Here is a 99,984-nt window from a genome sequence, read left to right on the forward strand (position 1 = left end):
CAGCCCGATATCCTCCTTGTTGTACGGGAGCAGGGCGGCGATCATCCGCCCGCCGCACTTGGGGCACATGATGCGCGGCGGGGCGTCCTGGGGTTTCATCCTCCACTGCGTCCCGCAGCTCAGGCAGGACATGCTCATCGTCTCGCTCTCCAGCCTCTTCTTCAGGGCCATGAGGATGCTGTGGTCGGCCCTCTGCGGCATTATCAGCTCGCGGGAGTGCTGCAGCCCCGCCCGGCCGATGGGGCTGAGTCCGGTGACCTTGAACTCGATCTCCCCGTTCTCGATCTTCCGCATCGCCTCCACCGTGCCGGGGACATCGAAGTCCTCCCACAGCACGCGTTTGACGGCCTCCTCGAACAGGGGAGTATCTTCGAACGCCTCGGCCAGCTTGGTGAAGTTCACCGAGCGGTAGTCGGCGTCCTTCTCGATGACCCCGAACTTCTTGGCCACGAACACGAACCGGTAGCGCAGATAGCTTGACGATTTCAGCACCAGGCGGATGAGGCTCTCCACCCCTTCTGACTTGATCGAGCGCAGCGTCTCCATGATGAGGTCCGGGCGAACGTCCCGGGGCAGCTCGATCACGATGCGGTACGGATCGGTGTTCACTCCCACCGACTCTCCCAGCCTCGCGGACAGCAGCACCGACATTATCTTCGACACGGTCTCGTTGACCTTGGTCCCGAAGCACATGTTGAGGATGGCTAGCCTCTTCCCCATCTCCAGGGTGACGAGGCTGTCGGAGGGCATGCCCCCCTCGCCCTTCTGCTCGTCCAGGTACTCCCCCAGCTCGTGCTTGGCATCCTTGTCGATCGGGTACTGGGAGAAGTCCCCGGTGCGGCGGAGCGAGCCGACCTCCTGCGCCACCTCGAACGGCACCGGCAGCTCCTCGCCGACCCACGAGGGGATGGAGCCGATGTCGCGGACCTGCTCCACCAGCAGCTCGTCCTCGCCCACCTCCACGATCCTCCACGACTTCCCGTGGGTGATGAAGGTGGCGTACGGCTCGGCGAAGGAGATTACGAACGATTCGTCCAGGGAGCCCACGATGCGCCGCGAGCTTATCTCCCGTATCAGGAAGGTGCGCTCATCGGGGATCATGGACAGGTTGTCGTAGAAGTATTTCATTCCCCGGCTGGTGCGGCGGTACTTGTCCTCGTTGTCGAACACCAGGCCGATCCTCACCAGCTGGTCGAACACCGCCAGGAAGTCGTCCCGCTCCAGGTCGCGGAAGGCGTACGCCCTCTTCACCGTCTGGTAGGCCCACTCCTTCTCCACCTGCCCCACCATGCCCATGGCCACTATCTGATTGGCCAGCACGGCCATGGGGTTGGGCCGGACCCTCAGGTCCTCCAGGTCCCCCTTCATGGCCCTCCTGGCGATGACCATGCTCTCGGCGATCTCGTCGGGGTTCGACGCGACTATGGTCCCCTCGGTCCTCTCTCCGACCGCGTGGCCCGCTCGCCCCATCCTCTGGATCAGCCGGGCCACCTGCCGGGGCGAATTGTACTGGATGGCGTAGTCCACCGATCCGATGTCGATGCCCAGCTCGAGGGAGGAGGTGCATACCAGCCCCTTCAGCTTCTCGCTCTTGAAGTCCTCCTCCATCTCGATGCGGATCTCCTTGGACAGGGAGCCGTGGTGCACCCCTACCTTGAAGTTCTCATCCCACAGGTGGTACCTCGCGGTGATGGCTTCCGCAGTATCGCGGGTGTTCACGAACAGCAGCGTGGAGCGGTGCTTCTCGATGAGATCGCGGCACAGCCGCATGCCCGCGGCGAGGTGCGGGTCGGCCTGCAATCGCCCGGCCAGGTCGCGGTCCTGCTCCGTGACCTCCGGCGCCTGCACCGTTATGTTGAGGTCCTTGGACACCTTGGCCCGCACGGTGACGACGTTCCTCCCGACCCCGCCGAGGTACCTCGCCACCTCGTCCACCGAGCCGACCGTGGCGGAGAGCCCGATCCTCTGGTACTCCCCGGCGATCGCTTCCAGCCTCTCCAGGGCCACGGCCAGCTGCGCCCCCCTCTCGTTGCTGGCGAGCTCGTGTATCTCGTCGATCACCACGAACTTCACCCTGGACAGATGTGTCCTCAGGTTCTTCCCGGTGAACAGCACCTGCACCGTCTCGGGGGTGGTGATCAGGACATCGGGCGGGTTCTTGGACTGCCGCTGCCGCTCCGCCTGAGGGGTGTCGCCGTGCCGCACTGCCACGTCGAGATCGAGGGCCTCCCCGAACTCGGTCATGCGCTTCAGCATGTCCCGGTTCAGCGCCCTCAGCGGAGTGATGTAGATGCATCGGATCCCCTTCCCCGGCGTTTCCAGGAGCTTGTGCAGGATGGGCAGCATCGCTGCCTCGGTCTTGCCTATGCCGGTATGGGCGACCACCAGGATGTTCTCCCCCTTCAGTATGTGGGGGATCGCCTCCCGCTGAGGCCCGGTGGGCTCGTGGATGTCCTTGTCCCGCAGGACCTGTTGGATGCGCGGGTCCAGTAGCTCGAATGCCATGTCCAGAACGTTTTTTCTCAAGCGCTGTCGCTATTTCAATGTTGCTAGAAAATGGGAAAAAGGAAAGGAAAAGGGAAGGGATCGAGGGGTTTCAGGCCTTCGAAGCGGAGGCCTTCTCTGGAGCAGGGGCCTTGGGCGACTCGGCCTTGGCCTTCGCTTCCGCCGGCGCCTTCTTCGGCTCCGCCGCTGCCTTGGCGCCCTCGGCGGGAGCCGGGGTCGCGTTGGGGTCGGTGGCCTCCAGCAGCAGCTCGGAGATGTCCTTGACCTTGATGTTGGCGCCGATCTGCTTCGCGCCGGCCTGGAGGTTCACCACGCAGAACGGGCACGAGGTGACCAGGATCTCGGCCCCGGTGGCCACGGCCTCCTTGATCCTCTCTGCGGCGATGTTCACCGCGAGGTCGTTGTAGGCGCTCTTGTAGCCGCCTCCGGCGCCGCAGCACCTCGAGCCCATCCTGTTGCGGGGCATCTCCACCAGCTCGACCCCGGGGATCTTCTTGATGACCTCGCGGGGCTCCTCGAACACGCCGGCGTGGCGGCCCAGGTGGCAGGGGTCGTGGTATGTTACCTTGGCCTTGATCTCCTTGGTGAACTTCAGCTTCTTCTCCTTGATCAGCCGGTCCGCGTACTGCGAGAAGTGGTATACCGGGAAGGAGGGGTTGGCGAAGTACTTGCCGTAGTCGTTGGTGGTGGTCTTGTAGCAGCCGGCGCAGGTGGTGACCATGGCCCTGGCGCCCCTGACCTCGGTGGAGCGGATGTTATGCTCGGCAAAGGCGTTGGTCATGGTGGTCTGGCCGGTCCTTAGGGCCGGGGAGGTGCAGCACCACTCGTCCGCGCCCAGCACGTCGACCTTGACGCCGGCGCGGTGGAGCACGATGGCGCCGGCCTTGGGGATGTTGGTCGTCCTGTAGGAGCCGGTGCAGCCGGCGAAGAATATGACCTCCGGCCTTTCCTGATGAGGCACCTCCGCGGGCCACCAGGCGCCGCGCTTCTCGGCCGGCTCGCCATAGGGGTTGCGGGACTCCTTGATCCTCTCGGCCAGCTTGGCGTGCGCGGGCAGGGGCCCCTTTCCCTGGTCCACTATCCACTCGCGCACCTTCTCCCAGAAGTCGCCGAACTCGATGTTGACATGGCAGACCGTCTCGCACTGGGCGCAGCCGGTGCACTTGAACACTGCCTCAACGAACTCCTCGTCCACCTTGACCTTGCGTCCCAGGAGGGTGTCCATGGGGGACCTCTTGGAGATCTGGCTCAGGTAGTAGACCTTGCCGCGGGGGGTGATGGACTCCCAGGGGGTCTGCTCATAAGAAGGGCATACGCGTACGCAGTACCCGCATTGCAAGCAAGCGAGAAGCTCTCTGTTGATTTCCGGCATTTTTACCATCGGTACACCTCGATGAAAGTAAGCGTGTTCCACGCCATGTTAACACTACATAGCGTGACCCGTGGATAAGTGAAGGTAAGCAGATATATATTTCTGTTGGACCAGCTGTGGAAAGGGACGTTGTTTTCGCCCCTTCCCGAGAATGCCTGGCTCACCCATCCAGGATGGGGGTGTACCCGTACCAGCTCCCGCCCCTTTTGAGATAGTGGAGGTTCTCCTCCAGCAGCTTCTGGTGCCCCTTCTCCCACTCCGCCAGGCGGTGCATCATGTCCTTGAGCTCGGTGTCAGCGGTGATGCCGGCGACCTCCAGGTACATCCTCACCGAGGCTTTCTCCACCTCGATGGCGGCCTCCACGGCCTTGACCTCGTCCTTCGGCGCCAGGCAGGCCCCGGGGGCCAGATCGAGAAAGATCCTCTGCGGCACTATGTCAGCGTACCTCCGGTCCGGCTCGATGGAGGCAGGGTCCTTCCCCGGGAAGATGCGGTCGATCTGGTGCGCCAGCCAGGAACGGTGCCTCATCTCGTCGTCAGCCAGGCTGGCCAGGATGATCTTCCCCTCCCTGTCGCCGATGCATTCGCTGAGGCGGCGGTAGTAGTCCCGGCCCCGCTCCTCCACCCTGACGGCCGCGGCCAGCAGCCCCAGGATGCGGTTCAGCTCTTCCTCGTCCCTTGCCCAGTCGCTGTCCTTGGAAAGCATTTCCCATCCTCGGGGAAGGGACCGTCATATGCCGATAAAAAACTTCCTGGCAGAACGTCGAACGTCTCACCCGTCCAGGATGGGCTCGTACCCGTACCAGCTCCCGCCCCTCTTCAGGTAGAAGAGGTTCTCTTCCAGCACCCGGCGGTGCTTCTCGTTCCGGTCCGCCAGCGAGCTCATCGCTTCCCTCAGCTGGCAGTCCTGGGAGGTGGAGGCGACCTTCCGGTACAGCTCGGTCTTCCGCTCCTCGATCCCGATCGCCAGCTCCATGGCCCTGACCTCGTCCTTCAGCGCCAGGCACGCTCCGGGGGGAGGGAACGGGAAGACCGTGGAGGGAACGAGGTCCATAAGCTCCGGGGCCGGCTCCGCCGGCGACCATTCGGTGCTCCGGGAGAGGCGGTCGATCTGTCCCTGCAGCTCGGAGCGATGCTTCTCCTCGTCCTCGGCCAGCCCCTTTAGCAAGATCCTGCTGCGGTCGTCCGCCACGCAGCCGGCCACCCTCTCGTAGAACTCCCTCCCGGTCCGCTCTATCCTCATGGCCGCCACCAGGGCCGAGACGCCCTTCCTCGCGTCGACAGCGCAGTTCTCTTCCGCCATTACGGGACACCGACCGCCAGATTACTTGGGGCGCGGCCGATTTAAAACTTTCATGAACGCCCCGTGCGCCGCGCTCGAACTTGCTGGGCCAGCAAGGCCGTTCCGCCGAGGGGCAACGCTTCCTCGGAAGCGGGCCACGCGCGGGGCCGTTGCGCTCTTTCTTCGCCGGGACCCGGCGTTCGCGGCGGCGTCCCCAGGAAAGTCTGGACGCGCTTTCGTCAGTCATCGAAACGTTTAAAGAGACCCAGCGGATTAGCCCCGCCACAGAGCAGGGTACGGACGAGCATAGGACCAAGCGAGCTGGGCACGTTGCGGGGCGGTGGGCGGGGGGTATGATGATGTACGGTAACAGCATGTTCTTTGCGTTCATCATCGTCTCGCTGGCCGGCGCGGTCCTGTCCGCTTTCCTGGGCAAGAGGGAGCGCGTCGCCAGGCTCGTATCCTTCGGCGCCGCTGCCATATCCTCGCTTCTCGGCTTGGCCGTATCCCTGGAGGTCCTGCTGGGCGGCAGCGTCGTAACGCTGGCGATCCCCACCTCGGTGCCGGCCCTGGGCCACTTCTCCCTGATGGTGGACAGCCTGTCCTCCTACTTCCTGCTGGCCATATCCATACTGGCGTTCTGCGTTTCCGTCTATTCCATCGGCTACACCAAGGAGTACGAGGGGCGGTACAGCGCCGGGGCCATGGGGTTCGTGTTCAACGTGTTCCTGCTGTCCCTGGTCCTGGTGGTCACGGCCAGCAACGCGGTCCTCTTCCTGATCGTATGGGAGACCATGTCCCTGTCCTCCTACCTGCTGGTGGTGTACGAGAACAGGAAGCAGGGGTCGGTGTCCTCCGGGCTGCTCTACCTCGTAATGACCCACCTCGGCACCGCCCTCATCACCGCGGCCTTCGTGCTCATGTGGCTCAACATGCCCGGGGAGCGGTCCTTCGACTTCTCCGCCTTCGGCTCCCTCAGCTCGGCGGGGGCGCTGCCCGATGCCATCAGGAACGCCGCCTTCCTCCTCCTGCTCGTCGGCTTCGGCACCAAGGCCGGCCTGGTCCCCCTGCACGTCTGGCTGCCCCAAGCTCACCCCGCCGCCCCGTCCAACGTCTCCGCCATGATGTCCGGCATCATGGTCAAGACGGCGGTGTACATGCTCATCCGCTGCGTCTTCGGCTTCCTGGGGGTCCATGACGCCTGGTGGGGCCTGCTGGTGCTGCTGATCGCCTGCATCTCGGCCCTGCTGGGCGTTCTGTATGCCCTTGCGGAGACGGACATCAAGCGGGCCCTGGCGTTCTCCACCATCGAGAACATGGGCCTGATCTTCATCGCCGTCGGCGCGGCCATGGTGTTCCAGTCCTACTACCTGGCGGACCCCGCGGGGAACGCCTTCCTCGCCGACCTGGCCGCCCTGGCGCTCATAGCCTCGCTGTTCCACGTGCTGTCCCACTCGCTGTTCAAGGGCCTCCTGTTCATGGGCGCCGGCGCGGTGATGTATGCCACCCACACCAAGGACATGGAGGAGCTGGGCGGGCTGGCCAAGAGGATGAAGTGGACCGGGGGCCTGTTCTTCATCGGCGCGCTGTCCATCTCGGCGATACCGCCGTTCAACGGCTTCGTCAGCGAGTGGCTGATGCTCCAGTCCCTGCTGCTCACCCAGAACATCCACGACGCCATGCTGAACCTCCTCATCCCCATCGCGGTGGGCGTTCTCGCCCTGACGGGAGCGCTGGCTGCCGCCTGCTTCGTGCGCCTGTTCGGCATGACCTTCCTGGCGAGGCCGCGCAGCCGGCATGCCGCCGAGGCCAGGGAGGTGCCGAAGTCCATGCTGGTGGGCATGGGCATCGCCGCGGCCCTGTGCATCCTCACCGGCGTGCTCTCGGTGCTAATCATACCGGCCATAGACACGGTCACCTCCTCGGTGCTGGGGGTCAGCATCGCCGACAAGCTCGTCAACGGTGTCATCCTTTCGCCCCCGGCCGGGGAGTTCTCCAGCATGAGCCCCTTGGTCATCGGTGCGCTCCTCCTCTTCGCCGTCCCCGCCGCCTTCGTCATCTCCCGGCGCCTGGGAGGCCCCCGGCCCGTCAGGACCGGCGACACCTGGGACTGCGGCACTCCTCTTGGCCCCAGGAACGAGTACACCGCTACCGGGTTCTCGCAGCCGGTGGAGCGGGTGTTCCGCTCGGTGTACCGCCCCCATGCTGAGGTGAGGACCGAGCCGTCCTCCTCCCCGCTGATCAAGAGAAAGATCTCCTACGCCCATTCCGACGAGCCGGTGTTCGAGCGGTACCTCTACAGCCCTGTTTCCAGGGTGATGGTGTGGCTCGCCACCAAGGTGAGCGTCATCCAGAAGGGTAGCATCCAGGCTTACCTGGCCTACATCTTCGTGGTGTTGCTGGTACTGCTGGTGGTGTTCCGATGATCGTCGAGATCGTGCAGGTCGTGCAGTTCGTCATCCTGCTGGCCATCGCCCCGCTGATCACCGGCGTGATCCGCAAGGTCAAAGCCCTGCTGCAGAGCCGCAAGGGGCCCAGCGTGCTCCAGCCCTACCGCGACCTGCGCAAGCTGTTCCATAAATCCTCGGTCGTCCCCGAGGACGCCTCCTGGGTCTTCACCCTGACCCCCTACGTGTGCATGGCCGCGGCGGCAGCGGCCGCGTTGCTGGTTCCGGTGATCATAGCCAGCACTTTCGGCTTCTTCGGGGACCTCATAGTGCTCATCTACCTCCTGGCGACGGTGCGCTTCTTCACCGCCCTGGCCGCCCTGGACGCCGGCTCCGCCTTCGGCGGCATGGGCGCCAGCAGGGAGATGATGATATCGTCCATCGTCGAGCCGACCATGCTGCTGTCGATATTCTCGGTGGCGCTGGTGGCCGGGACCACTTCGCTGGGGACCATCTCCCAGCGCATCTCCACCACCGGTATGGACCTGATGGAGCCGGCCCTCCTGCTGGCCGGGGCGGCCTTCTTCATCGCCCTCCTGGCCGAGAACGCCAGGGTGCCGTTCGACAATCCCGCCACCCATCTCGAGCTCACCATGGTCCACGAGGCCATGGTCCTGGAGTACTCGGGCAAGCAGCTCGCCCTGATGGAATCGGCCTCCATGCTCAAGCTGGTGGTGTTCATGGCCATCCTGGCCAACATCTTCTTCCCCTGGGGGATCGCCACCTCCGCGGACCCGCTGTCGCTGGCCCTGGGAACGCTGTGGTTCCTGGTGAAGGTCATCGCCCTGGCCCTGGTGATCGCTCTGATCGAATCCTCCATCGCCAAGATGCGGCTGTTCCGCCTGCCCAACCTGCTCACCGTGGCGTTCACCCTGGCCCTGCTGGCAGTGGTCTCGTTCTACATCCTGGGGGCGCCCTGAGATGGCCATCAACTACATCAACGTGATAGACGCGCTCGCCGCGTTCATCCTGCTGACGGCGTTCATCGCCGTCGCCAGCAGCCGGACCGTGAGCCTGGCGAGGCTCTTCGCTCTCCAGTCCATCGCGCTGGGCCTTCTCGCCCTGGCGGTGGCGTTCTACACCGGGGTCAACCACATCTACGTGGTGGCGGTCCTGGCCCTCGCCATCAAGGGAGCGGTGATCCCCTGGATGCTCCGGGAGGTCATGGACAGGATCGGGGTCGACAAGAGGGTGGAGCCTCTGGTCAGCATACCCGCCTCCCTGCTGGCATGCGGGGCGCTGACCATCATCGCGTTCTACATCACCCAGCCCATAATATTCACCAGCGGGGCCATCGACACCATCACCAAGAACTGCCTGGCGATATCGCTGGCGGTCGTCCTCATCGGCTTCTTCACCATGATCAGCCGCAAGAAGGCCCTGACCCAGGTCATGGGCCTGCTGACCATGGAGAACGGCCTGTTCCTGGCCGCCATATCGGTGACGTACGGAATGCCGATGATCGTCGAGCTCGGGGTGTTCTTCGACATCCTGGTAGCGGTGCTCATCATGGGTCTGCTCGTCTTCCGCATAAGCAGGACCTTCGAGACGGTCGACACGTCCATCCTCAGGAGGCTGCGGGATTGATCGAGGTCCTGCTGTGCATCCCCCCCATCGCCGCGGCCCTGTGCTACCTGGTGAGAAGGAAGCGCGCCGTGGAGGCCGTGGCCGTGGCCGGCTCCGCCCTCACCCTGATGGTGGCGGCATGGCTGTCCTATGGGGTCTTCACCTCCGGCACCGTCAGCGAGGGCATGCTCTACATGGACGCGTTCTCCGCGTACATGCTGCTCCTTGTCTCCCTGGTGGGCCTGCTGGCCTCCCTGTACTCGATATCGTACATCGGGAGCGATCTCCGCGAGGGGGAGATCAGCGAGGTGAAGCTGCGGAACTACTACGTGTTCTTCCAGGTCTTCGTATTCACCATGCTCCTGGTGTGCGTGTCCGACAACCTGGGCATAATGTGGATCGCCATCGAGGGCACCACGCTCGCCTCCGCGTACCTGGTGGGGTTCTATGACCGCGATACCTCCGTGGAGGCGGCCTGGAAGTACCTCATCATATGCTCCGTGGGCATCACCCTGGCCCTGCTGGGCATCATCCTGCTGTACGCCTCCTCCATACACGTGCTGGGCGAGGAGTCGTCGGCTCTGAACTGGTCCACCCTCATGACCGCGGCGGGTTCCCTGGACCCCGGGCTGCTCAAACTCGCCTTCATATTCGTCCTCGTCGGCTACGGCACCAAGGCGGGCCTGTCGCCGATGCACACCTGGCTCCCGGACGCGCACTCCCAGGCGCCCACGCCGGTGTCCGCCCTGCTCTCAGCGGTGCTGCTCAACTGCGCCATGTACGGCGTCCTGCGCTTCCACATGATCGTGGGCTCGTCGCCGCTGGGCCCCGGCTTCTCCGGCGGCCTCCTCCTGGCGTTCGGGCTGCTGTCGCTGGGGACCGCCGCGGCGTTCATCATACTGGCCCGCGACTACAAGCGCATGCTGGCCTACTCCTCCATCGAGCACATGGGCATCATCGCCATAGGCTTCGGGTTCGGAGGGTTCTGGGGCATCTTCGGCGCGCTGTTCCACATGCTGAACCACGCGCTGGCCAAGACCCTCCTGTTCTTCGGGGCCGGCAACATCCTCCAGAAGCTGCGGACCAAGGACATCGACAGGGTCCGCGGGCTGCTGCACGTGATGCCGGTGACCGGCGCGCTGTTCCTAGGCGGCGCGCTGGCCATCACCGGCTCCCCTCCCTTCTCGCTGTTCATCAGCGAGTTCATGGTGCTGGTGGGCGGCCTCGATTCCGGCTCCGGCCTGGCCGCGGCGTTGTACCTCTTCCTCCTGGCGGTGATCTTCGCCGCGTTCATGTACCACGCCGGGCGCATGGTGTTCGGGGAGCCCTGCGACGAGGACGCGGAGAAGGGGGAGAGGGGCCGGCTCCCTCTGGTAATCATGGGCGCGCTGCTGGCGGCGGTCCTCGCCCTGGGGCTCTTCATCCCCGGCGAGCTGAACGAGGTGCTCGAGCAGATCGTGAGGCTGTTCCCGGGAGGCGGGGCATGAGCGACGCGAAGCTCCTGGGCGTTCTGAACTACCTTCCCGGCGAGCTCGCCGAAGGCATCTACTTCTCCAAGATAGAGGGCAACGAGCTGCGGCTGTACGCCAAGCTGGACTCCATGGTCCCCCTGGTCCGGCACATCTGCGAGGCGCACCGCGCGTACCTGCTGTCCCTGCACGCGGTGGACGAGCGGCCGCTGGACCACACCTTCAAGGTCCACGTAATCCTGGCCCCCCAGGACGAGGACCACTTCGTGTCCGTCATATCCTCGCTGGACCCCGGCACCCGGCAGTTCCCCTCCCTGACGCCGTACATCAGCGCGGCCAACTGGTACGAGAGGGAGGTCCAGGACATGTTCGGCCTCATCCCCACGGGGCATCCCGACCCCAGGCCCCTGGTCCTCTACGACGATTGGCCCAGCGGGCAGTATCCCCTGCGCAAGGACTTCGACCCCGGCACCCGCCTCCGCCGGGTCAGGAGGGAGTACCCCTTCGTGAAGGTGGAGGGAGAGGGGATCTTCGAGGTACCGGTGGGTCCGGTGCACGCCGGGGTCATCGAGCCGGGGCACTTCCGCTTCTCCGTGGCCGGCGAGCCCATCGTCAATCTGGAGATCAGGATGGGCTACACTCACAAGGGCGTGGAGAAGATCTCCGAGAGCACCCCGTACCCCCAGGGGGTGTTCCTGGCCGAGCGCATTTCCGGCGACACCACCGTAGCGCACTCCACCGCCTACTGCCAGGCGGTGGAGCGCCTCGCCTCGGCGAGGGCGCCGGAGCGGGCCGAGCACATCCGGACGGTGTTCCTGGAGATGGAGCGGCTGTACAGCCACTTCGGGGACATCGCCGGCATCGCCCTGGACACCGCGTTCAGCGTCCCGGCCGCTCACGGGTACCTGCTCCGGGAGAAGATGCTCAATCTGAACGAATGCGTCACCGGCTCCCGCCTGCTGAGGTCCGTGAACGTGCTGGGCGGGGTGAGGAAGGACCTCACCGGCAACGACGTCGAGAAGATCAGGGCCGCCCTGATCAGGATGAAGCTGGAGTTCGACGACCTGTCCGACCTGATGCTGTCGTCCCCGTCCATGCTGGACAGGGTCGAGACGACCGGCATGCTGAGCACCCCTCTCGCCCTCGCCCTGGGGGTGGTGGGCCCGGCGGCCCGCGCCAGCGGGGTCGACCGGGACGTCCGCCGCGATCATCCCTACGCGGCGTACAAAGGCCTCAGCTTCAGGGTGCCCGTGTACCGGGAGGGGGACGTGAACTCCCGCATGCGCGTGAAGATGTACGAGGTCAGGGAGTCGATGTCCATAATAGAGCAGGCCCTGGACTCCCTGCCCGGCGGGGACATCCGCGCGGGGGTGAGGGAGGTGCCGCAGGAAGAGGTGGCCATGTCCCTGGTGGAGGCTCCCCGGGGCGAGCTGATGCACTGGATAATGTCCGGGGACGGCACACCGTACCGCCACAAGGTGAGGGACCCCTCCTTCTGCAACTGGCTGGCCATGGAGCAGGCGGTGCTGGGGAACATCGTCCCCGACTTCCCGCTGATCAACAAGAGCTTCAACCTGTCCTATTCGGGGAACGATCTGTGAGGTGATAGCATGCTGGAGTTCCTAAAGCTCGGCCTGATGAAGAAAGGGGTGCAGACGAAGGAGTACCCCCGGGAGCCGTACGTGCCGTTCAGCGCCTTCATGGGCTCTCCGGTCATCGACGCTGCGGGGTGCGACAGGTGCGGCCGCTGCGCCGCGGTGTGCCCGGCGGGGGCCATCTCCCTGGTCCCGGAGGGCATCGAGGTCTCCCTGGAGCGTTGCGTGTTCTGCGCCGCCTGCGCCGGGGAGTGCCCGGGGCACATCAGCATGGGCAAGGAGTTCGAGCTCGCCGCCCGGAAGCGGGAGGACCTCAGGGTGGTGTTCCGCCATGGATGAGGCGATGGAGCAGCTGGGCCAGGGGCTGAAGGCCAGGATCTCCGAGGTCTTCGGGCGGTCCCTCTCGATCAGGGAGGTGGACGCGGGGTCCTGCAACGGCTGCGAGGTGGAGGTGAACGCGCTGACCAATGTCGTCCACGACATCGAGCGCTTCGGCCTGCGCATCGTCGCCTCGCCCCGCCATGCCGACATGCTGCTGGTGACCGGCCCGGTCTCTCGCAACATGGAGCACGCGCTGCTGCAGACCTACAAGGCCACCCCGGAGCCCAAGCTGGTGGTGGCCATGGGCTCCTGCGCCATCTCCGGCGGGGTGTTCCGCGGCTCCTACGCCACGCTGGACGGGGTCGACCAAGTGATCCCCGTGGACGTGTACATCCCCGGCTGCCCGCCGAGGCCCCAGGCGATCATCCAGGGCATACTGATGGCCGTGGACAAATGGGAACGGCGCCGAACTTAGTAAAGGGGGCAGGCTCTTGGAGACATTACGGGAGGGTCGGCAAGGGAGCACAGCCTTGCCCTGGCTGGTAGCGAGGTCCTTGCGATCCCCGCTCCACGTTCGATTCCCCTTCTCTAGCGTTAACGGACTCGATGCGATAGTAGAGGGCACAGGACCATGCCGGTCTCCATGAGCAGGGCGGAGCCTCCGGCCTCATCGCAGCCGAAAGGGAAACGCCCTATCCAGCTTCAACAACGTCTGATCACGCTGCACCGGCGGCCATCGCGCTCATTTTACCACGATGACCGAGCACGGGGCGTTGCGGACCACGTACTCCGACACCGAGCCGATGAGCACCCTGTCCAGGGCGGACTTGCCGGAGGTCCCTACGACGATCGACTCTGCCTTCACTCGGTCGGCGGCGGCCAATATGGCCTTGTACGGCGAGCCGGCCTCCAGCAGCGTGGTCGTATCCACGCCCTCCCCGGAGGCCTGGGTCTTGATGCCTTGCAACACCTCCATCCCCTCCTTGATGAGAGGCTGCTTCTCCGCCTCCGTCTTGGGGCTGACCACATATATTACGAACAGTTTGGACGAGGTCAGCCTGGCCAGGCCGATAGCGTAATTGATCGCCTTGGCCGAGTGAGGCTTCCCGTCCGTAGCCAACAGAAGGTTGGTCCCCTTCACCGGATTGTCCGCGGGCATGCTTTCGTCGGCAAAAGAATCAGCGCCCTTGCATTAATATCTTGTCAGAAGTGTTAGTATCGGTAGAAACCCATATGGAGCCTGCGAAGAGTAGCGTTGGCGAGGACAATGGTGCGGTGATGGAGCAGGAACAATGAACGCCGGAGAGACGATCGCATTGCTGTCGGTGGTGGTTCCCGCGGTGGGGGCCCTGCTCTGCCTGATGCTCAGGAAGAGGCGGCAGACCGTCTGGATAGTGGCCGGGACCGCCGCGGCGATATCGGTGGCCTCGGTCGCCCTCTTCGCGTACATGGCCCTGAACAAGCTAACGGTCATGGAGATCGGCCTGGAGCAGGAGTTCCCCGCGGTAAAATGGCTGTTATTCCTGCTGGAGTACGCGGTGCTCCTGATCTTCCTTTACGTGGGGGCGAAGGCGAAGAACATCTGGGTCGTCCTGATAGCCCTCTTCGATCTGGGCCTCAGCACCTACTTGAACTTCTGGACCGGTTTCGGCGAGGTCAGCCCGGCCATCGTGGTCGACCATCTCAGTGTCATCATGATCCTCATAACCTCCCTCATAGGAGCGGTCATAGCCGTGTACGCCCTGCGCTACATGAGGGACGATCCCCGCCAGCCCCGGTTCTTCACTGTGATCTTGGTGTTCCTGGCCGCCATGAACGGGGCGATGCTGTCCAATGACATGTTGTGGTTCCTGACCTTCTGGAGCATCACCACGCTGTGCTCGTTCCTGCTGATAGCCCACACCGGGACCGCTGAGGCCGTCAAGGCGGCGAGATGGGCCCTTCTGGTCAACATCGCCGGCGGTGCCGCTCTCATCGGTGGGGCGGCCCTGTCCTACTATTACTATGACACTCTGGCCCTTTCCGCCGTCCCCGTCTCCGGCCTCGGTGGGGCGGCCCTGCTGCCCCTCTCGCTATTCGCGGTGGGGGCGTTCACCAAGTCGGCCCAGATGCCGTTCCAATCCTGGCTCCTGGGAGCTATGGTGGCGCCGACCCCGGTCTCGGCGCTGCTGCACTCCGCCACAATGGTCAACCTGGGCCTCTACCTGCTGATACGGCTATCCGACCAGTTCGCGGGAGCCCCATTATTCCTCGGAGCCCTCCTGGCCCTCGTCGGCGGGGCGTCGTTCCTGATCCCCTCGATACTGGGGATTGCGGCCAGCAACGCCAAGCGGGTGCTGGCCTACTCTACCATCGCCAACCTCGGGCTGATCACCATGTGCGTGGGTGTGGGCACGCCGCTGGCGATAACCGCCGCCGTCATCCTGCTGCTGTACCACGCCATCTCCAAGGCCCTCATGTTCCTGTCGGTGGGGGCGGTGAAGGACCAGAAAGGGAGCGAGGACATCGAGGCTATGTATGGGCTGCGGACCACCATGCCCTTCGCCACCCTGGCCATATTCGTGGGGGCCATCACCATCGTGCTGCCCCCCTTCGGTATGTTCGCCTCCAAGTGGCTCATCAGCGAGGCGGTGCTGAGCTTCCCCTTCCTGGGGTTCGTGCTGGCCGGCGGCTTCGCCTCCGTGGCGGTCCTATACTTTAAATGGGTAGGAGCGACCCTGGCGGCCGACCCGGAGGTGACGCCGACCACTATACGCTATGACCCCATGGACCGGACCTACAAGTGGACTCTGGGCCTGCTGATGGTCGCCTCCGTGGCGCTGTCCGCCCTCATCGGCCCGGTGATCTTGTACCTCATCAACCCCTACGTCTCGCAGTACTTCGACCTGCCTGTCGGGACCGACTCCGTCACCCTGGTCACCCCCTCGGGAGAGCTACCGGTCCTGGTGCTCCTGGTGCTGGTGGCGGCAGTGTTCATCGGGCTTAGGCTGCTATTCCGTCCCGGGCAGGAGCAGGTGGCCAAGCCCTACGCCTCCGGCGAGGATTTCCACTTCGAGCCGGTGGGCCACTATTACCTGAACGATGCCAGGGTCCGCGTCGTGACCCTGATCGGGGAGATCGCCAGCGGCATCCTGGTCGTGGCAATGGTGGTGGCCCCCATCCTGATGGAGGTGCTGTGAATGGCGCTCTCCGAGCTGGCCTTGCAGGCCGCCCTGATAGTGCTAATCCCCCTGGCGGTCGGTCTCCTGATCGGGATCGACCGCAAGATCACCGCCCGCCTCCAGAATCGCATCGGCCCGCCCATAGTGCAGCCGTTCTACGATCTGGTCAAGCTCATCAATAAGCGCCCCATGCTGCTGAACACCCTCCAGGTCACCTTCGCCGCCGCCACCCTGATGTTCCAGGCCCTCGCCGTGGGCATCATTGTCACCGGCGGGGACCTGCTGATCGCGTTCTTCATCTCCGGAGCGGGGTCCATCTGCACGGCCATGGGGGCGTTCTCCGCGGCCTCCCCGTACGCCTACATCGGCGGGCACAGGAAGCTGCTGGCCATACTGGCCTATGAGCCGGTACTGTTCCTGATCATCCTGGCCATCGGGCTGCGGCGCTCCTTCATCGTCGACGAGATCGGCGGCGGCCTGCTCAGCCTGTACCCGGTGGCTATGCTGGTCATGATCCCAGTGCTGGTCATCCTGATGGAGAAGTCCCCCTACGATGTGCCCACTGCGCACCAGGAGCTGATGTCGGGGCCGTACGTGGAGTACTCCGGGCCGTACCTGGCCATCATGACCCTGGCGCACTGGTTCGAGCTGGGCTTCATCTTCAGCGTATTCGCCCTGTTCGTGTGGTTCGACAGCCCCCTGCTCACCGCGGTGGGCCGGGTGGCCATCGTCCTGGTGGTGGTGTTCGCCGCCATCATCATCGACAACATCACCGCCCGCCTTACCAGGGAGAGGATGCTGTTCTTCACCCTGACCTTCGGGGTGGGCCTTATGGCCGTGAACGTCCTGATAGTGAACCTGTTCAGCCTTGGAGTGATCATATGAAGTTCATCGAGACCATGCGCAAGAGGTCGCCGTGGCTGCTGCACTTCGACACCGGGTCGTGCAACGGCTGCGATATGGAGGTATGGTGCCTCCTTACTCCCCGGTACGACGTGGAGCGGTTCGGCATCATCAATGCCGCCAACCCCAAGCACGCCGACATCCTGCTCATCACCGGGCCGGTCACCAAGCGGTGCGAGGACCGGCTGAGGAACCTGTACGATCAGGTGCCGGAGCCCAAGCTGGTGGTGGCGTGCGGGGACTGCGCCTCCACCGGGGCGCCCTTCCAGGACTGCTACAACGTGAACTGGGGGGTGGACAAGGTGATACCGGTGGACGTGTACGTCCCCGGGTGCGCCTGCCGCCCCGAAGCGCTCATCGACGGGGTGCTGCTGGCGCTGTCGCTATGGGAGAAGAAGATCGCGGCCCTGGAGGAGGGAACGCTGGAAAAGAAGCGCCGGGAGGCGGAGCGATGAGCGCGGAGGAAGCGCCGCCCGCCCCGCCCCTTCGGGACCTTAGCGAGGTCCGCGCCTCGGCCGAGGAGATGAGGGCCAAGGGCGCCCGGCTCATCATGATCATGGTCCGGGAGAACCCCGACGGGACCTTCGAGCTGATCTACGCCTACGACCTGGGAGGGTGCGTGCAGGATGTCCGCTTCAGCCTCCCCCCGGACCGGGAGGTGGACACCATCTCCGGCGTGTACGCCGGCGCCACCAACCTGGAGAGGGAGATCGTGGACCTGTTCGGGCTGAACTTCAAGGGCATGGCCCCCGGCCTGCTGCTGGAGGCCGGGAAGAGCATGAAGTGCCCGCTGCGCCGGCCGCCGGAGCCGAAGCCGGAGGGACCGCCGAAGGGGCCCAAGAAAGCGGGGGAGAGAAAGGGGGGAGACGATGTCTAGGAGCATGATCATACCGTTCGGCCCGCAGCACGCCGCTTACCTCGAGCCGCTGAACGTGGCGCTGAAGCTGGAGGAGGAAAGGGTGGTGGGGGCGGAAGTGAACATAGGGTACAACCACCGGGGGATGGAGCGGGCGCTGTCCATGGACTACAAGAAGTCCCAGTACCTCTGCGAGAGGGTGTGCGGCATCTGCTCGTTCCATCATTCCTCGGTCTACTGCCAGGGCCTGGAGAGGATCTTCGATGTCGACGCGCCCGAGCGGGCCAAGCTCATCCGCTCCATTCTCATGGAGTGCCAGCGGCTGACCTCCCACCTGCTGGCGCTGGGCCACGTCGCCGAATCGGTAGGGTACGAGAACCTGTTCATGCAGTCCTTCCGGGAGCGGGAGCTGGTGATGTGGCTGGTGAACAGGATATCGGGCAACCGGGTCCACTACAGCATGAACGTGATCGGGGGGGTGAAGAGGGACCTCGCCCCCGAGATGGAGAAGGAGATCGCCAACACCATGAACGATCTGAGGCCCAGGCTGATGGAGCTTCACCGGATCTTCAGCCGGGACAGCACCCTGAGGAAGAGGACCGCGGGCATCGGCAAGTTCTCCACCCAGGATGCCCGGTCGTACGGCGCGGTGGGGCCGGTGTCCCGCGCGTCAGGGGTGCCGCAGGACATCCGCCAGGACGGCTTCGCCGCCTACGGCATGATCGACTTCCGGCCGGTGGTCCGGGAGGAGGGTGACGTGTACGCCCGCATGATGGTGCGCATGGACGAGTGCCTTCAGTCGGTCGACATCATCGAGCAGTGCCTGGCCCTCCTGAAGGACGGACCCATCGCCATGCAGGTGCGCGGCCACCCCACCGGGGAGGTGTTCTCCCGGGTGGAGGCTCCCCGGGGGGAGCTGATGTACTACATCAAGGCCAAGGGGACCCTGAGCCTGGAGAGGATAAAGCTCCGGACCCCCGCGTTCATGAACGTGCAGGCGCTGCTGGCGATGATGCTGGGGTACCAGCTGTGCGACGTCGGCACCATATCGGTGTCGGTGGACCCGTGCATATGTTGCACGGACCGGTGATCCCATGTCCATGCTGACCTCCGCGCTCAAGAACCTGTTCCGGCGCCCCTTCACCACCACCTACCCCGCGGTGCCGGCGGACCTCCCCCCCGATAACCGGGGGAGGGTGGTGTGGGACATGCAGAAGTGCATCTGGTGCCGGAAGTGCGAGCGCTCCTGCCCCTCCCGGGCGATCACCACCGACAAGGAGGCCAAGACCCAGACCATCGTGAGGCACCGGTGCATCGGGTGCAACACCTGCGTGGAGGTGTGCCCGACCCAGACCATAACGATGCTGCCCGACTACTCGAAGCCGGACACCGCGCCGGTGGTGCACGTCTTCTGGGTGGGCATGCCCAAGCATGAGTACAGGGTGGAGCACCTGCCCCGCCAGGAGGGCCGTCCAGCGGTCCAGAGCTTGCCCGATGAGGATAAGGGGCAAGAACAACGTTTATGAAATGGGCCCTCTCACGTCAGCACCACGGAAAGAGAGGTGAGAATATGGCAGATGTAGGCCCGACAGAGCTGATGCACAACGTGATGGAGCTGGACCAGCAGAACTTCGCCGAGACCATCAGGAACAAGGACAAGCTCGTGGTGGTGGAGTTCTACCTTCCCGAATGCCCGCACTGCCAGAGGATGGCCCCGATCTACGAGGACCTCTCCCGGGAGATGGCGGACGAGGCGGTGTTCACCCGCATACACGCGAGGGACAATTGGGACCTGGCAAGCCAGTACGGGATCCAGGGCACTCCTACCTTCAAGATGTTCTGCCGGGACCAGCTGCTCGGCGAGGTGGTGGGGGAGACCAGCGCCACGGTGCTGCGCAACACCATCAAGGACTTCATCCGCCACCAGGAGGCCTGCGCGTCCGGAAGGAACGCATCCTACGAGCTGGACGGGTACGGTTGAGCGCTCCGGCGTAAGGGACCTGGCGCCAAAAGGGTTAACCCATCCTTCCTCGCATTAGTGTTATCCGTGGTGAGATTGGAGGAAGGGAGCGGTACTTCCGACTACAGCGATAGGCGGTACCTCTCCGCCGGCGAGGCGGCCAACTTCCTGGGCACGACGGTCCGGGAGCTGCACCGCCTGGTCAGGGAGTCAAAGGTCCCCGTGACCATCGCCGGCAGCGGGCAGCAGAGGTTCGACATCGCCCACCTGAGGGAGATGGGCGAGCGCGCGGTCCCCCGGCCCCCGGTCCCGGAGCGCACCGTTCTCGAGGTCAACGGGACCAGGCAGGAGGTGCTGTGCAGGGGCTCGCAGAGCATGGGCGAACTGGAGGACGGCAGCGTGCACCTGGTGGTGACGTCGCCGCCGTACTTCGATACCAAGATGTACTCCCCCCGGCCGCTGCGGGGCGATCTGGGGGACGTCCACTCCGTGGACGACTGGTTCGACGAGATCGGCCGGGTGTGGTCGGAGTGCTACAGGGTCCTCCAGCCGGGGCGGAGGGCCTTCATCAATATCATGAACCTGCCGGTCCGGCAGCCCGACGGGGGCTATCGCACCCTGAACCTGGTGGGGAGGACCATCGACCGGTGCGAGGAGCTGGGCTTCGTGTTCAAGCGGGACATCGTATGGCACAAGACCAACGGCGTCCGCGCCCCCTTCGGCACCTACCCGTACCCGGGGGGCATCCTGATCAACAACATGCACGAGTTCATACTGGAGCTGGAGAAGCCCATCCCCAGAGCGCTACGGCCGAAGAAGTACGCCCACGTCCCTGCCGCCGATAAGGAGGCCTCGCGGCTGGACAAGGAGTTCTGGCTGTCCATAAAGAACAGCGACGTGTGGCTGATGGCGCCCCAGGCCAGCGGGGACCGCCGGGACCACATCGCCCCCTTCCCCGCCGAGCTCCCGGCGCGGCTGATACGCGCCTTCACCTTCAAAGGCGAGACGGTCCTGGATCCGTTCCTGGGCTCCGGGACCACGCTGCTCGCCGCGGCCGCCCTGGGGCGCAACGGGGCGGGGTACGAGATCAACCCCCACATCGCCGGTTCCGCAGTGGAGGCGCTGAAGAAGAGAGCTTGAGATCAAGGGCCGCTAATGGCCGGACCCTCCGTCGACATCCCGATAGAGCATGAGCCTATACTCTCGGAAACCATGTTTTTCCCAGAAAGAGCGGCCCATGACGTTCTTGGACACGACCCGGAGCTCTATCCTTCCGACCCCCTGATCGTCAAACCATCCGTTGAGGTAAGCGAGCATTTGCTCTCCGACCCCTTTTCTTCTGAACGACGGCCTCACCGCCATCTCCTTTATCAGGCCGTACCTTTCCCTTTCAAGCACGGGTGGATAGTACGCTATCTCCGCTGCGGAGTAACCGATGACATGGCCGTCTTCGATCGCGACCGCTATAAGGGAGCTATCCGAACCCAACAGCGTTTCGAGGTGGCGCCGGTAATTTTCATGCCCGTCGACTCGCCGCGTGAAGAACGGATCGAGATTGGAATGATGATCCATCAACTCCATCCATATCTCCACTATCTCGGGGACATGATCCGCCTCGGCCTTCTTCACCATCATTCCGTTCAATGAACATATCGTTGGTATTTACGAGCGATGTACGAGCAGCTCTTGGCGGCCGCCAAAATCGGGCATGCGAATATGGTGCGGGGGCGGCCCGTTAGCGACAAGGCCAAGGGGAACGAAGGCCCCCGGTTCTCGATGCCCTCCAAGAATGACAAGATGGCCCTGGCGCAGATATCGTTCACATCGATCCTCCTGCTCGTGGTCATGCTGCCGATGACCCTGTTCATAACCGGTGGTGTCGGCGGTTCGTTATCGGTCACGATGGACGAGGAAAAGGTCAGCATCGATGCACCTCCGTATGGTTGGGGCATCGCCTATTCGGACATAGACAGCTGCGAGCCGAATGACGGGACGTTCCACGTCAGCCGCGAATTCGGACTGAGCAACCACGAAATAATCGCGGGTCGGCTGTACAACGACGAGGTAGGGAGCTGCAACGGTGCCATCTATAAGGATACGGGCGCTTGCGTGCTGATTAGGACGTACGATGGAACATACTACGTGTTCAACGATGCGTCCGTTGAAGGCACCGCCTCACTGCACGCCGAACTATTGAGACATCTGCCAACGTTGTGAAGATCTCCCATTTTGCCAACTCGCGGTATGACTTCACCAGCATCCGGCGAAGCACGGCCAGCACTAGAAGCTGGTGCTGCGTGAACGAGTGCTTCGACCTGTTGCTCGAATACAGCGGCATACCGAGGCGTCCTGCTCCCTTCGCTATCTGATCGACCGCACGCATTATTTTGTTGCCGTTCCAAGTAGTATCGTTCGGCACGAGACCATACCGTCCCGAGGCCAGTTGTCTCCAGGAAGAGCTTGAACTGACCTCTGGCGAGGTCATTTCGTGCCCGATGTTACATCATGCTTTCGACCCCTGCCACGATGATCTCCACAAAGTCGATGATGAGGGAATTAACAACTGATTCAATTCTCTGGGTCTTTCAATTAACCGCCCAGCTAGTATAAATATCAAATATGTTCTTCCATAGTTATATGGAGCATGGAAGAATAAATCTGGATGATTTTGCTATCAGCGGATTTGATTACTTCCTAAACTCCGATAACCACCAAGAAAAGAAGAAGGAAATATATGGCCTCCTTGCAAATCTGTTCAAATCCAGTTCATTAGAGATCGATACTCTTGTTGGTGTGGATAGAAAGGGTGCGTGGATAGTTGATAATTTCTTCGCTGAATATCCCGGTTTAAAAAAATTCAACGTCATCTCCGATAGCGAAATCGACGCGAAAAAGAGCATGGTAAGCAAGCTGAGAGTATTGGTTTTTGATGATTCTATCCATACTGCGGATACAATAACCAACGTTATTTCCAGGCTGCAGAGATATAAACCAAAAAACATAATAGTTGCTTGCCTTTTATCGAATGCAGGTTCCAATGTAATAATTAATAAAAAATATCCAGATATTAAGATAGTGCCATGTAAGACCGTATTTGAAGATTTTCCCAAGCAGTCCGAAGACTATCTGGTTTGGGAATTACCCTTTGTCGATGGCCTTAAGGCAAAAGACAACCCCGATTTTCCGAAGCTAAAAATCACTACGCCTGAGCAAGATCTAGATAAGATCGCCGACTCCATATGTAATGCGATAAAGAATAGTGTAAATAATGTATCAGATATCGAAATAGAAAAAGTCATAAATAAGGTTCTTTCTCGAAACATCAACGTCGAAGTCGAAGCTGATGAGTCAGTGATAGCGTCTCCATATTACAAATTTGCGACGGTGGATGAGTCGAAAGTTAGAGCATTCATAACAAAGTACGAGGGCCGAACGGAGATTATCGTTACGCCACTTGTCTTCCCTAGGTTGGATTCAAATGGGTGTGACATAATTGACACATCTCCAAATGACTGTCTTTGTAAGGCCGTGAAATTGAAAAAGAAGAATGATGAGATATGCAAATTGTGCTTACCTTACTTTGTGAACGGAATATTCTTGGATAGGCTGAATAAAAAGATCAACGAAACTCTAAAGGCAGACAACATCCTCATCGAGACAATAAAGACAGAGAGGCCTAAGATAGGCCGATTTATTCGGATTTCTTAGGCCTTTTTGTCGTATCATAGATCTTGTCTATGATGTACTCAGCTTCTCCTGCGATTTTGAAGGTCCTAGTCCACTTGTCATTGACCTTCTCCCAGTTGCCATCTATAATTCCAAGGTCAAACAGCTTATTCAGGGTCTTCGAAACAGTGGATCGAGACATGTCGTCTTTCAGTTCCTCCACTAACTTCGTGAAGTAGATGCCCTCCTTTTTTTCCCGGTATTCACGAATAACGTAGCATATTTTAAGGTCGTTTGACAGGACCGACCAATCAACCATGCTGTCTGCCCCCTTGTGTAATCTTAGGGAATTTGTCCACAAATTATACTATACCCTCAGGTATGAATATTGTGGATTTCGGTGGTATCCCATCACACGGTATAACAATAAGCGGTATATATAACCTTCAGATTCGAGTATGCTAATTAGACTTCGGTATATTTATTAACCAATATCACATTATAGGTACTTAAAGGGTGGTCAGGACGCCTCATTCGCGGGAAGCAGCTCTGTATATCCATTTGGCAAATTCTGAATCTGATCAATTGCTAATTGATTCAGAACAGATGGCCCGCCAGATCTTTCCATTTATTCAGAGAAATTTCAGAGACCTGACCGGTCATGGCATAGTCCATTCAACTTCCATTATCAGTTACCTTAATCTATTCATCAGCATATTAAAAGCAGAAGGGCTTGAACTAAGTCGCACTGAAGTTAGGTTGCTATATTCAGCAGCATGGTTGCACGACATTGGCTATTTGACCTGCAGTGAGCGGAGTGAGCATTCGAGGGAATCCTGTAGGCTCCTCCAGATCATTGAAGAAAATTATTCATTATTGGGCGATTTAAAGAACTCGATGATGTATCTTGTGAAATATCACCAATCGAGATATGATCTATCCGAGGTACCAAAGAACGCCGTACACATACATGGGGACCAAGTACGTTTACAATTTCTCTGCGCCCTATTTAGACTAGCAGATGCGTGCCACATCGGAGAAGATAGGGCTAACAGGTTGGTCTACTATTTGATCGAAGGGGAGATAAATCCTGAAAGTAAACCCCATTGGATTGGCAACAGCTCTGTCTTATCGGTGGACTTCATTGTCGAAGATGCTAAGATATTGATTACAGTAACGAACGAAAACGATGCGAAGGTTCTTACCGATGGCTTTATCAAAGATTTTCAAAAACTCATGCCATTTTTAGCTCCGGCATTTCCATTCTATTCAGTAGAGATACAAAGTGAAACACCGTTCGAGCTGGAAGGGGGAAGAATCTGAACTCGGAAGCCCCTGGGGGCGGAAAAATGCAATGATCAGGTTTGCTAGCAAAACTCCGTCCTTTGGTTCAAGCCGGGTGAGCAGCATATCTCTAACGGTATAACGCCAATGGTCAGATCATCGCTGGTTGATATCAATGCTAGACCATTTTCAAATAAACAAAGTCCTGAGACACTGCTGTATGCTCTTCATCTCGTAACATGCGGGACGCATGTGCCATGCAGAAAGCAAGTCTACCCTGCGCTCCCCTCACGGGTGTTCTTTCGTTCGAACATATTAATAGCATTGATGTTTTCTTTGTGGCACAAGGCTTGTGCGTCAGGGGAACCGGCGATTCCGCGAGCGATGAGGCTTGCAGCCCCGGCTCAGGATTATTGCCTAGCTCAACTCATTTCACCACACGCTCATACGGAGAAGGGACGATGAGGTCTAAGATACAGACGCTCAGCGATGAGCTGAACGAGAACTTCAAGGAGAGAGAGGACGAGATCGCAGGGTCCTTGCTGGCCATGATATCGGGGGAGCATGTGCTGTTCATCGGCCCCCCCGGCACGGCCAAGAGCCTGCTGGCTAGGGAGATGTGCAAGGCCATCGAGGAGGGGAACTTCTTCTACTATCTCCTCACCCGCTTCACCACTCCCGACGAGATCTTCGGGCCGCTGTCCCTCAGCTCCCTCCAGGAGGACGTGTTCAGCCGCAAGATCGAGGGATACCTCCCCACCGCCAACGTCTCCTTCCTGGACGAGATCTTCAAGGCCAATTCGTCCATCCTCAACTCCCTGCTCACCATCCTCAACGAGAGAAAGTACCACAACGGCTCCGAGCTGGTGACCGTGCCGCTGTACTCCGTGTTCGGCGCGTCCAACGAGCTGCCGGAGGAGAACGAGAGCCTGGAGGCCCTGTACGACCGCTTCCTGTTCCGTTACTACGTCGGCTACGTCCAGGACGAGACCAACTTCCTGGACCTCATCCTGGGGCATGCCGAGAACTTCGCGCCCTCCACCAAGCTGAACATCGCCGAGCTGGACGTCCTGCAGGAGAGGGCGGAGGCGGTCCCGGTGGGCGAGGACGTGCTCGACGCCCTGGTGGGCCTTCGCAAAGAGTTCCGTTCCATGGGGGTGAGCGTTTCGGACCGCCGCTGGAAGAAGTTCGTGCGCGTCCTCCGCGTGGCCGCGGCCGCCCTGGACCGCGAGAACGTGGACAAGACCATGCTGCCGCTGCTGCAGCACATGACCTGGAACAAGCCGGAGGAGAAGGCCACCATACGCAAGCTGCTCCTGGAAATGACGGTGTCCGGCGGGGTCGACCTGGAGAGGACCAAGAAGGACCTCCAGGACCTGCACGCCTCCGCGGCCCTGTCCAGGAACTACATCCTGCCGGAGAAGGTTACCTGCTACAGCTGCGAGCGCGAGTTCACCGACTGGAACTCGCTCAGGGAGCATGGGCATAACAGCCCCGATCACATCTATGTCCTCACCGGCAAGGAGGAGAAGTACCAGCTGACCAGGAACAGGACCACCCCTAAGATGTACCCGAACTTCCTGGACTACTTCGAGTCCAAGGGAAGGCCGGTGGTCCGGGCCCTGGACGAGGACAAGAAGGCCCTGTACCTCCAGGAGGTGGAGGACCTCGAGGACGACCTGGGGTTGCTTGAGACAGACCTGGAGAAGGAAAGGGCCGAGCTTCACAAGGCTCTCGTCGAGAACATCTGGCTGTCTCACCGGGACCGCGAGGATATAATGTCCATCTACGACGGCAAGGCGGCGGTCATGGGTGAGATGAGATCCCTTCTCGGGGACACCAGGGATATCGTCACCACCGAGGAGCGCGTGGAATAAGAGAGGCGGGCATGGTCGCGTCGGCGATGGTGCGCTGGAAGAAAGCCTATAACGATGACGCGGTGCGCCTGGTGGTGGGGAGGCCGCGAAGGATCCCCCGCCGCAAGCGTGAGGAGATGGCATCCATCCTGGCCCAGGAGCTGTTCGGTTCCCGCAAGGTGGTGGACGCACGCCGGCACGCCGCCAGGTACGGGGCTTTCCACGTTGTCCTGAGGCTGCTCAAGGAGACCCCGGCGTGGAGCGAGATGAGGGGGATGGCGGCCAAGAGCGACATCATCGCCGCCATGGCCCTGAGGGGCGTGGTGTCCATGGTGCTGGACATCATGGACCGGACCGTCCTCCTTCCTTCCGATACCGAGGAGGAGCGGGCCATGGGCGGACTGATCGCGCTGACGGTCCACGCCTGGCAGCGCCAGACCGCCATAGGGAGGGACGACGTCCTCCGCGCGGTGGAGGAGCTGGAGGCCATCGACGCCAGAGGGGAGGCGAGGGGCGCGCTGAGGGACCTGATGGGGGACGCGCTCCGGGAGGGCATGGAGGAGCTGCGCAGCTACCTGAGCATGCTCTCTATGATGGAACAGCTGCTCCCCCCCGGAGAGGACGAGATCTCGGTGGAGGAGGTATTCGTGGCCTACCTCCGGGACGTGGACAGGATGGCCCAGCTGCTCCAGATGAGCAGCCAGCTTCAGAGGATCATTGACCTGATGGGGCAGCTGGACGTGGAGTTCGGGGCCAAGAGGGAGAAGGCCCAGAGCTTCTCTACTCAAGAGGCGTATGCGCTGGGCCGCTCCAAGGACGTCCAGCACGTGCTTCCCGTGGAGCTGCTGAAGCTCAAGGTGCCCATCCTGCAGACCCTGTTCTTCTCCCAGATGCTGGAGGGCGAGCTTCTTACCTACGAGCTGAAGGGGCTGAACTGGTCCGCCGCCCCCGAGAGGCGCAGGAAGGGGCCGGTGGTGGCCCTCATCGACGCGTCCGGCTCCATGGTGGGGGAGCCGGAGCTCCTCGCCAAGTCGCTCATCCTCATGCTGGCCAGGCGCATGGCCCGGGAGAAGCGCGAGATCAAAGTGATCCTCTTCGCCGCCAACGACTGGAAGTTCGAGCTGAACCTCTCGGACAAGAAGAAGATGGCCCAGAACCTCCTGGACATCGTGTGCCGGCAGTTCGAGGGCGGGACCGACTTCAACTCCGCCCTGCGGGTGGGGCTGGAGACCGTGAGGGAAAAGGAGTGGAGGGGCGCCGACATACTGTTCTTCACCGACGGCATGTCCCAGGTGTCGGACCAGGACCTGGTGGGCGAGTGGCTGAGCTTCAAGAAGCGCACCCAGTCCAGGATATACACGCTCATCGTCGGCTCGGACCAGGCCGGGGGGCTGGAGAAGGTCTCCGACCACACCTGGGTGCTGTCGGCGGGGACCTGGGACGTGGAGGGCAGCCCGTCCAACATCATCAAGCTCATCGCCGACGGCTGAGCGCCGGGACCGTTGTGGGCGCCGCTCGGGGCCGCGGGGAAAGCGGCAGCTTCAAATAAAAACGGGCCTCATTGAACGGGTATGGGAGCGGAGACGACCTCGCCCTGGCTGGCCCAGCTCAGGCGGACCAGGCCGGTGACGGAGCTTCGGGAGAGCGACGCCGCCGACGTTGCGATAATCGGGGGCGGGATCGCGGGGATCTCCACCGCGTACTTCGTCCTGGAGCGCACCGACCTCGACGTGGTGCTGCTGGAGAAGGACCTGGTGGCCGGAGGAGCTACGGGGCACAATGCCGGCCAGGTGGTGGCCGCCTTCGAGGTGCCGTACCCTGAGCTCGTGGAGAGGTACGGCGCCGCCCTGGTGGAGCAGGGACTTGCGGAGACGTTCGAGGGCTGGAAGCACCTCCGGGACATGCTGAAGTATATCGACGCGGAAGAGCTGCTCCAGGACGTCCAGGGCCATCTTGCCCTCTCGTCCCTGGAGGACCTGCAGGGGCGATTGGAGGAAGGCGCTCCCGCCGGCACAAGGGGCCAGGTCCTGATCGCGGACGATATCATCAAGGAGGTGCCCAGCATCCCCAAGGGCGTGCGCGCGGTGACCCGGGAGGGGTTGCTGGAAGCGTTGTGGTCGCGCGACCCCCGCTACATCGCCGCGATGGGAACGAGGGTGGGGACGATCAACAGCGCGGTGCTCGCCGAGAAGCTGGCCGAGCGCCTGGCAGAGCGCTACGGGAACCGCTTCCGCATCTACGAACGCTCCGCGGCGTCCTCGGTGCGCCTGGGGGACCGAGCGGCGGTGAAGGTCAATGGCCACGCGGTCCACGCCGGGAGCGTTGTCATGTGCACCAACGGGTATCCGGAACCTCGCTACGAGGCTTGTGCCTTCCCGGTGGGAAAGGGGGCGGTGCGCGGGGTGGAAGGGTACATGATCGGCAAGTACTCCTCCGCCGGCAGCCCCGGGGTCAAGGTGTTCTTCCCCGGCCCCTCCGGAAATGGACCGTACTACTACGTCACCAGGCGGAGGTTCGGGGACCGCTGGCTCACCTCGGCGGGAGGGCCCGACCTTCAGCTGCGCCCGGGGGAGGGGCCCGAGGACGAGAGCCTTCGGGACGAGGAGTTCTACGGCCTCATCGAGGGGTTCATGGCCCGCACCGTTCAAGGGTACGAGGGGCCCCGGGACGTCCAGTGGAAGGGGCTGATGGGGTATACGTCCCCCAACGTGAGGCTGGTGGGACAGGACCCCGGGAACGGGGCGCTGTACTATAACCTGGGATGCAACGGGATCGGGATACTGACCTCTGTCGCCGGCGGCCTCAGGATTAGCAGGTTGCTGGAGGGCGAGGTGCTCCCTCCGTCCATGTTCGACCCGGCGCTGCTTATGTCGGGGAGGAAAGCATCATCATCATCTTCGTCTTCGGTGCGGTAGCACGGGGCCGTCCTGGAACAGGACCACCAGGCCCACCGTCATGAGCCCGAAGCTGCCTATGACCGCCACGGCCAGGCCGGTGTTGATGTTGTACTTCAGGAAGGGGTTCTCGGAAGCGTCCGCCGCCAGCGGCGAGAGCTTGCTGAGATCGATGTGCCGGTCCTCGCCCGCCAGTCCGCCGGGGCCGTAGTATACCATGGTCATCGCTATGACGGTCACGATCACCATCATACCGATGCATATGGCGTTGAATCTCCTGGCGTTCACCTGCGGCGGGACGATTCTAAATTATAATAACGTCCTGCTATGACTCTCACAAAAGATAACATAACGTCACGATGAGGACGTGCCCTGCCCTTATGTCAACAGCGTCAGCGGGACCACGCCGCGCGGACCGCCGCGGACAGGGCGCCGGCCACCAGCAGGGAGGCTATCAGCACCGCGAGGTTCTGGAATCCCGTGAAGCCGTCGGCATAGTACAGCAGCCAGAGGACTAGGAACACCGCCCATCCCAGCCAGATGATCCGCCTTGCCCACCTTTCCCGCCGCTCCCCGGCGGGGCGGGACCACTCGCGGCCGGGGCCGTACATCATTCTCATGCGCATGCCGAACCCCGCCCAGACCGCACCCAGCGCGCCGAACAGGACCACTAGGGAGATGAGCGCCATGGCCAGATTCTGATATATGTCCAGGTCCGAGGCGAAGAAGGACAGCCACAGGATGACGAAGGCCAGCCATGCGGCCAGCGTCAGTATGGTGGCGGGGACCCTCCACTCGAGCCCGCTGGTGGGCGGCCGGTCGTCCACCTCCCTCACCGGCACCTCGCTCCAGCGGTCCGGGGGTGCGTTCATTTCATGAACTCCTTTTGCACGCCCCTCTTCCATCCCATGAACCCGCCCTCCAGGACCCGGACGTCCTTGAACCCCTGCTCCGAGAGGTCCTGGGCCACCTTCCTGCTCTCCCCGCCGGCCCGGCAGTACACGATCAGGGTCTTGTCTTTGTCTAGGTCCTTCACGTCCTCGTCCGGCTCATCGATGGGCATGTTGATGGCGAGGGGCACGTGCTCCGCCTCGAAGTCCACTTTCTCCCGGACGTCCAGGATGGTGCACTTGTCCTCCTTGGCGGCCTCCTTCATCTGCTCCGTGCTGATGTTCCTGACAGGGCTCATATGTTCGAAGTGCGGGCAGGTGATTGATATAACTTGTTCGCCGCGAAAGGTGTCGCATCGCTTTACCAAAGAATGCCATAGTGCATTTTAAATTCATGATGGGGGATTCATATGCAATGAGCCTTCACGCATCTTATGTCTTTTTGAAGGGCATGCACCGATTGAACTTCCCAGACATTATGCGAGAGATTGGATATGCCCAGGATGACGGGACTGCCGTTAAGGCCGTGAACACGCTTGATGATGTGGATCATGGAGAGATCGCAATTTGGCAAATGAATGATTGGACTGTAATTTTCGATCCCGATATGTCCATATCTATGATGGATGAGGAGCTCAGGAAGCTTTCTGAGATCAGGGCGACAACGGTCTTTGTCATGGGATGTTCAGGCTCTGTCGGATCTTATTGGTTCTCCCTTTATGAGAATGGGATAACGAAACGCAAGTTCGCGGCATATGAGGGGGAAATCGAGGAGAACAAGGGCACCCAGTTGACCGTCGAAAGGGGAAAAGATAACGAATGGATGACTGACGAAGAAGGAATGATTGGGGTCACTGCAGCGGTGACGGGAATAGATGCATACAGCATACCTGACTTTGTTAGAGAATCCAAGATGCTCGTTGGAAAATTCGTTGAGAAGTAAGGATCTCAGCGTCGAGCGGCCGTCTCAGCCCCAGATCTCCAGCTCCTTGTCCACCGCCCCGGCGGCGCGGAGGGCCTCCACCTCTGAGGGGTCGGATAATAGGAAGATGACCTGGCGCCCCTCAAAGAAGTTCAGCATGGCCCGAAGCGCGCGTCCCTTGAGCTCGGCGCCCATGCCATGAAAGGGATCGTCGAGGAAGATGGGGCAGTTGCCGTCCCGGTCATGGGCCTTGATGAATCCGAGGGAGTGGGCGAGCAGGGCCATCTGGACCTCCTGGGCCTCCACCTCCCCGCCAGGGTCGATCCCCACCTCCGGCCGCCCTATGGGGTCGTAGGCCACCAGGTCGATCATCGAGCTCGGGCAGGCCTCGAAGAACAGTGCGGTGGCCTGCGCCCCCGCTCTGAGCGGCAGGTCGGTGCAGCACCACTCGCCGCTGGCCATCACCGCCTTCTCGATCCTGCCGGAGCCGCCCATGAGGCCGGGTCCGCTGACTAGGTTGGAGTACGCGCAGGCGTTGGGGAACAGCTCCTCCTGGAGGTCGATGAACTCGTCCTCGTCGTTGGGCCTTCCTTGGGCCGCCTTGCCGTTCTGGTCGACCAGGGACCACCTGATGTTCTGTGCTTCCGCCCCGCCATCCGCGGGGCAGGAGGCGGACCTCTCCAGGCGAGCGCCCCCCTCGAACCCCAAAGCAACCATGACCTCGGCACCGCCCCGGCACATCTCCTGGGCATTGGCGATCTCTGAAGTGTCAGCGGCCCCGCTCCCGAAGAGGCACCATGTTATCGCTTCCAGGACAGTGGTCTTCCCATTCCCCAGGGGCATCGATATGACCGTCACGTCGTCCCCGAGCTCCAGCTCGACCTCGCCCTGATATCTTCGGTAGTTGCGCATGGTGATGGAACGAAGGACGGCCATGAGGGAGCCTATGCGCCCTCGCCTTTAAATTCCTTCACCGAGCGTGCCGAGCAGCCTATCCAGCTCTGCCTGCACGTCGTCATCGTTCGAACGCTTGATCGCCACCACCCACTCGCCGTCGAAGTGCTGGAGCGTATACCCCATCTCTACCCAGCGGCATAGCCATCCGACCTTGGCCTCAAGCTCCAGGCGGTCTACCGGCGATCCCGTGGGCAGCAATATCAGCAACGCCTCGATGCAGAGCATGACCCTCCCTTGGCGATGAGCTGCGATGAGCCCGAGGCGGAGGCCGTCCCGCTCCAGGACAGGAACGAACGCCTCCCCCTCAGCCCTTGCCTTCCTCTTCAACTCCTCCAGTCCAACAGGCAGCATGGTGCGCCTAGTGCAGCAGGGGGATCAGGTACCCGAACCCCAGGGCGTAGACGAAGTTCAGCACCGTGTACAGCTGCCAGTTGGGGGCAAAGCCGCCACCGTATATCGGCAGGAACTCCATCGCCGTCAGCGCGACGGCCAGCCCGGCCGCCAGGACCAGGAAATGCTGCGGTCCCCAGTCCCATTGCTGGGACAGCGCGCCGTACGCGATCGCGGCGAACACGCCGAACACCACCGAGATCAGGGCCCACTTGCCCGCCCAGCCCGCCACATTGCCAGATACGTCAGTCAAGTGAGGCCCTATGGCCATCACCGCGACGGCGCTCACGGCGCCTACCGCCGCCCCAACAATAAGGCCGTCCTTCATTGTCTCAACGCTTATCAGATCCATGTCATCATGTCCCCGGGCCGTTCCCGGGCCCGTAGACGGCGAGGCCTTCGACGGTTGATATCCGCGTGTTCAAGCGGTGCGGGAAATAACGGCAATGGAAGGCATCAAGATGTGCGACGCGTCAACGACTCTGTTGATAATCCTTCAGAACGCTTCCGCTGGCCGCCCTCTCGGCCACCAGCCTATCGACCCACGTATCGAATCGGTGCTCCGAGATGATGATGTCGGGGAACACCGAGTCCACACCCCCCTCGTCCCGGACGATGCCGGTGATCTCGTCGATGCCCTTTAGAGTAGGGGCCCAGACCACCAGGAAGATGAAGTCCGGGAGGTTGCTGAACGTGATAACCGAGATGATGCGGCCGTCGCTCTTTCCGGCCAGGTCGTTGATGACCTTGGACCGGTCCGCTCCCTGATTCATACGGATGTGCAGCTGCGCCACGATCTCCCCCGACGCCGAGGGATGCCAGTCGATGGTAGTGCTGATGGCCCCGATGTCAATGAGCCTGGAAAGCCTCCTGCGGGCAGTGGCGGCGGAGACGTGAAGCTCGGAGGCGATGTCCTCCACAGGCTGCCTGGAATCGTCCTTCAGGGTACGGACGATACGGTAGTCCAACGGGGTCAGCGAGGCCTCCCGGTCCGCTGCGGCGGTCCTGTCCGCCCCTACCCGGGTCATGGACATCAGTCCGATGGCCAGGTCGGTCAGCTTCGCCTCCCTTTTAACAAACCCCACGTAATCATCGAGATCGGAGTGATCTCGCAGCACCGCCCCGATGGATAGGCGGTTCCGCCCGGTGACCACTACAATGTAGGTGCGGTCGTCGAGGGAGAGGGCCTGCACGACCTGGTCCATGCTCTTGGCCTCTGATGTCCCGAAGATGTACGCCACCGCCGCATTGAGGTAGCTGAACGAAAGAGAGGCGGTGAATCCCCTGATGACATCGTGCGCCTGAAGCACCTGGATGCGCCGGTGGACCGCCTGAATGCTGAGGCCCAGCCGGTCCGAGAGGTCCCGGTAGGAGATGCGGGAGTCGAGAATGAGCATGCCGCACAGGCGGACGTCCACGTCGTCCATTGACCACGAGAACGCTGGCCCAACTCATAAGGATATGTGACCCAACCCTAATGTACGTCGGGCGACGTGGAAAAATCGAGGCAATGGAAATGGTCCGCGACGAGTCACCGTCATCACCGTGGTATGATGTCCGGGGGAGGAAGGTCGTCGACAACATCAGCCGGCCGTTCGACGAAGGCTTCGGCACCGACGAGGAGGTCCCGAGGTCGTACCAGGCCCCCGACCCCTCCCCGCCGCCCTGGCGGCCATCCCGCCGGCCATGGGTGAAGAGCACCCCCCTGGCCGTCATACTGGCCATCCTGGTGCCCGGACTGGGCCACGTGTACCTGCGCAGGTTCGTCCAGGGCGCGGCCATATTCCTCATCGTGGCCGTCCTCCTGTTCTTCTTCTGGCTCATCGTCCCGGCCGTGATCGCGGCCTTTGTCTGGGCGTGGCAGGTCTACGACGCCTGGAGGACCTCCAAGGAATACAACCGCAGGGTCGTGGACACGGGGGGCCGGCCATGGTGACGGCAGGGAGAGCAGGACCCGAACAACAGCAGGCTATCGAGAGCCGTTGAGCTAGTTTATTATATGTCCCAATAATACTGGCACCTATAACGCCTGGAGAAATGCGATGAACGAGAAGAGGATAGAGGACAGGCAGCTGGCGTTCCTGGTCGACGGGGACAACGCTTCCGCAACGCACATCGAGGACATGCTCGCCGAGGCCTCCAAGTACGGCTCGGTCATCATCCGCCGCGTGTACGGCAACTGGACCGCCGGTGGGCAGGTCAACACCTGGAAGACCAAGCTCAAGGAGTACGCCCTGACCCCCTACCAGCAGTTCCCCAACATATCCAATCGCCACGTGACCAAGAACGCCACGGACATCGCGCTCATCATCGATGCCATGGACATACTCCATGACGGCATCGTCAAGGGATTCGTCATCGTCTCCAGCGATTCTGACTACACTTCCCTGGCGATTAAGATCAGGGAGCACGGGCTCTTCGTGATCGGCATCGGCAAGAAGGAAACGCACGACTCCTTCCGGCGCGCCTGCGACGTGTTCGTGTCCACCGAGAACCTGGGCAAGGGCGTGGAGGAGGAAGAGGACAGGGAAGCTCCGACCCCCAAGGCCCACCCCCGCCCCAGGAAGGTGCCGCGCGACGCCATGGACATACTGAACAAGGCGTTCGACTACGCCGTCAACGACGACGGCCGCGCGCTCAACGGCGATATCGGCGCCGCCCTGAGGAGGCTGGACCCCGCCTTCGACACCAGGAGCTACGGGAAGCCCTCCCTGCTCAACCTCATCGAGGAGCTGGACGACGTGTTCGAGGTGGAGCGCTCCGACCATGGCGCCATATTCGTGCGCAGGGCCGGGGACAAGAAGCTCTCCCCCACGCCGTCGGGGCCGTGCCCCGCTCCCGAGCGCAGGGAGGGCGAGGCCGCCCCGGCGCCGGAGCGCTCGGAGGGACGTACCGCCCTGGACGCCCTGCCCCTGCTGAATCAGGCCTACGAGGCCGCCGAAAAGAACCGCGATGGCACCGTGGACACGTTCAGGTTGTTCAAGGTCGCCCGCAAGATCGACCCCAGCTTCGACAGCGCGAAGTACGGGAAGGAGAAAATATCGCACCTGCTGGAGGCCCTTCCCTCCCATTTCACCCTGCTGCGCAGGGGCAAGAACATGCTGGTCCAGAAGGTCCAGAGGGTCGAGCCAGAGGAACTGCTCCCTACTCCCGAGCCCATGCCGGCGGAGGAGCCCGCGCCGGAGCCGGAGGCCCGGCCCGAGCCGATGGTCCCCATACGCAGCCAGATCGACGTGCTCAAGATAATCACCGCCGCCTTCGACGCCGTGGTCAAGGACGACGGGACCGCGTTCTTGCCTCAGATCTCCAAGGAGGTCAAGAGGCTCGCCCCGGACCTGGACTTCAAGGACTACGGGAAGAAGGGGGTGAGGGAGTTCATCGAGGAGTTCGACGACATCTTCACCATCACCAAGAACGGGCGCAACGTGTACGTGAGCAGGCGGAAGGGGAAGCGGCAGTCCCGCCCCATCAGCGAGCTTGTTCGGTGACGGCGCTCCCCGTGACGCATACCCTGCTGGCCAGCAGCGCCCCCAGGCCGATCATCCAGATGAACGCGGGATAGAGGATCATGCGCTCTATCCCTCCGACCCCGAGGCCCAGATCGTAGCCCAGGTTCGCGAACACGATCGCCCCCATGCTCATCAGCCCGAGGGCCGCGGACAGGTATCCCAGCGGCCTTCCCACCAGGCGGTAGGAGAGCAGCGCGGTCAGAGCGGCGAACAGGAACGCCAGGAGGGCCGAGGTGTTGTGGTAGGCGACCACGTACTCGTGGAATATCCCCACTCCCATGGCCCCTATGCTGGAAATGGCCAGCAGCACCGGCACCACTCGGTCGGCGCCATCTCGCCATAGGAAGTAGGAACCTGTCAGCCCCAGGAGCCCGAACAGGAACAGCGAGCCGTTGAACAGCATTGCGGACGGCTCCGGGCCCACCCCAAGGTCGCTGATGTAGTTCTGGCTGACACTGTAGCCAGGATACAGTATCTCGGCCATGTGCAGCCCCAGCAAAAAAATGGCCCCACCGATGAAGATGAGGAAACCCGCCTTCCGACGGTCGTCCATGCCTGTATTATTCCTGCCGAGGTGGTATATATTCATCGTCCCGGGCCCGCCGGGTCCCGCGCTCCTCCGGCGCGTCCCCGGAGCGGCCGGCCAGCAGCCCTCCCAGCGCCACCGTCCAGGTCAGGACGGGGTAGAGGACCATGCGCTCCATCCCTCCCGCCCCCAGCCCCAGGTATATGTCGGCGGCGAAGAGGGCCAGGGCCGCCAGGCTCGTGATCCCCAGCGCCCCCGCCAGGTATCCCAGCGGCTTTCCTGCGCGAGGGTACGAGAGCACCGCCACCAGGGCCCCGAAGAAGAACGCCAGGAATGCCGAGATCGTGTGGGGGGCGCCCACGCTCGAAGGGAACACTCCCACCCCCATCGCCCCGATGCCGGAGAACGCCAGCGCGCACGCCAGCTTGCGGTCCGGGGCGTCCCGCCGCAGGAGGAGGGCGGCCAGCGCCCCCAGGAGCCCGAACAGGAACACCGAGGAGTTGAAGATCAGGGAGGGGGCCGCCGGGCCCGTCCCCAGATCGCTTATCTTGTTCCCGCTCACGCTGTACCCCGGGTACAGCGCTTCGGCAACGTGGATCCCCAGGAGGAACAGCGCCCCTCCCGCCAGAAGGAGGAGCCCGGCCTTGTGCCCATTGTCCATGATATCATCATCGGCGAGGGCCTAATAAAGCGTTCAATCCCACCGCGCGGGCGCGGGGCCGATCTCACGCTCCGTCATCTTCTCCGCCATACCTCTCGCGGGCCCGCCTGACCAGGTACCCGTGCCCGATCACCCCCAGGGGGATGGACACGTACCAGATGAGGAAGCGCACCGGCAGGTCGAACAGGGCCAGGGTCCAGAAGACCGGGAGGGCGGAGGCGAGGAAGATGGCCGCGTCGATCAGGCGGGAATTGCGGGCGGCCACGAAGGCCTCGCGCCCCTCCACTCCCTGGCGGAAGGCCTGCTGATTGAAGCCGGCCATGATGAGCCATATCCCTCCCAGGTCCAGCGCGTACAGCGTGGAGGCCCCGTTCAGCAGTTCGGGATAGTTCTGGGAGTTGACGTCGAAGGCCATGACGTTCAGCAGGTACGGCTCGATGGCCACCAGGAGAAGGAGGGCCACGTTGAGGACCAGCAGCCGGGGCGATTCGATCTTGAGGCGGGAGATGATGCGCGAGTACGAGATCCACACCGAGATGAGGATGAGGAAGCTGAAGGTGAACCAGAACAGGCCGGTGAGTACGTCGGAGATGTCGTCCTCGGAACGGTTGATGAGGGCTATGGCTCCTATGGACAGGGCGAGCCCGAACACCAGATCGGTCAGGTCCTCTATTCTGACCTTGAACATGCCGTGGCTAACAAGGCAGCCGCGACTATTTCATCATCGCACCAGCATCGATATCGCCCACCCCGCGCCGAACACTATGAGCGCGGAAGCGAGCACCGCGCCGAGGTTCTGGTACAGCGTGAAGTCGGAGGCGAAGAAGAATAGCCAGATCACCATGAACGTCAGCCAGATGATGCCGGTGAGGCCGCCGATGACGGACTTCTTCTTCGGGTTGGGAAGGTAGTACCCGTAACCCTGGGGCATCTGCGGCCTCGGGTACTTGATCCCCCAGGTGACCCATGCCACTATCAGCACGGCCAGGAGGATGAGCACCGAGACCAGCATCACCGCCAGGTTCTGGCTTGAGCTCAGGTCGCCGGTGAAGAAATAGAGCCAGATCACGATGAAGACCAGCCAGGCGAAGGAGGCCACGATGGTGAGGACCGACCTCCACATGAGCCCCTTCTGCCTCTGGTCCTGAATGGGCACGCCCGCCATGTTATCCTCCCTGATTATCGCGCCATCGTAGATGAACGTTTGGAGGTCAAAGCCCCATCCTCAGCGCCTGGTCGACCTTCCCCGCAGGACGAAGCCGCCCCTCTCGACCTCCCTGCGGACCAGCCTTAGGACCGCCCCCGGGGTGCTCCGGGGCCTCAGCAGGTCCACCACCAGGGAGCCGTTACGCTTCCAGATGGTGCCGGGGATCGTTCCCAGGCATTTCGCCAGCCGCCCCATGTCATCGGTGCCGGGCCCGCCGACTATGCAGACCCCCCTCTCGCTCACGCCCATCGAGCCGACGGTCCGTCCCTCCCGGACTATGACATAGTCGTCCAAGCGCCCTGCCCCCGTCTTACAAGGATCACCCGGCGTTCACCAGGCCCTTGTGCAGCTCGTTGAACCGGTAGACCTTCTCGGGGCAGGCGCGCTCGCACCTCATGCATGCCGTCCCATTGCACAGGTCCGAGGACACTTCAAGCTCGAACCCGTCCCCTGCCTGCGACACCTTTAGGGCATGCTCGGGGCACTCCTTCACGCACGCCTCGCAGCCGATGCAGCCCTCGAAGGAGCCGCTGAGATGCACCCCGATGTCCCTCAGGACCTTGAGCCCCTTCGACCCCAGGTCCGGAATGTCCCTCTTGACCACCCTGATGACCTCGGCCGGCCTGATCTCCGAAGGGAGGGGCTGGATCTCCGCCATCTCCAGCATCATGTTGTACATGTCCATGGGCATACCTTCCTGCCAGTACGCCAGCTCCTGAACGAACACCTTCTCGAATATCGGGTCGCTGGCGAACATCACATGGTTGGCGCGTATCGAGTTCGCCAGTGTCTGGAGGTGATCGAGTAGCTCGGGGTCCTTAACCAGGTCCGTCGCCATGGCCAGCGAGGTGTTGCCGAACTGGTAGATCTTCTTGGGCGTGGGGGGAAGGAGGCCCACGCGCTGAGCTTTCAGCGCGTCGACGTAGGTCCCGGACGCTCCGCTCATGTACATGACGTCGAGCTGATCGAACATGAGGCCGGCATGCTCAAGCAGGGTGAAGTGGCCGGCCCTCATGGCCCCAAAGGTCTTGGCGGCCTCCAGGACATCGTGCTCGGTGAGAGTGATCCCGTCCTGCAGATGCAGCATGTTGTCCGCGGTGGTGATGTGGGGCCACTTGATGAGGCCGTATTCCATGGCCACGGCGATGGCGGCGATGACCCCCGTTCCCGTTACTCCCAGGGCACGTCCGTGCATCGGTCCGGGCTCCACCACGCTGCCGGTGTTCGGCTCGATCAAGTCCCCGTTCTGAGCGGTGATGGCGTCGTCAAGGACGGTGCATCTCCAGTACCCGTCGGAGTTGACGTCGCTGATGGCGCCGGGGGAGGCGAGCATGCCCGCCTTGATGGACTGCCCCTCAATGGCCGGACCGGCGGCCGCCGAGCCGGTGAGGATCTCATCGCCGACCTTAAGCGCCATTTCGGCGTTGGTGCCGTAGTCGGTCACCAGAATGTTCTCCTTCTGCTCGAGGAGCTTGGTCTGGTACATCATGGCCAGCGCGTCGGCGCCGATCTCATGGCGTATGGCCGGAGGGATCATGACCTGCACCTTGTCCGGAAGCTCCAGGCCCAGATCGACGGCGTCGATCACGCGGGCGTCCCGCCTTTGCGGCACCACGCCTCTCGACTTGAGGGCCTGCTCGCCAGCGAACGCGAGGTCCCGTATCTCCATGTTCTGGAACATCGACAGCTGGATGGGGTTGCCGCATATCGCGACCCTCTCTACCTTGTTCAGGTCGATCTCCAGCATCTTCATCAGCTTGTTGGACGTATCTATCAGCAGCCGGTGTGCTATGCCCCTGTCAACTTGGATGCAGAATGTCAAGTGGTCCATCACGTTCGCGCCCGGAACGGGGTGGCGGACGGTGATGGCGGTCGATACGATCTTATTGTCGCTCAGGTCGACAGCGTGCATCCTGGTGCCGCTGGTGCCAACGTCGATGGATATGCCGTAGCTCATCTGTATGCGCTCCATGAAATGTTCTGTCCGGCGCTCGTGATCATCAAGCCCGGGGGCGTGTAAGGTGCCGGCCCATTCCTAGACCCGGGCCGCTGAGGTCCAAAACCATATCGCATTCAGGATATTTGATGAGGGGGCAGGCCCCAAGGGCCTGCACCTCCCTATCCCTTCACGGTTCACTCGTTCCCGGACGCGATCTCCTTGGCGAACGCGCGCGCCCTGGAGCGGTCGGCGGCGTCGGGGTGTCCCGTGGTCAGGTGGCGCTGCTCCCCGAACATCCTCATGGCAGGGTCGGGCGAGCTCATCAGCTTGGTGGCGAGGTCCTTGTCCAGTACGCCCTGGCAGCTGAAGAAGCCCGCCAGGTTCGCGCCTTCTGCGGCGGCCCGGCAGTTATTAATTATGCCCTGCAGCGGGGGAGCCTCCGGGGACATGGCATGGGTGACGAACAACGCTATCTTCTTTCCTGCGGCCTTGTCCTTAAGGAACTCCTGGGCCTTCTTGGGCGCCCCGCCCGAGTTTACCGGGAACCCCACGAATACCAGGTCGTAGCCGTCGAGGTTCTTCACTTCATCCATTGGCTTGATCTCCTTTTTGCCAGGGACCGCCTCGAAAATGGAGTCGGCGATCATCTGGGTGTTGCCCGTGGTCGACATATAGGTGACTAAGGTGCTCATTCGATGCCTCCACCCTCCATGATGGCATGTTTAATATATGCCTATAACGTTTTAACATAAATGTATTAAGGTGGTGCTGTGGAAAGCGATTCATTGGAAAAGCGATTGGAGGACCTGGAGCAGGATTTCGACGCGCTGCGCGCCGCCACCATCGCTTCCAAGGAGAGAGAGTACCGGAAGCTGGTGCTGAAGCAGGTCCAGGAGGTGTTCGACGAGTTCAGCAAGAACGAGGTCGTGGACCGCATCGAATGCATGGACAACATCTACGACTGCTCCAAGCGGAAGTTCTGCAAGAACCAGATGCAGAGCAAGGTGGAAGCTATCAGCCTGGCTTACATGAGTGGAGACTACGATCGAGCCATATCGATGCTCGACGAGATAGAGAATGGGGTCCGGGGGCTCGGTTCGGACTGCGAATCTGGACAATGCCAAAAATATGTGCTCGTGCTCATCTCGGAGATCAGGACCGTGCTGACCCTGGCCATCAGGATAGAGAAGAAGGCCGGGGAGCTGCCGCCGAATGTCGTGCCTACGCAAGCCTCTCCCCTGGACTCGGTCACAGCGTCAGAGGCCCTGGCACCGCTGGCCCACCCCGCCCGGCTGGACATACTGGCCCATCTGGAGAACGGGGAGATGGGCTTTTCCGAGCTCAGCAAGGAGCTGGGCATGAAGACCGGGCACCTGCAGTTCCATCTTAAGACCCTGGAGAAAGGAGGGTACGTGAGAAAGGACCGCAAGGGCGGGAAATATCGCATATCCCTGCAAGGCGTCACCGCGCTGGATGGGCTGAGGGGCTTCATGTACAACCTGGTGCGGGTCTGAGTTCGCTTTAGAACGAGAGCCGGAGCTCAAAATCTGCCCACTTTGTCTATGGCCCCCATCTCTTCCGGGGTCAGGGAGAAGTCGAACAGCTCGGCGTTCTCCAGCATCCTGTCGCGGTGCGATGTCTTCACGATAGGCACCGCCCCCTTCTGCAGCACCCAGCGCAGGACCGTCTGGGCCGCGGTCCGGGAATGCCGGCGCGCGATCTCGCTTATGGCAGCATCCCTCAGGTCGGTCCCCCGCAGGGGGCTGTACGCCTCCAGCACGATCCCGCGGGACCTGCACCCGGCCAGCAGAGCATCGTCGCTGTTCTCCGGATTGAACTCCACCTGGTCCACTTCCGGGGTCACTCCGGTCCCCGCGGTCAGCTCGTCTACCTGCTCCAGGCTGAAGTTGCTCACCCCTATGGCTCCCACAGCCTCATCTTCCATCAACCGGATCATGGCCTTCCAGGTGTCCAGGTTCCTGCCCCCGGGCCAGTGGATAAGGTACAGGTCGACGCGGTCCAGGCCCAGCTTCCCCAGGCTGCGGTGGCAGGCCCGCATGGCGTTCTCGTAGCCGTGCTCATTGCTCCACAGCTTGGTGGTGACGAACAGCTCCTCTGGGTCGATCCCGCTCTGCCTGATGCCCTCCCCGACATCCTCTTCGTTATTGTACATGCTGGCGGTGTCGATAAGGCGGTAGCCGGCCTCCACGGCCTCGCGCACCGCCCTTGCGCAGGTCCCCCCGGCGAGCTTCCAGGTGCCGAACCCCAGGACCGGCATCTCCGAACCCCCGCCGAGGCGCACCCTGGAGCCCATTCTGAGAGAGTCGGTGACGATCATACGTGGTATGTTGGGAGCGGAGGATATTTCATTCTTGTTTCGAGGCCATCAGCGTCTTGTACCGGCGGACCTCGATGTTGTACTCGCGCACCATCTTCTGCTGGTGGTACAGGGCGAGGAGCCTGCGGTGGTGGTGGAGGTCCCTTGGCCCCAGCTCGACGAGCGCCTCCGCCTCGCCGATGGCCAGCATCACAAGTCCCTTGGCCTGGTACAGCTCGGCCTTGCGCTCCAGCGCCCTGGCCGTACCGGGCCTGATGGACAGAGCGATCTCGTACGCCTCGATGGCCGCATCGGCCTGCCCGGCGAGGTCCAGCGATCCCGCCCATCTCATGGTGGCCTCGAAGCAGTCCCCGTTTTCGGGCATCTCCAGCTCGCCGCTCAGGACGGAGGCGAACAGGATGTCCAGCGTGGGCAGGTCCAGGTCCAGGGCGTCGGAGAGGTCGCGCATTACCGCCGCCAGGTCGGCGTAGTCCTGGGCCGGTTCCAGCGGTTCGACGAGATCGTTCTCGATCAGGAACCTCGACGCTGCGGAGCTCGCCGCGGGCCAGCCAGCGGGGTCCTGGATGTGCCACACCGTCGAGAGCAGCTCGGGCCACCTCTCCGGGCGGGCCTGAGGGCGCTTCAGATCGCCCCTTTCCACCTGGTCCTCCGCGAAGGCCTCGAAGTCCAGCAGCCTCCCCTTGGCCTCCCCCAGGTCCTCCGGCAGCTCGAAGGCCCTCCGCAGCGCCGGCTCCAGATCGTCCACCGAAACGCCCAGGGCCAGGTCGCTCATGGCCTGCGACACCGCGCGGGAGGGAAAGGCGAAGGAGTCCCCCGTCCCCGCCTGGTCCATGCGGTACTTCACTGTGCCGAAGTTGACCTTCCGCTCCAGGAAGTCCGATACGGTCTCCCGCAGCTCCTCCGCGGCCGAGGTCCACGCCGAGCGCTCCTCGGCATGGTCATCCCTCAGTCCGGTGCTGACGAAAACGAAGTAGGCGCACCGAAGCCTCTGCAAGAACGTATCGTCCAGGCCGCTCAAGAACATCCTCCTATCGGTAAAGGGCGGGCGTATTTCACGGCTTCGCTTACCTGACCCTTTTGAAGTTCCCCATTATGTCGTACACATACCCGGCGAAGCGGAACTCGCCATTGGCCCCGCCGGTGCGGATGCTGTCCTGAATGGTGCCCAGTATGGAGGCCGCCAGGTCCTTCCGGTATTTCTCCTCCGGCAGGTGCACGGTGACGGCGCCGAACTCGTTGGCCGCGAACACATAGTCCTCGAGGTTCGCGACCTCCCCGGCGGTGGCCGCCGATTCCAGGAACTCGAGGTCCACGATCTTCCCGTCCCTCTCGCTCTTCACCACGCCGCGGGGGAGCACGTCATCCAGGACATAGCTCGCCTTGACGGCGGGGTCCTGCTTCTGCAGCTGCGCGGCCCGCCGTCCGGCCACGGTGTCCAGGACCGCCTTCTCCTGTTGCTTCATCGCTACCGAATCCGAGCACATAGCAAAAGCGTTTCGCGCTTACTTGCCGCCATATCTCCGGACGTGCTCCCATGCCCGGTGATATCGCTCGTGTCCCTCGCGGTCGGAGTACAGAGCGGCATCGGTCCTGGCGAAGTGCTTCCTGTCCCGGCCGACCGGGCATACCTTGATGCAGATGCCGCACGGCGACACGTGCCTCTTGTACAGCTCCTCGTGCTGGGAGACGCAGGCGGCCTTGTCCGTCAGCGCCTCGGGGTACTCGCCATCCGAGAGGGCCCCGACCGGACAGGCGCGGGTGCAGCGCATGCATCGGATGCACACATCTTCTTTCATGACTGGGTCCGCCGGCAGCTCCGCGGAGGTGAATATGGAAGTGAACCGCACTCTGGGCCCGTACCGCGGCGTCAGCAGCATGTTGTTCACCCCGAAGGTGCCCAGGCCGGCGTAGTACGCGGCGTGGCGGTGCGAGAAGAACGCCATCGGGCGTTCTTTTAGGACGCTCAACCCGCCGTACCCGTCCCGGGGGACCGACACCGATGGATGCCCCTGCTCGTTGAGCATGGTCGCGATGCGGTAGGCGTCCTGGTCCAGCAGGCGGTTGACCGTGCCGTACAGCTCGTGGTACCAGATGGACGGGGTGGTCTCCAGCACCGGCAGGTGCACCGGGATGCCGATCACGACGACCGACCTCGCTTCCGGAAAGATGGACCGGGGCCGGAACTCCGCAGGGACCTCGAGCTCGGATGCCTCGTCCCACCGCTCCGCCGGCGCGAACCCCACCATGGGGATGTCCAAGTGAGCGCACTTCGCCAGGACCTCGGACCTCAGGTCTGTCATCATGACCGAGATGGGCGGCCTGCCTTATTCGCGTTTGCTCTCCTTGGCCCTCTTCTCCTGCCTCTCCCTGATATCCGCCGGGAGCAGGGGGTGGAACGCCCCCTTGCGCTCGTAGGAAGCGAACTTGGCGATGGTGGTGCTGCGGTCCGCTCTCTCCACCACGACCATGTCCTCCAGCCTCTCCTTGACGATCCATGCCTGCCCGGAAAGAACGAAGATGTTGTCCACCGGCAGGTCCACCTGGCCGATCGGCGTTCCCGAACCTTCCTCCACCACCAGGATGCTCTCGAAGCCGGCGATGTTGGAGTACACCTTGGGGCCCAGGTCCAGGCAGCCCCTGTCCGCGAACAGCCTCCCGCCCTCCTCGCGCACGTACCCGCCCGAGCGGAGGGAGGCGAGGATCGACGCCACATCGTCCTTGGCGCACAGCCCGTCGAACAGGTCCTCGAAGAACCCCTCGCTGCGCGGCCCGCCGACCAGCGAGGACAGCACCTGCTGCACCGCCACCGACGGGTCGAACTCCATCTCCGGCGCCTCGAACTTGCCGCTGAGGATGGACTTGAAGACCCTCTCGTAGTAGAGCATGGTGCCTCCCTTTCCTACCGCCACCACGGAGATGCGGTCCCCCCGGCGGTTGGAGCGCCCGATGCGCTGCGCCAGGGACGAGACGGAGCGGGGGAGGGAGTGCAGGATCACCAGGTCGATGTCGCCGATGTCCACCCCCACCTCCAGCGTGGAGGTGCATGCGCACACCGCCCTCTCGCCCTCCTTTAGCAGCGCTTCCGCCTCCTTTCTCCTCTCCTTCTCCAGCTTACCGTGGTGCACCCTGAGGACCTCGGGAGGATAGTGGAAGCGCAGCGTGTTGTTGATGACCTCCTCGGCCTCCCGGGGGGTATTGCAGAACACCAGGACCTTGGAGGCCTTCTTCTGCCTCGCCCAGAACAGCGCGTTCTCCAGCTCGGGCACGATGTGGTATTCCAGCCCCCGGCCTCCCCCGGCCTGCACCAGCTTCGGCGAGTCCATGTATTTCGCCGCCACCTTGTCCGGCCTCCCCAGCGTGGCGGTCAGGGCGTACACGCGGAACCGCAGGCCCAGCTCCATGCGCATCCTCCGCAGAAGCGCCCTGGTCTGGTCGCCTCGGTAGGTGCTGTCGATCATGTGCACCTCGTCCAGCACCACTGCCTTCACGTTCTTGAGCTGGCGGCGCTTCCAGCACATCATCGAGTCCAGCGACTCCGGCGTGGTCACGATGACGTTCTGCGGATCGCTCTCGTTGAGGTCCTTGACGTCCCCGTCCCTCTGGGCCACCCTGACGCCGAGAGGCAGCAGGATGTCCTCCAGCCTCTGCCGGATGTCCGATATCAGCGCCCTGGTGGGGGAGATGTACACTACCGACAATCCCTTCCAGCCCTCTGAGATCATCATCTCCGTCAAGGGAGCGAACACCGCCTCGGTCTTTCCGCTGGCGGTGGACGAGAGAACCATCACGTCCCCGCCCTCCATTATCGCGGGTATCGACTTCCGCTGGATCTCCCTCAGCCCGCTGAACCGCCCGAAGAAGTTGTCCCCGGTAAGGGGGAGCATGGCGAGCACCCGCCGGTCCTCCTGCTCATCCTCAGATTCTTGGCTGGGCGGATCCAGCGTGCCGGAGAGCACCGAAGGCAGCTTGTCGGGCAGCTCCCTCGGGCGCGAGGCCCTCCGGGGCAGCGGAACGAAGGCCGGCCTGCTCGCCGGCGGGGCCGGTGAGGCGATCGGGGCGGGGGGTGAAGCGCTCCGCCCCCTCTTGGCCAGGGCGCTGTGGTGCTCCGCCTTCCGGGGGTTCCCTCTCTTGGAATAGATGTCCGCGAGGCGCAGATGTGCCTCCCCCAGCTCCGGGAGAACGGTCAGGGCGCGGATGTACGCGATGATGGCGTCGTCGATCTTCCCCATGTTCTCGAGGTCCAGCCCCAGGCGGTACTGCTCTTCCGCCCTCGCCTTCCTCGCCGCCTCGCCCTGCAACCTTCAGACCCGACCAGCGCATGCCGCCGGGATAGATAAAACATGGGAAGGGGTGCCCGAACTCTCAGGGTATGTCCGAGGGGTTCCAGGTGGTGTGGTAGTCCTCGTTGAGGGAGTCGAGCTCGGCCATGTCCCCCTCGGAGATGGTGAAATCGAACACCGCGGCGTTCTCGGCGAGCCTCTCCCGGTGCACCGACTTCGGTATCGCCACCATGCCCTTCTGCAGCACCCATCGGATCATCACCTGGGCGGCGGTGCGGCCGTACCTCTCCGCGACGGCGACCACGCGGGGGTCGCCCAGCTTCTTCCCCCTGGTCAGGGGGCTGTAGGCCTCCAGGACGATGTTGTTGGACCGGCAGTACTCCAGCAGCTCCTTCTGGTAGAGGAAGGGGGAGAACTCCACCTGGTCCACCATCGGCACCACCTCGGAATTGGCGATCACCTCGTCCAGATGACGGATCAGGTAGTTGCTCACCCCGATCGCTCGGGCCCGACCATCGTCAAGCAGCTTCTCCAGCGCCCTCCAGGTTTCCAGGCGCTTGTCGCTCTTGGGCCAGTGGATGAGGTACAGGTCCACGTAGTCCGTTCTCAGCAGCTCCAGGCTCCTGTCGAACGCGGCCAGGGCCTCATCGTACCCCTGGTCGGAGTTCCACACCTTGGTGGTGATGAAAACATCTTCTCGCGGCACCCCGCTGTTCGCCACCGCCCGGCCCACCGCGTCCTCGTTCTGATAATATGCGGCGGTGTCGATGTGCCGGTAGCCGAGATCGAGAGCGTCAAGTACGTTCTGGTAAGCCTCCCGGTTAGGTACCTTGAACACTCCTACGCCCAGGGAGGGCATGCGCACGCCGTTGGAAAGCTCGACGGTGCTTGTGAGGGAGAGCGATGCCATGGTGGGGAGGATATGTCGCGCAAAGGGATAAACAGTTTTCTTGACCCGTCCGACGGGGCCGGAGGCCCCCCGCGCTCCGCTCTATGCTATCCGTGGTTACCGTTACATACTGCTATGCAATACCGGCCGTACGGCATACGACGGACCTCGCATCCGTTAACGGCCCTCCGCAGAGGACTGGCCAATTGTTAAGAGTCCAATAATAATCGATACCCACATGGTGATTTGAGTCCTTGGAAGGATATTTTTTACAGACATAGAATAAACTGATTCCATGGATTACTTTATTAAACCCCGTCACTTGATTTTACCGTTGGTCTCGGCAGGAAGGTAATGTCGATGGTAGCGGTAGAGGGATCACGAAAGCCCTGCGGTTGCCAAAGTCCTTATTTTTCCAGGCCAAAGGCTACTAACACAAAACAAGGAGGATCAGGTGGGAAACATGATAAACGAAAAGGAGTTTGATTGCCATGAGTGAGAAATACGGAAATGCTGCGGCAATAGGGTTCATCGGCTTTGGACTGCCGACTGTTCTTCTCAGTCTGTCCTATGCCGGCGCCTACGCTGCCGACGCGATGCTCTTGGGCATGTTTATTTTCCTGGGCGGCTTTTGTGAGGTCGTCGCGGGTGCGATGCTTTGGAAGATGGGAGACACCTTCGCCTCTCTGGCCTTCACGGCCTTTGGGTTCTTCTGGCTAAGTCTGGCTGTGGTAAACCTCGCTCCTCTGCTGGGGTTCGCCGCTGCAGTCCCGGACTCTCTGGGATTCTATCTGCTCATGTGGGGCGTGTTCGCTGGCGGAATGGCCATCGGTGCGCTGAAGGCGCCTAGGGCGGTGCTGTTCCTGCTGGCCGGGCTGTCCCTGCTGTTCTTCCTGCTCGCCGCCGCCCAGTTCACCGGGAGTGCCGACATCCTCAAGATCGCCGGCATCTGGGGCATCATCGACGGTTTCTCCGGCGTGTATATCTCCCTGGCCCTCGTGATCAACGAGTCCATGGGCCGCGAGATCATACCCCTGTTCGCCCCCAAGGCCGCCAAGGCCGCGGCTTGAGCGCGCGAACGGGAAGCAGGAAAACGCCAAAGAGGGCGGGGAGCCCTCCCTTTCCAACTTTTAACTTTTACCCTTGTTCCATGCGCTTCATCGAACGGCGCCTTTTGGTTAACGTTCGGTACGTTCACGAAGCATGTTCACCCAATATTCTTATACAACGCACTTGAATTTTGCTCAAATGGTGACGGGGATGACCGTTGTAAGATGTCCAATATGCAGCGAGGAGGTGGCAGGCGCGGGCAAGGAAGGCCTTACCTCGAACCTGCGAGCACATTTGACCAGCGAGCACGAGGTGGACAACCAGCTCGAGGCGGAGAAGAACAGGCCTTATCTGGGCACCCGAGATGACTTCACGAGGCCGTCGGACGACTGCAGTGAGCATCAGTACATCGGGATCTGCTTGAACAAGGACGTATACGCCGATCAGGAACAGTTCGTGGGCAGATCGGACTGGAACGCCCAGAGCAGCCGGGCCCCCGAGAGGCAGTACATCGGCACCTCGGGCGACTTCGACAGCCAGAGCGGCCGGGGCAACATAAAGCAGTACGTGGGTGCCAGGGACGATTTCTCCCGGCCGGACGACGCCTGCCAGGAAAAGCAGTTCCTCGGGACGTGCTCCGCCACGCCGGGCGAGGCGCCGGCGGTGAAGTGCCCCGTATGCGGGCAGCAGCTGACCGGAGTGAGCGATCAGGAGCTGTCGGACAACCTGTGCGGGCACTTCGAAGCGAAGCACATAGTCAGATGAGCGGAGGCCGGGCCTCGAAGGCCCGGTAAAGCTCAACCTCGGCCGGTCCCTTTGCCGCTCCCCGGGAAAATGACGGCACGGTCCGGCCAGGACCAGGCTTGGCGTCCTGGCGCGGCGCAAAGTCCGAAGCGCGTTCACGGGCGCGACCTTGTTTTCTTTGATCATGCGAGCTCGCGCTCACGGGTAAAGGGGCAATAAAAAAGAAATGATGAAAGAGGTTTGGGCCTACTTTGCTGCGGTGGCGTTGAACGGTACCTGTATCACCTGCCCGCTTTTCTGGTCGCGGTACTCCATCAGGGTTGGGTCATCGGCGATCTTGTAGTACGCAGTGAACTGCGTGGACTGTCCGATGTCCAGGCTCTGAGACTTGAACGAGGTCATCTCAGGGTCCGGGACCGCCGCAGCGGTCTTGCTGTAGACTACCAGCCCCGAGGCGTTCACGTCGCGGCGGAGGTTCCAATCATTGGTGATGTTGGTCTGTACCGCGTAGTAAGCACCCTCGCGCGTACCGTTCCCTATGGTCTTCACCGTCAGCGTTCCGTTCTCCGGGACATTGATCGGGCTGATGCTCAGAGGCTGGGAGAGCGCCTTGCCGGTCTCGGGGTTGAACGACTGGAACGTCACGTTGTAGGTGCCGGTACGGTTGAAGATCAGGTTCACGTCGTCCCGGTGCGTGCTCGATCCATCGCTCTGCCAGACCGGACCTATGTCCGATGCGCCGTAATGGGTCCCGTTGATGTAGTTGAACGTCCAGTGCACAGAGTTGTTGTTACCGAAGTTGTGCTCTATGCCCTCCTGGTTGATCCCGCCAGGCTCCCTCTGGACGAACACCTTGGTGAGCACCGGGCCCTGGTATCCGTTGACCGGCGTGCTCACCACCTGGAACGCGCTCGATTCACCCCGCACGAAGGTGTAGCTGCCCAGCTGTCCCTGTCCAGGATACGCAGCGGACAGCGACACGTTGGCCGCGCTCTGGTTCATCGCTACGGGGCTGTTGACCGCCAGGGGGGTCTCGGTGATCTCACCCTCCGACCCTCCCCCGTTGAGCCAGTCCTGGTTGTTCAGGGCCAAGGCCGCAATGGCTGCTGCTATGATGATCACGGCGGCCGCCAAAATGGCCCACAGAGCCCTTCTCCGTCCGGGGGTCCTTCTGGGGGGAGGAGCTACTTCCCTCCTCTCCACAGGAGCGACCTCCCTTTTCTCCGCTGCGGGAGGGACGGGTTCGCAGGGCTCCTCGCCACTGACTCGACCCAATGGTTCTCCTTCATCATTCCTCATATCTCACGAGTCCTCCTTCTTTCAATGAGGCTGGAACATCTTTGGAACAAGCCGTATTTTAAGGACGTCCTTGGGGCTTTGCCATCTGGCAGTGCGTTGAGGAAGCCTCGCTAACGTACGTAAGACGTCATACCTATGCACGTTTGGGTTCGGCCGAATATGCCCCCTCTTCCCTGACGTAACGGCCATAACGGTTTTACCGATGGCATGCCATGGCGCCCTGTTGAACGATGCTAGCGCGAGTGCAGCGTCCCCGGCCGGGAAGATCAGGGCCCTCTCTGATCTGGTCCGACCCGAGCTGCCGGTGACCGCGGGCCTATGCGTGCTGGTGGGCCAGGTGCTGGCGCTGGGCGCGTTCCCGTCGGCAGGGGAGGCGTTCCTGGGCTTCCTGGTCGGCTTTCTTGTGTCCGGCTCAGCGATGATATCCAATGACTACTTCGACCTCGAGGTCGACCGGGTCAACCATCCCGGAAGGCCGCTCCCTTCCGGCAGGGTCACCGTCCATGAGCTGGCGGCCCTGGCGATAGCGTTCTCGGTCCTCGGCCTGCTCTCCGCGGCACTGCTTGGCCTTCCTGCCCTCGCTCTCGCCCTGGGCATATGGGCCCTGGGCCTGCTGTATAACTGGAGGTTCAAGGAGAGCGGGCTGCCCGGCAACCTGATGGTGGCCACCTCGGTGGCCTCGACCTTCGTGTTCGGGGGCGTGGCGGTGGGAGCGGTGAACGGGGCGGTGCTGTCCTTCGCCGCCCTGGCCTTCGTGTTCGACCTGGCGGAGGAGATCGCCGCCGGGGCCATGGACCTGAAGGGCGACGAAAAGAGGAAGGTCAGGACCCTGGCCAGGCTGAGGGGGAAAAGTTTCGCCCTCCGCGTCTCCGGCGCGCTGTTCGCTATGTTCATCGCCCTGAGCTTCCTGCCCTTCGTGATGGGCTGGCTCGGCGTAGTTTACCTGGTCCTCATCGTCATCGCCGATGCGGGGCTGGCTTATCTCGCCCTCAGGCTGATGAGGAGTGAGACTCCTGAAGAGGGAAGGGGGAGGATGCGCCAGCTGTACCTCTCGCTCGGCCTCTTCATAGTCGCGTTCATCGTCAGCAGGCTGCTTTGATCATCGCCCTGGCACGTTGCTGAGAGAGGATGTTTAAAAATACCGTTGAACATTAGCTCAGTAGGGCGTTCGGGACGATGTTGTCACCGAGCGATATCTTCGAGTGCAGGCGGCAGGGGCGGGCCCATGAGGATCGGCATACTGGCATGCGAGATACTGAAGAAGGAGATAGAGCAGCTGACCGCGGGGGACCCAGAGGTCGTTCACCGGGAGTACCTGGAGTTCTTCCTTCATGACGAGCCGGAGAAGCTCAGGGAGATGGTCCTCGGCAGGATCGACTCGCTGATAGGCAAGATCGACGTGCTGTTCCTCGGCTACGCGCACTGCCAGACCTTCAACGGCCTACCCGGCCATGTGCCCATGCCCACCGTCATGCTGGAAGTGGACGACTGCGTCGCCGCCATGCTGGGGCCGTTCGAGTACTGCAAGCAGAAGGAAGTTTGCGCCGGCACCTGGTTCTCCTCCCCAGGGTGGGCGGAGAAGGGCATGGACGCCGTGGTCAAGGAGCTTCATATCAGCCAGGACCTCCTGGACCAGGGCATGGATGGCATGTACTTCGCCAAAATAATGTTCCAGGGCTACTCCCGGTGCCTGTTCATCGACACGGGGGTAGGGGACCGGGAGCGCTACGAGGCCATGTCCAAGGACTTCGCGGAGCAGCTCAGCCTGAGGCACGAGAGCGTTGCTCACAGCCCCAGGGTGATAGCGGAGGCCTGGGAGCGGACAAAGAAGACGGCTCGCGAGCTGGCGTAAGGCCTTTTCGCTTCCCCCGGCGGGCCCTGCCATGGCCCCCTGCCCGATCGAACTAATAGGCTCCTTGCCGCTCAATGCTCCAAAACCTTGCCACACCCTTATATGCAAAAAAAGGAGAGAATGGAAAAGATTTGGAAATGGTTTGGAGTCGAGATGGGAAATGGTTTGAGCGTGAAGTGAGGGGCCTTACCGGATCTCCAGGCCTAGCTCCCTTAGCTTGGCGACCGCGTTATCGTAGACCTTCAGGTACTCGTTGGTCGGCTTGACGGTCAGAACGTCGTAGCATTCGCGGAAGCTCTTGCCCTTGGGCGCCTTGGCATAGTCCTTCTCATAGGAGCTTATAAGGGCCTCTATGATCTCGTTGACCTTGGAGACCTTCATGCCGGCGGTGGCCATGGCGGCCTCGCCCATTATTCTAGCCTCCATACCGGTGGTGTAGTCCTGGACCACGCCCTTGGCGGCGGCGGAACCGGACAGCAGCTCGCGGCCGCTGGCAGTGTCGCTAATGGCCTGAGCGGCGGTCTCCAGCAGGCACATCTCGGTGCACGGACCGGCCGCGGGGTAGTACTGGTTGGCCAGCAGCAGGTCGGTGTTCGCGTCGACCGCGGCGGCAGCGTGGGCGGCGATCTGGAGCGTTTCCCTAGCCGTCGTTATGCCCCACCTGATGTGGATCGGTCCGTCCAGGTGGAAGTTCCCGCTGAACAGGGCGAACGAGGACAGGGTGGTGGCCACGTCGCAGATAGCGGTCTCCTCAACTCCACCAGTATATCCGCCGAAGATGGGCATCTGCTCCACCATGATAGTGTCACCGTTGGCGGTCCAGCCGGCGATCATGTTGAGCGCGGCCATGTCTATCTTGAGCTCGTTGAGCTGAGATACCTCGTGGTGCTCACAGCTCCTCATGGCGTACGGGCTATCACTGACGAGACGTCCCGCTGCGGACAGCGGGGTCTCCGGGCCCTATATGCCGAGGTTCGGTCTTCCGGCGCGGATGCGCGCCTCCTTCACCGCCCTGAGCTCGGCCATGGTGGCGCGGATCTCCCAGGGAGTGTTGGTCTTCGCGGGGTGGCCCTCGATGGTGGCCATGACGCCGTTGACGAGAATGTCGACGGTGGCCTCCTGGGCGTAGGACTGCATCACCTGGATGAAGATATCCTCGCTCACGGGGGCGCCGGTAGGGCCGCCCTGGATCATGGGCTTCACGGAGGAGTTGCCCTTCCTCGGGTAGAAGCGGGCCATGTCCCTGCCCTCGCCGGTGTGAAGGAACTTAGGGGTCTTCTTGATCCCTTCCCAGACCTCTTCCTCGGTCACCTTGATGATCCTGCCGAGGTCCTGGTTATAAACTCCGGAGGTGACCAGCATCTCCAGGCCGGCCTGGAACAGGCGGTCCTTGAGGTCCTTGTCCTCAGGGATGATCTCCTTGCCGAACTTGATTTTGTATTTCTCCTTTAGCTTCGCGAGGTTCTGGGGGATGACCTGGTAGTCCCACTCGCTCTCGGCGAGCTTCTGTCCCTTCCTGGAACGTTCGTACGTTTCAAAGATATCAATGGGCTTGGCCGCTGCCATCTTATTCACCCCTTAATGAGCTTGCCGACCATCGCGGCGGCTTCCGCGCCGGACTCGCAGTAGGCGTCGCCGCCGATGCTGGCGACCCATTCCTGGTTGCAGGGAGCGCCGCCGAAGATGGTCTTCACGGGGACATCGTCCTCCTTGATCGCCTCGACGATCTCCTTCTGTATGGTGACCGTGGTGGTCATGAGGGCCGAAGCGCCGACCACTTGGGCGTTGTTATCCCTTACAGTGTCAACGAACTTCTCGACGGAGACATCCTTGCCGAGGTCGATGACCTTGTAGCCTGCGCCGGTCAACATAGCCGCGACCACGTTCTTGCCGATCTCGTGAATGTCGCCCTGGACCGTGCCGAGGACGACGGTCCCCTTGGTCGCCAGCGCGGACCCCTTCAGGTGGGGCTCGAAGATTTTCAGGGCCGCTTCCATGGCCGTGGCCGCCGCCAGAACCTGGGGCAGGTAGATCTTGGCCTCGTCGAAGAGAACGCTGATTGTCTCCATGCCCTTTCCCAGGCCGTTCTCAACGGCCTCGGCCGGCGAGATCCCGGCTGCGAGTGCTTCATTTGCCGATTTCTTGGCAAGTTCGATGTTCCAAGTCTCTATTGACTTTTTAAGAGTGGCTAGAATCTCGTCCTTATTTGCCATCAATATTGCTCCTATTGCATGCATATCGATACTACTAGTTAAAATTTTCACCAATGCCTTAAGAACGAGGAGTTGCACTAGAGCAAACACATTATTTAGACAATCATGCATTTTATAAGCTAATTACGCGATATATGTGTAGTAATTCCCGCGTTTAAACACATTAATGAATATTGAATTGGAGAAAATTGTTGAAAAAGCTATTATTGTATGCGTATGCATTAATATGTGTAGTTAATAGATGATTTTGATTACGTTCTGAAGAAATCTTTATATGTTCCTATATGTGTCACGCCCCACAGGAGGTAGAAAAATGGTTAAACACTACTATCCAGGGAGGCAACGCTTTGAAGGTGCCGGTCTGGAACTCTTCGCCGAAGAGGGTTTAAGGGCCATTGACTACGCTACCATGGATGTTTTGCAGAACCCCGGTATCCAGGTATCGGATCCCGAGGCCCTGCAGATATTCAAGGAAGCAGGCTGCGAAGTCGATGAGCAGACCTCTGTGGTCAAGATCCCGGAATACCTGGTAAGACGCGCTTTGAGCACTGCGCCCTCTAAGTACACCATGTACGGTAGGGAAAAGAAGAATAAAGTGGAGATAGAGCACCTTGGCAAGGTCCATTGGACCTGCTTCGGTACCGGCATCAAGATGTGCAACTACATCGCCCCCGGCCAGTACAAGACCGTGGACTCCACCGACAAGGACCTGGCCGCGACCGCCAAGCTGGTGGACTGGGCTGAGAACATCGATTACTACTCACTTGCTGTATCGGCGAGGGACTGGGCCGGAAAGGGCAAGGAAGACGTTCACGAGATGTACACCTCGGTCATGAACACCTCCAAGCACTTCCACCACATCGACCCCGTCGGCGAGAACGTTGAGTACTACTTCGAGCTCGCCAAGGCCATCTACGGTGGCAATGAGCAGGACGCTCTCAAGAAGCCCCTGTTCTCTATGCTGGTGTGCCCCACGAGCCCCCTGGAGCTGAGCCACAACGCTTGCCAGGTCATCATGAAGGGCGCTCGCTTTGGGATACCCACGAACGTTCTCAGCATGGCCATGTCCGGCGGCTCGTCCCCGATATTCCTCGCCGGAACGCTGGTGACGCACAACGCTGAGGTCCTGGCAGGCATCGTCCTGTCTCAGCTGGTCACCCCCGGCGCGAAGGTCATGTACGGCAGCTCCACCACGACATTCGATGTCAAGAGGGGTACCGCTCCTGTCGGATCCCCCGAACTCGGACTGATCAGCGCATCAGTCGCAAAGTTGGGCCAGTACTATGGTCTGCCAACTTTCGTGGCGGGCATATAGGCTGATGCCAAGATTCCAGATGTGCAGGCGGGCCACGAGAAGACCCTCACTACTCTTCTCCCCGCTCTGGCCGGTGCGAACACCATCTATGGCGCCGGTATGCTGGAACTTGGCATGACATTCTCGATGGAACAGCTGCTGATCGACAACGATATCGCTTCTATGATCAAGAAGGTCCAGCAGGGCATCGAGATCACCGAAGAGACGCTTGGCGTGGAATCGATCCAGAAAGTAGGCATCGGCAACAACTTCCTCGGCCACAAGTCCACGATGAATAACGTCGATCTGCCTTCTGATCCTCAGTTGTTCAACAGGGACATGATCGGCGACTGGGTGAAGGAAGGTTCTAGGGATCTGGTCACCGTCGCTCACGAGAAGGTCCTTCAGATCATGAAGACCCACGAGGTCACCCCGATCGATGCTGACATCGTCAAGGCAATGAAGGCCGTCGTCGACAAGGGCGACAGGGCTTTCAAGGGCATCAAGGAGTGAACTACATGGCAAATAAAGACCAGATACTAGAAGACGCAAGGAACGCAGTGCTGGAGTACGACGCTGACGCCGCGGTCGAAGCGGCCCAGGCATCCATAAAGGCGGGCATAAGCCCGGTCGATATGATCCAGGACGGCTTCTCCAAGGCAATGAACGAGGTAGGCGCCAAATTCGGCGAGAAGAAGCTGTTCCTGCCCCACGTGATCGCGGCCGCCGAGGCCATGACCAAGGGGATCGAGGTCCTCACTCCCGAGCTCGAGAAGCAGGGAACGAAAGAGGGTCCCGGCCTCGGGACCGTGGTGATCGGAACGATCGAGGGCGACATCCACAGCATCGGCAAGGACATCGTTGCCATCATGCTGAAGATCGCGGGCTTCAACGTGATGAACCTGGGGAGGGACATCCCTGTCTCCCAGTTCATCGACGTTGCCAAGAAGAACGACGCTCGCGTGATCGGCACTTCCGCGCTGATGACCAGCACAATGGTCAACCAGATCAGGGTAGAGGAGCTCCTCAAGGAAGAGGGCCTGAAGTCCAAGATCAAGACCATGGTGGGCGGGGCCCCGGTGACCCAGCAATGGGCGGACCAGATCGGTGCCGACCTGTACGCTGAGAACGCCACCGATTCCGTCAACAGGCTGAAGGCGGCCTTATAAAACATTTAAACGCTGGATGCGCCGGAGCGCATCCAGTATCCCTTTTTCAAATCACCTAGGGGTTGAGCAGGAGGTAAGTAGCAAAGGAGGAAAGATATGGTAGACGTAAGTGTAGAAGAAGGAAAAACGCAATTAAATCAAAATCTATCACAAGATTTGGAAACGTTAAGACAGAACGAGCACAAGAAGAGGGTGCGCATCGGGTACATGATGGCCCTGTTCTGTGCCGTTCTCTGGGGGCTTTGGTACGTCCCGGGGACTACCGTGTGGGTGCTGAACCCGTTCGACACAATGTTCGCGGAACTGGCGGTTACTCATGGTGATTCCGCCTCCCTGGTGGTCACCGCGGTACTCATATCCGGGCTAAATGCGGCGACCGTCATCATCGCGCTGATGATATGGAACGGTGCGCTGGGCAAGTTCAAGGAGATGGGGCGGACAATAAGGGAGCTGAAGCCTTGCACTCGCTGGTACTTCCTCGCGTCCATCTGCGGCGGCCCGATAGCTATTCTGGGCTCGTTCATCGCCATGGGCTTTGTCGGCGCCGGCTTCGCAGCCGTCGCAGCCTTGCTGTATCCGGTCATCGGGTCGGCGGTGTCTTACAAGTATCTCGGCCAGAAGATCTCCAAGAGGGCCATGTTGGGCATTCTGATCATCATCGTGGGCGGCTTCATAATCTATGTCGGCAAGCTCATGCTCGACCTGGCCAATGGCGGCGGGTCGACCATCGGCTACATCGGCGGGATAATGGCGGCCTGCGGCTGGGGTCTTGAGGGAGCGATCGCCGCAAAGGGGCTGGACGTCTCTGAGCCCGATGTCGGCATCACCATAAGGTTCCTGGGCGAGAACATCATCTGGTGGATCCTTATCATACCGGTCCTCGCACTGCTCGGCTTCCCCATGTACACCTACGCGATCCAGGTCTTTGAGCCGATGACGCTGATCACCCTGATAATCCTGGGCTTGACCTTTGGTTTCTGCTATGTCTCCTGGTACAAGTCATTCCCGCTGATAGGGGTGGGCAGAGGTCAAGGTGTCGGCAACCTGTACGGTCTCTTTGCGGTGGTATTCCTGTTCCTTTTCCTCGGGACACCTCAGGACTGGACCCTAATTCTGGGCGGCATACTCTGTGTCGCAGGGAGCCTGGTGATGTTCACGGAGGAAAGTCTGGAGCTTCAATCTCTAAGGAGGGAGTAAAATGGTGGCGAAGCGCAGGCCCATCAAGTTCCGGATCCTGGAGGTGTATTCGGACGGCAAGGAGCACTGGAACAGCGAGGTTGTCAAACAGTTGCAGGCCGAATACGGGATGAACAGCAACTATGGCAGGGACTCGGTGAACTGGAACCTCATCGAGCTTGCTGCGGGCGGAATGCTGAAGGAGATCGATGTGAGGATGGACGACGAGGGCAAGTACAAGAAGAACGCCCTTCTGCACAAGTACATCATCACTGACTATGGAAGGACCAAGGCCAAAGAGTCTTGTTTCACCAATCTGTGAGGAGGTAGAACCATATGCAATCACAGGAAGCATTCGACGCATATAACGCGCTGTTCGCCGAAGGCCTATTCCCGAACTCAGAGATGCTGTTCTTCATCGCCGTTCTGGTGGTGGCGGCCATTGCCCTTTGGCAGGCCAGGACGTTCGTCTCCAAGTTCTAAGGGACGGTCCCGGCCTCACAAACCTTTTAATTTTTTATTTTTAGCTCGTCGGATTATTGGAGCAGCAGAACGGGCCGTCCCCCGAGCATCGTAAAATTCAACTTCCACAGCGGGCCCGGCCTCGTTCGTAACCTCTATCTTTGTTCATCTGCCGCTTATGTGCTCAATAGAAATAACTCTCGACAATGGGTCGACGGTCTTTACCATGCGGCGTCTCTTGCGCCCTTCCTCCGATCTCAGGCCGGCATCGCCTGCCGTCCGCGCGGCTGTCGGCGGTCAAAAGGCATGCATCCTTCTCTGTCGATGCAGTCTTTCATCTTCTTGGTCTCTGGCTAATCGCATCTAAGTGTATTCATATGTAAATAATACGAGTTGTATGGAAGTTTTATATTTCCACTGATTATTGCCCTATTCCTATGCATCCAGTATCTATTTTGTTACATGCGATATTATATTTATGATGTGTTTTTGAGCCAAAAAGTTAAGATTAGAAATAATATGTATTCATATGATTGCCCAAAGATTCATGTATCATTGAATACATAAGGCGATTTAGAGAATTGGACAACCTATGGCCTATTCTCCCAAATTTGAAGGAGGATGAAATGACCACTGCAGAGTCTGCAAGAATCGAATTGATAGATTCGATTGTCGCATACAACAAAGAGAAGGTATTGGCCGCTGTCAGCAAGGCCAGATCAGTGATGAAAGCTGAGGATATCATTAACGCCCTGGCTGCAGGAATGACCGAGGTCGGGACTCGTTTTGAAAGGGGAAAGCTGTTCCTCCCTCACGTTATGGTAGCTGCGGACGCGATGACGGCCGGTGTCAAGCTCATCGAGGGCGACCTGCCCAAGGATGCGAGCGGTGGAAGCAAGGCGGTCATCGTCAACGGGACCGTTGAAGGCGATGTGCACGACATCGGCAAGTCGATCGTCTCTACGATGTTGCAGTGCGCAGGCTACAAGGTCATCGACCTCGGCAGGGACGTCCCCATCAGGAACTTCATTGAAACCGCGAAGAAGGAGAACGGCCGGATCATCGGCATGTCCTCCTTAATGACCACGACCATGCAGAGCCAGAAGGAGTGCATTGATCTTCTGGTCGAGGAAGGCATCAGGGCCAAGGTCAAGGTCATGGTCGGCGGTGCGCCAGCCACTCAGGCCTGGGCGGACAAGATCGGCGCCGACGCGTACGGAGAGAACGCGGGCGAGGCCGTCAGGAAGGCCGCCCAGCTGCTTGCGTAAGCTCGATGAATGGTGATGAAAATGGCGAAAGAATACGAATTGCGGAGAGGCGACGGGAAGCGCCTCTTCATGACCAAGGAGCAGATCAAGAGCGACCTTGAGGAAGGCTCCAACGATGCAGCCGAGCTCGGCTCCATACCTGCTCTGAGCTCGGCCGACCTCGACAAGCTGATGGAGATCCTGACCCTTCCGGGCAGGATGGTCGGCGTGGAGCCCGGTAAGGAAGTGCCGGTCACTCACGACATCGGGACCATAAGGCTGGACGGCGACCAGGGCAACAGCGGGGTAGGCATCCCCTCCAGCCGTCTCGTCGGCATGATGTTCCACGAGAGGGCCATGGGAGCGGACACCATGGAGCTGGGCCACATCGACTACAGCTTCAAGCCAGTGAAGCCCGTGATCGCCCAGGAGATGCAGACCATGGAGGTCTGCCAGCAGAACATGATCGTCCCGGTGCTTTATGGCGCCATGTCCAACATGGGCCTTTACTACACCCCTGACGGCCCCTTCGAGAACCCCGGGGACCTGATGAAGGCGTTCAAGATCAAGGAAGCTCAGGAATCCACCGAGCACTCCGCGGAGCACCTGACCCGCGACATGGTCTGGATCATGCAGCGCATGATGAAGTCCGGCGCCGACGGCGTCAACTTCGACACCACCGGCGCGGCCGGTGACGGGGACATGTACGCCACCCTGAACGCCATTGAGGCGCTGAGGAAGCAGTACCCCGAGATGTTCATCGAGGCCGGCATGGCCGGCGAGATGGTCCTGGGCATGCACGGAGAGCTTACCTACGACGGGACCGTCCTGGCAGGGCTGTGGCCCCACCAGCAGGTGAAGCTGATCGCCAAGGCGGGCGCCAACGTGTTCGGCCCCGTGGTGAACACCAACACCAGCAAGTCGTCCCCCTGGAACCTCGCCAGGTCCGTCGCCTTCGTGAAGGAGACGGTCAAGGTGTCGCCGATCCCCTGCCATGTCGACATGGGCATGGGCGTGGGCGGTATTCCCATGCTCGAGACCCCGCCCATCGATGCGGTCTCCCGGGCCAGCAAGGCCATGGTCGAGGTGGCCGGCGTCGACGGCATATAGGTTGGGGTCGGCGACCCTATGGGTATGCCGACTGCACACATAATGACCTCCGGCATGAGCGGGATCAGGGCTGCTGGCGACCTCGTCGCGAGGATGCAGTTCGCCAAGAACATGAAGATCGGTCCGGCCAAGGACTTCGTCGCCAAGAAGCTCGGGGTCACCGCCGCCGACCTCAGCGACGAGCACGTCATGAGGGAGGTCAGGGAAGAGCGTGGCATCGGTGTCATCACCTCGGTGGCAGGAGCGCCCAAGGGCATCGCCGCCAAGATGAACATCGAGAAGCTTCTGGGCCTCAAGATCAACTGCTGCCAGAAGTTCAGGGACCAGCTGAAGTGATCTGGTCTCTCTAATTTTTTTCAAACCCTTTCCACTGTCATTTTCTTCCAAACATTAGACGGAGAGGAGAAGGTAAAGGAGGGGAGTAGAACGTCTGATGAGAAAAACAGCGGTATCGATTGGGAGAACGGTCCTCAGTGCACCAAAGACGCGAGCGCTGCGGTCTGCGACCCGAACGAGTTGCGAAGGACGATCGACTGGAAACAAGGATTGGCAATAGCCGTGGGGGTCCCCCTGCTGATACTGCCATCTATAGGGTACACCGCGAGCTACCTGTGGGCAGCGGCGATCATCCTGTGGGCCATGTCGGTCTTCCAGGGATTCATGCAGAACCTTGCGTACGGGGAGCTGGCTACCACGTTCCCCAAAGCTTCCGGACTGCCGGGGTTCGCCCAGCAGGTCTTCGGGAGCAAGAAGAACGGTTCGAAGTATGATCGAGGCAAATTGATCGGCGGGTTCAGCGCGTGGGCTTACTGGTTCGCCTGGAACCCGGTGCTGGCCATATTCTCGCTGCTCATCGGCAGCTATCTGCAGGGCCTCATACCGGCGCTGGCCGATGTCAGCTATGTCCTGTTGTCCCTGGTGGCGGGAGCGGTGATCTTCTCGTTCCTCATCCTGGTGAACGCCCGCGGGCTTGCCAACGGGGCCAGGATAGGACTGGTTCTTGCCGCGGTATCCATCATCCCGCTGATCATAATCACGATCGCTCCGTTCGTTACCGGCGATTTCGTCTGGTCCAACGTCACCACCGCGATCCTGCCCACTGACTGGCAGTGGGACATGAACCACATACTGATACTCCTGGGGCTGTTCGGCATCGCCCAGTGGAGCGCCTGTGCGTGGGAGACGGCGGCCATCTACGGACCTCAGTACAAGAGGCCCGGTTTCGACGTTCCCAGGGCGCTGTTCGCCTGCGGGGCGATATGCCTGTTCACGTTCATCTTCGTCCAGGCATCCGTTACCGGGACGCTCGGCATCCAGGGGGTCATCGATGAGCCCATCTCCCCCCTGCTGCCGGTGGCCAACATAGCCTTCGGCGAGTTCGGCGGGGCGATAATGATCGTCATGCTGATGGCGGCTATGGTACTCATCATCCAGACCGCGTACCTGGGGTCCTCGACCGCCATGCACTCCATGGCCCAGGAAGGGAACCTTCCCCGGTTCTTCGCCAAGCTGAACTCCAACGGCGTGCCCGTCAGGGCCATGCTGGTGATCGGCGCGTTCAATCTCTTGCTCATAACCCTGGAAACGCCCACGGCCATTCTGGCTGCCTCGGCCATGGGATACGCGTGCGCCAACGGCATCAGCCTGGCCGCGTATTGGAAGGCCAGGACCGATCCGGGAATGGCCAAGCTCGACCGGCCGTTCAAGGCGCCGCGGGGCTGGAAGTTCGTGGCGATGGCGTTCGCGCTGTTCAACATCCCCCTGTGCCTTATCGGCATCATGTACCTGAACGGACAGGAGTTCGGGTCCACCGCGATAGTGGTCGGGATCATCGTGCTGTCGCTATACCTGCCCATATGGTTCTACACGCAGCGCAAGAACCACGTGGCCGGGGCCGTCGAAGCGGAGGTCCGCCCCAAAACGGAGTGAAGGGAACGTTATTTCAATCGCTCCCGGCCGCGGGAGCCTTTTTTCTTTTCATTTCTTTGGCATTATCTTACATATGATGTCAACTATATCATAAAAACAGGTAATAAATCAGAATATGAATGCATATAGTTACAAAATAGAAATAATTATAACTTCGAAATGCCATGCAGTCGTGCCGACGGATGGAGTGTTGGTTCGGCGACCACCAGGCCTCTACAGCCACGGCAGCCGGGTTCGACTCCCGGGCACTTCGCCATTCACATAGGGCATAATCCCTGAAATAGTTTGATGAGACTGACCGAGGGACACCATGGATACACGTCTTACACCTGCACAAGCCCAAAGAATCCGTGAGATGGGAGGCACCGTGGACCCGTCCCTCGCTTTTTCTTCCGAAGCGGAAAGAGAGTCGGCGTTCCAGAGGATCAGCGCCGACCTGCAGGGCGCCAACCTCGCCAAGATCCGGCGATGCGCGGAGGCGCCCGAGCGCCACCCCATAGGCTCCCTGGAGAACACCCTGGCCTGCGCCCTGGCGGCGAAGGGGTTCATCGAGGTCAAGACCCCCATGATGATCCCCGCGGACGGCCTGGTCAAGATGGGGATCGACGAATCCCATCCCCTTTGGAACCAGGTGTTCTGGGTCGGGCCCAAGAAGGCCCTTCGCCCTATGCTGGCCCCGAACCTGTACTTCCTCATGAGGCACCTGCGCCGCTCCGTCCCCGCGCCTCTCCTGCTCTTCGAGATCGGCCCCTGCTTCCGGAAGGAGTCCCGGGGGTCCAACCACCTTGAGGAGTTCACCATGCTGAATCTCGTAGAACTCGCTCCCCAGGCCGATGCTACGGAGCGGCTCAAGGAGCACATCGCCACCGTCATGAACGCGGTGGGGCTGCCGTACGAGCTCGTGGTCGAAGGGTCCGAGGTGTACGGCACCACCATCGACGTGGAGGTTGACGGGGTCGAGCTCGCCTCCGGCGCGGTAGGGCCCCTGCCAATGGACAAACCCCATGGGATCACCGAGCCGTGGGCGGGCGTGGGGTTCGGCCTGGAGCGCATTGCGCTCATGCGGACGAAAGAGCAGAACATCAAGAAGGTCGGAAGGAGCCTGGTCTACGTTAACGGCGCCAGGATCGACATATAGGATGTGGAGCCATGGAAGCAAAACTCGACGTCATCCTGGGAAAGGCCGTGGGCAGAGAGGAGCTCTCCCGAGATGAGGTATCCTACCTGCTGTCCCTGAGGGACAGTGGATCGATGGGCCGCCTCTTCGAAACGGCCAGAGTTGTCAAGGAGAGGAACTTCGGGAACAAGGTGTTCCTGTACGGCTTCGTGTATTTCAGCACCCACTGCCGGAACGACTGCTCATTCTGCTTTTACAGGAGGTCCAACCAGGAGAGCGTCAGATACCGGAAGAGGCTGGAGGAAGTGGTGGCCCTCGCGTCCGATCTGGACGATGCTGGCGTCCACCTCATCGATCTCACCATGGGAGAGGACCCCCAGTTCAGGGGTCCGTCCAACTGGGATGCGCTGCTGGAAGTGGTCAGTGCGGTGAACGAGACCACTGACCTGCCCATCATGGCGTCCCCGGGCACCCTGCCGCAGGAGCGGTTCGGGCCCCTCCGGGACGCCGGGGCGGACTGGTTCGCCTGCTACCAGGAGACGCACAATAAGGACCTGTTCTCGAGGCTGCGGCCCCATCAGGATTACGATGTCAGGCTGAACCAGAAGAGGTGGGCCCGCCGGTCCGGCATGCTCACCGAGGAAGGCATCATGATCGGCGTGGGCGAGAGCATCGAGGACCGCGCCGACTCGATCGAAGCGATGGGGCAGCTGGGGGTCCAACAGGTGAGGGCGATGACCTTCGTGCCTCAGAAGAACACCCCCATGGAGCTGCTCCCCCCCACCCCGTACCTCGATGAACTCGTCACCCTGGCGGTCATGCGCCTGGTCCACCAGGACAAGCTGATCCCCGCATCGCTGGACATCGAGGGCGCGAAGGGTCTGAGGCCCCGCCTGGACGCGGGAGCCAACGTGATCACGTCCATAATCCCTCCGCGGGAGGGGCTGGCCGGGGTGGCACAACACGAGCTGGACATCGACACCGGCGACAGGTCCGCGGGTAGCATCGAGCGCATGCTCGACGAACTGGATGTCCGCGTGGCGTCCCCGGGCGAGTACCGCGGCCTCGTGGACGGATGGAAGAGCAGGATCTCCGTTGAGGGAGTGGTCTGATGAAGCTGGGGATAGTAGGCGGCAAACTTCAGGGGATGGAGGCCGCGTACCTGGCCAAGAAGGCGGGCATGGAGGTGGTGGTCGTGGACCGCCGAGCCGACGCTCCCGCTCTCTCGCTGGCGGACCACGGGATCGTGATGGACACCATCAAGGACGACAAGGCCGCGGCCAAGGTGTTCGCCGACTGTGACGCGGTGCTGCCGGCCAACGAGGACCTCGCGACGCTGACTCACCTGGTCCGCCTGTTCAAGGACCTGAAGGTCCCCCTGATCTTCGATATGAGCGCCTACCAGGTCTCCTCCTCCAAGGTCCGCTCCAACGATCTCATGAGGCGCCTGAAGGTGCCGATGCCCTCCTCCTGGCCGGAGTGCGGGTTCCCCGCGGTGGTGAAGCCCTCGGGGGAATCGGGCAGCGCCGGCGTCACCTGCGCCCACAACAACGGCGAGCTGGAGGCGGGCAAGGAGAGGATCCGCCGGATGGGCGACGAGTGCGTGGTCCAGGAGTTCGTGGACGGACCGTCCATATCCATAGAGGTCATCGGCAACGGCGAGGAATTCGTGCCCCTGGTCACCACCCAGATCTACCTCGACGACGCCTACGACTGCAAGATGGTGCGCTCCCCCTGGGTAGACCGCGACATGCGCGTGGAGGAGGAGTTCGCCGAGGCAAGCCTGAGGATAGCTTCCGAGCTGAGGGTCAGGGGCATCATGGACGTCGAGGCCATCGTCTGCAAGAGGATGCCCAAGATACTGGAGATCGACGCCAGGATACCGAGCCAGACCCCCGCGGCGGTGCTGGCCTCTCACGGCATCAACATGGTCCAGATGCTGGCGGAGGTGTTCGTCAAGGGGAACCTGCCCAAGCCGTCCGTCCGAGGGGGCGGGGCGGCCGTCTACGAGCATTTCGTGGTGGAAGGGAGGGCCATGAGGTCCTGCGGCGAGGGCGGCTTCGCCGACGTCCGCAATCCCCGGCTCGTTCCCGGCCTGTTCGGCTCCGATGAGATGATAACCGACTACCGGCCGGGCAAGGGGACCTGGAGGGCCACCATGATATGCTCCGGCAGCACCCCCGCGCAAGCCTGGGACAAGAGGATGAAGGCGCTGCGGAACATTATCGACGAGAATAACATCACCCAGTACATCGACCCGGAGCCGGAGGGGTACACGTGACCCGCCTGACCCCCGTGATGATCGAGGAGGTGCCGTTCACCCTTCATGGCCGCGACGGGGACCTCCAGAGAAAGCTGGGCGTGAGCCTGAAGGACCTTGCCTTCGAGGCCCTGAGGCTCTGCAAGGACGATCTCGACCTCGCATCCTTGAAGGTCGCCGCGGTGCCCGTGTCCAGCGGGGCCGGGGTGATCCCCACCTTCTGCCGCTCGGTGTGCGCCGTCACCCAGCATCTGGGGATGAGCAGCTTCGTGACGCGGAAAGGGGACGTGGCGGGCATGGCCGAGGCCATTGCCGAGGGCGCTGACATAATATTCATCGCCGACGACGAGGAGTTCATTGCCTTCAATGTCCAGGGAGGCATGTTCTCGGAGAACAGCCGCTCCACCGCCTTGGGCTACTGCACCGCGCTGGAGATGGCCGCTGGGGGCCTCCGTGGGAAGGACGTCCTGGTGATAGGGGCCGGCAGGATGGGGCAGTGGGTCATCGAATGGCTCGGCGCCGCCGGAGCCAGGGTCTCGGCGGTCGACACGGACCCGGCGAAAGCGGCCCTGGCACGGGAGCGGTTCGGCGTTACCGTCATCGAGGACCCCGAGGAAGGGATCAGGAATGCCGAGCTCATCTTCAACGCCTCCCCCGCCCGGATCCCCGGGCCCTGGATCAGGGAAGGCGCGATCATAGCCTCGCCCGGGGTCCCCTACGGCTTCGATCGGGAGGGCGAGGAGAGGGCCAGGCTCATCGTGCACGATCCTCTGCAGATCGGCGTGGCGGTCATGGCGGTATGGAGCGCCATGTATTCCGGCAGGCCCGCCCCGAACCTGGGGCCGGCCCCGGCAATGGCCGCGGCTGAGCAGTGACGCGGCCCCGCCTCTCACCGGCCGAGCTTCCGCGCGGCTGGATGCCTCTCCCCACGGCTAAATCGGGGGAGAGCCATTTATTCTAGGCATTGAGATAAAATTAAAATCTACATCTACCGATTAAATTCTTATAGTGCTTTGAAATTATTCTTATCGTACACAAACGTATGCGATCATCGGAATGTGGGAAAGGTAGACAATCCATGGGGCAATTGGCGTTGAAATGTTCGATTGTATAGAATGTGCCAATTTTGCTAGATAAAAGATGGAAAAATGAGTGGATTTGGTAGTTAGTTATATCTACCCACTTCGTGTTCACCTTTTCAGCAAATCGGATGATCGCAGTCATTGGGGGCAAAACATGGCAAAAAGAAGCGAGGTGGCAGCACCGGGGTCGATCGAGGACCGGACCAGGGACATGCTTGAGAACACATCCCCATCAGAGATGGCCGGCCTGTATTTTGGAGAGATCGAATATATCCTCAAGGTGCCCCGGACGATGGACCCCCATGTGGCCGAGCTGCTCAATGAGAGGCACAGGAAGTTCGTCGAGGACGAGTTCAGACACTTTTCCCTTGCTCTAAAAGACGCTGAACATCTATCCTCTGAGTGTACACCCTCTTCTCGTCGGTCTCGTGAAGGTGCTCGAGGAAGTATCGAACAGCCATAGAGCTGAACTCGGAACGGTTCCTAAACAACTTCTTCTTTTTCACGTATTCGTCCATCTGCTCGGCGATGCCCTTGGCGACCCTGTAGGATATAGTCACTGACGAGTCGTCGCTGTCGTCGCGGTCCATGCTGGGACATTGTCGGTATAGCTTATTAACATTTGCATATGTATACAATATTTCTGTTTTATCGACATGCCGGTACGCCCGTATGGTCGACAGCGGGACCAAAACCCAAACGAACGCGCACTTTAACGATCCGGTCGGCGGTTGTATCGGCTCTCTGGGAAAAATGTCCTAGATGATCGTTTAGGAATGGTGATAAATGCATGATGAATCGTTGACTATCGGATGCATAGATATACAATGCTTAAATCCCTGGAACCCATTGGGTAATCATTCGCGCAAGGTGCTCTCCGATGGACCGAAATCTGCTGTTCGAAGGAATGCTCTCGCAAAGCTCCTCCCTGGACCTGGCGGTGGATACCGATGGCAGGCTCCTGTATGTCAGCCCATCTATGGCCAAGGCCCTGGGGCTGAGCGTCGATCAGCTGATGGGGAAGCTGTGGGGGGAAGTGGAGCTCCCCGCTGAAGTCAAGACCCCCATCGAGGGCTGCTTCAAGCACGTGCTGGAAGAGAAGCAGAGCATGACCACCCGGATGGGAATATCCGGGGCCATCCACCCGAAGCACTACGAGTGCACCATCTCGCCCATAATGGACGGGAACGGCAACGTCGGGAACATCATGGCCTCGTTCCAGGACGTTACCGAGCTGGAGGAGGAGAGGGAGTTCAGCGCCCAGCTGGACGACGCCCTCCTCCAGTTGCAGTCATCTTACGACATCGACCGTGCGATCCCCGAGGTCCTCACGGACATGTCCAAGGCCCTGGGCGCGGACATCGCCACGATAACCTTCCGGCAGGACGAGTACTGGTCCCCCAAATATCTGGTGGGTGCCAACGACTCTCCCAGGGACAGTATATTCCTGGAAGAGCAGCTCGATCTCATGAAGGAGATATCCAAGCAGAAGTCCATATTCGAACTCAACGATTTTTACGCTCCCGGCTCCGTCCCCGACCTCGACGAGACCTGGGGGGTACGCGCGCTGGTGGCCATCCCCCTCCATGTGCGCGGCGATGTGTTCGGCGTGCTGACCTTCGCCCATCGCATCCCGGTCCCTCCTTATGGGGTCACCCGAAAGAACCTCATACGGAAGCTGGGCGCCGCGCTGTCGCTGGCGTTCAGCGAGGACCGGTACATCTGGTCCCGGGACAGCGATACCATAAACTCGCACACCCCCATCGGAATAACCACGATAGGGATGGCCGTGCTGGACGGCAAGAGCCTCCGCGTCAAGTACGCCAACGGGACGTACAATGCCATCGTGCCCAAGAGGTACAGGGGCATCGGCATCCTGCGCATGCCGCCCTACTATCCCGCGTCCCATACTGTGGAGGGGGACCCGGAAACGATCATCAGGGAGGTCCAGGCGTCCGGCGAGCCGTTCATCCACGGCTGCATCCAGGAGAGGATCAGGAACGGCGTGATGACATTTTGGCAGGTGGTCCTCGTTCCCTCGGGCCAATCCTCCGACGTCACCTGCCTGTTGATAGACGTCACCGACTGGGAGAGGTCCAGCCGCAAGGTCGCTCGCCTGATAACCGCCATCCAGGAGGAGCAGCTCCAGGTGCGGGCCCTTCTGGAATCGGTCCCCGTGGGCGCATACCTCAGCAACGCGGAGGGCCACATCATGGAGATAAGCAAGGTGGGCCCCCGCATCTGGGGTGACAATGTCCCGCTCCCCCGGAACATCGAGGAGTATGGGGACTACAACGGCTGGTGGCCGGATACCGGCGAGCGGCTGAAGGTCGATGACTGGCCGATAGTGCGGGCCGTCCGCAAGGGGGAGACCGTCATCGGCGCCATCATCAACTACCAGAGCTTCGACGGGAAGGGCGGCACGGTCATTAACTCGGCCGCCCCCATCAGGAACCGGCTGGGCAAGGTGATCGGCGCGGTGGAGATCGACCACGACATCACCGAGATGAAGAACCTGGAAAGGAAGCTGGAGACCGCCAAGGCCCACCTGGAGGCGGTCATCAGTCAGATGCCCGCGGGAGTAGCCATCTCCGAGGGGCCCTCCGGAAAGGTCACCATGGGGAACACCGCCCTGGGGCGCATCTTCCCCACCGGCGGCCGCATGCCCGGCAGCATCGAGGAGTATTCCATGTGGGGCCTGCTGGACCCCTACGACATGAGCCCCCTGAGCCCCGAGGAGCACCCCTTGGCCAGGGCGCTGCTGGAGAAGAAGACCGTGAGCGGGGAGGCGGTGGTCAGGCGCGCCAACGGGAAGGAGACGACCGTGCTCATGAGCGCCACGCCGGTAGTGGGCCCGGAGGAAAAGACCATCGGCGCGGTGGCGATATTCACCGACATATCGCACCAGAAGGACATCGAGAAGAACCTGGAGCAGCAGGCCAGGGACCTCGCCAAGTTCAACGCCGACCTCCAGAGGTTCGCGTACGTGGCGTCGAACGACATCAGGGAATCGCTGAAGTCCCTCACCAATTACCTGAACCTGCTGGACAAGAGCAGCTCCTGAGGTCCAGGGGCCCATTGGATCGCTTGGCGCTCCCTCCCGTCATCTCTGTTAAAGCAACTTTCTTATAGATGCGTTGACATATTCGCCTAGTAGGTTATCAACCTGCGGTTAATTAGATGTCAAGGAGGTTCAAACAATGGCCATGCACAAGAGAGATGGCGACTCGGTCCCCGTGGGCTACTTGAGCCCCAGCGGAGTGCTGAGAGATATGGAGCGCATGTTCGACGACTTCAGGCTCGGGTTCATGGACGCCGTGTCCCCGGGGTCCGCCTCATGCCGCCTGCCCACGATGGACATTCGGGACGAGGGAAAGGAATACGTAGCTGAAGCGGAGCTCCCCGGCCTGAAGAAGGAGGAAGTGTCCATCGAGATAAGCGAGGACTTCCTGATCATCAAGGCGGAGAAGGAGAACAGCGCAGAGGAGCAGGGCGAAGGCTTCGTGCGCCGAGAGAGGGGGCGGGCCTCGTTCTATCGCCAGGTCCCCCTGCCGGAGGGCGTCGACACCTCCAAGGCGTCGGCCAAGATGGAGGATGGGCTGCTGCGCATATCCCTCCCCAAGAAGGAAGAGGCTTCAGTGCCCCGCAAGAAGGTCGAGATCCAATAAACCTCTGTTCTAAAATGAGGTCTCCCGACCTCTTCTCCTTTCTGATCTGCTGACCTGCCAGTGTGCTGGCTGAACGATTGTTTAACTACGTCTCAACGTAATGCTTATATCTTGAACGACAGCTGGAACTTCTAATGTCCGAGCCTTCGCTGAGCACCCTTGACCGTGCTCGACCTCTCCTTTTGATCGTCGCCATTGCGGCGGGCCTGATCTTCGGAATGACCCTCCCCGGGCTGGTGCAGGACTGGTTCGACCTGGTGGTCTACCTCTTCCTCATATTGCTGGTGTTCAGCCTGGTGCTGGGCGCACAGTTCGGCGATGTCCTGCGCTCTCTAAGGAACGTGCGCTTCTTCGGCATCGCCTGGTTCCTCAACTTCGTGGTCATCCCGCTCACCGCCTTTGCCCTGGCCCTCATCTTCCTGGGCCCGTACCCGGCGGTATTCGTGGGGTTCATTCTGTACTCGATAGCGCCCTGCACCGACTGGTTCCTTATCTTCACTTCCATGGCCAAGGGGGACGTGCCGCTCGGCCTCGCGCTCCTGCCTACGAACCTCATCCTCCAGGTCGTGCTCATCCCGGTGTACCTTTTCCTGTTCGCCGGCCTGGTAGTCCCGTTCCAGGTGTCCGCCCTGGTGGAGACGTTCCTGGTGTTCATCATCCTGCCCTTCGCCCTGGCCGGCGCGGTCCGGTGGGCCATGAAGAAGGCAAAATCAGTGGAGTGGAGGGACGACGTGCTCGGCAAGGTGCTCCCGAACCTCCAGGTCCTAACTCTCGTGGTCATCATCTTCTTCATCTTCGCCTCCCAGACCGACGTGATCTTGGAGAACCTCGACACCCTCGCGATAATCTTCATCCCCACCGCGCTGCTGTTCATCATCGCGTTCTCGCTGTCGCAGATAGTCAGCAAGAAGGCGGGGTTCAAGTACGGGGAGTGCGCGCTCCTGAGCTGCACCACCATAGCGAGGAACTCGCCCATCGGTCTCGCCATCGCGGTGGGCCTGTTCCCGGACCAGCCGCTCATCCAGGCCGCCATCATCATCCCCGAGGTCATCGAGCTGCCGGTGCTGCTGCTGGTGGTCAGGCTGCTAATATCGATCAAGGGCAAGTACTACTGCGGAGGCCCCGAGCAGGCCGACGTGAAGCCGCAGTGAGCAGGGGCGATCTCATGCAGGCGCCCCGCCATGGCGGACCCCTCTCTCTTAGAGGCCGAACGAATGGCTCCAGTTCCGGGCAATCGAATGCGGAGAGGACCTAGAGCAGGCGGAAGCGATGCTGGACAGCCTGGCGAAGGATAGAGGCCGTCAGTGTCTTCGCATAGACGATCCGGGACATCCACTGCGATCACTGGCCAGGCCGTGAGCATGGCGAGACGAGGGCTCGCTCTCCGTTCGACAAGGCGATCAACGGACGATAAGGGTGCTGCTGTTCGAGCCTCGCCCCCGGCTCTAGCTGTTTTCCGGTTTTCTCGGCCGAACTGATGTTTACCTCGCCCTGAGACAATACCCTGGACCGTTTCGGCCCTCGGGACAATGCACATTTCTCCGCGAGTGAAATCTAAGCATGCATCCATCGATACCTATCCAACGGCCCTCCTGATTTCTGACCCATTGAGAAAGATGCTGACGATTAAAGCGGCCACCACTGCAGCTATGGATATCGAGATCATGAATGCCACGACCTGGTTCGAACTTTGATTGACGCCGATGCCCACGAGCGCCCAAATGATGACCAGCTCGTAAGCGACATCTCGTCTGGTGACCGCAACGAGGATCGCTATCGTCGTTGCGACCAGGATCATCAGGACCGCCCAGAGCTCCGGCTCGATACCGAAACCGTCCCATCCGATCGAAACCAATGTCGCTGCCACATTGACGATAGCGGCAACGGTTATCCACCCAAGATAGACGCTGAAGGGAAGATGGACCATCAATCGCTCTCCCCATCCTAGTTTCGCTCTCCCGACATTCAGACGGACATAGATCGTGATGAGGACGGCCAGGAGGACGAACATGATGACAACGGAAACAACGAGATATTCGTATTGCCAAGCGAAAAGCCACAATATGTTCGATGCACTGCTCAGCATGAACAGCCACCCAATATTTTTTTGGAACGGTCTGTCACGAACGTGCGGCAAGGCCTGATATACAACAAACACCCCAAGGAGGATGTAGATAACACCCCAGATCGCGAACGCATATCCCGCGGGGGTGATCAGTGTGGGGTTCGCGTTAGATATTTCCCCAGTCGTCTTTCCGCCCAGTATGGCAGTGTTTCCCGCCAGCCCGTTCACGGTTATCATCAGGGTCCAGGCCAGAATATTGCACAGGTTCAACCGGCCGATCTTTCTTATCGCCACACACTTCTGCCCCGTAATCCATCTGGACCTCAACGTTATTAAAACCAGACTTTTGCGGGTTCCAACTTCTGGCCTACTCATAACGTTATCCCTCCCTTGCCGTTGAGCATCGGCCCGGCCGGGAAGATGGTCAGGCGCCTGGATCATGGCCTGCTCTTGCAAGGAGCGATACTTGCCAGCATGCCCAGTGAGGGAGCGAAGGGACGTTGAGCACCATGGCCTTGACGTTCGAGGCCACGTGTTTCAACATTGTTATCCGGACTAAAAAGTGCAAAGGTCCCATCGGTGACGTCGGAGAGGCCAGCAATTGTATTTCTGCAACGAGTGGACTGCTGGAGATGATACAATCGTTCCTGTCGATGATGGGTTTAGGCCGCATAGCATGGCAGCAATGTAAGAATAATGAGCAGTGGTCATTTGTCAAGATATGACTGCTTTCCGTGGAGGATGAATGATATGGAATCAGCAATGCTGGCCGATGGATCGAGCGGAGCAAGTGTCCTATTCACCAATGTCAGCGTCTTCGACGGAGCGCACAAGAGGCGCGTAAAGAACGCCTGCGTTCTGGTCGAAGGCGAGATGATCAAGTTGGTGTCTGACGGCAGGATCGATGTGGAGGGGGCGGCGGTCATCGACGGGGGCGGGCGCACCCTCATGCCCGGCCTGATCAACGCCCACTATCATTCGATGTTCGCTAGCATCACCATCGCCGAGGGCATGAGCGTCCCGGAGGGATACGTGAACATCCGGGCGGCCAAGAACGCCGAGAAGGTCCTGATGAACGGCTTCACCACGGTGCGGGACATGGGAGGCAGCTCCTTCGGCCTGAAGCGCGCCATCGATGAGGGCCTCATCGCCGGGCCCAGGATCTACCCCTCCGGCCCCATCATCGGGCAGACCTCCGGTCACACCGACTTCCGGCCGTACTCGGCCGTTCCCACCAGCGCGGCCGAGCCGCTGCCGGATTATCTGAACATGTACCGGTCGGGCCATCTTGCCCTGGCCGACGGCATCCCTGAGGTCATCAAGCGCGCCCGGGAGTCGCTGCGCATGGGGGCCACGCAGATCAAGCTGGCGGCCGGAGGCGGGGTCGCCTCGGACTACGACCCCATCGACGTGGGGGAGTATACCTACGAGGAGCTGAAGGCCGCTGTGGACGTGGCGGCCACGTGGAATACCTATGTCTCGGTCCACGTGTACACCTCGCGCTCCATCCGGACGGCCCTCCGGGCGGGGGTCAGGAGCATCGAGCACGGGCAGATGATGGACGAACCCACCGCCAAGCTGATCGCCGAGAAAGGCATCTGGCTCTCCACCCAGCCCTTCCTGGACGACGAGGACGCCGTTCCTTTCCCGGAGGGGTCGGAGAACCGGAAGAAGCAGCTCGAGATGTCATCGGGGACCCACCGGGTGTACGGATGGGCCAGGAAGTACGGCATCAGGACGGCGTTCGGCACCGACGTGCTGTTCAGCCCCCCGCTCGCCGAGAGGGACGGAAAGATGCTGGCCAAGTTGAAAAGGTGGTACACGCCGTTCGAGGCGCTGAAGATGGCCACGCACGACAACGCGCAGCTGCTCAAGATGTGCGGGCCTCGCGACCCCTACAAGAAAGGGGACCTGGGGGTGGTGAGGGCGGGCGCCTACGCCGACCTTCTCCTGGTCGACGGCGATCCCTTGGAGGACCTCGATCTTGTCGCAGACCCCGGGAGGAACTTCCGCGTGATCATGAAGGGCGGAAGGGTCTACAAGAACACGCTCAGTTAGCGGCCTGGGCCTTGGCACTGGACCAACGACCATGGCTTCCTCCTCAGCAACAGAACGATGCTCATCGTCTGAAAAAGTTGAGAAAAATAGCCGCATGTGGAGGTCCCGGTCGGATTCGGTCGGCGTCTTTCCAGGTAGTGTGTTCTATGATCGGTATCATCTGTATCTTTAGTGCAATGCGGAGGTAACAACAGATACCCTCTCACCCATCATGCGTTCACTCCTTGGGTTCAGGAGCAATGCTCTTCTTGTTATAGTGTCGATACGCCAGGAAACCTATGATGCCAACCGCCAGGACCGAGAGCACTATAACGTCGAAATTTGCCGTGCTTTTCCAGAACTCTATCCATCCGTCTCCCAGATAATAACCCACGATGGTCAAGGTGGAATTCCACACCAGGCTACCCATGAAGAAGTACGGAACATACTTCTTCAGGTTCATCTTGGTCAGTCCTGCAGGATAGGCTATGATCGATCGTATCCCCGGAAACATGGGACCAAAGAGCGCCCCACGGGTCCCGTACTTTTCGAACCATCGGTCCGCCTTGCCGATGGTGTTCTCGTTTATGCCGATATACTTCCCAATGCGCAGGACGAACGGGCGTCCCACCCATCTTGCCAGGCAATAGGACACTGTGGAGCCGCAGGTCGCCCCGATGGTCGCGGCCAGAACAACCGGGATGAGGCTCAGTTGTCCAGTGGAGGCGAGATAGCCGGCGAAGGGCACGATGGCCTCGCTGGGTATGGGTGTGATGATCCCCTCGATGAACATGGCAAAGAATAATCCCAGGTAACCCGAAGAAGAAACGAAATCAATGACCAGCTGATTCAGCGCATCTAATATCATTGTTCGTACCCAACCCTCACGGTCTGCGGATCGAGCACAATCATGGTCCAGTTCGCTATTGGCCGCATCAACCTGCCTGAAACCGTAAAGCCCCTGGTCAAATGCCGGGCAGTTATATGTTCCGTCATTCCTTCCTCAGGCAGGCCTATTTCTCCCCTGATATATGGGAAAATGCCAGAATCAGGCCCAAATCTTGCCCGATTATTCCCTGGTAACTCGGATGAGGATGATCAGCGCTATGGTCTCGAAGATGTTGAATATGAAGAATACATCATCGTCAGGAAGAGGCCGTCCTCCATATATCTGATCGTAAGCCAGGGACGCGAAAAAGCCCAGGTAGAGGATGCTTTTCAGTAAAAAAGCTGTTACGAACAATAACAAGCCTCGGGTGAACGGGGACCGTAGTTGACGGTAGTTGGTCCAAAAGGTGTGCATGAGCACCAGCAGTAGGGCGATATTGACAACCTCGATGCTCAACATCAGCAGAATCTCTAAGGTCTCCAGGTCCATCCTTCACTCCTCCCCTTTTCCCTCATCCGACTTATCCTTGATCTTGTTCCAGATGTCTGTGAAAAGATCATAGCTTCCTTCCATGTTGTTGGACAAGAAGTACATGGCCCCATATCTCTCTCCCGCATTTGATTCGACGATCCCATTTTCGGAAAGTAACTTCAAATGATGTCGCACGGTCTTATAGTCCAGCCCCACTCTTTCGCTGAGCTGGTGAGCGTTGAACGGCCGATCGTGCAGTGCCATGATAATCCTCGCGCGATTGACTCCGCCCTTTGAACCAGCGATCAACCACCATAGGATCATTCTCATAGTTCCATTGACACTGGCCTGCCTATGATTTATAGCCATGATCGGTTCCCGACTAAACGGATTCTAGAACTTTCAGTGAAATATGTAATTATTGCACCCCGGTCCTTGCTTCTATCCCCCTACCTCTCGCGAGATGGTCCTGCGTTCGTTCATGTCGATGATGCATGCAATCGATTGTTTACATAATAAGCTAGCTATAGATGCGAAAACAATCGAATTGAATTTAAAAGATGATCGAATTCCACTGCGGCACTATACTGTGGGCGATGTGAAGAAGTACCTTAAGGACCAAGGGGTGCTGGCCAGATGACCCTGCCCTTCAAGTTCAATGCCGACGGCCTCGTGCTCGTGACCGTCCAGGATGCCGATACGAACGAGGAGGCGTACGGCCTCATGCTCACGACCAGCCGCACCCACTTCCGGCTCCACTTCCTTTTCTCGTTACGGCACCGGACGTGGCTCCTGCACGCAAAGCACCTGACATGCCATTTGAGATCGATGTCTTCTTACCCATGCTCATATTCTTCCCGTCGAGGACCTAGAATGGGCCGAGACATCATTATATTGGCCTATGGGGATGGATAGAGAGTGAGGATTTGAAGGAGCGGGACAAGTTCTTCTACGGTCTGAGCCTGGCTGGCGGCCTGGCCATACTCAGCTCGACCATGTCCAAGAACCCTGTGCTGGGACTGTTCGCCCTCAGCCTGGGGACGGACCAGGCCATGCTCGGCCTCATTGCCGCCGCTTCCACCATCCCTGGGATACTGGTCTCCCTCCCCGCGGGCTCGCTCTCGGACCGCTTCGGACGAAGGAAGGTAATGTACGCCGCGGGCACGGTGTTTGCCACTGCCCCGTTCCTTTACCTGATAGTGAGCACGCCGGCCGAGCTCATGGCAGTGCGTTTCTATCACGGCTTCGCCACCGCCATCTTCGGGACCGTGGCCAACGCGGCCATCGTCGACACGTTCCGCGATCAGAAGGCTGCGAAAGTCTCTTTCTTCTCGTCCGTGACCATTGTGGGGAGGGGGCTCGCGCCATTCCTGGGCGGAGCGGTCCTCCTGCTGACCAACAGCAACTATCGCGACGTCTATTGGATTGTCGGCATCGCTGGCGTATCGGCACTTCTGGCCATCGCCTTCATCTACCGCGGCGGGAGGGACGGTGAGAAGCGGGATGCCGTCGCTGGCACACCCTTGCGTGACCAGCTCCGATCCATAGTGAGGGACAGGCTGGTGCTGGTAGCCTCGTCCGTGGAGGCGATGCAATACCTCGCTTATGGCGGGTTCGAGTTCTTCATAGTGATCTACGCAGACTCGGTGGGCATCGACCTTGGCTGGATCGTCCTCATCACTGGCGCCCAGCTCCTCACGGTGATATTCGCGAAGCCGATCCTGGGCAGGATGTCAGACAACAAGGGGCGGGACCGATTGATCAGCGGCGGATGCGCGGTGGGAGGACTGGCCCTACTGGTCATGCCCCTTACGCAGGACCCCATCGTGCTGATCTTTCTGTCGGTGGTGTTCGGCCTGGGGTTCGCCGCCGTGACCTCGTCCACCGCTGCTCTGGTGTCTGACCTCTGCACCGGCTCCGGCTCAGGGTCGGCGATGGGCTTCCTGAGCACCGTGATGGATGTCGGACAGGCCTCCGGCCCCATCATCGTCGGCGGGGTGGCCGCCACCGCTCTGGGGTACCTGGGAGGGTTCGGGGCGATGGGCGTGGGCCTGCTGTCGGCATCGGCAATATTTGCTCTCGCATTCATGCGGCCTGGCACTGAGACCAGAACGTCTTCGGCCCGTCGGTGAACCGGACGGATCCAATCGGTCCCTGTCCGGCTTGCTGTGTCTGGATGTCAGTAACAGCATTTCATACTTGAGCAATCCGCCAAACAGAACACGCTCCCCGTATTCGACTGGCTTCGGCGGGGTCGATTAAGGTAAGCTAGCTGACGGTCGAAATTGAGGCATATGGTTGCGCATAGAGGTGGGCCCGACCGGATTTGAACCGGCGACCATCGGGTTATGAGCCTGACGCTCCACCAGACTAAGCTACGGGCCCCTATGTGGGTCAGGTTAATGTCCTAGCCTACATAAATCTTTACTCCCAGGCATGCGTCCACGTCGAGAAAGGCCATCATGGGAACGCCTAGACGCCATCGCGCTCAACGCGGCCCGTTGCCAGGAAGTTTACGATCCCATGGCATTTGCATGCGGTCGCCAGGGCGAAGGTGGGGCCGTCCCCGAGGGGCTCCAGCCGGCCAAGCATGTTATGGAGGTCCGGCCCTTGGATCACGCCTATCTCCCCCAGCGTACCCACGGCCAGCACCGTGGAGCGGTCCGCTTCCTCCGCGATGATCGACCCGATGAGCTCGTGCATGGGGGCCTTGCGGATCTCATCGGTCACCGGGCACTTCCTCGGCTGGGAACAGCCCGGTTCGCATGTCCCTCCCCCAGGCATGTTGCTGACAACCAGCACAGCGTTGGCCTCGTCTCGGGACAGGATCTTGCCCGGGGGGAGCCTGCGGGCCGTCCTGTCCAGAAGGGAGGTGCACGGGACGGCCCTGGCACCCCTCCGCGCCAGGAATTCCACGGCCACCCTGGCCGCGAAGTGGCCGCTCATGGCGGGGACGATGAGGTCCGGCACCCTCGTCTCGCACAGCCGGAGAAGGCCGCCGACGGAATCCCCGACCACGAACTGTATACTGCCGATGCGTTCCGGGTCGACCTCGGACAGCGTGATCACCTCCACATCATCCGATCTACTGGCCAGGCAATCCGGGTCGATGTCCATTACTGCCACGCTCATGCCCAGGGACCGGGCGGTGCCGGCAGCGGCCGTCCCGATCGCGCCGCCCCCGGCGCAGAACACGAAGGCCGGCCGAGCCCTCGGGCCCGATAGTTCTGAGGCGTCCTCTCCGTCGGGAACACGCTTGTCACTTCTCCTGTTGAGCATCTCCATTTCGATGGACGAATGGCGATGTTCTTAGAAGCTGTTTTTCAAGCCCCATCGGACCTGCTATGAAAAATCCGCATCTCTAAGTACTGCGCGCTACTCTGTGGAACGAGAGGGACGCTCATGACCGAAGGGACGCAGAGAGCGACGTTCGGCGCAGGATGCTTCTGGTGCGTCGAGCTGACGTTCAGCAAGATCAAGGGAGTGCTGTCGACGCAAGTGGGGTATATGGGCAGGACCACGGACCGTCCGACCTACCAGGACGTGTGCACCGACCGCACCGGCCACGCTGAGGTGGTGGAGCTGGAGTTCGATCCGTCCGTCGTCACCTACTCGCAGCTGGTCGACGCGTTCTGGTCGATGCACGACCCCACCACCCTGAACCGGCAGGGACCGGACGTGGGCACGCAGTACCGCTCCGTGATCTTCTACCACACCCCGGAGCAGAGGGGGGAGGCCGAGGCGTCGAAGAAGAAGGCGGAGGCGTCCGGGATGTTCAACGCCCCCATCGTCACCGAGATAGCGCCGGCGGGCACGTTCTGGAAGGCCGAGGAGTATCACCAGAAATACCTGGAGAAGCGCGGCAGGGCCGCCTGCCGCATCTGACCGGGCACTTCATCGAAATATCCACGAGAGCAGGATGCAGGCGATGAGGACGAGGGCCGCGAGCGCGTACAAGCGCGGCGTCATGCTCCTCGCGCCCACCCGCCGCGCGATGTGCCCGTCGATGGCCGCCCCCGCTGCCAGCACGAGGCCCGAGGCCAAAGGGTTCGATGTTATCAGCGCGAGGCCCAGGAGGATCGACGCCAGCGCCACGATGACCGCTCCGATGACATAGCCGCCCCGGCTGAAGGGAGGATGCTCATCAGCGGCCGCCCCGCAGTCCATGCTAGGTCCTATTCAATCTCATTGTAGATAACACAGGTCTTTCCTGGCGCGCGACCTCCCGGACCGTACTATCAGGGGGTGATGATTATAGCAGGTTAGGCGATACCGTTGGCATGTCCTCTCACGCCGATCTCGAGAAGCTTTGCAACGTGGCCAAGCAAAACGGCGCCTCGGGCGCAGCGGTCCTGGCCGCTCACCTGGTGGTCCTGGACCACAGGGTGCGCCTTAAGTGCATGGTGCCCATGTGCCCCAACTACGGGCGCAACCTGATGTGCCCGCCCAACGTCCCCGCGCTGGAGGAGTTCTCCACGGTCCTGAAGAACTATATGCACGCCATCCTGGTTCAGTACCCCATATCCGTGGACGACGATTTCATCCAGGGCATAAAGGACCATACACTGGAGGAGGTCTACCAGAACGACCAGTACTCTCCGCTGATGATAAGCAATAAGAAGGGCTTCAGCGAGGTGATGGCCGAACTGGAGAAGGAGGCATTGAGAATGGGATACCGCTTCGCCGCCGCGTTCGAGGGAGGGCCGTGCCGCCTGTGCGAGGAGTGCGTGGGCCAGGGGTCCGGGGAGCCCTGCCGGCATCCGTTCCGCTCCCGGCCGTCCATGGAGGCCATGGGGATCGATGTGTTCCAGACCGCCCAGAACGCGGGCCTTCCGTTCGAGATCCCGCCCAAGGACCGTCCGGTATGGACGGGCCTGCTGCTGGTGGACTGAACTGGTGCGGCGGGCCGTCGGCGGTTTTCACGGCGCCGTCGCAATGATAGGTGAGAGGAAAATTCAGGCGCCGTCGAACGGACTCGAACCGTTGACCTTGTGATGACCGTTCCCCGTTGGCCAGGGATTAACAGTCACACGCTCTACCAACTGAGCTACGACGGCGTGCAGGCAACTACAATTACCCCCTGATATTAATCATTTGCGCCTAGCCCAGCTGTGTCTTGAGCTCCTTCACGGTCCTCTCCATCTCGTCGAGGATGACCTTGAGATGCTCCATGAACGGCTTGAGGGACTCCGTGGTCACCGCCCCGTCGGAGGACGGGCGGATCAGGCCTTCCTGCTCGAGTATGCGCAGGGAATAGCGCACTTTGTGCTGGGGCACCCCCAGAAGCTCGGACAGGCGGATGATGCCGATGGGCTCGTTGTCCATGATGGCCTTGAGCATCCTGACATGGCGCTGCAGGAGATCTATCTCGCTCTCGATCTTGCTGGTGAGGACGCTGCTGGCCGTCATCTTTTGCGCTCCCGGTATGTCATGTGCTAACACGTTAAGGCTATATGAGAATTCCCTAGCCGGGCTCACTGGCCCTCGAACATTCCGATGACAGGAACGGTTTGTCCCGTTCTTTGAAATATAATAGGAGCGAAATCGTAGGCCGAGGGCTAACAATGATGGAAGAGGAGAACATCATCGCGTGCAAGCAGTGCGGGAAGAAGACCTCCAAGGTGCGGAGCGACCTCAGCATGCCCAAGGTCGGCCGGGAGTGCTCCCAGTGCGGCGACTGGGTATGCGGGGACTGCACCGACTGGAACGTCTCTCAGGCGGACAACATAGTATGCTCGAAGTGCGCGGGGAGGATCGCTCCGCGCAAGAGCGGGTGCGACTGAAGCCCCCAATTCAGCTCTTTTTATTCTTCCGGCCCGGGTGCCGAGCTCGGCATCGAGGAAAAGGAAAAGGGAATGGGTTTGAGCGTCGGCGCTTACTTCAGCGGCACGCCCAGGTCGCGCATGGTGGCACGGGCCTTGTCGTAGACCTCAAGGTATTCCTTGGTGGGAGTGACGGTCTGCACGTTGTAGCACTCCCGGAAGCTCTTGCCCTTGGGCGCCTTGGCGTAGTTTGATTCGTAGGTCTTGATCAGCGCGTCGAGGACCTCGTTGACCCTCGGGACGGGCATTCCGGCGACGGCGGTGGCCGCCTCGCCCATGATCCTCGCTTCCATGCCGGTGGTGTAGTCCAAGGCCACACCCTTCGCCGCGGCGGAGCCCGATAGGAGCTCCCTTCCGCTGGCGGTGTCCGTTATCGCCTGCGTGGCCGTCTCGATGAGGCACATCTCCGTGCACGGCCCAGCTATCGGATAGTACTGGTTCGCCAGCAGGAGATCGGTGTTCGCATCGATGGCCGCGGCGGCGTGGGCGGCGATCTGGAGCGTTTCCCTCGCAGTGGTGATGCCCCACCTGATGTGGATCGGCCCGTCCAGATGGTAGTTCCCGCTCAGCAGGGTGAAGGACGCCAATGTCGTCGCGACATCGCAGATGGCCGTTTCCTCCGCACCGCCGGTGTACCCTCCGAAGATGGGCATCTGCTCCACCATGATGGTATCCCCGTTGGCGGTCCAGCCGGCTATCATATTGAGGCCGGCATTGTCGATTTTCAGTTCGTTGAGCTGGGACACCTCGTGGCTATCGCACGTGCGAAGGCAGCCCAGCAGATCTCCGGCGAGACGTCCCGCTGCGGACAGCGGGGTCTCCGGGCCCTATATGCCTAAGTAAGGCCGGCCGGCGCGAACGCACGCCTCCCTCACCGCCCTGAGCTCGGCCATGGTGGCGCGTATCTCCCAGGGGGTGTTGGTCTTGGCCGGAACGCCCTCTATGGTAGCCATGACGCCGTTGACGAGAGTGTCGACGGTGGCCTCCTGGGCGTAGGACTGCATCACCTGGGTGAAGATGTCCTCAGAGACCGGCGCTCCGGTGGGGCCGCCCTGAATGATGGGCTTCTTCGCGGCGTTGCCGCGGCGGGGGGCGAAGTCGGCGGCGTCCCTGTTCTCCCCGAGAGTAATATGCGTGGGGGTCCTCTTGATCCCCTCTTTCACCTCCTCCTCGGTGACCTTGATGACCCTTCCGGTATCGGAGTTGTACATCCCCGCGGTCACCAGCATCTCCATTCCTGCCAGGAACAGATTGTTGATCAGCTGCTTGTCGGTCGGGATGATCTCGGAGGTGAACTTGATGCCATACTTCTCCTTGATCTTGGTCAGGGTCTGCGGTATCACCTGGTAGTCCCATTCGCTCTCTGGCACCTTCGGTCCCTTGACCGAGCGGTTGAACGTCTCGTACACGCTTATTGGTCTTGTAGCTGCCATGCGATCACTCCTTTGTCAGAGAGGCGACGGTCGCCGAGGCCTCCGCGGCACTGGAGCAATAGGCATCGCCGCCGAAGCTGGCGACCCACTCGGCGCTGCACACTGCTCCGCCGAAGACGGTCCTCACGTCCAGGTCCCCCTCCTTCACCAGATCTTGGATCTCCTTCTGCCCGACCATGGTGGTGGTCATCAGCGCCGACGCGCCGATGACCTTGGCCTTCTCCTTCTCCGCGGTCTCCACGAACTTGTCCACCGGTACGTCCCTTCCCAGGTCGATGACGTTGTAGCCCGCGCCGCGGAGCATCGCCGCGACCACGTTCTTGCCGATCTCGTGAATGTCGCCCTGCACGGTCCCCAGCACGACCGTTCCCTTGGCCGAGGCTGCGCCGCCGGACATGGCCGGCCCCAGCGTCTTCAACGCAGCCTCCATAGCGGTGGACGCCGCCAGCACCTGGGGCAGGTAGATCTTGGCCTCGTCGAACAGCGCACTGATGGTCTCCATTCCCTTTCCCAGGCCTTGGTCGATGGCCTCCGACGGAGGCATTCCTGCATCCAGGGCCGCCTGCGCCGAGCTGGCGGCCAGGTCCTTGTTCCATGTCTCTACCGATCTTTTTAGGTCTGCCAATATAGCTTGTTTATCTGTCATTTCGAGCCACCTCCTTGGTTTCGCTCAGGGTGATCGAGGCGAAAGCGCGGGCGCGCTCCGCGGAGAGCGCCGCGCATTCTGCCAGCATCACTGCGACCCCTGTCTGCAGGGGATCGTGAATTATCGCGGCCTTCTGCTCCGCCCCCTCGTCGAAGGAACACGGGACCGCGGGAGAGGAGGTCACGCACCCCTCCTGGGAGAGCCGGCCGGGTATGGCGCGGGAGAGGCGTTGAGGATGAGGTCCGCCCTCTCCAGCTCCTCCTGCAGGCCGCCCACCGGATGCCGGGAACCTCTCCATCGTGGAAGGGACCGACGCGATTGGCAGGGACCGGGCGGGTCATGCGGTCCGCACCTCCGGCACCGGGTCGGAGAACGTGCCGATGCTGTTCTCGTCCATGATGCTCTGGATGCAGGCGTCCCTCTTCCCGCGCGCCTCCTCGATGGTGCTTCCGGTGCAGATAACGGTGCCCGCCCAGGCGTGCTCCCCGGGGCGGTAGTTGGTGATCATCTCGTCCGAACCGAACAGGCCGGGGCGCACCTGCATCCCCTTGAACTGGGTCAGGGCGCTCTCCCCCTTGGAGCGGAGCACCTCGCCCTGCTTGAGAACATGCTCGCAGATGGCCACCCTCCCTCCCCGGGTGTCGGGCCTCAGCAGCCGGCCGGTGGTGAACAGCTCCATCAACATGTGCACCATGTTGATGCCGTGGGAGTGGTACGCCGCGGCGGGGGTCTGGCTGGGGAAGCGGGCGTCGATCTCGATGATCCGGGGGACGCCCCTCGACACCATCGCCTCCACCTCCATGATCCCCCCGAGCTCGAGCTCGACAGCCATCCTCTCGCAGGCGCGCCGGAGCAGATCCTCGTCAAAGATGACGTTCTCGGGTGGGGAGATGACCATCTTGCGGTCGTAGGTCTCGTCGAACAGCACCTGGGAGCCGACGAGGGGGACGGCCTCGCTGCCGTTGCCGATGACCTCCAGGGAGATGGAGGGCCCCGATATGAACTCCTGGACCACCACGCCGCCCCCGTATAGGCGGGCGGTCTTGATGCCCTTCTCCAGCTGGCGCTGGTTGTCTGCGCGCGAGGCCCCCACGCTGCGCGACCAGTCGGAAGGTTTGACGATGACCGGGAACCCGCAGTCTGGCCAGGGCGCCGGCATGGGCACGCCGAGGCTGCGCATCAGCTTGTTGGACAGCAGCCTGGAGCTGGTGATACGGCAGGCGCGGGGGTCGTAGATCAGCGGTACGCTGGTCCCGCGCATCATGGTCACCAGGTGGTCCAGGGTGGCGGGGTCCTCATTGGCCGGCAGGACCGCGTCGCAATCCTCGATCAGCTTCATGGCCTCATCCTCGTTCTTCACGACGTCGAGCACGGCATGCTCTTCCGCGAGGGAGAACGCTGGTGCGCCGGCCCACCGGTCGATGAGCAGGGTGCGGATGCCCGCCTTCTTGGCCAGGTACGCGGCCTCCATCCCCTGCAGCGCCCCGCCGATGATCGCCAGCTTCATCATGCGCACCTCCCGGCCGCCCCACGGGGGCTCCAGGTCCCCCGTCCTTGATCCTGCTCTCTCGTCAGCGTGCTCTCCATCTCGATCATGCCCTCGGTAGGTGTGGCGAAGGCCCGGGGGTCGAACCCGGCTGCCGTGGCTAGAGGCCTGACGGTCGCCGGACCGACCTCCTCGGGAAATGTTCGGAAAGGGTTTTTGGAAATGGTTTGAAGAGGATCTTTGTGGGATACGTTCAGGGTCAGACCGCCTTCTCGTCCACCTCCCCGGTGCGTATCCTGACGCACCTCTCCACCGGGGAGACGAAGATCTTCCCGTCCCCCATCTCGCCCGTTCGGGCGGCGGTCACGATGGTATCGATGACCTTGTCCACATCAGGGTCGGGGACCACCACGGTCAGGAGGGTCTTGGGAAGGAGGTCCACGCGGTACTTGCCCGCGCGGTTGATGAACTCAAGCCCCTTCTGCTCCCCCCGGCCGTGCACGTCGTGGACGGTTATGCCGATCACATCGATCTCTTCCAGCGCAGCCTTCACTTGGTTGGTCTTCTCAGGCCTTATTATCGCATCGATCTTCATCATGCCAGATCACCTCAGTTGTACGCGCGTTCGCCGTGCTGCACGATGTCAGCACCGATGCGCTCCTCGTCCTTGGTCATCCTGATCTCGCCCACTAAGCTCATGATCTTCAGGATCGCGAAGGTGACCACGAACACGAACGCCCACACCGCGGCCACCGCCAGGATTTGGTTGACCACCACGTCGACCGTGCCGCCGTAGAGCAGGCCCTCTACTGGAGAGCCTGCCGCAGTGGAGGCCAGGAAGCCTGTGGCGATGGCGCCGAAGGTACCGCCGAGGCCGTGAACGCCCCACACGTCGACCGCATCGTCAAGCTTCAGCTTCCTGCGGAGTATGAGGCCGCCGTAGCACACGAAGGCGGCGCCTATGCCGATGGCGATGGCGCCGGAGGCGTCAACGAAGCCGGCAGCGGGAGTGATGCCCACCAGACCGGCGATGGCGCCGGTGATCAGGCCCATGACGCTGGGCCTGCCCAGGTGCAGCCAGGAGATCAGGCCCCAAACCCCGGTGGCAACGGCCGCGGCGATCTGGGTGTTGACGAGAGCGTTGGCAGCGAACGAGCCGGTGCCGAGAGCGCTGCCGCCGTTGAAGCCGAACCACCCGAACCACAGCAGGGCTGCGCCCAGGACCGCCATGGGAACGTTGTGGGGGACCTCCTCGTGCCCTTTGGCCACGGAGATCCTCTTGCCGATGACCAGGGCCGCGGCGAGAACGCTAACGCCTGACGCGATGTGCACGACGGTGCCGCCGGCGAAGTCAAGGGCGCCGAGCTCGGTCATGATCCAGCCGCCGCCCCACACCCAGTGGGCCACAGGGGCGTAGACCAGGACGCTCCAGATGGCCAGGAATATGGCCAGGGCCCTGAGCTTCATGCGCTCGGCGATGCCGCCGGTCAGAAGGCAGGTGGTGACGATGCAGAACATCATCTGGAACAGCATGAACAGTGACTGGGGGATGGTGCCGGCCGCTTCCGTGCCATAGCCGTATGGCGCGGCCCCGACGTCTTTTAGGAAGAAGTGGTCCAGGCTGCCGACGATGGCGCCGCCGGAGCCGAACGCCAGAGTGTACCCGATGACCACCCAGAATACTGTCACGAGCGCGGTCACAGCAAGGCACTGCCCGAGCATGGAGAGCACGCTCTCCTTGCGGAGCATGCCACCATAGAAGAACCCGACGCCCGGGACCATGATGAACACGAGGACCATCGCCACGATGATCCATGTGGTGTCGCCGCCATCGATGCCTAGAGCAATGTCCTCATCGCTTAACGCCGCGACCGGGCTGGAGGCGAAGGTCAGCGCGACCATCACTATTACGCCCGCCAGTACGGCCGCCATGATTTTCCTTTGTCCGTTCATGAATTCTCACCTTTTTTGGTCCTGTCCGCATTCCTTAATTCGCATTGAATAGCCATTTGTCTCGAATGGCAAATGAAGAAAAGACAATTGACTAATTAAATGTTTTCGAATGGTGCGAATGTATTCATTTGGCGGTCAAAAGCCAAAATGCGCATCTTAGGAATTAGTGTTAATAAAAAATCATTATATGTTAATAACATACTGTGCGATACATTAAGGGATCTGGCACATCTCCCGGGACCGGCCTTCCGGAAGGTCTTCGGAGGGCGTCGCGGGGGCCTCGCGATTCTCAATGGAATATCCTGGAAATGGTTGTGCAAGCAACCAACAAACCCGTTGGTCCGGCCGCAAAACCCCCGGCAGGGGCCCGGGAGCGCGCCGCACGCTCGGCAGGGCCGAACAGCGCCGGCGGCCAGCACAGGATTTAACTGCTGGAATGACGTTCCTAACCCCCGCCATGGCCGACGCGGGCGCGATGACCAGGAGGTTGGTCCACCTCGCCACCCCGACTTTCTTAGTGTACTATTTCCTGCCGTCCCCCCTCTGGTCCGGCGGCCCCACCCGGGAGCTGGGATTGCTGGCCTTCCTCGCCGCGGTGCTGGTGTTCGAGGCGGTGCGGCTGTGGCGGAGCCTCAGGGTCCCGGGCATGAGGAAGTATGAGCTGAACCAGATGTCCGCGGCGGCATGGGCCGCCATCGCGCTGACCTTCGCCTTCCTGCTGTTCCCGTTCGAATATGCCGCACCGGTCATCTGCGGCATGGCGTGGGTGGACCCGCTGATCGCGACGGTGCGGAGGACCAAGTGGTACCCCTACCTGCCGTTCGCGGCGCACTTGAGCATAATGGTGACAGGGTTCGCCCTGCTGACCCCATTCACGATCGAGATCATATTGGCAGGCCTGACGGCGTCGGTCCTGGCCATCGCTGCCGAGAGCTATAAGTCAAAATATGTGGACGACGACTTCCTCATGATCGTCGCTCCTCTTCTGGGCTTGGCCGCGGTACTGTACCTGGCTTAGAAGAACCTGCCCTTCTTGCGGAAGGCGACGGTACCGAAGAAGCCCCTCTTGGGATACCGATCATGGCCGGTCATGAAGACCTGATAAGGGTAGGGGCTGTTCTCGGCCTCTTCCTTGGTCTTGAAGATCCTGCCGTCCCACAAGGACTGATATAATATCTTCTTTGGCTTCTGTGCCATCGGCACCAGTATTCCTGATGATGTTAATAACCTTTGAGGTCGGAAACGAAGTAATATCCCACGAAGATAGAAATGGGCAATAGTCATTATATTCTTTCAGACTAATTAGGTTGGCTATGAACAGAATCAAGGTCATCAACGAGCCATCGGAACTTGTACCGATGTTGCGCGCCGTTGATACCAAGGTGAAACGCGAGGTCCTCAAGGAGGTAACGCTGGAATGGCGCACCGCCAAAGAGGTCGAGGCAAAGTTCGGCGAAGAGGGTGCCGATGCCTTGAAGTTTTTTGAGAAGATGAAGCTTGTTGAAACCAGATGGCAATCGACCAGCGGCTCTTTTCCGGAAAAGGCGTATCACACTTACTACACCTCTTTTCACATCAACGCATCCTGGCCCGTGTATGAGATCTCCGACGTCCTTGCTGCAGCCATGATGCCCGAGGACGAGTTCGAGAAGCTTGAGAAGCAGATCTTCAAGGAGGTCGGGCCGGAGGGGCGCTTTGCCGGGGACATCGCGGAGAAGCTTGGCATAACGTCCACCATGCTCCGCAGCCTGGTCAAGCGCTCGGTCCGCCTCGATTACCGTGGCCATAGGATTGAGAGGCTCAAGGAGTGAGCCTCCCATGCCTGACATCTACATCCTGAGGCTGGGCCATCGCCCCGAGCGCGACAAAAGGGTCACCACGCACGTCGCGCTGACGGCGAGGGCGTTCGGCGCCCAGGGGATCTTCGTCTCCACCAAGGACGAGGAGCTGGAGAGGAGCGTCCGCTCGGTGGTGAAGCGGTTCGGTGGGGACTTCGCCATTACCACCGGGGTGAAATGGAAGGATCTCCTCAAGAACTTCGAGGGCACCACGGTGCACCTGACCATGTACGGGACGCACGTCGACGACGCCCTGCCCAAGATCAAAGAGGCCGTGACCGATAAGATGCTAATCGTGGTCGGCGCGGAGAAGGTCCCCCCGGACGTATATCAGTGGTCGACCTTCAACGTGGGCATAGGGAACCAGCCGCACTCCGAAGTGGCCGCGCTGGCCGTTTTCCTCGATCGCCTCAAGAGCGGGGAGGGGCTGCGCAACGACTTCCACGGCAAGATGACGGTGGTCCCTTGCGCCAGGGGGAAGAAGGTTGTCCACGATACCGAATGAGGAGGAATGCCTCCGCCTCCTGAGCGGGGCGGGCGCCGCTGACCGAGTGATCAAGCATGTATGCACGGTCATGATGGTGGCGAACGCCATCGCTGCAAGTTGCCACGCCGACCGCGACCTGGTCAGGGCGGGGGCGCTGCTGCACGACATCGGCCGCTCTAAAGTGCACGGCAACAAGCACTCCGCAGTAGGGGCTGAGATCGCCCGCGACCTCGGCCTCCCGGATGCCGTGGTCAACATCGTGCGGAAGCATATGGGGGCCGGCTTCACTCCCGAAGAGGCCGCCGCCATGGGCCTGCCCCCGGGCGACTATATGCCCTCCACTCTCGAAGAGAAGATAGTCTGCCACGCCGACAACTTGGTCGCCGACGACAGGATCATGAAGGTCAGCGGATCGATCGAGGATGCCAGGAGAAAAGGGTATGCGGGAACCGCCGAGCGCATGGCGGCGATGCACTCCGAACTCTCCGCCGCGTGCGGGGAGGACGTCGATCTCATCGTCAGCAGGGTGGACCTATCAAGCCACCAAGGTCCTTGTGCGAGGTACCTGCGCATGCCGATAGACAAGTGGCATGGCTGAAATCAGCCCATGGCCTCACGTGGGAAAGAAGAGTGTGGAACGCGGCCAGGCCGCGCGGTGTAAAATATTGCCGGGCTTCAGATCTTGGCCGCGGCCTTCTTGGTGGTGACCCTCTTGGGGAAGTACTTCAGGAGGATGATGTCGCCAACGGACATGATCCAGCGGAACGGAACGTTCACCGCCTTGGATTCCTCTACGAGCAGGGGATTGGTCTCACTGACGAAAAGGCCGTCCACACGCTTATTCTCGAGGTCGATCACAAGGTTGTTGACATTTCCCAGAAAGATCCCGTTCGATGTGTATACCTGCAGCCCTATCAGTTCTGACGCTTCCTCGAGCATGAGAGACATCCCGGTGCGGTATCATCATCTGAATAATAAATTGTTCGGGTCACGATAATCTCTGGAAGTTGTGTGCTTAGGTTTTCAGGATTGGTCTCGACAGGGCCCTCCCGCGGGCCGCGGGGACGGCCCGTCCATGGCGCCTCGGCGTCATGGTGATGACTTCCGCATGGTCATCGGACCGGCCCGATGACAGCACAGGTAAACAATCGGACGCTGATGGATGATATCAGCGGGGCGTCCGCTGCTAGCAGCACGAGAATGGACGTTCTGCATCCCTCTCGAATGCCGTGTTCTCACGAGGCCATGCCTCTTCTGAACAGCACCGACAGCAGCTGCAGGCAGAGGAAACGCGGCACCGCACCCTCACCCCAGGCGCAACCGCTCAGGCTCCTGGCCACGCCCCGATGGGTGGTCTTCCGGCACTTCATGCAGATGTGCAGGAGAATCACGTATCAAGGTGCTCACTCTCCGTCATTCGCTGAACAAGCCTGTCCGCGAGCGCGTCGCCGAGATGCCAGGAACACTTGATGTGGCGAGACGAAGGGAGAATAACAGAGCTAGATGTAAGCTGAAATGCATTTTATTAATGACCTGAACGATCGAGATCGTTACCGCTGGCCGATTAAGCTTTTCTTCGGAAAATTTACATGAATATAATTAAATAATTATACTCCTTAATAACATAATTAATATATATTTCGTAAGTGATTCCACTCGCGGGGAAAAATATGAGGTCCACGTTCCTCAAGTTGGTTAGCGTAGCTTGTGCTCTGATCATGGTCCTGACGATCTTCCAGGTCGCTGTGACCAACGTATCGGCCGATGCGGGGGGAGAGATGCGCATCGACGATCCTGTCGCTCACGATCACCGGCAGCTCACCATATCGAACTACGGCGCTTCGGGACCGTCGTTCATAATTCAGAACGGGACCCTTCACGTCGCCTGGATCGATGCAACGTTGGACGGCGTCAGACTTGATTATAAGAACTCGGTCGATAACGGCTCGACCTTTTCCCCCGACACCCCTCTCACACCCTCGTTCTTCTCCATCGACAACATCTCAATCGTCTCCTCCGGTCCGTTAGTAGGCATATCGTTCGAAGGACGCCTCACGGTCGAATCGAACCGCACCGTCTATGTCCTCGTCTCATCCGATAACGGCTCATCGTGGAGCAGAACGTATCAGGTATGCGACGGCTCGTCCTCCTCGGTAGCCGTGCAGAACGACGCTCTCTATCTCGGATTGATCAGGCCGTACGAGAACTCGTCAGTGTTCGCGATACTGGAGTTCGAGCTCGACGGCAATGATGTCGTGAACGCAACCTCCGTCATGGCCATGGAGACTGGCAACGGCATCGGGCGCATCGCAACTGACGGCTCATTGATTCACTATTCCGTTTACTGCACTTCCCCGTATCGTGCAGTGGTGCACGGCAGCATCGATCGCTACGGCACGCAGGTCGATGCGATATCTCTGCTTGCATCGTACTCTTTCGGCTCCGTTGCCGATCTCGACCTGATATCGAGTGACGGAAAAGTGTTCGTCGCGTGGACGTACAACAGCGAGTACGGCTCCGTGGTATCGGCGGCGTTCTCTTCCGATCGTATCGCGTGGAACTCGGCCATGATATCGCACGGTCCCGGAGCGAACGGCAAAGTTTCGGCGACAACGTATCGCGACGGCTTCTTCGTGGCATGGGAGAACGGCACCAGGGCGTGGACCGAGATATCAGCGTCAGTGATCTCATCGACCGGCGTTGTCGCAGATGTCATGACGCTATCGACCAGCCGCGTCGAAGCGTCATCCCCGTCCGTCGCGGTCGATCAGAACGGAGAGATCAATGCGGTCTGGACCGAAGCGCATCGCCACATGTCAGAGCTGTTCATGTTCCAGGACGTGCTGTACGACTCGCTGACGTTCGACGAGCTCGACGATTACATTGCCTCTTTGGACAACAGCGCGTTCAACGTCCCGTCCTCGAAAGCATGGCTTCTCGACCGGGTAGCTTCGATCAAGGACGACATCGAGAACGAGAACTACGCAGGCGCGCTGGACACGGTAAGCGAGGTCATGGCCACAGTAGACGGCTTCGCCGGCGGGAGCTGGAGCGATGACGTCGCTCTGCCGTTCGCGGCGCAAGAGAAGATATATGATGTGCTAGCGGGCGAAGAAGAGGAACTATCGTCGATGGTCGCGCCGTCGCTTTCCGGAGCAGGATCGATGTTGCCCATGGCCACATCGAGCATAACCAGTGTGCGCATCGAATCGCTCACCGCTACCTCTGTGACCATTTCATGGAGAGTGTCACTTCTCATCCCGGCGACTCTAAAGTATGGCACCACCACCTCGTATGGCGGCTCCGTGAGCGGAGGCATTGGACTGAACCAGCAGGCCACTCTTACCGGCCTGTTGCCCGGAACGACATATCACTATAAGATCGGCTCTTTCCTGCTGGGATATACGGACGATCAGACATTCACTACGCAATCGATAATGATATCCGATGTTGTATGGCGCTGTAGTTCGGACACCAATGGCATAAACGTTGTGATAACATGGAATACCAATATTGCTGGCACATCAGGCGTTGAGTACGGAGCAGCATCATCGTATGGGAGCACCGTCTCCGGCAGCTCAGGAACATCGCATCACGTCACGCTAACCAGCCTTGTGGGAGGGACTGTTTACCATTTCAGAGCCGTATCTGCCGCTTCATCAAATCCCGCCAACGTGGCTTACAGCAACGATATGACGTTCAGCACGAACATCGTGATATCTGATATTTCTGTCATGCAGATGACAGCCTACGCCATGATAATATCGTGGTCCACAAACATCGCCGGTTCGTCCCGCGTTGACTATGGGACAAGTCAATCATATGGGCAATCAGCAGATGGGACCAGTTCAAGGACGCCCCTGGTGATAGTGACCGATTTAACACCGGGAACTACCTACTACTTCAGAGTAGCTTCCGTCAATAACTACAACTCAAACGATGTGGCCACTGGTGTGAACATGCAGTTCACCACTCAGCAAGCCAACGACGCCGAGCAGAACGGCGATGCCGGCGATACGACGTCGACGGCCTTGCAGATAGTGTCTGGCGTGTTCTCAGGCGAGCTCTCCAGTCCTATCGATATTTCGGACTATTACAAGCTTTACGTTTACAGCGGCCAAAGCATCTCCGCTCATCTGAACGTGCTTTCCGGAGTGAACTTCGACCTCGCGCTCCTGGACCCGTCCGGTGCGGTTAAAAGAACATCAACCAACGGCGCGGGGACGAGTGAATCGATAACCTTCACGGCTGATTCCACCGGATACTGGTACCTGAGGATGAGCTACGTATCTGGCAGTTCGGCCGGCATTTATTCATTCTCTGTGTATCTTACAGCGGGACAGGACATATTCGTCCTGGACGTCGGCTCGACCAATGACTATATCATCACCGAGCATCTTCTGGGCATATCGCTGCTCAGCGGAACGGGATGGGGCGATGCGGCCGGCGGCATGAGAAACGGCACGGTCGGTTCGTCGTTCCTTCTTAACTTGTACGACAACTCGTACCAGAGCGATACCGGCTACCTCATAACGATCACCTACATGGCATCGCAGAATGTCATAGTCCAGGTGCTGAACAACGGAGTGTGGATCAATGTGGCGACGCTGCCGGGCAACTCCGCCACCGTTGCGAGGAGCTGGTCTTTCGTCCTCGATTCAGACTACCTGCAGGATTCCCAGTCCGACCTGGGCATGAACGTGCAGCTGAGGTTCCAGAACGCGTTCAAGGTCGACAAGATTGGCGCTGTCGCTTACTCATACAAGAGTGATTTCTCATCGCCCACGAGCCAACATAACCCCGGCATCTCTCTGGGCCAAGGCTGGATTCTGGACGGCCCAGTGGCCAACGGCACAGTCGAAGCCACTCTTGTCGTTTCCGTGCCGCTGACCCGCGTCAGCTACGAGCTGCAGCTCGACTTCCTGGACAGCAGGGACGGTCAGACGGTGCAGCTGTACACTTCGTCCGGGTGGGTGAACGTCGGCACGCTGCACCGGCACGGCTCGTCAGCATCGATTTACCTGGACATGAAGGACTACTACGATTCAGACGCGTCAACTCCGGGAATGAACCTGCTCCTCCGGGTGAACGGGCCGCTGTACAACCTTACCTCGGTAACGATGACGCCTGCGCTGGTGGACACGGACATCGGAATGCCCGGCGACGAGAGCATTTACTCTCAGCCGATGTATATGTTCGGCGTCACCCTGGTAGACAACGGGAACTGGTCTGGACGTACGATCTCGGACAACGGAAGAACGGTGAGGACCACCCTCACCGCCGAAGCTGCCTTCTATTTTAACGCTCCAGTGTCCGGGCAGAAGTATCGCATCGACATCAGCTACAAGACTGACAACGCCGGCTTGGTCTATCAATGGGACGGGACGATGTACCGGCCGGTGGGTTCGCTGATAGCGGACGGAGCATGGCATCTCTGCACGTTCTGGACGTTGTCCGGCGACTACTTCAATTACCCTGGCTGTGTGGATTCATTCATAGCCACGCCTTTCTTCATCTCTTCGTCGGGGACCACGGTCGACTATATATTTGTCAACGCCGACTCCGATCAAGATACGCTCGTCGACAAGCAGGAGATCGAGCTCGGAACGAGCCCACTGATGGCCGACACCGATTCCGACAACCTGCGCGATGATGTTGAGGTCTCCAAAGGAATGAACCCTACCAACCCTGACACTGACAACGACGGACTGATCGATGGAAACGAGCAGTGGTCTCAGACGTGGTCGACCGACGAGTTCATGCGGATCGACGGCAGCGGGAGCAACGATTGGTATGTCGCGAGCTACAAAACTATCTACCTGCCCGCAATCCCGAGCACCCCGGCCGCTCCGATAACTTCGGCGTGGTTGCATGTCGGCATCGCGCATAGCGACCTGAGCAACACCAGAGTGGTCATCTACAAGGGCGGCGACAGCTACAACGTGCACTTGACCGAGAGGAATGCCGTCAGCGGCACCCATCTTTTCAGAAGCTGGAACTTATTCAGCCTTGGATACGATGTGAGCGACTTCACGTCCGCGTCGTCGTGGAGCCTGTATATCGATGACTGGAGTTCAGGGGGCGGCCAGCTGCAGTACTTCCGGATACAGGTGAACGGAGAGACCGACCCTCTCGACGCAGACTCCGACGACGACGGCATTCTGGACGGCGAGGAGGTGAACCTCGGCACCGACGGATGGATCACCAATCCGGTGCTATGGGATACCGATTCCGACGGTCTGTACGATCTCAACGAGATCATCGGCCTCACCCCGTGCGGCCAAAAGACCGATCCAACTCGCCAGGACTCCGACAACGACGGCTTCGACGACGACGTGGACCGCAAGCTGGGAGACCTGCTCCTCAAGATCTCGGTCGACTGGGTCTCCAGCTCAACATGGGGAAACGTGTTCATCCGGTTCCACATCGACGGCAACGACTACGTGACGCCGGTGATCAACATGCCTAGCAATGGCGACAGAGTCTATCCCGGCTATGCATACTACATCGATATGGTGGACAGCCGCTCCTCCGTTTCCACGTTGGTCCAGCCATGGAACCAGGGCTGGGTGAGCGATTCTCAGCTGAAGTTCAACGGCGACAGCAACTGCGAGGCGCCGCCGTACGCTCTCGGCGGGGCCAGCGATTACCACGTCTGGTACGGGAACGACGTCAATATCGGGATCACCTTCAGCACGGAAGCGAGGCAGCCGGCCAATCTCATCGTGGTCAGCGGCGTGGACGGCGATGAGAGCTACGGCCTCGAGAAGTACGGCAACGAGTATAGGTACACCGCGGACGAGCAGATCATCGTGCTGTACGTGAACTGCGTTAGCGGAGCTTCGACAGCTCACTTCGTCAGCGGGGTGAACACTATCATGCTGCCACGCTCGGTGGCGATGGAGAGCAACATGAACTACACCTTCGCCGACCTGATGGGGCGGAGCGGAGGAACCATATTCAACGGCTACGACCTCAAAGTGTACTACGGCGGCAGCAACGCTGCCGGCAGCGTCATCATGATCGTGTCCGCCAACGACATGACCACCGATGAGGCGGAAACGCTTCTGAGCGAAGTAACTCACGCTCACGGCGGCAAGGTCGTCGGAGAGAGCACGCGGATATCCGGCGACGCGGTGTATCGCTTGCATCTGCCTTTGGACGCTCTCGACGCCATCGTTCTTCAGGACGTCGTCAACTCCCCGCTGAGGGACCACGGTCCCAACGACTATCTCGGTGTCATTACCAACATCGTGTACGACTTCTTCCTCGGAGCGGTCAACTTCTTCGCCAACTTGGCGCAGTTCGTGGTCGATCTCGGACTGGCGGTGATCGGTGCGCTTAAAAGCCTCACGCAACAAGCTTCGAACGCCATAGGCGCGGCGGTGACGGCGATATCGAACGCGTTGAATGCGTTCATTGATTGGGTATCCAGCTATGTACGCTCACTAACGCTCTCAGTGCTAGGCCAGTACGGCATCTCTTTATCCTCTTCTATGGAAGGACTGCCTGCTCTGGCGAGGGCAACAAATGATGCCGACGCTGAAGTGGTCCAATATGGCGAAGTAAGCGGAAATACGAAAAACAAGATGATGGTTGCCTTACTGGGCGATTTATTATCTGCGGCTCTAGTTCTGGTGATAGCTATCGATGCCATTTTAATCGCCACAAAAGTGCTCACTGCAGGCATGGCCTACCTCGTCGGCGTCGTTATCAGCATGATCGCCACGGTCATCATCGTAGAGATCATGAGATCCCATATGATGATCACATGCGGTGGTCAGACCCATCCTTTCTCTACCTATGATACGGCGGTAGATCTGGGAACTGCGATGGGAATGAATGACCCTAATGCGCACAATGCCCTCTTATGGATATGTGCAATAGTAGACACATTTGCGATCGGCCCCTTGGCAACCATCGTCGCAGCGGCTACGGGGCAGCTCGATCTATTGTTAGCCATCATGGCGTTGTCTATCGGTCTTTATTCGTTCATCAACAACGATAGAATAGTGGGGCTGTTTGCAATAGCGATGGCGGCAACCTCTCTGTTGACAACACTTGGTGAATACATTCTATCAAAGCTCTTACCCTCGCCGTTTGAGAATAAAGAGCTAAAGATTCTATCCGTCATATTGGATTCATCCTCTATTGGATTGGCAATCATAGTGAATTAAATAAACGATGGAGACATGGCATGACCCGATACGATATTCCTTTCAGCAGGTTCGCTCTGCGATGGGCCGTTATCTTTTTTCTGGCCTCTGTGACTGGGGGGCTGTTAGTTTATCCTCTGGCAGGCATCGGGGCCGTTCGCGTCACGTTTGTTCTTGGGCTCATCCTCTTCTCATTCCCGATCTTGATCGAGCTGATCTTCTCTCCGTACAAGCTGCTCCTGGGAGATGACGGGATTACCATGTTCTTCAGGTTGAGACCCTCGAAGTTCGTCTACTATTTGGAGATGGAAGGAATTATATTGGACCCGAACGACAAGATCCCCTCACTAAGATTGAAGGGAACAAGGATCGCGTATGGCATATCTCCGGATGCGGCAAGGGAGCTATCAAAAAGAATAAAGAGTGAATGTTCAGTTTACTGATGGGGCCGCTCCACTTCTTCTTTGAAACCTCTACGAAATGGAGGTCAGGTTCGAACTTGGAATGGGCGGCGTCCTCAACAGCGACCCCGAGCAGCACAGCTATGGCTGGCGGGTCAACGCTCTCTCGCTAGGCGTGGCGTCATTCTCGTTCGGCATGAACGGTCTCCTGCTGGGAATGGCGATGTCGGTGACCGCGGTGATGGAGGTTCTGGGAACATCTCTGGCAGAGACCTTGGGAGGCACTCCTGAAAATGCGGTCACTTCAGCCTGGCTATCATAGTGATTGACGGGATAGCCACGATTGTTTCATTAGTTGGCATGGTGTCTCTATTCAAAATATTCTCGAATAGGGGGATGAACGCCATGTCCTCAGATGGATCCTTACTTGCCACTAAGCCGGATGAGAATATATTCATATTCGAGCTGATAATGTCTCCCATATTCCTAGTCGGCGGCTCGATCGGCTCGCTCATAGCTCAGAACCTGATCCCTTTGCTCTCGCTTGTTCCAATGGCAGTTGTTTGGTATCTTGTCATTCATCATGAGCTCATCCGCCGTCCCGTTCGTATTCATATAGATGGCGACGTCCGCTTGGAATTCAGGACCAGACCTCCGATGAGCATCCCCTTTGAGACTGTTGAATGGATCGACTCTTCCCCTGGGGATCCTAAGACACGAGCGGGAAGGATCAACCGAGGAGGGAAGATGAAGATCAAGGGAAGAAAATACCCGATCCCGCTAGGCTACGAAGCGGCCGAGGCAGTTCGGCGAGCATACGCGGGAAAGCAAGGAAGGTATCCGCCACCGCATCCGCGTTTGGCTGGAACGTATAATATGAGCAGAGAATGAGTGTGGGCTGTTCAGCATGGCGACCGGAGTGGTTGGCATTTATGATGCAATGACTCATCACGACCCGTTCGCCAGGAACATTGGAATCGTAG

Annotated in this window: 100 protein-coding genes, 2 tRNA genes and 4 pseudogenes; 57 read left to right on the forward strand and 49 right to left on the reverse strand. The window is 60.6% G+C overall.

The window, feature by feature from the left end; translation table 11 throughout:
- The 4 genes from WYS_RS12225 to WYS_RS12240 form a co-directional block, all read right to left on the reverse strand.
- Positions 1-2,505 (reverse strand): DEAD/DEAH box helicase (locus tag WYS_RS12225; protein WP_019178459.1); only part of this gene is annotated, 2,505 nt, incomplete at its 3' end.
- A 91-nt stretch (positions 2,506-2,596) separates the two neighbouring features.
- Positions 2,597-3,886 carry a (Fe-S)-binding protein gene (locus WYS_RS16555; protein ID WP_201798809.1) on the reverse strand — a complete coding sequence of 430 codons (1,290 nt, stop codon included), beginning with the start codon at positions 3,884-3,886 and terminating at the stop codon, positions 2,597-2,599.
- A gap of 151 nt (positions 3,887-4,037) precedes the next feature.
- Entirely contained in the window at positions 4,038-4,583 is a 546-nt protein-coding gene (locus tag WYS_RS12235) for a ferritin-like domain-containing protein (protein WP_019178461.1), read from the reverse strand.
- A 66-nt stretch (positions 4,584-4,649) separates the two neighbouring features.
- Positions 4,650-5,180 carry a ferritin-like domain-containing protein gene (locus WYS_RS12240; protein WP_019178462.1) on the reverse strand — a complete coding sequence of 177 codons (531 nt, stop codon included), beginning with the start codon at positions 5,178-5,180 and terminating at the stop codon, positions 4,650-4,652.
- A 338-nt stretch (positions 5,181-5,518) separates the two neighbouring features.
- Here WYS_RS12240 and hyfB point away from each other — a divergent pair, with 338 nt between their 5' ends.
- The 7 genes from hyfB to WYS_RS16405 are packed head-to-tail and all read left to right on the forward strand — an operon-like array spanning position 5,519 to position 13,032.
- Positions 5,519-7,585, forward strand: a complete 2,067-nt coding sequence (hyfB, locus tag WYS_RS12245) for a hydrogenase 4 subunit B (protein ID WP_019178463.1) — start codon at positions 5,519-5,521, stop codon at positions 7,583-7,585.
- Positions 7,582-8,526, forward strand: a complete 945-nt coding sequence (locus tag WYS_RS12250) for a respiratory chain complex I subunit 1 family protein (protein WP_019178464.1) — start codon at positions 7,582-7,584, stop codon at positions 8,524-8,526. The genes hyfB and WYS_RS12250 overlap by 4 nt, the downstream gene beginning before the upstream one ends.
- 1 nt (position 8,527) lies before the next feature.
- Positions 8,528-9,193 carry an NADH-quinone oxidoreductase subunit K gene (locus WYS_RS12255; protein WP_019178465.1) on the forward strand — a complete coding sequence of 222 codons (666 nt, stop codon included), beginning with the start codon at positions 8,528-8,530 and terminating at the stop codon, positions 9,191-9,193.
- Positions 9,190-10,659, forward strand: a complete 1,470-nt coding sequence (locus tag WYS_RS12260; protein WP_019178466.1) for a hydrogenase 4 subunit F — start codon at positions 9,190-9,192, stop codon at positions 10,657-10,659. Before WYS_RS12255 ends, WYS_RS12260 begins: the two co-directional genes overlap by 4 nt.
- Complete coding sequence (locus WYS_RS12265; protein WP_019178467.1) at positions 10,656-12,242, forward strand: hydrogenase large subunit; 1,587 nt, start codon at positions 10,656-10,658, stop codon at positions 12,240-12,242. The genes WYS_RS12260 and WYS_RS12265 overlap by 4 nt, the downstream gene beginning before the upstream one ends.
- Positions 12,243-12,251: 9 nt before the next feature.
- Positions 12,252-12,575 (forward strand): 4Fe-4S binding protein, encoded by a 324-nt coding sequence (locus WYS_RS16400; RefSeq protein ID WP_019178468.1) that lies wholly within the window; start codon positions 12,252-12,254, stop codon positions 12,573-12,575.
- Positions 12,568-13,032, forward strand: coding sequence for an NADH-quinone oxidoreductase subunit B family protein (locus WYS_RS16405; protein WP_019178469.1), 465 nt, complete (start codon positions 12,568-12,570; stop codon positions 13,030-13,032). The genes WYS_RS16400 and WYS_RS16405 overlap by 8 nt, the downstream gene beginning before the upstream one ends.
- Before the next feature lie 267 nt (positions 13,033-13,299).
- On the opposite strand, the gene WYS_RS12280 is transcribed toward WYS_RS16405, so the two are convergent.
- Complete coding sequence (locus tag WYS_RS12280) at positions 13,300-13,716, reverse strand: universal stress protein (protein WP_019178470.1); 417 nt, start codon at positions 13,714-13,716, stop codon at positions 13,300-13,302.
- A gap of 133 nt (positions 13,717-13,849) precedes the next feature.
- Between WYS_RS12280 and WYS_RS15345 the strand changes: the two genes are divergently transcribed.
- The 8 genes from WYS_RS15345 (at position 13,850) to WYS_RS12320 (ending at position 20,577) form a co-directional block, all read left to right on the forward strand.
- Positions 13,850-15,736 (forward strand): NADH-quinone oxidoreductase subunit 5 family protein, encoded by a 1,887-nt coding sequence (locus WYS_RS15345; protein ID WP_019178471.1) that lies wholly within the window; start codon positions 13,850-13,852, stop codon positions 15,734-15,736.
- A complete protein-coding gene (locus WYS_RS12290) occupies positions 15,737-16,603 on the forward strand; it encodes a complex I subunit 1 family protein (protein WP_019178472.1) in 867 nt (288 codons plus the stop codon).
- Entirely contained in the window at positions 16,600-17,076 is a 477-nt protein-coding gene (locus tag WYS_RS12295; RefSeq protein ID WP_019178473.1) for an NADH-quinone oxidoreductase subunit B family protein, read from the forward strand. Before WYS_RS12290 ends, WYS_RS12295 begins: the two co-directional genes overlap by 4 nt.
- Positions 17,073-17,498 carry an NADH-quinone oxidoreductase subunit C gene (locus WYS_RS12300; protein WP_019178474.1) on the forward strand — a complete coding sequence of 142 codons (426 nt, stop codon included), beginning with the start codon at positions 17,073-17,075 and terminating at the stop codon, positions 17,496-17,498. The genes WYS_RS12295 and WYS_RS12300 overlap by 4 nt, the downstream gene beginning before the upstream one ends.
- Complete coding sequence (locus WYS_RS12305) at positions 17,491-18,567, forward strand: hydrogenase large subunit (RefSeq protein WP_026069092.1); 1,077 nt, start codon at positions 17,491-17,493, stop codon at positions 18,565-18,567. Before WYS_RS12300 ends, WYS_RS12305 begins: the two co-directional genes overlap by 8 nt.
- A 4-nt stretch (positions 18,568-18,571) precedes the next feature.
- Positions 18,572-19,003, forward strand: a complete 432-nt coding sequence (locus WYS_RS15350; protein WP_019178476.1) for a 4Fe-4S dicluster domain-containing protein — start codon at positions 18,572-18,574, stop codon at positions 19,001-19,003.
- A gap of 44 nt (positions 19,004-19,047) precedes the next feature.
- Positions 19,048-19,458: a thioredoxin family protein gene (locus WYS_RS12315; protein ID WP_162137737.1), complete on the forward strand. Its 411-nt coding sequence runs from the start codon at positions 19,048-19,050 to the stop codon at positions 19,456-19,458.
- Positions 19,459-19,524: 66 nt separating this feature from the next.
- Entirely contained in the window at positions 19,525-20,577 is a 1,053-nt protein-coding gene (locus WYS_RS12320) for a DNA-methyltransferase (RefSeq protein WP_147654240.1), read from the forward strand.
- Positions 20,578-20,589: 12 nt separating this feature from the next.
- Here the strand turns inward: WYS_RS12320 and WYS_RS12325 are convergent, their stop codons facing one another.
- Positions 20,590-21,072 (reverse strand): GNAT family N-acetyltransferase, encoded by a 483-nt coding sequence (locus WYS_RS12325; protein ID WP_019178479.1) that lies wholly within the window; start codon positions 21,070-21,072, stop codon positions 20,590-20,592.
- A 36-nt stretch (positions 21,073-21,108) separates the two neighbouring features.
- On the opposite strand from WYS_RS12325, the gene WYS_RS12330 reads away from it, so the two are divergent.
- Positions 21,109-21,654 (forward strand): PH domain-containing protein, encoded by a 546-nt coding sequence (locus tag WYS_RS12330; protein ID WP_019178480.1) that lies wholly within the window; start codon positions 21,109-21,111, stop codon positions 21,652-21,654.
- A gap of 420 nt (positions 21,655-22,074) precedes the next feature.
- Entirely contained in the window at positions 22,075-23,145 is a 1,071-nt protein-coding gene (locus WYS_RS12335) for a phosphoribosyltransferase (protein ID WP_162137738.1), read from the forward strand.
- Here the strand turns inward: WYS_RS12335 and WYS_RS12340 are convergent.
- Complete coding sequence (locus WYS_RS12340) at positions 23,129-23,422, reverse strand: hypothetical protein (protein ID WP_019178482.1); 294 nt, start codon at positions 23,420-23,422, stop codon at positions 23,129-23,131. The two genes, WYS_RS12335 and WYS_RS12340, sit on opposite strands and share 17 nt — an antisense overlap.
- A gap of 197 nt (positions 23,423-23,619) precedes the next feature.
- Between WYS_RS12340 and WYS_RS12345 the strand changes: the two genes are divergently transcribed.
- From WYS_RS12345 to WYS_RS12360, 4 genes are all read left to right on the forward strand, one after another.
- Positions 23,620-24,426, forward strand: coding sequence for an HD domain-containing protein (locus WYS_RS12345; protein ID WP_147654241.1), 807 nt, complete (start codon positions 23,620-23,622; stop codon positions 24,424-24,426).
- Between the two features lie 422 nt (positions 24,427-24,848).
- Positions 24,849-26,264 (forward strand): AAA family ATPase, encoded by a 1,416-nt coding sequence (locus WYS_RS16560; protein WP_019178484.1) that lies wholly within the window; start codon positions 24,849-24,851, stop codon positions 26,262-26,264.
- Positions 26,265-26,275: 11 nt separating this feature from the next.
- Positions 26,276-27,733 (forward strand): VWA domain-containing protein, encoded by a 1,458-nt coding sequence (locus tag WYS_RS15360; RefSeq protein WP_019178485.1) that lies wholly within the window; start codon positions 26,276-26,278, stop codon positions 27,731-27,733.
- Positions 27,734-27,814: 81 nt separating this feature from the next.
- Positions 27,815-29,158 carry an NAD(P)/FAD-dependent oxidoreductase gene (locus WYS_RS12360; RefSeq protein WP_019178486.1) on the forward strand — a complete coding sequence of 448 codons (1,344 nt, stop codon included), beginning with the start codon at positions 27,815-27,817 and terminating at the stop codon, positions 29,156-29,158.
- Here WYS_RS12360 and WYS_RS12365 read toward each other — a convergent pair.
- The 3 genes from WYS_RS12365 to WYS_RS15365 all read right to left on the reverse strand — a co-directional run bounded on the left by WYS_RS12365 (position 29,135) and on the right by WYS_RS15365 (position 30,326).
- The gene (locus tag WYS_RS12365) at positions 29,135-29,425 is read right to left on the reverse strand and encodes a hypothetical protein (RefSeq protein ID WP_019178487.1); all 291 of its coding nucleotides are present in this window, start codon (positions 29,423-29,425) and stop codon (positions 29,135-29,137) included. The two genes, WYS_RS12360 and WYS_RS12365, sit on opposite strands and share 24 nt — an antisense overlap.
- A 104-nt stretch (positions 29,426-29,529) precedes the next feature.
- Positions 29,530-30,009, reverse strand: a complete 480-nt coding sequence (locus tag WYS_RS12370) for a hypothetical protein (protein WP_019178488.1) — start codon at positions 30,007-30,009, stop codon at positions 29,530-29,532.
- Entirely contained in the window at positions 30,006-30,326 is a 321-nt protein-coding gene (locus WYS_RS15365) for a rhodanese-like domain-containing protein (protein ID WP_019178489.1), read from the reverse strand. The genes WYS_RS12370 and WYS_RS15365 overlap by 4 nt, the downstream gene beginning before the upstream one ends.
- 116 nt (positions 30,327-30,442) lie before the next feature.
- On the opposite strand from WYS_RS15365, the gene WYS_RS12380 reads away from it, so the two are divergent.
- Entirely contained in the window at positions 30,443-30,970 is a 528-nt protein-coding gene (locus WYS_RS12380) for a hypothetical protein (protein WP_019178490.1), read from the forward strand.
- Between the two features lie 24 nt (positions 30,971-30,994).
- Here WYS_RS12380 and WYS_RS12385 read toward each other — a convergent pair whose 3' ends face one another.
- From WYS_RS12385 to WYS_RS15370, 4 genes are all read right to left on the reverse strand, one after another.
- Positions 30,995-31,885, reverse strand: a complete 891-nt coding sequence (locus tag WYS_RS12385) for an AAA family ATPase (protein WP_019178491.1) — start codon at positions 31,883-31,885, stop codon at positions 30,995-30,997.
- Positions 31,886-31,909: 24 nt separating this feature from the next.
- A complete protein-coding gene (locus tag WYS_RS12390; protein WP_147654242.1) occupies positions 31,910-32,233 on the reverse strand; it encodes a hypothetical protein in 324 nt (107 codons plus the stop codon).
- A 31-nt stretch (positions 32,234-32,264) separates the two neighbouring features.
- The gene (locus WYS_RS12395; RefSeq protein ID WP_147654243.1) at positions 32,265-32,648 is read right to left on the reverse strand and encodes a hypothetical protein; all 384 of its coding nucleotides are present in this window, start codon (positions 32,646-32,648) and stop codon (positions 32,265-32,267) included.
- A gap of 121 nt (positions 32,649-32,769) precedes the next feature.
- Positions 32,770-33,723 (reverse strand): Lrp/AsnC family transcriptional regulator, encoded by a 954-nt coding sequence (locus WYS_RS15370; protein ID WP_019178494.1) that lies wholly within the window; start codon positions 33,721-33,723, stop codon positions 32,770-32,772.
- Between the two features lie 89 nt (positions 33,724-33,812).
- On the opposite strand from WYS_RS15370, the gene WYS_RS16490 reads away from it, so the two are divergent.
- Together WYS_RS16490 and WYS_RS15380 are read left to right on the forward strand one after the other, a co-directional pair.
- Positions 33,813-34,232 (forward strand): DUF6677 family protein, encoded by a 420-nt coding sequence (locus WYS_RS16490; RefSeq protein WP_236993829.1) that lies wholly within the window; start codon positions 33,813-33,815, stop codon positions 34,230-34,232.
- A gap of 106 nt (positions 34,233-34,338) precedes the next feature.
- A complete protein-coding gene (locus WYS_RS15380) occupies positions 34,339-35,784 on the forward strand; it encodes an NYN domain-containing protein (protein WP_019178496.1) in 1,446 nt (481 codons plus the stop codon).
- Here the strand turns inward: WYS_RS15380 and WYS_RS15385 are convergent.
- The 7 genes from WYS_RS15385 to WYS_RS12445 form a co-directional block, all read right to left on the reverse strand.
- Entirely contained in the window at positions 35,765-36,358 is a 594-nt protein-coding gene (locus tag WYS_RS15385; RefSeq protein WP_019178497.1) for a DUF998 domain-containing protein, read from the reverse strand. The two genes, WYS_RS15380 and WYS_RS15385, sit on opposite strands and share 20 nt — an antisense overlap.
- A 7-nt stretch (positions 36,359-36,365) precedes the next feature.
- Entirely contained in the window at positions 36,366-36,992 is a 627-nt protein-coding gene (locus WYS_RS15390; protein WP_019178498.1) for a DUF998 domain-containing protein, read from the reverse strand.
- A gap of 64 nt (positions 36,993-37,056) precedes the next feature.
- Complete coding sequence (locus tag WYS_RS12425) at positions 37,057-37,680, reverse strand: TMEM175 family protein (RefSeq protein WP_019178499.1); 624 nt, start codon at positions 37,678-37,680, stop codon at positions 37,057-37,059.
- Positions 37,681-37,713: 33 nt separating this feature from the next.
- A complete protein-coding gene (locus WYS_RS12430) occupies positions 37,714-38,157 on the reverse strand; it encodes a hypothetical protein (protein WP_019178500.1) in 444 nt (147 codons plus the stop codon).
- Positions 38,158-38,217: 60 nt separating this feature from the next.
- Positions 38,218-38,493, reverse strand: coding sequence for a hypothetical protein (locus WYS_RS12435; RefSeq protein ID WP_019178501.1), 276 nt, complete (start codon positions 38,491-38,493; stop codon positions 38,218-38,220).
- A gap of 25 nt (positions 38,494-38,518) precedes the next feature.
- Complete coding sequence (locus tag WYS_RS12440; protein WP_019178502.1) at positions 38,519-40,171, reverse strand: methylamine methyltransferase corrinoid protein reductive activase; 1,653 nt, start codon at positions 40,169-40,171, stop codon at positions 38,519-38,521.
- Between the two features lie 161 nt (positions 40,172-40,332).
- The gene (locus tag WYS_RS12445; RefSeq protein WP_019178503.1) at positions 40,333-40,830 is read right to left on the reverse strand and encodes a flavodoxin family protein; all 498 of its coding nucleotides are present in this window, start codon (positions 40,828-40,830) and stop codon (positions 40,333-40,335) included.
- A gap of 93 nt (positions 40,831-40,923) precedes the next feature.
- On the opposite strand from WYS_RS12445, the gene WYS_RS12450 reads away from it, so the two are divergent.
- Positions 40,924-41,652 carry an ArsR/SmtB family transcription factor gene (locus tag WYS_RS12450; RefSeq protein WP_147654245.1) on the forward strand — a complete coding sequence of 243 codons (729 nt, stop codon included), beginning with the start codon at positions 40,924-40,926 and terminating at the stop codon, positions 41,650-41,652.
- Positions 41,653-41,678: 26 nt separating this feature from the next.
- On the opposite strand, the gene WYS_RS12455 is transcribed toward WYS_RS12450, so the two are convergent.
- From WYS_RS12455 to WYS_RS12480, 6 genes are all read right to left on the reverse strand, one after another.
- Positions 41,679-42,476 carry an aldo/keto reductase gene (locus WYS_RS12455; RefSeq protein ID WP_019178505.1) on the reverse strand — a complete coding sequence of 266 codons (798 nt, stop codon included), beginning with the start codon at positions 42,474-42,476 and terminating at the stop codon, positions 41,679-41,681.
- Positions 42,477-42,504: 28 nt separating this feature from the next.
- Positions 42,505-43,494 carry a hypothetical protein gene (locus tag WYS_RS12460; protein WP_147654246.1) on the reverse strand — a complete coding sequence of 330 codons (990 nt, stop codon included), beginning with the start codon at positions 43,492-43,494 and terminating at the stop codon, positions 42,505-42,507.
- Positions 43,495-43,540: 46 nt separating this feature from the next.
- The gene (locus WYS_RS12465) at positions 43,541-43,939 is read right to left on the reverse strand and encodes a hypothetical protein (RefSeq protein WP_147654247.1); all 399 of its coding nucleotides are present in this window, start codon (positions 43,937-43,939) and stop codon (positions 43,541-43,543) included.
- A 39-nt stretch (positions 43,940-43,978) separates the two neighbouring features.
- The gene (locus WYS_RS12470; protein ID WP_026069095.1) at positions 43,979-44,779 is read right to left on the reverse strand and encodes a 4Fe-4S binding protein; all 801 of its coding nucleotides are present in this window, start codon (positions 44,777-44,779) and stop codon (positions 43,979-43,981) included.
- Between the two features lie 21 nt (positions 44,780-44,800).
- On the reverse strand, positions 44,801-46,774 hold the full coding sequence (locus WYS_RS12475; protein WP_019178509.1) for a DEAD/DEAH box helicase: 1,974 nt from the start codon (positions 46,772-46,774) through the stop codon (positions 44,801-44,803).
- A 64-nt stretch (positions 46,775-46,838) separates the two neighbouring features.
- A complete protein-coding gene (locus WYS_RS12480; protein WP_019178510.1) occupies positions 46,839-47,666 on the reverse strand; it encodes an aldo/keto reductase in 828 nt (275 codons plus the stop codon).
- A gap of 470 nt (positions 47,667-48,136) precedes the next feature.
- Between WYS_RS12480 and WYS_RS12485 the strand changes: the two genes are divergently transcribed.
- Positions 48,137-48,715 (forward strand): acetate uptake transporter, encoded by a 579-nt coding sequence (locus WYS_RS12485; RefSeq protein ID WP_026069096.1) that lies wholly within the window; start codon positions 48,137-48,139, stop codon positions 48,713-48,715.
- A gap of 190 nt (positions 48,716-48,905) precedes the next feature.
- Positions 48,906-49,460, forward strand: a complete 555-nt coding sequence (locus tag WYS_RS12490) for a hypothetical protein (protein WP_162137739.1) — start codon at positions 48,906-48,908, stop codon at positions 49,458-49,460.
- 225 nt (positions 49,461-49,685) lie between these two features.
- On the opposite strand, the gene WYS_RS12495 is transcribed toward WYS_RS12490, so the two are convergent.
- Positions 49,686-50,642: a hypothetical protein gene (locus tag WYS_RS12495; protein WP_147654249.1), complete on the reverse strand. Its 957-nt coding sequence runs from the start codon at positions 50,640-50,642 to the stop codon at positions 49,686-49,688.
- 319 nt (positions 50,643-50,961) lie between these two features.
- On the opposite strand from WYS_RS12495, the gene WYS_RS12500 reads away from it, so the two are divergent.
- Positions 50,962-51,837 (forward strand): UbiA family prenyltransferase, encoded by an 876-nt coding sequence (locus WYS_RS12500; protein WP_201798810.1) that lies wholly within the window; start codon positions 50,962-50,964, stop codon positions 51,835-51,837.
- 126 nt (positions 51,838-51,963) lie between these two features.
- Entirely contained in the window at positions 51,964-52,590 is a 627-nt protein-coding gene (locus tag WYS_RS12505; RefSeq protein ID WP_019178515.1) for a DUF1638 domain-containing protein, read from the forward strand.
- Between the two features lie 186 nt (positions 52,591-52,776).
- Here WYS_RS12505 and WYS_RS15750 read toward each other — a convergent pair.
- Both WYS_RS15750 and WYS_RS12520 read right to left on the reverse strand, forming a co-directional pair.
- Positions 52,777-54,156: pseudogene (locus WYS_RS15750) on the reverse strand (monomethylamine:corrinoid methyltransferase).
- A gap of 5 nt (positions 54,157-54,161) precedes the next feature.
- Positions 54,162-54,803 (reverse strand): cobalamin B12-binding domain-containing protein, encoded by a 642-nt coding sequence (locus tag WYS_RS12520; protein WP_019178518.1) that lies wholly within the window; start codon positions 54,801-54,803, stop codon positions 54,162-54,164.
- Positions 54,804-55,116: 313 nt separating this feature from the next.
- Between WYS_RS12520 and mttB the strand changes: the two are divergent.
- From mttB to pylD, 12 genes and pseudogenes are all read left to right on the forward strand, one after another.
- Positions 55,117-56,610 (forward strand): annotated as a pseudogene (mttB, locus tag WYS_RS16495) ([trimethylamine--corrinoid protein] Co-methyltransferase).
- A gap of 5 nt (positions 56,611-56,615) precedes the next feature.
- Entirely contained in the window at positions 56,616-57,266 is a 651-nt protein-coding gene (locus WYS_RS12535) for a corrinoid protein (protein ID WP_026069100.1), read from the forward strand.
- 96 nt (positions 57,267-57,362) lie between these two features.
- Positions 57,363-58,463 (forward strand): DMT family transporter, encoded by a 1,101-nt coding sequence (locus WYS_RS12540; RefSeq protein ID WP_049796368.1) that lies wholly within the window; start codon positions 57,363-57,365, stop codon positions 58,461-58,463.
- A 1-nt stretch (position 58,464) separates the two neighbouring features.
- Positions 58,465-58,764, forward strand: coding sequence for a hypothetical protein (locus tag WYS_RS12545; RefSeq protein WP_019178523.1), 300 nt, complete (start codon positions 58,465-58,467; stop codon positions 58,762-58,764).
- Between the two features lie 14 nt (positions 58,765-58,778).
- Positions 58,779-58,925 (forward strand): hypothetical protein, encoded by a 147-nt coding sequence (locus WYS_RS16175; RefSeq protein ID WP_019178524.1) that lies wholly within the window; start codon positions 58,779-58,781, stop codon positions 58,923-58,925.
- A gap of 605 nt (positions 58,926-59,530) precedes the next feature.
- Positions 59,531-60,172, forward strand: coding sequence for a dimethylamine corrinoid protein MtbC (gene mtbC / locus WYS_RS12555; RefSeq protein ID WP_026069102.1), 642 nt, complete (start codon positions 59,531-59,533; stop codon positions 60,170-60,172).
- 21 nt (positions 60,173-60,193) lie between these two features.
- Positions 60,194-61,597: pseudogene (mtbB, locus tag WYS_RS12560) on the forward strand ([dimethylamine--corrinoid protein] Co-methyltransferase).
- A 180-nt stretch (positions 61,598-61,777) separates the two neighbouring features.
- On the forward strand, positions 61,778-63,190 hold the full coding sequence (locus tag WYS_RS15395) for an APC family permease (protein WP_081579990.1): 1,413 nt from the start codon (positions 61,778-61,780) through the stop codon (positions 63,188-63,190).
- A gap of 355 nt (positions 63,191-63,545) precedes the next feature.
- Positions 63,546-64,328, forward strand: a complete 783-nt coding sequence (gene pylSc / locus WYS_RS12575) for a pyrrolysine--tRNA(Pyl) ligase large subunit (protein WP_019178529.1) — start codon at positions 63,546-63,548, stop codon at positions 64,326-64,328.
- 11 nt (positions 64,329-64,339) lie between these two features.
- Positions 64,340-65,419, forward strand: a complete 1,080-nt coding sequence (gene pylB / locus WYS_RS12580; RefSeq protein ID WP_019178530.1) for a methylornithine synthase PylB — start codon at positions 64,340-64,342, stop codon at positions 65,417-65,419.
- The gene (gene pylC, locus WYS_RS12585; protein WP_019178531.1) at positions 65,419-66,588 is read left to right on the forward strand and encodes a 3-methylornithine--L-lysine ligase PylC; all 1,170 of its coding nucleotides are present in this window, start codon (positions 65,419-65,421) and stop codon (positions 66,586-66,588) included. Before pylB ends, pylC (WYS_RS12585) begins: the two co-directional genes overlap by 1 nt.
- Complete coding sequence (gene pylD / locus WYS_RS15400; protein ID WP_019178532.1) at positions 66,585-67,442, forward strand: 3-methylornithyl-N6-L-lysine dehydrogenase PylD; 858 nt, start codon at positions 66,585-66,587, stop codon at positions 67,440-67,442. The genes pylC (WYS_RS12585) and pylD overlap by 4 nt, the downstream gene beginning before the upstream one ends.
- 560 nt (positions 67,443-68,002) lie before the next feature.
- Here the strand turns inward: pylD and WYS_RS12600 are convergent.
- Positions 68,003-68,239 carry a hypothetical protein gene (locus WYS_RS12600; RefSeq protein ID WP_019178534.1) on the reverse strand — a complete coding sequence of 79 codons (237 nt, stop codon included), beginning with the start codon at positions 68,237-68,239 and terminating at the stop codon, positions 68,003-68,005.
- Positions 68,240-68,529: 290 nt separating this feature from the next.
- On the opposite strand from WYS_RS12600, the gene WYS_RS12605 reads away from it, so the two are divergent.
- From WYS_RS12605 to WYS_RS15410, 3 genes are all read left to right on the forward strand, one after another.
- Positions 68,530-70,713, forward strand: a complete 2,184-nt coding sequence (locus tag WYS_RS12605; protein WP_019178535.1) for a PAS domain-containing protein — start codon at positions 68,530-68,532, stop codon at positions 70,711-70,713.
- A gap of 136 nt (positions 70,714-70,849) precedes the next feature.
- A complete protein-coding gene (locus tag WYS_RS15405; RefSeq protein ID WP_019178536.1) occupies positions 70,850-71,317 on the forward strand; it encodes an Hsp20/alpha crystallin family protein in 468 nt (155 codons plus the stop codon).
- Positions 71,318-71,451: 134 nt separating this feature from the next.
- Entirely contained in the window at positions 71,452-72,468 is a 1,017-nt protein-coding gene (locus WYS_RS15410; RefSeq protein ID WP_019178537.1) for an arsenic resistance protein, read from the forward strand.
- Positions 72,469-72,893: 425 nt separating this feature from the next.
- Here the strand turns inward: WYS_RS15410 and WYS_RS12620 are convergent, their stop codons facing one another.
- Entirely contained in the window at positions 72,894-73,757 is an 864-nt protein-coding gene (locus WYS_RS12620) for a tryptophan-rich sensory protein (protein WP_147654251.1), read from the reverse strand.
- Positions 73,758-74,132: 375 nt separating this feature from the next.
- Here WYS_RS12620 and WYS_RS12630 point away from each other — a divergent pair, with 375 nt between their 5' ends.
- Positions 74,133-75,440, forward strand: a complete 1,308-nt coding sequence (locus tag WYS_RS12630) for a metal-dependent hydrolase family protein (protein ID WP_147654252.1) — start codon at positions 74,133-74,135, stop codon at positions 75,438-75,440.
- Positions 75,441-75,657: 217 nt separating this feature from the next.
- On the opposite strand, the gene WYS_RS12635 is transcribed toward WYS_RS12630, so the two are convergent.
- From WYS_RS12635 to WYS_RS12650, 3 genes are all read right to left on the reverse strand, one after another.
- Complete coding sequence (locus WYS_RS12635; RefSeq protein WP_019178541.1) at positions 75,658-76,212, reverse strand: DedA family protein; 555 nt, start codon at positions 76,210-76,212, stop codon at positions 75,658-75,660.
- Between the two features lie 276 nt (positions 76,213-76,488).
- The gene (locus tag WYS_RS12645; protein WP_019178542.1) at positions 76,489-76,797 is read right to left on the reverse strand and encodes a hypothetical protein; all 309 of its coding nucleotides are present in this window, start codon (positions 76,795-76,797) and stop codon (positions 76,489-76,491) included.
- A 3-nt stretch (positions 76,798-76,800) separates the two neighbouring features.
- Positions 76,801-77,148, reverse strand: coding sequence for an ArsR/SmtB family transcription factor (locus WYS_RS12650; protein ID WP_336603337.1), 348 nt, complete (start codon positions 77,146-77,148; stop codon positions 76,801-76,803).
- A 557-nt stretch (positions 77,149-77,705) separates the two neighbouring features.
- On the opposite strand from WYS_RS12650, the gene WYS_RS15415 reads away from it, so the two are divergent.
- Positions 77,706-78,911, forward strand: a complete 1,206-nt coding sequence (locus WYS_RS15415; RefSeq protein WP_019178546.1) for an MFS transporter — start codon at positions 77,706-77,708, stop codon at positions 78,909-78,911.
- Positions 78,912-79,090: 179 nt separating this feature from the next.
- Here the strand turns inward: WYS_RS15415 and WYS_RS12670 are convergent.
- A tRNA-Ile gene (locus tag WYS_RS12670) sits at positions 79,091-79,164 on the reverse strand.
- 87 nt (positions 79,165-79,251) lie between these two features.
- A complete protein-coding gene (locus WYS_RS12675; RefSeq protein ID WP_019178547.1) occupies positions 79,252-80,064 on the reverse strand; it encodes a hypothetical protein in 813 nt (270 codons plus the stop codon).
- 117 nt (positions 80,065-80,181) lie between these two features.
- On the opposite strand from WYS_RS12675, the gene msrA reads away from it, so the two are divergent.
- A complete protein-coding gene (gene msrA / locus WYS_RS12680) occupies positions 80,182-80,664 on the forward strand; it encodes a peptide-methionine (S)-S-oxide reductase MsrA (RefSeq protein WP_019178548.1) in 483 nt (160 codons plus the stop codon).
- Between the two features lie 9 nt (positions 80,665-80,673).
- Here msrA and WYS_RS12685 read toward each other — a convergent pair whose 3' ends face one another.
- The gene (locus WYS_RS12685; RefSeq protein ID WP_019178549.1) at positions 80,674-80,946 is read right to left on the reverse strand and encodes a hypothetical protein; all 273 of its coding nucleotides are present in this window, start codon (positions 80,944-80,946) and stop codon (positions 80,674-80,676) included.
- A gap of 113 nt (positions 80,947-81,059) precedes the next feature.
- Here WYS_RS12685 and WYS_RS12690 point away from each other — a divergent pair, with 113 nt between their 5' ends.
- Positions 81,060-81,671: a DUF2284 domain-containing protein gene (locus WYS_RS12690; protein ID WP_019178550.1), complete on the forward strand. Its 612-nt coding sequence runs from the start codon at positions 81,060-81,062 to the stop codon at positions 81,669-81,671.
- A gap of 68 nt (positions 81,672-81,739) precedes the next feature.
- Here WYS_RS12690 and WYS_RS12695 read toward each other — a convergent pair.
- Together WYS_RS12695 and WYS_RS12700 are read right to left on the reverse strand one after the other, a co-directional pair.
- Positions 81,740-81,836: transfer RNA gene (locus tag WYS_RS12695), tRNA-Asn, on the reverse strand.
- A gap of 43 nt (positions 81,837-81,879) precedes the next feature.
- Complete coding sequence (locus WYS_RS12700; RefSeq protein ID WP_019178551.1) at positions 81,880-82,188, reverse strand: winged helix-turn-helix transcriptional regulator; 309 nt, start codon at positions 82,186-82,188, stop codon at positions 81,880-81,882.
- 155 nt (positions 82,189-82,343) lie between these two features.
- Between WYS_RS12700 and WYS_RS12705 the strand changes: the two genes are divergently transcribed.
- Positions 82,344-82,562, forward strand: coding sequence for a hypothetical protein (locus tag WYS_RS12705; RefSeq protein ID WP_019178552.1), 219 nt, complete (start codon positions 82,344-82,346; stop codon positions 82,560-82,562).
- A gap of 92 nt (positions 82,563-82,654) precedes the next feature.
- Here WYS_RS12705 and WYS_RS15755 read toward each other — a convergent pair.
- From WYS_RS15755 to WYS_RS12745, 6 genes and pseudogenes are all read right to left on the reverse strand, one after another.
- Positions 82,655-84,034 (reverse strand): annotated as a pseudogene (locus WYS_RS15755) (monomethylamine:corrinoid methyltransferase).
- A gap of 4 nt (positions 84,035-84,038) precedes the next feature.
- The gene (locus WYS_RS12720; RefSeq protein WP_049796371.1) at positions 84,039-84,680 is read right to left on the reverse strand and encodes a methyltransferase cognate corrinoid protein; all 642 of its coding nucleotides are present in this window, start codon (positions 84,678-84,680) and stop codon (positions 84,039-84,041) included.
- Positions 84,670-84,864, reverse strand: a complete 195-nt coding sequence (locus tag WYS_RS12725; protein WP_019178556.1) for a hypothetical protein — start codon at positions 84,862-84,864, stop codon at positions 84,670-84,672. Before WYS_RS12725 ends, WYS_RS12720 begins: the two co-directional genes overlap by 11 nt.
- A gap of 153 nt (positions 84,865-85,017) precedes the next feature.
- A complete protein-coding gene (gene pylC, locus WYS_RS12735) occupies positions 85,018-86,187 on the reverse strand; it encodes a 3-methylornithine--L-lysine ligase PylC (RefSeq protein WP_019178558.1) in 1,170 nt (389 codons plus the stop codon).
- Between the two features lie 238 nt (positions 86,188-86,425).
- On the reverse strand, positions 86,426-86,764 hold the full coding sequence (locus WYS_RS12740; RefSeq protein WP_019178559.1) for a P-II family nitrogen regulator: 339 nt from the start codon (positions 86,762-86,764) through the stop codon (positions 86,426-86,428).
- A gap of 11 nt (positions 86,765-86,775) precedes the next feature.
- Positions 86,776-88,119: an ammonium transporter gene (locus WYS_RS12745; protein ID WP_236993832.1), complete on the reverse strand. Its 1,344-nt coding sequence runs from the start codon at positions 88,117-88,119 to the stop codon at positions 86,776-86,778.
- A 436-nt stretch (positions 88,120-88,555) separates the two neighbouring features.
- Between WYS_RS12745 and WYS_RS12750 the strand changes: the two genes are divergently transcribed.
- On the forward strand, positions 88,556-89,137 hold the full coding sequence (locus WYS_RS12750) for a hypothetical protein (protein WP_019178561.1): 582 nt from the start codon (positions 88,556-88,558) through the stop codon (positions 89,135-89,137).
- On the opposite strand, the gene WYS_RS12755 is transcribed toward WYS_RS12750, so the two are convergent.
- The gene (locus WYS_RS12755) at positions 89,134-89,316 is read right to left on the reverse strand and encodes a hypothetical protein (RefSeq protein WP_019178562.1); all 183 of its coding nucleotides are present in this window, start codon (positions 89,314-89,316) and stop codon (positions 89,134-89,136) included. The two genes, WYS_RS12750 and WYS_RS12755, sit on opposite strands and share 4 nt — an antisense overlap.
- A gap of 116 nt (positions 89,317-89,432) precedes the next feature.
- On the opposite strand from WYS_RS12755, the gene WYS_RS12760 reads away from it, so the two are divergent.
- From WYS_RS12760 to WYS_RS15420, 3 genes are read left to right on the forward strand one after another with little or no spacing between them, the layout of a single operon-like run.
- Positions 89,433-89,930, forward strand: a complete 498-nt coding sequence (locus WYS_RS12760; RefSeq protein WP_019178563.1) for an ArsR family transcriptional regulator — start codon at positions 89,433-89,435, stop codon at positions 89,928-89,930.
- 7 nt (positions 89,931-89,937) lie between these two features.
- Positions 89,938-90,462, forward strand: coding sequence for a tRNA (cytidine(56)-2'-O)-methyltransferase (locus tag WYS_RS12765; protein ID WP_019178564.1), 525 nt, complete (start codon positions 89,938-89,940; stop codon positions 90,460-90,462).
- Complete coding sequence (locus tag WYS_RS15420; RefSeq protein WP_019178565.1) at positions 90,443-91,042, forward strand: HD domain-containing protein; 600 nt, start codon at positions 90,443-90,445, stop codon at positions 91,040-91,042. The genes WYS_RS12765 and WYS_RS15420 overlap by 20 nt, the downstream gene beginning before the upstream one ends.
- 77 nt (positions 91,043-91,119) lie before the next feature.
- Here the strand turns inward: WYS_RS15420 and WYS_RS12775 are convergent, their stop codons facing one another.
- Positions 91,120-91,392, reverse strand: coding sequence for a PRC-barrel domain-containing protein (locus WYS_RS12775; RefSeq protein ID WP_019178566.1), 273 nt, complete (start codon positions 91,390-91,392; stop codon positions 91,120-91,122).
- Between the two features lie 287 nt (positions 91,393-91,679).
- A complete protein-coding gene (locus tag WYS_RS16565) occupies positions 91,680-91,814 on the reverse strand; it encodes a hypothetical protein (RefSeq protein WP_272898430.1) in 135 nt (44 codons plus the stop codon).
- 300 nt (positions 91,815-92,114) lie between these two features.
- Here WYS_RS16565 and WYS_RS12785 point away from each other — a divergent pair, with 300 nt between their 5' ends.
- From WYS_RS12785 to WYS_RS12800, 4 genes are read left to right on the forward strand one after another with little or no spacing between them, the layout of a single operon-like run.
- Entirely contained in the window at positions 92,115-98,621 is a 6,507-nt protein-coding gene (locus WYS_RS12785; RefSeq protein ID WP_019178568.1) for a pre-peptidase C-terminal domain-containing protein, read from the forward strand.
- A gap of 20 nt (positions 98,622-98,641) precedes the next feature.
- The gene (locus WYS_RS12790; RefSeq protein ID WP_019178569.1) at positions 98,642-99,043 is read left to right on the forward strand and encodes a hypothetical protein; all 402 of its coding nucleotides are present in this window, start codon (positions 98,642-98,644) and stop codon (positions 99,041-99,043) included.
- A 37-nt stretch (positions 99,044-99,080) separates the two neighbouring features.
- Positions 99,081-99,323 carry a hypothetical protein gene (locus WYS_RS12795; RefSeq protein WP_019178570.1) on the forward strand — a complete coding sequence of 81 codons (243 nt, stop codon included), beginning with the start codon at positions 99,081-99,083 and terminating at the stop codon, positions 99,321-99,323.
- Positions 99,323-99,892, forward strand: coding sequence for a hypothetical protein (locus WYS_RS12800; RefSeq protein ID WP_019178571.1), 570 nt, complete (start codon positions 99,323-99,325; stop codon positions 99,890-99,892). Before WYS_RS12795 ends, WYS_RS12800 begins: the two co-directional genes overlap by 1 nt.
- The last annotated feature ends 92 nt before the right edge of the window (positions 99,893-99,984 follow it).

Source organism: Methanomassiliicoccus luminyensis B10 (genome assembly GCF_000308215.1).
GTDB classification, from domain to species: Archaea; Thermoplasmatota; Thermoplasmata; order Methanomassiliicoccales; family Methanomassiliicoccaceae; genus Methanomassiliicoccus; species Methanomassiliicoccus luminyensis.

Excerpts from the sequence above, each read along its gene's own strand:
- pylB (WP_019178530.1), top strand. The coding sequence starts at position 64,340 with ATGGAAGCAAAACTCGACGTCATCCTGGGAAAGGCCGTGGGCAGAGAG.
- WYS_RS12240 (WP_019178462.1), bottom strand. The coding sequence starts at position 5,180 with ATGGCGGAAGAGAACTGCGCTGTCGACGCGAGGAAGGGCGTCTCGGCC.
- WYS_RS12545 (WP_019178523.1), top strand. The coding sequence starts at position 58,465 with ATGGTGGCGAAGCGCAGGCCCATCAAGTTCCGGATCCTGGAGGTGTAT.
- WYS_RS12465 (WP_147654247.1), bottom strand. The coding sequence starts at position 43,939 with ATGAAGCAACAGGAGAAGGCGGTCCTGGACACCGTGGCCGGACGGCGG.
- WYS_RS12235 (WP_019178461.1), bottom strand. The coding sequence starts at position 4,583 with ATGCTTTCCAAGGACAGCGACTGGGCAAGGGACGAGGAAGAGCTGAAC.
- WYS_RS12690 (WP_019178550.1), top strand. The coding sequence starts at position 81,060 with ATGTCCTCTCACGCCGATCTCGAGAAGCTTTGCAACGTGGCCAAGCAA.
- WYS_RS12315 (WP_162137737.1), top strand. The coding sequence starts at position 19,048 with ATGGCAGATGTAGGCCCGACAGAGCTGATGCACAACGTGATGGAGCTG.
- WYS_RS12750 (WP_019178561.1), top strand. The coding sequence starts at position 88,556 with ATGACGTTCCTAACCCCCGCCATGGCCGACGCGGGCGCGATGACCAGG.
- WYS_RS15410 (WP_019178537.1), top strand. The coding sequence starts at position 71,452 with ATGTCCGAGCCTTCGCTGAGCACCCTTGACCGTGCTCGACCTCTCCTT.
- WYS_RS12675 (WP_019178547.1), bottom strand. The coding sequence starts at position 80,064 with ATGGAGATGCTCAACAGGAGAAGTGACAAGCGTGTTCCCGACGGAGAG.
- WYS_RS12720 (WP_049796371.1), bottom strand. The coding sequence starts at position 84,680 with ATGACAGATAAACAAGCTATATTGGCAGACCTAAAAAGATCGGTAGAG.
- WYS_RS12765 (WP_019178564.1), top strand. The coding sequence starts at position 89,938 with ATGCCTGACATCTACATCCTGAGGCTGGGCCATCGCCCCGAGCGCGAC.
- WYS_RS12505 (WP_019178515.1), top strand. The coding sequence starts at position 51,964 with ATGAGGATCGGCATACTGGCATGCGAGATACTGAAGAAGGAGATAGAG.
- WYS_RS12255 (WP_019178465.1), top strand. The coding sequence starts at position 8,528 with ATGGCCATCAACTACATCAACGTGATAGACGCGCTCGCCGCGTTCATC.
- WYS_RS15385 (WP_019178497.1), bottom strand. The coding sequence starts at position 36,358 with ATGGACGACCGTCGGAAGGCGGGTTTCCTCATCTTCATCGGTGGGGCC.
- WYS_RS12305 (WP_026069092.1), top strand. The coding sequence starts at position 17,491 with ATGTCTAGGAGCATGATCATACCGTTCGGCCCGCAGCACGCCGCTTAC.
- WYS_RS15350 (WP_019178476.1), top strand. The coding sequence starts at position 18,572 with ATGTCCATGCTGACCTCCGCGCTCAAGAACCTGTTCCGGCGCCCCTTC.
- WYS_RS12685 (WP_019178549.1), bottom strand. The coding sequence starts at position 80,946 with ATGGACTGCGGGGCGGCCGCTGATGAGCATCCTCCCTTCAGCCGGGGC.
- WYS_RS12485 (WP_026069096.1), top strand. The coding sequence starts at position 48,137 with ATGAGTGAGAAATACGGAAATGCTGCGGCAATAGGGTTCATCGGCTTT.
- WYS_RS12535 (WP_026069100.1), top strand. The coding sequence starts at position 56,616 with ATGGCAAATAAAGACCAGATACTAGAAGACGCAAGGAACGCAGTGCTG.
- WYS_RS12600 (WP_019178534.1), bottom strand. The coding sequence starts at position 68,239 with ATGGACCGCGACGACAGCGACGACTCGTCAGTGACTATATCCTACAGG.
- WYS_RS12455 (WP_019178505.1), bottom strand. The coding sequence starts at position 42,476 with ATGATCGTCACCGACTCTCTCAGAATGGGCTCCAGGGTGCGCCTCGGC.
- WYS_RS16405 (WP_019178469.1), top strand. The coding sequence starts at position 12,568 with ATGGATGAGGCGATGGAGCAGCTGGGCCAGGGGCTGAAGGCCAGGATC.
- WYS_RS12520 (WP_019178518.1), bottom strand. The coding sequence starts at position 54,803 with ATGGCAAATAAGGACGAGATTCTAGCCACTCTTAAAAAGTCAATAGAG.
- WYS_RS12700 (WP_019178551.1), bottom strand. The coding sequence starts at position 82,188 with ATGACGGCCAGCAGCGTCCTCACCAGCAAGATCGAGAGCGAGATAGAT.
- WYS_RS16400 (WP_019178468.1), top strand. The coding sequence starts at position 12,252 with ATGCTGGAGTTCCTAAAGCTCGGCCTGATGAAGAAAGGGGTGCAGACG.
- WYS_RS12360 (WP_019178486.1), top strand. The coding sequence starts at position 27,815 with ATGGGAGCGGAGACGACCTCGCCCTGGCTGGCCCAGCTCAGGCGGACC.
- WYS_RS12645 (WP_019178542.1), bottom strand. The coding sequence starts at position 76,797 with ATGGACCTGGAGACCTTAGAGATTCTGCTGATGTTGAGCATCGAGGTT.
- WYS_RS12620 (WP_147654251.1), bottom strand. The coding sequence starts at position 73,757 with ATGAGTAGGCCAGAAGTTGGAACCCGCAAAAGTCTGGTTTTAATAACG.
- WYS_RS16560 (WP_019178484.1), top strand. The coding sequence starts at position 24,849 with ATGAGGTCTAAGATACAGACGCTCAGCGATGAGCTGAACGAGAACTTC.
- WYS_RS12605 (WP_019178535.1), top strand. The coding sequence starts at position 68,530 with ATGGACCGAAATCTGCTGTTCGAAGGAATGCTCTCGCAAAGCTCCTCC.
- WYS_RS12705 (WP_019178552.1), top strand. The coding sequence starts at position 82,344 with ATGATGGAAGAGGAGAACATCATCGCGTGCAAGCAGTGCGGGAAGAAG.
- WYS_RS12300 (WP_019178474.1), top strand. The coding sequence starts at position 17,073 with ATGAGCGCGGAGGAAGCGCCGCCCGCCCCGCCCCTTCGGGACCTTAGC.
- WYS_RS15345 (WP_019178471.1), top strand. The coding sequence starts at position 13,850 with ATGAACGCCGGAGAGACGATCGCATTGCTGTCGGTGGTGGTTCCCGCG.
- WYS_RS16175 (WP_019178524.1), top strand. The coding sequence starts at position 58,779 with ATGCAATCACAGGAAGCATTCGACGCATATAACGCGCTGTTCGCCGAA.
- WYS_RS16565 (WP_272898430.1), bottom strand. The coding sequence starts at position 91,814 with ATGAAGTGCCGGAAGACCACCCATCGGGGCGTGGCCAGGAGCCTGAGC.
- WYS_RS16490 (WP_236993829.1), top strand. The coding sequence starts at position 33,813 with ATGGTCCGCGACGAGTCACCGTCATCACCGTGGTATGATGTCCGGGGG.
- WYS_RS12265 (WP_019178467.1), top strand. The coding sequence starts at position 10,656 with ATGAGCGACGCGAAGCTCCTGGGCGTTCTGAACTACCTTCCCGGCGAG.
- WYS_RS12290 (WP_019178472.1), top strand. The coding sequence starts at position 15,737 with ATGGCGCTCTCCGAGCTGGCCTTGCAGGCCGCCCTGATAGTGCTAATC.
- WYS_RS12370 (WP_019178488.1), bottom strand. The coding sequence starts at position 30,009 with ATGAACGCACCCCCGGACCGCTGGAGCGAGGTGCCGGTGAGGGAGGTG.
- WYS_RS12760 (WP_019178563.1), top strand. The coding sequence starts at position 89,433 with ATGAACAGAATCAAGGTCATCAACGAGCCATCGGAACTTGTACCGATG.
- WYS_RS12280 (WP_019178470.1), bottom strand. The coding sequence starts at position 13,716 with ATGCCCGCGGACAATCCGGTGAAGGGGACCAACCTTCTGTTGGCTACG.
- WYS_RS12745 (WP_236993832.1), bottom strand. The coding sequence starts at position 88,119 with ATGAACGGACAAAGGAAAATCATGGCGGCCGTACTGGCGGGCGTAATA.
- pylC (WP_019178531.1), top strand. The coding sequence starts at position 65,419 with ATGAAGCTGGGGATAGTAGGCGGCAAACTTCAGGGGATGGAGGCCGCG.
- WYS_RS12425 (WP_019178499.1), bottom strand. The coding sequence starts at position 37,680 with ATGTTCAAGGTCAGAATAGAGGACCTGACCGATCTGGTGTTCGGGCTC.
- WYS_RS12470 (WP_026069095.1), bottom strand. The coding sequence starts at position 44,779 with ATGATGACAGACCTGAGGTCCGAGGTCCTGGCGAAGTGCGCTCACTTG.
- mtbC (WP_026069102.1), top strand. The coding sequence starts at position 59,531 with ATGACCACTGCAGAGTCTGCAAGAATCGAATTGATAGATTCGATTGTC.
- WYS_RS15405 (WP_019178536.1), top strand. The coding sequence starts at position 70,850 with ATGGCCATGCACAAGAGAGATGGCGACTCGGTCCCCGTGGGCTACTTG.
- WYS_RS12740 (WP_019178559.1), bottom strand. The coding sequence starts at position 86,764 with ATGATGAAGATCGATGCGATAATAAGGCCTGAGAAGACCAACCAAGTG.
- hyfB (WP_019178463.1), top strand. The coding sequence starts at position 5,519 with ATGTACGGTAACAGCATGTTCTTTGCGTTCATCATCGTCTCGCTGGCC.
- WYS_RS12490 (WP_162137739.1), top strand. The coding sequence starts at position 48,906 with ATGACCGTTGTAAGATGTCCAATATGCAGCGAGGAGGTGGCAGGCGCG.
- pylSc (WP_019178529.1), top strand. The coding sequence starts at position 63,546 with ATGGGAGGCACCGTGGACCCGTCCCTCGCTTTTTCTTCCGAAGCGGAA.
- WYS_RS12440 (WP_019178502.1), bottom strand. The coding sequence starts at position 40,171 with ATGGAGCGCATACAGATGAGCTACGGCATATCCATCGACGTTGGCACC.
- WYS_RS12650 (WP_336603337.1), bottom strand. The coding sequence starts at position 77,148 with ATGGCTATAAATCATAGGCAGGCCAGTGTCAATGGAACTATGAGAATG.
- WYS_RS12540 (WP_049796368.1), top strand. The coding sequence starts at position 57,363 with ATGGTAGACGTAAGTGTAGAAGAAGGAAAAACGCAATTAAATCAAAAT.
- WYS_RS12785 (WP_019178568.1), top strand. The coding sequence starts at position 92,115 with ATGAGGTCCACGTTCCTCAAGTTGGTTAGCGTAGCTTGTGCTCTGATC.
- WYS_RS15380 (WP_019178496.1), top strand. The coding sequence starts at position 34,339 with ATGAACGAGAAGAGGATAGAGGACAGGCAGCTGGCGTTCCTGGTCGAC.
- WYS_RS12330 (WP_019178480.1), top strand. The coding sequence starts at position 21,109 with ATGTACGAGCAGCTCTTGGCGGCCGCCAAAATCGGGCATGCGAATATG.
- msrA (WP_019178548.1), top strand. The coding sequence starts at position 80,182 with ATGACCGAAGGGACGCAGAGAGCGACGTTCGGCGCAGGATGCTTCTGG.
- WYS_RS12325 (WP_019178479.1), bottom strand. The coding sequence starts at position 21,072 with ATGATGGTGAAGAAGGCCGAGGCGGATCATGTCCCCGAGATAGTGGAG.
- WYS_RS16555 (WP_201798809.1), bottom strand. The coding sequence starts at position 3,886 with ATGGTAAAAATGCCGGAAATCAACAGAGAGCTTCTCGCTTGCTTGCAA.
- WYS_RS12480 (WP_019178510.1), bottom strand. The coding sequence starts at position 47,666 with ATGGCATCGCTCTCCCTCACAAGCACCGTCGAGCTTTCCAACGGCGTG.
- WYS_RS15365 (WP_019178489.1), bottom strand. The coding sequence starts at position 30,326 with ATGAGCCCTGTCAGGAACATCAGCACGGAGCAGATGAAGGAGGCCGCC.
- WYS_RS12250 (WP_019178464.1), top strand. The coding sequence starts at position 7,582 with ATGATCGTCGAGATCGTGCAGGTCGTGCAGTTCGTCATCCTGCTGGCC.
- WYS_RS12795 (WP_019178570.1), top strand. The coding sequence starts at position 99,081 with ATGGAGGTCAGGTTCGAACTTGGAATGGGCGGCGTCCTCAACAGCGAC.
- WYS_RS12755 (WP_019178562.1), bottom strand. The coding sequence starts at position 89,316 with ATGGCACAGAAGCCAAAGAAGATATTATATCAGTCCTTGTGGGACGGC.
- WYS_RS12380 (WP_019178490.1), top strand. The coding sequence starts at position 30,443 with ATGAGCCTTCACGCATCTTATGTCTTTTTGAAGGGCATGCACCGATTG.
- pylC (WP_019178558.1), bottom strand. The coding sequence starts at position 86,187 with ATGAAGCTGGCGATCATCGGCGGGGCGCTGCAGGGGATGGAGGCCGCG.
- WYS_RS12630 (WP_147654252.1), top strand. The coding sequence starts at position 74,133 with ATGGAATCAGCAATGCTGGCCGATGGATCGAGCGGAGCAAGTGTCCTA.
- WYS_RS15370 (WP_019178494.1), bottom strand. The coding sequence starts at position 33,723 with ATGGACGACGTGGACGTCCGCCTGTGCGGCATGCTCATTCTCGACTCC.
- WYS_RS12790 (WP_019178569.1), top strand. The coding sequence starts at position 98,642 with ATGACCCGATACGATATTCCTTTCAGCAGGTTCGCTCTGCGATGGGCC.
- WYS_RS12445 (WP_019178503.1), bottom strand. The coding sequence starts at position 40,830 with ATGAGCACCTTAGTCACCTATATGTCGACCACGGGCAACACCCAGATG.
- WYS_RS12635 (WP_019178541.1), bottom strand. The coding sequence starts at position 76,212 with ATGTTCATCGAGGGGATCATCACACCCATACCCAGCGAGGCCATCGTG.
- WYS_RS12775 (WP_019178566.1), bottom strand. The coding sequence starts at position 91,392 with ATGTCTCTCATGCTCGAGGAAGCGTCAGAACTGATAGGGCTGCAGGTA.
- WYS_RS12335 (WP_162137738.1), top strand. The coding sequence starts at position 22,075 with ATGGAGCATGGAAGAATAAATCTGGATGATTTTGCTATCAGCGGATTT.
- WYS_RS15360 (WP_019178485.1), top strand. The coding sequence starts at position 26,276 with ATGGTCGCGTCGGCGATGGTGCGCTGGAAGAAAGCCTATAACGATGAC.
- WYS_RS15390 (WP_019178498.1), bottom strand. The coding sequence starts at position 36,992 with ATGGACAATGGGCACAAGGCCGGGCTCCTCCTTCTGGCGGGAGGGGCG.
- WYS_RS12385 (WP_019178491.1), bottom strand. The coding sequence starts at position 31,885 with ATGGCCGTCCTTCGTTCCATCACCATGCGCAACTACCGAAGATATCAG.
- WYS_RS12395 (WP_147654243.1), bottom strand. The coding sequence starts at position 32,648 with ATGGATCTGATAAGCGTTGAGACAATGAAGGACGGCCTTATTGTTGGG.
- WYS_RS12295 (WP_019178473.1), top strand. The coding sequence starts at position 16,600 with ATGAAGTTCATCGAGACCATGCGCAAGAGGTCGCCGTGGCTGCTGCAC.
- WYS_RS12430 (WP_019178500.1), bottom strand. The coding sequence starts at position 38,157 with ATGGCGGGCGTGCCCATTCAGGACCAGAGGCAGAAGGGGCTCATGTGG.
- WYS_RS12340 (WP_019178482.1), bottom strand. The coding sequence starts at position 23,422 with ATGGTTGATTGGTCGGTCCTGTCAAACGACCTTAAAATATGCTACGTT.